Source organism: Alteribacter populi, from assembly GCF_002352765.1.
Taxonomy (GTDB): Bacteria; Bacillota; Bacilli; order Bacillales; family Salisediminibacteriaceae; genus Alteribacter; species Alteribacter populi.
In genome coordinates, this window is record NZ_KZ293963.1 from 2,052,997 (window position 1) to 2,168,339 (window position 115,343).

The 115,343-nt window shown below is 40.1% G+C and carries 104 protein-coding genes and 4 riboswitches (1 of these 108 running past the window's edge); of the genes, 15 read left to right on the plus strand and 89 right to left on the minus strand.

Translation table 11 applies throughout. The features are described 5' to 3' along the window. Window positions 1-915: 915 nt before the first annotated feature. Window positions 916-1,323 (minus strand): hypothetical protein, encoded by a 408-nt coding sequence (locus CDZ94_RS10070; protein ID WP_096436651.1) that lies wholly within the window; start codon window positions 1,321-1,323, stop codon window positions 916-918. Between the two features lie 230 nt (window positions 1,324-1,553). On the opposite strand from CDZ94_RS10070, the gene CDZ94_RS10075 reads away from it, so the two are divergent. Further along, window positions 1,554-2,162 (plus strand): biotin transporter BioY, encoded by a 609-nt coding sequence (locus tag CDZ94_RS10075; protein WP_096436653.1) that lies wholly within the window; start codon window positions 1,554-1,556, stop codon window positions 2,160-2,162. Between the two features lie 74 nt (window positions 2,163-2,236). On the opposite strand, the gene CDZ94_RS10080 is transcribed toward CDZ94_RS10075, so the two are convergent. From CDZ94_RS10080 to CDZ94_RS10105, 6 genes are all read right to left on the minus strand, one after another. Continuing rightward, window positions 2,237-2,878, minus strand: coding sequence for a hypothetical protein (locus CDZ94_RS10080; protein WP_096436655.1), 642 nt, complete (start codon window positions 2,876-2,878; stop codon window positions 2,237-2,239). Between the two features lie 777 nt (window positions 2,879-3,655). Continuing rightward, complete coding sequence (locus CDZ94_RS10085) at window positions 3,656-5,005, minus strand: Na+/H+ antiporter family protein (protein WP_096436657.1); 1,350 nt, start codon at window positions 5,003-5,005, stop codon at window positions 3,656-3,658. 498 nt (window positions 5,006-5,503) lie between these two features. Next, window positions 5,504-6,592 carry a TRAP transporter substrate-binding protein DctP gene (gene dctP / locus CDZ94_RS10090; RefSeq protein ID WP_096436659.1) on the minus strand — a complete coding sequence of 363 codons (1,089 nt, stop codon included), beginning with the start codon at window positions 6,590-6,592 and terminating at the stop codon, window positions 5,504-5,506. Window positions 6,593-6,713: 121 nt separating this feature from the next. After that, the gene (locus CDZ94_RS10095) at window positions 6,714-7,988 is read right to left on the minus strand and encodes a TRAP transporter large permease (RefSeq protein WP_096436661.1); all 1,275 of its coding nucleotides are present in this window, start codon (window positions 7,986-7,988) and stop codon (window positions 6,714-6,716) included. A 27-nt stretch (window positions 7,989-8,015) separates the two neighbouring features. Beyond that, the gene (locus CDZ94_RS10100) at window positions 8,016-8,537 is read right to left on the minus strand and encodes a TRAP transporter small permease (RefSeq protein WP_096436663.1); all 522 of its coding nucleotides are present in this window, start codon (window positions 8,535-8,537) and stop codon (window positions 8,016-8,018) included. Window positions 8,538-8,993: 456 nt separating this feature from the next. Then, window positions 8,994-10,460, minus strand: coding sequence for a leucyl aminopeptidase (locus CDZ94_RS10105; protein WP_096436665.1), 1,467 nt, complete (start codon window positions 10,458-10,460; stop codon window positions 8,994-8,996). Window positions 10,461-10,690: 230 nt separating this feature from the next. On the opposite strand from CDZ94_RS10105, the gene CDZ94_RS10110 reads away from it, so the two are divergent. Further along, window positions 10,691-11,170, plus strand: a complete 480-nt coding sequence (locus CDZ94_RS10110) for a divergent PAP2 family protein (protein ID WP_096436667.1) — start codon at window positions 10,691-10,693, stop codon at window positions 11,168-11,170. 140 nt (window positions 11,171-11,310) lie between these two features. On the opposite strand, the gene CDZ94_RS10115 is transcribed toward CDZ94_RS10110, so the two are convergent. From CDZ94_RS10115 to CDZ94_RS10130, 5 genes are all read right to left on the minus strand, one after another. Then, window positions 11,311-11,994, minus strand: a complete 684-nt coding sequence (locus CDZ94_RS10115) for a 3D domain-containing protein (protein WP_096436669.1) — start codon at window positions 11,992-11,994, stop codon at window positions 11,311-11,313. A gap of 141 nt (window positions 11,995-12,135) precedes the next feature. Further along, window positions 12,136-13,671, minus strand: a complete 1,536-nt coding sequence (locus CDZ94_RS10120) for an AbgT family transporter (RefSeq protein WP_096436671.1) — start codon at window positions 13,669-13,671, stop codon at window positions 12,136-12,138. 412 nt (window positions 13,672-14,083) lie between these two features. Further along, a complete protein-coding gene (locus tag CDZ94_RS10125; protein ID WP_096436673.1) occupies window positions 14,084-14,404 on the minus strand; it encodes a YuiB family protein in 321 nt (106 codons plus the stop codon). Between the two features lie 264 nt (window positions 14,405-14,668). Next, window positions 14,669-14,806 (minus strand): YuiA family protein, encoded by a 138-nt coding sequence (locus CDZ94_RS21350; RefSeq protein ID WP_157911743.1) that lies wholly within the window; start codon window positions 14,804-14,806, stop codon window positions 14,669-14,671. 205 nt (window positions 14,807-15,011) lie between these two features. Beyond that, window positions 15,012-16,220, minus strand: a complete 1,209-nt coding sequence (locus tag CDZ94_RS10130) for an NAD(P)/FAD-dependent oxidoreductase (protein ID WP_096436675.1) — start codon at window positions 16,218-16,220, stop codon at window positions 15,012-15,014. A gap of 528 nt (window positions 16,221-16,748) precedes the next feature. Between CDZ94_RS10130 and CDZ94_RS10135 the strand changes: the two genes are divergently transcribed. Continuing rightward, window positions 16,749-17,750 carry an NAD(P)/FAD-dependent oxidoreductase gene (locus CDZ94_RS10135; RefSeq protein ID WP_096436677.1) on the plus strand — a complete coding sequence of 334 codons (1,002 nt, stop codon included), beginning with the start codon at window positions 16,749-16,751 and terminating at the stop codon, window positions 17,748-17,750. 222 nt (window positions 17,751-17,972) lie between these two features. On the opposite strand, the gene CDZ94_RS10140 is transcribed toward CDZ94_RS10135, so the two are convergent. Continuing rightward, complete coding sequence (locus tag CDZ94_RS10140; RefSeq protein ID WP_096436679.1) at window positions 17,973-18,326, minus strand: HesB/IscA family protein; 354 nt, start codon at window positions 18,324-18,326, stop codon at window positions 17,973-17,975. Window positions 18,327-18,548: 222 nt separating this feature from the next. Then, entirely contained in the window at window positions 18,549-18,761 is a 213-nt protein-coding gene (locus tag CDZ94_RS10145) for an aspartyl-phosphate phosphatase Spo0E family protein (RefSeq protein ID WP_100832793.1), read from the minus strand. Window positions 18,762-19,055: 294 nt separating this feature from the next. Between CDZ94_RS10145 and mqnE the strand changes: the two genes are divergently transcribed. Continuing rightward, window positions 19,056-20,150 carry an aminofutalosine synthase MqnE gene (gene mqnE, locus CDZ94_RS10150; RefSeq protein ID WP_096436683.1) on the plus strand — a complete coding sequence of 365 codons (1,095 nt, stop codon included), beginning with the start codon at window positions 19,056-19,058 and terminating at the stop codon, window positions 20,148-20,150. Window positions 20,151-20,240: 90 nt separating this feature from the next. On the opposite strand, the gene dapF is transcribed toward mqnE, so the two are convergent. From dapF to CDZ94_RS10165, 3 genes are all read right to left on the minus strand, one after another. Continuing rightward, window positions 20,241-21,110: a diaminopimelate epimerase gene (dapF, locus tag CDZ94_RS10155; protein WP_096436685.1), complete on the minus strand. Its 870-nt coding sequence runs from the start codon at window positions 21,108-21,110 to the stop codon at window positions 20,241-20,243. A 29-nt stretch (window positions 21,111-21,139) separates the two neighbouring features. Then, window positions 21,140-21,385: a hypothetical protein gene (locus CDZ94_RS10160; RefSeq protein WP_096436687.1), complete on the minus strand. Its 246-nt coding sequence runs from the start codon at window positions 21,383-21,385 to the stop codon at window positions 21,140-21,142. 165 nt (window positions 21,386-21,550) lie between these two features. After that, entirely contained in the window at window positions 21,551-21,787 is a 237-nt protein-coding gene (locus tag CDZ94_RS10165) for a YuzB family protein (RefSeq protein WP_096436689.1), read from the minus strand. 241 nt (window positions 21,788-22,028) lie between these two features. On the opposite strand from CDZ94_RS10165, the gene CDZ94_RS10170 reads away from it, so the two are divergent. After that, window positions 22,029-23,099, plus strand: a complete 1,071-nt coding sequence (locus CDZ94_RS10170) for an NAD(P)/FAD-dependent oxidoreductase (RefSeq protein ID WP_096436691.1) — start codon at window positions 22,029-22,031, stop codon at window positions 23,097-23,099. A 385-nt stretch (window positions 23,100-23,484) separates the two neighbouring features. Here CDZ94_RS10170 and CDZ94_RS10175 read toward each other — a convergent pair whose 3' ends face one another. After that, window positions 23,485-23,823, minus strand: a complete 339-nt coding sequence (locus CDZ94_RS10175; RefSeq protein ID WP_096436693.1) for a YuzD family protein — start codon at window positions 23,821-23,823, stop codon at window positions 23,485-23,487. Between the two features lie 207 nt (window positions 23,824-24,030). Here CDZ94_RS10175 and CDZ94_RS10180 point away from each other — a divergent pair, with 207 nt between their 5' ends. Beyond that, window positions 24,031-24,270, plus strand: coding sequence for a NifU family protein (locus CDZ94_RS10180; protein WP_096436695.1), 240 nt, complete (start codon window positions 24,031-24,033; stop codon window positions 24,268-24,270). Between the two features lie 93 nt (window positions 24,271-24,363). On the opposite strand, the gene CDZ94_RS10185 is transcribed toward CDZ94_RS10180, so the two are convergent. Continuing rightward, window positions 24,364-25,356, minus strand: a complete 993-nt coding sequence (locus CDZ94_RS10185) for a 2-hydroxyacid dehydrogenase (RefSeq protein ID WP_096436697.1) — start codon at window positions 25,354-25,356, stop codon at window positions 24,364-24,366. A 284-nt stretch (window positions 25,357-25,640) separates the two neighbouring features. Next, entirely contained in the window at window positions 25,641-26,675 is a 1,035-nt protein-coding gene (gene yutH / locus CDZ94_RS10190) for a spore coat putative kinase YutH (RefSeq protein WP_096436700.1), read from the minus strand. A gap of 196 nt (window positions 26,676-26,871) precedes the next feature. Here yutH and CDZ94_RS10195 point away from each other — a divergent pair, with 196 nt between their 5' ends. Next, window positions 26,872-27,369: a phosphatidylglycerophosphatase A family protein gene (locus CDZ94_RS10195; RefSeq protein ID WP_232735701.1), complete on the plus strand. Its 498-nt coding sequence runs from the start codon at window positions 26,872-26,874 to the stop codon at window positions 27,367-27,369. Between the two features lie 155 nt (window positions 27,370-27,524). Here CDZ94_RS10195 and CDZ94_RS10200 read toward each other — a convergent pair whose 3' ends face one another. Both CDZ94_RS10200 and CDZ94_RS10205 read right to left on the minus strand, forming a co-directional pair. After that, a complete protein-coding gene (locus tag CDZ94_RS10200) occupies window positions 27,525-28,295 on the minus strand; it encodes a TIGR01457 family HAD-type hydrolase (protein ID WP_096436702.1) in 771 nt (256 codons plus the stop codon). Between the two features lie 41 nt (window positions 28,296-28,336). After that, on the minus strand, window positions 28,337-28,786 hold the full coding sequence (locus CDZ94_RS10205; protein WP_096436704.1) for a DUF86 domain-containing protein: 450 nt from the start codon (window positions 28,784-28,786) through the stop codon (window positions 28,337-28,339). Between the two features lie 209 nt (window positions 28,787-28,995). On the opposite strand from CDZ94_RS10205, the gene glpX reads away from it, so the two are divergent. Both glpX and CDZ94_RS10215 read left to right on the plus strand, forming a co-directional pair. Beyond that, window positions 28,996-29,967, plus strand: a complete 972-nt coding sequence (gene glpX, locus CDZ94_RS10210) for a class II fructose-bisphosphatase (protein ID WP_096436706.1) — start codon at window positions 28,996-28,998, stop codon at window positions 29,965-29,967. Between the two features lie 53 nt (window positions 29,968-30,020). Continuing rightward, window positions 30,021-30,287: a DUF3055 domain-containing protein gene (locus CDZ94_RS10215; RefSeq protein ID WP_096436708.1), complete on the plus strand. Its 267-nt coding sequence runs from the start codon at window positions 30,021-30,023 to the stop codon at window positions 30,285-30,287. A 234-nt stretch (window positions 30,288-30,521) separates the two neighbouring features. On the opposite strand, the gene CDZ94_RS10220 is transcribed toward CDZ94_RS10215, so the two are convergent. Beyond that, complete coding sequence (locus tag CDZ94_RS10220; protein WP_096436710.1) at window positions 30,522-30,812, minus strand: YutD family protein; 291 nt, start codon at window positions 30,810-30,812, stop codon at window positions 30,522-30,524. Between the two features lie 136 nt (window positions 30,813-30,948). Between CDZ94_RS10220 and CDZ94_RS10225 the strand changes: the two genes are divergently transcribed. Beyond that, window positions 30,949-31,581, plus strand: coding sequence for a YhcN/YlaJ family sporulation lipoprotein (locus CDZ94_RS10225; protein WP_096436712.1), 633 nt, complete (start codon window positions 30,949-30,951; stop codon window positions 31,579-31,581). Window positions 31,582-31,738: 157 nt separating this feature from the next. On the opposite strand, the gene lipA is transcribed toward CDZ94_RS10225, so the two are convergent. Further along, entirely contained in the window at window positions 31,739-32,617 is an 879-nt protein-coding gene (gene lipA, locus CDZ94_RS10230; protein ID WP_096436714.1) for a lipoyl synthase, read from the minus strand. A gap of 518 nt (window positions 32,618-33,135) precedes the next feature. Between lipA and CDZ94_RS10235 the strand changes: the two genes are divergently transcribed. Continuing rightward, window positions 33,136-34,140, plus strand: a complete 1,005-nt coding sequence (locus tag CDZ94_RS10235; RefSeq protein ID WP_096436716.1) for a M23 family metallopeptidase — start codon at window positions 33,136-33,138, stop codon at window positions 34,138-34,140. A 276-nt stretch (window positions 34,141-34,416) separates the two neighbouring features. Here CDZ94_RS10235 and CDZ94_RS10240 read toward each other — a convergent pair whose 3' ends face one another. From CDZ94_RS10240 to CDZ94_RS10355, 24 genes are all read right to left on the minus strand, one after another. Beyond that, a complete protein-coding gene (locus CDZ94_RS10240) occupies window positions 34,417-35,754 on the minus strand; it encodes a sodium-dependent transporter (RefSeq protein WP_096440733.1) in 1,338 nt (445 codons plus the stop codon). A gap of 703 nt (window positions 35,755-36,457) precedes the next feature. Beyond that, window positions 36,458-38,020 carry a Na+/H+ antiporter NhaC family protein gene (locus CDZ94_RS10245; RefSeq protein ID WP_096436718.1) on the minus strand — a complete coding sequence of 521 codons (1,563 nt, stop codon included), beginning with the start codon at window positions 38,018-38,020 and terminating at the stop codon, window positions 36,458-36,460. A gap of 219 nt (window positions 38,021-38,239) precedes the next feature. Next, window positions 38,240-38,416, minus strand: a riboswitch (Lysine riboswitch). Window positions 38,417-38,644: 228 nt separating this feature from the next. Next, window positions 38,645-39,502: a sporulation protein YunB gene (gene yunB, locus CDZ94_RS10250; RefSeq protein ID WP_096436720.1), complete on the minus strand. Its 858-nt coding sequence runs from the start codon at window positions 39,500-39,502 to the stop codon at window positions 38,645-38,647. Between the two features lie 428 nt (window positions 39,503-39,930). Beyond that, a complete protein-coding gene (locus tag CDZ94_RS10255; RefSeq protein ID WP_096436722.1) occupies window positions 39,931-41,082 on the minus strand; it encodes a mannitol-1-phosphate 5-dehydrogenase in 1,152 nt (383 codons plus the stop codon). Beyond that, a complete protein-coding gene (locus CDZ94_RS10260) occupies window positions 41,082-41,516 on the minus strand; it encodes a PTS mannitol transporter subunit IIA (RefSeq protein WP_096436726.1) in 435 nt (144 codons plus the stop codon). Before CDZ94_RS10260 ends, CDZ94_RS10255 begins: the two co-directional genes overlap by 1 nt. Before the next feature lie 12 nt (window positions 41,517-41,528). Beyond that, on the minus strand, window positions 41,529-43,592 hold the full coding sequence (locus tag CDZ94_RS10265; protein ID WP_198520806.1) for a BglG family transcription antiterminator: 2,064 nt from the start codon (window positions 43,590-43,592) through the stop codon (window positions 41,529-41,531). A gap of 33 nt (window positions 43,593-43,625) precedes the next feature. Next, window positions 43,626-45,029, minus strand: a complete 1,404-nt coding sequence (locus CDZ94_RS10270) for a PTS mannitol transporter subunit IIBC (protein WP_096436730.1) — start codon at window positions 45,027-45,029, stop codon at window positions 43,626-43,628. Window positions 45,030-45,638: 609 nt separating this feature from the next. Continuing rightward, window positions 45,639-46,124 carry a dihydrofolate reductase gene (locus CDZ94_RS10280; RefSeq protein WP_096436735.1) on the minus strand — a complete coding sequence of 162 codons (486 nt, stop codon included), beginning with the start codon at window positions 46,122-46,124 and terminating at the stop codon, window positions 45,639-45,641. Next, window positions 46,121-46,915 (minus strand): thymidylate synthase, encoded by a 795-nt coding sequence (locus tag CDZ94_RS10285; protein WP_096436737.1) that lies wholly within the window; start codon window positions 46,913-46,915, stop codon window positions 46,121-46,123. Before CDZ94_RS10285 ends, CDZ94_RS10280 begins: the two co-directional genes overlap by 4 nt. A 24-nt stretch (window positions 46,916-46,939) precedes the next feature. Next, window positions 46,940-48,040 carry an HD-GYP domain-containing protein gene (locus CDZ94_RS10290; protein ID WP_096436739.1) on the minus strand — a complete coding sequence of 367 codons (1,101 nt, stop codon included), beginning with the start codon at window positions 48,038-48,040 and terminating at the stop codon, window positions 46,940-46,942. 97 nt (window positions 48,041-48,137) lie between these two features. Continuing rightward, window positions 48,138-48,449, minus strand: coding sequence for a YunC family protein (locus tag CDZ94_RS10295; protein WP_096436741.1), 312 nt, complete (start codon window positions 48,447-48,449; stop codon window positions 48,138-48,140). Between the two features lie 220 nt (window positions 48,450-48,669). Then, window positions 48,670-50,067 carry a bifunctional metallophosphatase/5'-nucleotidase gene (locus CDZ94_RS10300; protein ID WP_096436743.1) on the minus strand — a complete coding sequence of 466 codons (1,398 nt, stop codon included), beginning with the start codon at window positions 50,065-50,067 and terminating at the stop codon, window positions 48,670-48,672. 19 nt (window positions 50,068-50,086) lie between these two features. Further along, a complete protein-coding gene (locus CDZ94_RS10305) occupies window positions 50,087-50,914 on the minus strand; it encodes a sulfite exporter TauE/SafE family protein (protein WP_096436745.1) in 828 nt (275 codons plus the stop codon). A gap of 62 nt (window positions 50,915-50,976) precedes the next feature. Beyond that, window positions 50,977-51,831 carry a DUF72 domain-containing protein gene (locus tag CDZ94_RS10310; RefSeq protein WP_096436747.1) on the minus strand — a complete coding sequence of 285 codons (855 nt, stop codon included), beginning with the start codon at window positions 51,829-51,831 and terminating at the stop codon, window positions 50,977-50,979. A 361-nt stretch (window positions 51,832-52,192) separates the two neighbouring features. Further along, window positions 52,193-53,590 (minus strand): Fe-S cluster assembly protein SufB, encoded by a 1,398-nt coding sequence (gene sufB, locus CDZ94_RS10315; RefSeq protein WP_096436749.1) that lies wholly within the window; start codon window positions 53,588-53,590, stop codon window positions 52,193-52,195. Window positions 53,591-53,758: 168 nt separating this feature from the next. Further along, window positions 53,759-54,205: a Fe-S cluster assembly sulfur transfer protein SufU gene (gene sufU, locus CDZ94_RS10320; RefSeq protein WP_096436751.1), complete on the minus strand. Its 447-nt coding sequence runs from the start codon at window positions 54,203-54,205 to the stop codon at window positions 53,759-53,761. Beyond that, on the minus strand, window positions 54,192-55,415 hold the full coding sequence (locus CDZ94_RS10325) for a cysteine desulfurase (RefSeq protein WP_096436753.1): 1,224 nt from the start codon (window positions 55,413-55,415) through the stop codon (window positions 54,192-54,194). The genes sufU and CDZ94_RS10325 overlap by 14 nt, the downstream gene beginning before the upstream one ends. Then, window positions 55,415-56,722 carry a Fe-S cluster assembly protein SufD gene (gene sufD, locus CDZ94_RS10330; RefSeq protein WP_096436755.1) on the minus strand — a complete coding sequence of 436 codons (1,308 nt, stop codon included), beginning with the start codon at window positions 56,720-56,722 and terminating at the stop codon, window positions 55,415-55,417. Before sufD ends, CDZ94_RS10325 begins: the two co-directional genes overlap by 1 nt. A gap of 27 nt (window positions 56,723-56,749) precedes the next feature. Next, entirely contained in the window at window positions 56,750-57,529 is a 780-nt protein-coding gene (gene sufC, locus CDZ94_RS10335) for a Fe-S cluster assembly ATPase SufC (RefSeq protein WP_096436757.1), read from the minus strand. A 553-nt stretch (window positions 57,530-58,082) separates the two neighbouring features. After that, window positions 58,083-58,253, minus strand: coding sequence for a YuzK family famiily protein (locus CDZ94_RS22035; RefSeq protein WP_483414906.1), 171 nt, complete (start codon window positions 58,251-58,253; stop codon window positions 58,083-58,085). A 292-nt stretch (window positions 58,254-58,545) separates the two neighbouring features. After that, the gene (locus tag CDZ94_RS10340) at window positions 58,546-58,914 is read right to left on the minus strand and encodes a carboxymuconolactone decarboxylase family protein (RefSeq protein WP_096436759.1); all 369 of its coding nucleotides are present in this window, start codon (window positions 58,912-58,914) and stop codon (window positions 58,546-58,548) included. A 183-nt stretch (window positions 58,915-59,097) separates the two neighbouring features. Beyond that, window positions 59,098-59,979: a MetQ/NlpA family ABC transporter substrate-binding protein gene (locus CDZ94_RS10345; RefSeq protein ID WP_096436761.1), complete on the minus strand. Its 882-nt coding sequence runs from the start codon at window positions 59,977-59,979 to the stop codon at window positions 59,098-59,100. A 17-nt stretch (window positions 59,980-59,996) separates the two neighbouring features. After that, the gene (locus CDZ94_RS10350; protein WP_198520805.1) at window positions 59,997-60,665 is read right to left on the minus strand and encodes a methionine ABC transporter permease; all 669 of its coding nucleotides are present in this window, start codon (window positions 60,663-60,665) and stop codon (window positions 59,997-59,999) included. After that, entirely contained in the window at window positions 60,658-61,683 is a 1,026-nt protein-coding gene (locus CDZ94_RS10355; protein WP_096436763.1) for a methionine ABC transporter ATP-binding protein, read from the minus strand. The genes CDZ94_RS10350 and CDZ94_RS10355 overlap by 8 nt, the downstream gene beginning before the upstream one ends. A 217-nt stretch (window positions 61,684-61,900) precedes the next feature. Continuing rightward, window positions 61,901-62,009, minus strand: a riboswitch (SAM riboswitch). A 1,281-nt stretch (window positions 62,010-63,290) separates the two neighbouring features. On the opposite strand from CDZ94_RS10355, the gene CDZ94_RS10365 reads away from it, so the two are divergent. Next, window positions 63,291-63,617 (plus strand): hypothetical protein, encoded by a 327-nt coding sequence (locus tag CDZ94_RS10365; RefSeq protein ID WP_096436767.1) that lies wholly within the window; start codon window positions 63,291-63,293, stop codon window positions 63,615-63,617. Between the two features lie 109 nt (window positions 63,618-63,726). Here CDZ94_RS10365 and CDZ94_RS10370 read toward each other — a convergent pair whose 3' ends face one another. The 7 genes from CDZ94_RS10370 to CDZ94_RS10395 form a co-directional block, all read right to left on the minus strand. Further along, entirely contained in the window at window positions 63,727-64,062 is a 336-nt protein-coding gene (locus tag CDZ94_RS10370) for a DUF2553 family protein (protein WP_096436769.1), read from the minus strand. Window positions 64,063-64,320: 258 nt separating this feature from the next. Then, on the minus strand, window positions 64,321-64,704 hold the full coding sequence (gene gcvH / locus CDZ94_RS10375) for a glycine cleavage system protein GcvH (RefSeq protein ID WP_096436771.1): 384 nt from the start codon (window positions 64,702-64,704) through the stop codon (window positions 64,321-64,323). A 130-nt stretch (window positions 64,705-64,834) separates the two neighbouring features. Then, window positions 64,835-65,191, minus strand: coding sequence for an arsenate reductase family protein (locus CDZ94_RS10380; RefSeq protein WP_096436773.1), 357 nt, complete (start codon window positions 65,189-65,191; stop codon window positions 64,835-64,837). A 232-nt stretch (window positions 65,192-65,423) separates the two neighbouring features. Beyond that, entirely contained in the window at window positions 65,424-65,591 is a 168-nt protein-coding gene (locus tag CDZ94_RS21355; protein WP_157812117.1) for a hypothetical protein, read from the minus strand. Window positions 65,592-65,827: 236 nt separating this feature from the next. Continuing rightward, window positions 65,828-67,609: an acyl-CoA dehydrogenase family protein gene (locus CDZ94_RS10385; RefSeq protein ID WP_096436775.1), complete on the minus strand. Its 1,782-nt coding sequence runs from the start codon at window positions 67,607-67,609 to the stop codon at window positions 65,828-65,830. Window positions 67,610-67,767: 158 nt separating this feature from the next. Then, on the minus strand, window positions 67,768-68,946 hold the full coding sequence (locus CDZ94_RS10390; protein ID WP_096436777.1) for an acetyl-CoA C-acetyltransferase: 1,179 nt from the start codon (window positions 68,944-68,946) through the stop codon (window positions 67,768-67,770). 27 nt (window positions 68,947-68,973) lie between these two features. Then, window positions 68,974-71,364 (minus strand): 3-hydroxyacyl-CoA dehydrogenase/enoyl-CoA hydratase family protein, encoded by a 2,391-nt coding sequence (locus tag CDZ94_RS10395; RefSeq protein ID WP_096436779.1) that lies wholly within the window; start codon window positions 71,362-71,364, stop codon window positions 68,974-68,976. A gap of 627 nt (window positions 71,365-71,991) precedes the next feature. Here CDZ94_RS10395 and CDZ94_RS10400 point away from each other — a divergent pair. Together CDZ94_RS10400 and CDZ94_RS10405 are read left to right on the plus strand one after the other, a co-directional pair. Then, window positions 71,992-72,255: a hypothetical protein gene (locus CDZ94_RS10400; RefSeq protein ID WP_096436781.1), complete on the plus strand. Its 264-nt coding sequence runs from the start codon at window positions 71,992-71,994 to the stop codon at window positions 72,253-72,255. 50 nt (window positions 72,256-72,305) lie between these two features. After that, window positions 72,306-72,650, plus strand: a complete 345-nt coding sequence (locus tag CDZ94_RS10405) for a spore coat protein (protein ID WP_096440737.1) — start codon at window positions 72,306-72,308, stop codon at window positions 72,648-72,650. Between the two features lie 257 nt (window positions 72,651-72,907). On the opposite strand, the gene CDZ94_RS10410 is transcribed toward CDZ94_RS10405, so the two are convergent. From CDZ94_RS10410 to CDZ94_RS10420, 3 genes are all read right to left on the minus strand, one after another. Beyond that, on the minus strand, window positions 72,908-74,566 hold the full coding sequence (locus CDZ94_RS10410; protein ID WP_096436783.1) for a sodium:solute symporter family protein: 1,659 nt from the start codon (window positions 74,564-74,566) through the stop codon (window positions 72,908-72,910). Between the two features lie 175 nt (window positions 74,567-74,741). Then, complete coding sequence (locus CDZ94_RS10415; protein WP_096436785.1) at window positions 74,742-75,047, minus strand: DUF4212 domain-containing protein; 306 nt, start codon at window positions 75,045-75,047, stop codon at window positions 74,742-74,744. 162 nt (window positions 75,048-75,209) lie between these two features. Continuing rightward, window positions 75,210-75,392 carry a hypothetical protein gene (locus CDZ94_RS10420; RefSeq protein WP_096436787.1) on the minus strand — a complete coding sequence of 61 codons (183 nt, stop codon included), beginning with the start codon at window positions 75,390-75,392 and terminating at the stop codon, window positions 75,210-75,212. 375 nt (window positions 75,393-75,767) lie between these two features. On the opposite strand from CDZ94_RS10420, the gene CDZ94_RS10425 reads away from it, so the two are divergent. After that, window positions 75,768-76,226, plus strand: coding sequence for a methyltransferase family protein (locus CDZ94_RS10425; RefSeq protein ID WP_157812116.1), 459 nt, complete (start codon window positions 75,768-75,770; stop codon window positions 76,224-76,226). Between the two features lie 480 nt (window positions 76,227-76,706). On the opposite strand, the gene CDZ94_RS10430 is transcribed toward CDZ94_RS10425, so the two are convergent. The 31 genes from CDZ94_RS10430 to CDZ94_RS10580 form a co-directional block, all read right to left on the minus strand. Beyond that, window positions 76,707-77,312, minus strand: a complete 606-nt coding sequence (locus CDZ94_RS10430; RefSeq protein WP_096436791.1) for a PH domain-containing protein — start codon at window positions 77,310-77,312, stop codon at window positions 76,707-76,709. A 160-nt stretch (window positions 77,313-77,472) separates the two neighbouring features. Further along, window positions 77,473-80,667, minus strand: a complete 3,195-nt coding sequence (locus CDZ94_RS10435) for a 5'-nucleotidase C-terminal domain-containing protein (protein ID WP_096436793.1) — start codon at window positions 80,665-80,667, stop codon at window positions 77,473-77,475. 347 nt (window positions 80,668-81,014) lie between these two features. After that, on the minus strand, window positions 81,015-82,316 hold the full coding sequence (gene secY, locus CDZ94_RS10440; protein WP_096436794.1) for a preprotein translocase subunit SecY: 1,302 nt from the start codon (window positions 82,314-82,316) through the stop codon (window positions 81,015-81,017). A gap of 299 nt (window positions 82,317-82,615) precedes the next feature. After that, window positions 82,616-83,398, minus strand: a complete 783-nt coding sequence (locus tag CDZ94_RS10445; RefSeq protein ID WP_096436796.1) for a class I SAM-dependent methyltransferase — start codon at window positions 83,396-83,398, stop codon at window positions 82,616-82,618. Between the two features lie 399 nt (window positions 83,399-83,797). Beyond that, window positions 83,798-84,376, minus strand: coding sequence for a DUF421 domain-containing protein (locus tag CDZ94_RS10450; RefSeq protein ID WP_232735700.1), 579 nt, complete (start codon window positions 84,374-84,376; stop codon window positions 83,798-83,800). Between the two features lie 162 nt (window positions 84,377-84,538). Further along, the gene (locus tag CDZ94_RS10455; protein WP_157812115.1) at window positions 84,539-85,429 is read right to left on the minus strand and encodes an ROK family protein; all 891 of its coding nucleotides are present in this window, start codon (window positions 85,427-85,429) and stop codon (window positions 84,539-84,541) included. 12 nt (window positions 85,430-85,441) lie between these two features. Continuing rightward, entirely contained in the window at window positions 85,442-86,464 is a 1,023-nt protein-coding gene (locus CDZ94_RS10460) for an SIS domain-containing protein (RefSeq protein WP_232735699.1), read from the minus strand. Between the two features lie 22 nt (window positions 86,465-86,486). Then, window positions 86,487-87,425 carry a 1-phosphofructokinase gene (pfkB, locus tag CDZ94_RS10465; RefSeq protein WP_096436800.1) on the minus strand — a complete coding sequence of 313 codons (939 nt, stop codon included), beginning with the start codon at window positions 87,423-87,425 and terminating at the stop codon, window positions 86,487-86,489. Window positions 87,426-87,429: 4 nt separating this feature from the next. Beyond that, window positions 87,430-88,284 carry a class II fructose-bisphosphate aldolase gene (locus CDZ94_RS10470; RefSeq protein ID WP_096436802.1) on the minus strand — a complete coding sequence of 285 codons (855 nt, stop codon included), beginning with the start codon at window positions 88,282-88,284 and terminating at the stop codon, window positions 87,430-87,432. Window positions 88,285-88,478: 194 nt separating this feature from the next. Further along, the gene (locus CDZ94_RS10475; protein ID WP_096436804.1) at window positions 88,479-89,210 is read right to left on the minus strand and encodes a GntR family transcriptional regulator; all 732 of its coding nucleotides are present in this window, start codon (window positions 89,208-89,210) and stop codon (window positions 88,479-88,481) included. Between the two features lie 500 nt (window positions 89,211-89,710). Next, complete coding sequence (locus CDZ94_RS10480) at window positions 89,711-90,469, minus strand: carbohydrate ABC transporter permease (protein ID WP_096440743.1); 759 nt, start codon at window positions 90,467-90,469, stop codon at window positions 89,711-89,713. Window positions 90,470-90,545: 76 nt separating this feature from the next. Next, window positions 90,546-91,472 (minus strand): carbohydrate ABC transporter permease, encoded by a 927-nt coding sequence (locus CDZ94_RS10485; protein WP_096436806.1) that lies wholly within the window; start codon window positions 91,470-91,472, stop codon window positions 90,546-90,548. Window positions 91,473-91,530: 58 nt separating this feature from the next. Continuing rightward, window positions 91,531-92,796, minus strand: a complete 1,266-nt coding sequence (locus CDZ94_RS10490; RefSeq protein ID WP_096436808.1) for an ABC transporter substrate-binding protein — start codon at window positions 92,794-92,796, stop codon at window positions 91,531-91,533. Window positions 92,797-93,005: 209 nt separating this feature from the next. After that, complete coding sequence (locus tag CDZ94_RS10495; protein ID WP_096436810.1) at window positions 93,006-94,157, minus strand: Gfo/Idh/MocA family protein; 1,152 nt, start codon at window positions 94,155-94,157, stop codon at window positions 93,006-93,008. 462 nt (window positions 94,158-94,619) lie between these two features. After that, window positions 94,620-95,678 (minus strand): LacI family DNA-binding transcriptional regulator, encoded by a 1,059-nt coding sequence (locus CDZ94_RS10500; RefSeq protein WP_096436812.1) that lies wholly within the window; start codon window positions 95,676-95,678, stop codon window positions 94,620-94,622. A gap of 373 nt (window positions 95,679-96,051) precedes the next feature. Next, window positions 96,052-96,483, minus strand: coding sequence for a bifunctional adenosylcobinamide kinase/adenosylcobinamide-phosphate guanylyltransferase (locus CDZ94_RS10505; RefSeq protein ID WP_096436814.1), 432 nt, complete (start codon window positions 96,481-96,483; stop codon window positions 96,052-96,054). After that, window positions 96,435-97,073 carry a histidine phosphatase family protein gene (locus CDZ94_RS10510; protein ID WP_096436816.1) on the minus strand — a complete coding sequence of 213 codons (639 nt, stop codon included), beginning with the start codon at window positions 97,071-97,073 and terminating at the stop codon, window positions 96,435-96,437. The genes CDZ94_RS10505 and CDZ94_RS10510 overlap by 49 nt, the downstream gene beginning before the upstream one ends. Then, window positions 97,025-97,786, minus strand: a complete 762-nt coding sequence (gene cobS / locus CDZ94_RS10515) for an adenosylcobinamide-GDP ribazoletransferase (protein WP_096436818.1) — start codon at window positions 97,784-97,786, stop codon at window positions 97,025-97,027. The genes CDZ94_RS10510 and cobS overlap by 49 nt, the downstream gene beginning before the upstream one ends. Beyond that, on the minus strand, window positions 97,786-98,316 hold the full coding sequence (locus tag CDZ94_RS10520) for a bifunctional adenosylcobinamide kinase/adenosylcobinamide-phosphate guanylyltransferase (protein WP_157812114.1): 531 nt from the start codon (window positions 98,314-98,316) through the stop codon (window positions 97,786-97,788). Before CDZ94_RS10520 ends, cobS begins: the two co-directional genes overlap by 1 nt. Beyond that, window positions 98,313-99,398, minus strand: a complete 1,086-nt coding sequence (cobD, locus tag CDZ94_RS10525; protein WP_096436822.1) for a threonine-phosphate decarboxylase CobD — start codon at window positions 99,396-99,398, stop codon at window positions 98,313-98,315. The genes CDZ94_RS10520 and cobD overlap by 4 nt, the downstream gene beginning before the upstream one ends. Before the next feature lie 89 nt (window positions 99,399-99,487). After that, window positions 99,488-100,465 carry an adenosylcobinamide-phosphate synthase CbiB gene (cbiB, locus tag CDZ94_RS10530; RefSeq protein ID WP_096436824.1) on the minus strand — a complete coding sequence of 326 codons (978 nt, stop codon included), beginning with the start codon at window positions 100,463-100,465 and terminating at the stop codon, window positions 99,488-99,490. Then, window positions 100,462-101,934, minus strand: a complete 1,473-nt coding sequence (locus CDZ94_RS10535; protein WP_096436826.1) for an adenosylcobinamide amidohydrolase — start codon at window positions 101,932-101,934, stop codon at window positions 100,462-100,464. Before CDZ94_RS10535 ends, cbiB begins: the two co-directional genes overlap by 4 nt. Then, window positions 101,931-103,001, minus strand: coding sequence for a FecCD family ABC transporter permease (locus tag CDZ94_RS10540; RefSeq protein WP_096436828.1), 1,071 nt, complete (start codon window positions 102,999-103,001; stop codon window positions 101,931-101,933). The genes CDZ94_RS10535 and CDZ94_RS10540 overlap by 4 nt, the downstream gene beginning before the upstream one ends. After that, window positions 102,967-103,956, minus strand: coding sequence for an ABC transporter substrate-binding protein (locus tag CDZ94_RS10545; RefSeq protein WP_198520909.1), 990 nt, complete (start codon window positions 103,954-103,956; stop codon window positions 102,967-102,969). Before CDZ94_RS10545 ends, CDZ94_RS10540 begins: the two co-directional genes overlap by 35 nt. Window positions 103,957-104,139: 183 nt before the next feature. After that, a riboswitch (cobalamin riboswitch) is annotated at window positions 104,140-104,327 on the minus strand. 87 nt (window positions 104,328-104,414) lie between these two features. Continuing rightward, the gene (metH, locus tag CDZ94_RS10550; RefSeq protein ID WP_096436830.1) at window positions 104,415-107,879 is read right to left on the minus strand and encodes a methionine synthase; all 3,465 of its coding nucleotides are present in this window, start codon (window positions 107,877-107,879) and stop codon (window positions 104,415-104,417) included. Window positions 107,880-107,895: 16 nt separating this feature from the next. Continuing rightward, window positions 107,896-109,743 (minus strand): bifunctional homocysteine S-methyltransferase/methylenetetrahydrofolate reductase, encoded by a 1,848-nt coding sequence (locus tag CDZ94_RS10555; RefSeq protein WP_096436832.1) that lies wholly within the window; start codon window positions 109,741-109,743, stop codon window positions 107,896-107,898. A gap of 77 nt (window positions 109,744-109,820) precedes the next feature. Next, window positions 109,821-111,017, minus strand: a complete 1,197-nt coding sequence (metC, locus tag CDZ94_RS10560; RefSeq protein WP_096436834.1) for a cystathionine beta-lyase — start codon at window positions 111,015-111,017, stop codon at window positions 109,821-109,823. Continuing rightward, the gene (locus CDZ94_RS10565; protein WP_425352534.1) at window positions 111,010-112,134 is read right to left on the minus strand and encodes a methionine biosynthesis PLP-dependent protein; all 1,125 of its coding nucleotides are present in this window, start codon (window positions 112,132-112,134) and stop codon (window positions 111,010-111,012) included. The genes metC and CDZ94_RS10565 overlap by 8 nt, the downstream gene beginning before the upstream one ends. Window positions 112,135-112,222: 88 nt before the next feature. After that, window positions 112,223-112,334: riboswitch (SAM riboswitch) on the minus strand. A gap of 296 nt (window positions 112,335-112,630) precedes the next feature. Then, a complete protein-coding gene (cobT, locus tag CDZ94_RS10570) occupies window positions 112,631-113,713 on the minus strand; it encodes a nicotinate-nucleotide--dimethylbenzimidazole phosphoribosyltransferase (protein WP_198520804.1) in 1,083 nt (360 codons plus the stop codon). Continuing rightward, window positions 113,694-115,199 (minus strand): cobyric acid synthase, encoded by a 1,506-nt coding sequence (locus CDZ94_RS10575; protein WP_096436836.1) that lies wholly within the window; start codon window positions 115,197-115,199, stop codon window positions 113,694-113,696. The genes cobT and CDZ94_RS10575 overlap by 20 nt, the downstream gene beginning before the upstream one ends. Beyond that, on the minus strand, window positions 115,192-115,343 hold the final stretch of the coding sequence (locus tag CDZ94_RS10580) for a cobyrinic acid a,c-diamide synthase CobB (protein WP_096436838.1). The gene runs 1,222 nt beyond the window's last position; the window shows 152 of its 1,374 coding nt (coding positions 1,223-1,374); the start codon falls outside the window, past its right edge; the stop codon is at window positions 115,192-115,194. Before CDZ94_RS10580 ends, CDZ94_RS10575 begins: the two co-directional genes overlap by 8 nt.

The window sequence follows — 115,343 nt, forward strand, 5'->3', positions numbered from 1 at the left end:
AGAACCCAAATCTCACTTTCTCTGAAGTTCTTATTCTTTCACTATTTAATGAATTAATTTTTATTAATTATAGGGATGTTCAAACATTCCGCTAAAAATTACTATCATAGAAATTACCCGATCTGTGGGAAGCTCAATTGCTTGCTCCTCCACCTCGAAATACTCGGTTCGATTTTTCTATGCTCTCTTGAACATAAACTTATCCATTATCCTTCTCTTCCTCTATTAATAGTAACCATAAACTAAGAAAAATCGTGTAGGCGTCTTTTATTAAGACTGTTTTCTAAAGGCTCTTTTCGCATAGATTGTTGTTTTTTATTGATAAATTGAAAGAGCGAATGGCAGTGACAACAGCGGGAGAAGCAACAATTTTTTAGAAATTAGCACTTATAAAAGATTGTTGCTATTTTGAGCGTGACAGCCTTTCAACTACTCAAATGACGGAAAAGGACGCAAAATTTTGCCTTCAACTCTTTTCTTTGAGTTGAAAATCACTCATAAACAAAAAGCAGAGTATTTATTTGATTAATATATCTGCGGGAGCAAGCGCTTTATCATCTGTTCAAGAATTATATCGGCGGAAACCATCATGATATCAGCGAAAATAGCTCAGATATCGGTGATTCGAAAAATAACGCGCATCAAACTTTACAAAAACAGCCTTTCTAAAAGATTGCTGCTTTTGATAAGATAAACGCTCGAATCCGCTACAGGCGGACGTTTTCACCCTTAGGCATAAGTGCGACATCCGTTCACAACCCACTAGGCCGCTTGTATCCTCCTCTGCAGGTTTCGCTTTGAAACACCATCTGCGTGAAGGTAGCTGTCCGCTCTATGCTTTCGGAGGGTAAAAAAAGAAGCTCCTATATAAATATAAGGCTTCTCCAGAAAAAATAGGTATTATTTCAAATCTGTCTAGTAATCGCTCTTTTCTTTAATAGAATTTGAAAAGACAAAAGTCATAGTGAAGAAAAGAATAAAACTGATCATTAATATTGTCCCGCCAACTATAAAATAAATTAAAGCGACTGTCGCTAACGGCCCTTCGGTGATCATTCTTTCCCAATACATCCCTGTCGGAAGTGAAATACTCCCGATAATCGCTGTCCAAACTTGAATATTTGCTAGCTTTGAATCTTTTGAAATTGAAAACAACCGATAAAAAGCTGCGAATGCAAACAATGACAACCACCCGACCACAAGAATGTGGGCATGTAACGGTTGTAATGAATAGCCTCCTGATCCTGCCATATGAGAACCAATAAAAACACCAATCAAGGCAAATAGAGCTGAAAACCTAAGGAGTACTCGTGTACGATCCATTGTATCCCTACCTTCAATCTATATTTAAATGTACTTCATCCAATACTCTAACATAAGGGACATTTCTATAACGTTACTAATTATTGAGAATCTATGAACTCTACAACTTTTCAGCTCAGAAAGGTTAACAGTTTTGAAAATTAAGTTGACAAAAGGACCGCTATCCAGCTATTCTATTGTTAACCACCTACATACAGTAGTGAACAATACAAAAGGAAGTGGGGTACATTATGTCTTCAGTTTCAAATTCTAACAAGCGTTTCTCTGCAAGTGACATTACAAAAGCAGCTATGTTTATTGGATTAATGGCGCTAGGTGCTAATGCGACCGCATTCATAACAGTAGGGACAGTACCTATGACGTTCCAAACCGTTATTGCAATTTTAGCTGGTGTCCTACTCGGTAGTCGTTTAGGAACCTTCTCTATGATTGGTTATACAATATTAGGTGGAATTGGAGCACCGATTTTTGCCCAATTCACTGGTGGTCCTCAAATTGTAGTATCGCCAACCTTTGGCTTCATCTTATCTTTTATTATTTTAGCATTTGTTACCGGTAAAATTGTAGAAAAATCCAACCAGAATTATTCTTCTTATTTAGTAGCATGTTTTGTTGGCCTTACGGTAAACTACTTATTTGGCGTAACCTATTTATACTTTCACACAATTTACGTGTTAGGTGTAACAGAAGCTTCCTACCTAGCAATTTTTTCAGGTATGATTCCGTTCTTAATTAAAGATGCAATCTTAACGGGAGTAGCCGCATCAATTTGTCCTCAAGTGGCAAAAGCGGTCAACCGTCCTCCAAGTCCTATTCACGCCAAAAGGCCAGCATCTTAACAATTGGTTCTCCCATAAAAATATAGAGAGAGAAAGAAAAAGAGCATCCAATTAGGGTGCTCTTTTTCAATAGGTTAGGTAGATGATTGACTTTGGACTTTGAAATGATCTAATAGGTAATCACCTTCTTCTTCAGTAAAAGTAAAGGTGATCGTTAATCTGTCCACAGGCGGGTAACCAAAGCGTTTAAACTGATGATCATATACAATATCATCCTGGTTAAAGAAATAAACGGGTGTCTCTTCTGTTTGAATTTCTATTTTGTCACCTTCACGAGAAAACGTCATGTCTTCTTTTTGGATTAACAGTAAACCAGGATTCAATAGCGTATCCTTTACAGTATTATAATAAGAATGTTCATCTTCTTTAGTTAAATGTACCTCTTGTAAGTAAATCTGATAGTCATCGTTATAGACAAGGTATGGTCCTTCTTTGCGAAAAAGAGAAGATACGAGTTGTTGAAGACCATCATCTGTCATCCTCTCACCAAGGTGTTGGTGAATGGCTTCTTTATTTCCAAAAGACTCATTGAAATAAGCTTCTTCAATTCTGTTATGGGTTTGAAAGAGTTCACTTGTATCTGACACAATTTGTATGTATTGATCGTAGAGATCCTGATCATTTAATTTGGAAGTGAAGGGGTTATACCATACGACTATTGCTGTTGAAATTAATAGAATCGCAACAACCAATCGATTCTTCGTCTCTTTTTTCACGTCTAACGCCATCCTTTATTATGTAAGTTTCTTACTTAATATAGACGAAGAACAGACCCCAAAAGTTTCAATTTTACTGTTCTTCTCATATTTTTATATTACCTTTTGCGTCCTACGACATAGGAAGAAAGACTTTTCACCCAAAATCCCTAAAAACTTTTCTCATTCATTCTAAGTTCCATTAAGTAGAGACTACTGAATAAGTAGCATACGTCTTCGTGGCAAGAGGATATGCTCTTTCTCAGGGAAAGAATCTGCAAGGAACTAGCTCTCCTTTTGCCAAAAACCTTGCACCTGACTTTGAGATACAAACGGGATAGCCAAGGGGTGCTGCTACAATGACGGGGACTTCAGCAGGTAAAAGCAACAATGGTCTTCTTGCGACGAGGAACCGCAGGAGCAGCAGAAGACCCCACAGTGAGCACGCCTTACGCGAATGAGGAAACTGAAGCGTTACCGACGGAAAGCAAAGCAACGGAAGGCGACACCCTTTGTATTTGAGTTCTAAAGTTATTCAGCAACCCCAAAGTAAAAAAAGAGGCTGTCTTAATGGATTAAAAGACAACCTCTTTTTTCATGTTTTATTATTTGAGTTGAAAAGCACCAAGAAAAGCGCAAGGCCCTTACCCGACGACATCCCTTTGGTCTGACCGATAAAAAGTGCTTTTTACTTTTAATCGGTCAGGTACTTGACACAAGACAATGGTACCTGGAGCTAAACACCTAAACGTAGATTTTTATGCTTTCTTAACTCATTTAAAAAAATAATAGTTTGATTTACAATATAATTGCCGCAAGCCAACCAATTGCAATAAGAGGAAGATTAAAGTGTAAAAATGTTGGCACACATGTATCCCAAATATGGTGGTGCTGACCATCAGCATTTAAGCCTGCCGTTGGTCCAAGTGTACTATCAGATGCAGGAGAGCCAGCATCTCCTAAAGCCCCCGCCGTACCAATTAAGGCGATTGTAGCCATCGGGCTGAATCCTACAGCCGCGGCTAATGGAACAAAAATAGCGGCTATAATTGGGATTGTCGCGAAAGAAGAGCCAATTCCCATAGTAATAAACAACCCCACAATGAGCATAAATAAAGCAGCAAGGCCTTGATTTCCTCCTACCCAACCATCCACTGTGTTGACGAGTTGTTCAACATGACCTGTTTCACGGATCACTTCCGCGAAACCTCCCGCCGTAATCATCACAAATCCTATAAAGGCAAGCATTTTCATCCCATCTGTCATGAGGTTCTCAGATTCGTGTAAAGTAAGTTTCTCGGTAAAGTGCAGGAACGCAAAATACACGTATAGTAACAATAAGCCAAGGAGCGCACTGAAAATCATCGACTCAGTTATCACTTGGGTGACCAGTGTAACAACAATAGCCGAGAGTCCAATACCAACGGACAATTTCGTGTAAGCTTGCTCATTTTCTTTCTGTTCTCCGACACTCTGTATAGACCGGTCATCATAGGTACGAGCCTTACGGTAAGTTATGAAGATTGCTGTTAGTAATCCCAGGCCCATCCCTAGGACGGGTAACAGCAGTGCTTTCGGGATCATCGACATTTCCACTGCCATTCCGCTATCCTGCATGTTTTCAAAAACGATCTCATGAAAAATCAGACCATAGCCGGCGGGGATTAAAATATAAGGTGCTTTTAATCCAAACGTTAATGCTGTAGCTGCAGCCCGGCGATCTAGCGCTAGCTCATTAAATATTTTTAGTAGTGGTGGAATTAATAACGGAATAAATGCAATGTGTACCATTACTACGTTTTGAGACATACTTGAAATAATTACGATAATAAATAATAACAACACTTTAGAGTAAGTTTTTCTTTTTGTTTCCCCATCTTTTCCAACGAGTCGAATTGCCCATTTAATTAACAAGTTTGGAAGCCCTGTGTAGTTTATTGCCACGGCGAATGCACCTAGCATGGCATAACTTAAAGCTACCGTCGCATTAGTTCCAAGTCCACTTGTAAAAATGTCGACCGTTTCCATAATCGAATATCCGGCTACAAGTCCGCCTACCATTGCACCACCAATTAGAGCAACAACGACATGGATCCTCATTAAACTCAGTAGAATCATCACCAGTACAGCTATCACAACAGCATTCATAACCCCATCATCCTTTATTACTTTATTCCGATAAATCACTAATGTATGAAAATATACCTTATCATCCTATTATTTAATTTGTCAATGTTTTTTCTTATACTTTATGAATATTCTAAAAGAAACTTTTGCTATGCTAAGACAGACATATAAGTGCCTGTTCAAAAAGGAGCATAAAAAGAGGCGAGTAGGTCGAGGCGGCGAAGTTTTCGAGCACCAGGTCGGTGAGCAAGACATCGGAGTGATCACTACTGTCTCGACGGATACTCTTCGTAGCTTAACTAGCAGAAAAAGAGACATTTGGTGCTAATACGTGAGGAGCGATAAACAAGCCAACGAGCTTTCCCAGGATGCGGTAACTCCTGCGTTCGCAACAGGACGTGGCGAACGCAGGAGTTCCTATTCTCCGACAGCTATTTTTAGCAGACTTTTTGAACCTCCTCTATAAGAAGAAAAGGCTTAGGGGTCAAAACCCTAAGCCTCGTTTTTTCACAATTTACATTACTGATTTCCTTCAGCCGCTTCAATTTCTTCTAACAATTTATCAAGAATAGCGGCTCCTTCTTCACCAACTTCATCACGATAGTAATCTTGCATAGGAATCGCTAGTTCTCTAAACGCATCTCTTTCATCTTCTGTAAGTGTATAAACTTCAGTTGGATTTTCATCATCTTCTTCAATGGCTGTAAGCAATTCTTCGTTCATTTCAATCTGCATGTCTTGAGCAACTGGGCGCATTTCTTCAACAGTCTCATCGACTGCGGCGCGAAGGTCATCTGGCAGTTCATTATAGAAGTCTGTGTTCACCGTTGTCATAGCAACATAAATGTTATGGTCAGAAACAGTCATGTGTTCTTGAACTTCATGAAAATTTGCATCCTCGATAAAGAAAATCGGGTTTTCCTGCCCATCAATGTTTCCTAATTGTAAACTTGAATACAGTTCAGCCCAGCTTAATGGTGTTGGGTCTGCCCCGTATTGTTCATAAGATCTAAGAATTAATGAAGATTCCTGCGTTCTCATTCTAAACCCTTCGAAGTCACTTGGTTGGCGGAGCTCAGTATGACCAGTCCACTGCATGCCACCCTCAGACCAGAACGCTAATGGTTTTACGTTGTATTCCTCATATTTTGCTGCTAAATCTTCATTTAGAGCTTCACTTTCATTTAATACCTCATAGTTTACATCTTCATCGTCAGAGAATAAAAATTGTAGTGCAAACAATTGCCCCTCATGAACTGTCGTACCTGTAAATCCGGGTGAAACGATTGCGAACTCGACTCCTCCGTTTTGAATCATTTCAAATTGATCGACTTCACTACCTAACCCACCAAACTCATAAACGGATGTAGTAATACGTCCGTCTGTTTTTTCTTCTAAAAGATCAGCAAATTCTTGGGCATATTCATACTGAAGCTGCCCTTCATACTCTTCAGTAGCAAAACGTAATTCGTATGTTTCTTCACCATCTCCACCAGAAGCCTCTCCATTATCCGCGCCGGCGTCTGTTTCTTCATCAGATCCGCACGCTGCCATAACTAACCCTAAAGAAAGAACGGTACTTGTAAGTAAGCCTTTTTTCTTAAACATGGTTTTAAAATACCCCCCATTATTTTTTTAAAACTAATAATCTTTGTTCAAAAAAGGGACAATGAAGTGATGACCCATTAACTTTTTGAACAACCCCTTTTATATGAAACCCACTCTTAAATTAGAGAAAATAAAGAAGAAAGAGTGAAATTTCCTCAAATAAAATGACGAGAATTCCTACAAACAACAATATAAAAATGTATGGTGGTGTCCCTTTGATAACATCTAGATAAGACTTGTTAAAGACCGCACTCGCTGTAAAAATATCAACACCAAATGGTGGGGTTGCAGAGCCTAAAGCGGCCTGGTAAGTGATAACAACTCCTAAGTGAACAGGGTCAATTCCCGCTTCCAAAGCCGGACGCCAGAAAATTGGTGTAAGGATCAGAATCACGACGATCGGGTCCACAAACATACATCCCACAAAGAAAAACAAAGCAACGATTAAAAGAACATAAAGTGCCGATGGATCTGTTCCAATCACAGCTTCTGTCAGCATCTGCGGAATTTGAGCATAGGAGATAACCCAAGAAAAGGCTTGACCTCCCGCCACTAAAATAAAAACCGCTGAAGTAACCAATCCAGTTGATAAGGCGATCCTTGGTATTTCAGTAAACTTAATTGAGCGATAAATAACTACCTCTAACACTATGGCATACAGCACAGATACCCCAGCAGCCTCGGTTGGCGTAAAGTATCCAGTATATATCCCACCAACAATAATAAATGGGAAGCCTAATGGTAATAACGCTCTAGCAGTTACTTTAAACCGGCTGTTCCATGGTACCAGATCTACCATAGGAATCTTGAATACCCGGGCATGTATGTAAGAATAAACAGCAAAACAGAAAAAGATTAGTACACCTGGACCTATCCCAGCAATAAATAAGTCTCCTGTTGAAGTCCCCGTGACAAATGCATAAATAATCATGCCAATACTTGGAGGAATTAACAAAGCAACATCACTGGCATTAATAATAAGGGCAATGGCACTCGAATCCTTATAGCCAACTTTTAGAAGCCGCTCACGCATCGGTTTACCAATTGCAACAACTGTCGCCTGCGTAGAACCCGAAATTGACCCAAACAGAGTACACGCTGCGGCAGTTGTAATTGCATATCCTCCGCGCAGATGGCCGACAAATGCTCCTACAAAATCTAGTAACCTTTTAGATGTTTTACCGGTTGACATAATATCTGCAGCAAATATAAAAAGTGGTACAGCAAGAAGAACATAACTTGATATTCCTTCTACCATTTGACTTGCCATCATCATTGGATCCAAATTGTCAAAGTAGATTAGTAAAACAACCAATGGTGCAACAATAAGAGGAATCATCATTGGAAAACCCATTAATAATAAAATCACCATGATGGCAACTAAAGTCCAAACCATGTTCGTTTCCTCTCCACATTCGTATTTTTATTGTTTATCATAATCCTTCTTTTCTTGAGCTAAATAAACTTCCTCATTCACGATGTTGACCCACGTATTCCGTAAAAATTGAATTCCTCCAAGGACAAGTCCTAAAGGTACGAACATGATCATAATCCAATATGGGAACTGTAATGAAGCTGTAGTTCTCCCTGTATTGTATATTGACATCATGTACTGATATCCCAAATAAGCGACAACAAATAAAACGAGCGCTGTAATAAGCGGATTTACTATAGATAACACTTTTTTTACTTTTTTAGGTACTGTGTCAAAGACGGCCGACATCGTAATATGTCTACCTTTTCGGGCCGCATAACTAATTCCCATAAATGTTGCCATGACCACAGCCATCTGACTAATCTCTTGAGAAAACGCCCAGCTGGACCCTGTTAATTCACGACTGATGACATTCCCAACGATCATGATCGAGATAATGATAATGGACCAGCTTAGAATCACTTTCTCAAACCAGATTAGAGCCCCGTCTATTTTTTTTATGACGTTCACATTTATACTCCTCCTTTTAAAAGCACTCTTATTTGGGTACTTGAGGTTTACTTAATGAATGAGAATATGTAACTTGAACTCCTTTTAGAAGTACAAATAATATTAATTAAAATTTCCGATGTTCCGCTAATATAAATCATATAGGAATAGGACTTTACACACAAAGACTGTGAATTTTCATATTGAGTGATTTTACAGAATATTTTACAACTTCATGACATGATATAGGTGCTGTGTAAAAATACTAGCTACAACTCTTGATTGGTCTAATTTCCTAAGGGACAGCAAATTCCTACCTTATAGTTGGATTCTTTTTATAAGTACAAAAAAGCACCTCCCCCAGAAGGAAAGTGCCTTTTTGTCTTTGTAAGGTTATAATTTCTCGTCTTTAAGTACTAGGTGTGAAGTGAAATCTATATTGTGCGTTGATGTAGATCACTTTGCTAAACAAGTACATTATTTTTTTGCCATTAAAGATACTGTTTCGGCGACTGTCCGCACCATAGCCCCGGTTCCCCCACGGGGCCCTAGTATATTCGAGCGCTCTTGCCATCCTGTTCCGGCGATATCTAGATGAACCCAGGGTGTATCTCCGGCAAACTCCCCGATAAAGAGACCTGCTGTAATCGCTCCTGCCTGTCTTCCGGGAGAGTTATTCAAGTCAGCCACATCTGATTGCCTTACTTTCTCTCGGTAAGCTTCATCATTTGGAAAAGTCCAAACCCTTTCTCCAGCCTGTTCAGCCGCTTCATTCACAGTGGCAATAAAGGATTCGTCATTTGTGACAGCTCCCGTTACAACATCGCCCAGTGCAACAACAGCTGCCCCAGTTAACGTTGCCACATCAATAAGTGCCCTTGCCCCCTCCCTTTTGGCGTAAGTAATGGCATCCGCGAGAATGAGGCGCCCTTCTGCATCTGTATTTAATACTTCAATCGTTTTCCCACTGAGGGATTGAATAACATCTCCTGGTTTTAATGCCTTTCCATTTACTAAATTTTCTGTAGAAGGAATGACCGCCATTACATTAATCCTTGGACGTTCATGAAGAACAATGCGCATGGCACCTAGAGTTGCAGCTGCTCCTCCCATATCCATTTTCATTGTTTTCATGCCTTCTCTTGTTTTTAATGAATAACCGCCCGAATCGTAGGTTAATCCTTTTCCGACTAGAGCTACGTCCCATCCGTCGGCACCCGGGTTTCCATAATATTTTATCGTAATAAAACGAGGTGGTTCTTCAGACCCCCTCGCTACAGCTAAAAGAGCTCCCATACCGAGCGAATTAATTTTTTCTTCACTAAAGACATCGACTCCAACATTTAGTTCTTCACCAAGCTTGATCGCCTCATCTGCCAAAATGGAAGGTGTCATTAAATTTGCAGGAGTATTGACTAACCTTCTCGCTTCATTCGTAGCTTTTCCTTTTTCATACCCCTTATCAAACGCCGCTTCTTTCTCAGCCTGTTTTTTTTCAGTAAACAATTGTAAAGAGAAGTTTTTAGACCGTGGTACCGCATCTGTCTTATACGTTTTCACATTATAGGAAGCTAAGGTCATTCCAGTTGCAAAAGAGGTTATGTACTTATTTTCCTCATGTTCATAAAAAATAGAATCCCAGTACAAAAATGCTTTTTCGACACCTTCTTTTACTAAAAATCGTTGAAGTTTCGCTCCAAGACGTTCCGTTTTTTTGATCGTCCATTTTTCTTTTTTTCCTAAACCTAAAATTACCAATTCTTGTGTATCATCAAAACTGAAAAAGTGTATTTTTCCTTCATAACCCCATAAAGGGTGCTTATTTACAATTTTATTTAACAGCTGATTTTCATTATTCTCCTCGCCATGAAAAATACCAACAATTCGTATTCCATCTACTCCCTCTTTCCAATTTTCAGTAGCCCATTGATAGTTAACGTTCACCTTTTCTCTCTCCTTTCTCCTACTTCAAAAATTAAGTGTAATCCAGCCTCTACTCCTTTCTCGATATATATTCAGATTCCTCTATAAAGTCAAGATCAAAAAAGTTCACTTCACGAAATCCCCTGGTTGTATGATATAATTATCGGTAAAATTATGAACACGGTATTTATGGGAACAGATAAAGGGTATAGATCACAATACAAATCTCTTTTTAGAAAGGAATCATTATAGTGACTGATTTACTCACAAATTTCCCCCTCTGGGCTGCATTAAGCGCTATATTTTTAGCACAATTTATCAAAGTTCCTTTACAATATATCGCTTCTCGGAAGTTCGACTGGACTCTCCTTACAAGTACAGGTGGCATGCCTAGCTCGCATTCAGGCGCCGTAACGGCTTTAGCTACTGCGATTGCTTTGGAAGAGGGATTAGGTTCTCCTTACTTTGCGATTACCGCCATTTTTGGCATTATCGTGATGTTTGATGCCACTGGCGTTCGCTGGCATGCAGGTGAACAAGCGACAGTCGTTAACCAACTCGTTACAGATTTTAATAAGCTCGTCGAAGAAATGAGAACCTGGCCTACTAAAGAAGAGCAGGAAAAACGAAAAGAACTAAAAGAACTTTTAGGTCACCAACCGATCGAAGTGTTTTTCGGCGGGTTATTAGGCATTATTTTGACATTTATTCTACACGCCCTCTTTTTTTAATAACCATTAACGTTTATGCAAAAAGGGTGAAAAAAAGAGCGGAGAAACACAATGCAAAGAAGCAGTTAGGATCCCATCACCTAACTGCTTTATATATATTTACTCGATCTTTTAAAGCGCTTAACATCTACGAATAACAGTTACCTTCTAAATACTTGGACAGCTTCATCTTCATTTAAGTCGATGAGTTCTTGGTCGGTTAGTTCTCCTTCACCCTTCTCTATTAAATAAACATCAATGGTTTGCTTACCCCACTGATTATAAACGTCATCTACTGTCTCATAATACAAATCAATCTTATTTCCCTTAATCGCAGAGCCAGTATCAGCAACCACCCCATATCCATATCCTGGAATGAATAAAATGGATCCAATCGGAAAAACAGATGGGTCTGCTGCAATCGTCGAATACAAATCCCGTTTTACTTTCACTCCGGAAAACGTTATTCCATATTGGGGATGATTTTCCTTCTTACCTGTTGATTCAACTCCCGCAGTATAACCTGTTGCCACTACACTATGTGCAGGATACTTGCTCCAATCATGAGATTCCTCCAGAGTAACTGGATTTGATCCAATACTTTCATGAGCGGTCCATGTTTTTTCGGATAAAGCAATGGGGAGGTTTCTACTTGTCAAGGTCGTTTGACGCTCTCCGGCTTCACTCATCATAATCGAGTGATTCCAAAAAAGGTCTTGCTTGGAAAACCAATGAACTATCTCCTCTTCCTGAACATCCGTTAAGTGAAAGAAGGTAGCGAACAACGCCCCTGTAAATAAACTGAATAACAATAGATTTTTCCCTGCTTTTTTAGCAGTGATCATCTTTTTCACTCTCCTCATTCTGACATCATGTCCAATACAGAGAGCAATTATTCAGATTTGATTGGTATCCTAAGGTAATGTTTCAGCCAGTTTGAATTGGCAAAAAAAGAACCGCCCTCAAATTGAGAGCGGAACCCTTGCTTACGGATACATAACAGGTGCGTTCGGTCCGAGTGGAAGACCTGTCATAATCCAAACGATAAACATAATCACCCACATAATCGTAAACGCAATGGAATATGGAAGCATTGTAGCCACCAACGTACCAATTCCAATCTTGCGGTCGTACTTTTGCGCAAATGCAATCACAATAGCAAAGTACGGCATCAGTGGTGAGATAACATTGGTTGTTGAATCTGCAATACGATAAGCTAGTTGCGTAGCTTCTGGTGAAATCCCCATCATCATCATCATTGGAACAAACACAGGAGCCATAAGAGCCCACTTTGCAGAAGCACTTCCAATAAAGAGGTTGATGATGCCCGCAACGATGATAAAGGCAATTAATAGAAGAATTCCTCCATCTTGTAAACCAAGCCCCTCAAGAAAAGCTGCACCTTGAACTGACATAACAAGACCTAAGTTTGTTTCAGCAAAGTAAGCTACGAACTGACCAGCTACGAATGCAAGAACGATATACATGCCCATTGCAGACATCGTATCAGACATCTGGTTTGCCACGTCTTTGTCAGATTTAATTTCCTTTGTTACACGCCCGTAAACATAACCTGGGACAAAGAACATAATTAAAATAATAGGTACAAGAGAATTAAAGAATGGCGACTGAATAATTTCACCTTCAGGACCACGCATCGGTCCCCACTCAGGAACAATGAGTAATGCAAGCGCAGCTAGAGTTACCACAAACGTAAACCCTGCTGCAAGTAAGCCTTTGCGTTCAATTGAAGTTAATTTTTCAGCTGTTTCACCTATACCGCCTTCATATTTCCCAAGTCGTGGTTCAATGATTTTTTCCGTTACTAACGTACCAATAATCGTAAGGAAGAAAACACTGGCAATCATGAAGTAATAGTTCATAGCAATGTTCATGCCTTCAGCGTAGTTCGCATCTAACAGCGCAGCAGCTGCAATTGTTAAATCGCCTAAAAGCGGATCTAGCGAAGTAGGAAGTAAGTTTGCACTGAAACCTGCTGATACACCGGCAAAAGCTGCGGCTAGTCCAGCTAAAGGGTGACGACCTAGGCCTGCAAAAAGAACAGCACCTAGAGGTGTGAGTACAACATACCCAGCATCTGCTGCCATACTTGACATAATTCCACCAAATACTAGAGATGCTGTAATCAATTGTTTAGGGACACTCATTACTAATGCTCTAAGCGCGGCTGTTATCAAGCCAGAGCGTTCAGCTATGCCGATACCAAGCATGGTTACAAGAACAGTACCTAATGGAGCAAAGCCTACAAAGTTCGAAACTGCGCTTTCGAACATATACTGAATTCCTTCAGCATTCATTAAACTTTGAACTTCAATAAGTCCTTCTTCTTCTGGATCAGGATGCGGAACAGCCGTACCTAACGCGGAAAAAATTCCAGATGCAATAATAACTAAAAGTGCAAATATAGCAAATAGTGTGACAGGGTGTGGTAATTTATTTCCTGTTCTTTCTATCCCATCCAAAGACCGCATAAGAAGTCCATTTTTATTATTATTTCCCATTGCAATCTCCCTTCCATCTATAGTTTCAATTCAAGGATAATCATTCTGTGATTATACGCATATTGACGTGGGCAATAAAGAGTTTTAGTAATATCCAAACTAAATGGAACATTTAAAATTTTCGCAACTATACGCTGGACTTCAAGTATCACAAGCAAAATGCACGAAGGGAACATGGATTTTTTACACATTTACAACAATGAACCCAACTAGTGGAGACTCACTAAAGTCACAAAATTAACCCCGCAAAAACAAAAAGGCTCTCAAAAGGTTGATATTCATCCTTTTGAGACACCCTCGAAGTTATTTGCACTATTTTATATATAAAACGTTTTTCTTCAGGACGGGCACGCGCAATACGAGTGTCATTGCCTGTTTATTTCAAGCCTATGATTCACATGTAAGTCGGCTCCTAAAACATTTGGTATCCTCGGTTTCGCAACATGCGGTTCGTAATCCCGGACAAAATGGCCCCAATCATACCTGAAGATAAAACAATGATATCGGCTGCCTTTAGATTGGCCAATTGTTGTCCCAATTCAGGAAATGCCACACCTGGTGCCGTAAAGTAAGTAAAAAAACCTACATTATCGATTATAAAAATAACGACAATTGGATATATGACAGCCATAACCCAAGTAGACCGAAGTAGCATATTTAATATAAAACCAATTCCAAAAAACAGAACTAAAAATAGAACGATGGAAATAATAAGCTGCGGAATGCTTAACACTGATAGTCTCCCCCTTACCAATAAACCTCTATATCAAGCTATAGTTTACTGCGTTTATCACCTCGCCGTCAAATACGAGACTACAATGAGAATATTAAGAAAATGAAAGTGCCTTGACGTCGAGCGACTAGCACTTTTTTCTAATTTAAATTAATTGTAATATCAAGTAAATACAGTAACAATATACATAAAGAAAGCTCTACCCAAAGGGCAGAGCACAATTTTCATATAAAACCAAAATGTTTATCTGTCTTCTCAGGAGGGTCATTCCTTCCGATTATGCCTTCCGGTACCGTGGCAGTGATCACAAGTTTCTGATCCACCGAGCAATAATTGAAAATACCCTTTCCCTGTACAATACACGCATTCACCTGGGTTCAATCTTCTTTTTGGAAATGCCATGGTAACTCCTCCTTTGATGTTTTACTCCAATATTTCTGAAGTTTCTGATAATATAACAAGTTTTCCTCTAATTAGTAAAGCATTAAATGAGCTGAAATCCCTTTATGTAAGCGTATACAACGCGCTTTTCCTTCCTCATTCTCTTCTTTTCAAAACTAAACAAAAAGTTCGGGGGACAGTCCCCCGAACTTTCTTTGTAAATATATTAAAATAGGTTTAGTTTTCCTTTTTTGAGAACAAGCGGCATTCCACCGAGCATAAATAGGTAGCGGTTGTCGATTAATTTTTTCATAGTGGATGCGGATGACCCATACACTTTTCTTGAACCAACAAGTCCGATAGCTTCTTTTCCGCCGAGTGAGGCAACTGTTCCTTTAATTTCTGGTTTGAATTCTTCCATTTCACCTTTTCCAGTGATGAGGTATTTTAAATTGTTAGCACAAGTATAGGCTTGCTGGATCGCAATTTGTGCTGTTGGTGGAAATGGACGATTAATCTCTTCGTTGATGATAAGCGCACAATCTCCGATGATGAAAGTATCCTCGTGGTTTGGTGCACGAAGGTCTTTCTCTACCTTCACACGGCCACGCATCGCTTCATATCCTGAGTTTTCAACAATCGCGTTTCCTCGAACTCCTGTCGTCCAAACAACGGTATGAGATTTAACCTCTTCACCATCATCTAGTAACACACCGTTTTCGGTCACTTCTTTAATCGGTGTGTTGATTTTGAATTCAACACCACGGCTTTCTAGAAGGTTCATGGCGTACTCGACTAACTCTTCATCGAAACCAGGAAGCGCTGTTGGTGCTGCTTCAACAGAAACAATACGTACTTTTTCGCGATCAATGTCGTATTCTTCACATAGTTCAGGTACACGCTCAGAAAGCTCACCGACAAATTCAATGCCTGTGAATCCTGCACCGGCAACAACGAATGTAAGATACTCTTCATGTTTTTCATCTTCATTGTTGTAGCTTGCGAATTTATATTCAATGTGTTCTCTGATTAGTCGAACAGAGTTTACACTGCGAATCGCAAACGCATGCTCTTCAACACCAGGAATTCCGAATGTTTCAGGTTCAGAACCTAATCCAATCACTAAGTAATCATAATCAAGCTCTCCATCTTCAAGGATCACTTTCTTTTCTTCACGTTTCACTTCTTTGACCGCATCTTTAACAAAGTTCACTTTGTTCGTATCAATGACGTTTTTAATGCGCATACGCGTTTTGTCGTGGTGTAATGTACCAGCTGCCGGTTCATGTAACCACGTCGTTTGATAATGATAATTATGTTTGTTGACTAATGTGATTTCCGCTTCCTGATGCATACCGGCTTTCGTTAAACGTGAAGCAGTCATGATCCCAGCGTAACCTGCACCTAAAATGACAATTCTTGGTTTCTTCTCCACAGTTCTCACTCCATTTTTCTTACTTACTCTCCATTTTTCCCGTCCTCTTCTAAAACAAGCGTGTGAAAATTACCCAATAGGAAGAGGATATTCAACCAAAACCATCGCCCAACAATCTTGACTTTAATTCTTTTGGTTTCTATTATTAAAAACAGAGGGTAAAAAGTTTGTGATGTTTTTCACGATATAAATTACAAAAAGACAAAGATTGATAAGTGCTGAAGTATAATTGTATTTTTTGATACCAATCTATAAACTCCACTTACAATCATATTCATTTACCTTTTAGATTTCAACCGTTTTATGACTTTTTTTTGAACATTTTCCTCTTATAATTATATTTACATTGAATATATTAATGGTGTTCCCACTATTGTCATATTTTTAACGTTATTACACAATAAAAGTCATTTCATTTATAATTTTCTGATTAGTTAGTAGAGTCACATGCTTTTTCTTTCCATCTATTCATTATATGTTTATACTAAAAGGTAGAAGCCATGTAAATTATCTTTGGAGGTGTAGGTTTTGTCAAAAGAAAGAGATATTTATGACATTACAATCATAGGGGGAGGACCTGTTGGTATTTTCACAGCTTTCTACGGTGGAATGAGACAGGCAAAGGTTAAAATAATCGAAGCTATGCCGCAATTAGGCGGACAGCTTTCGGCTTTGTATCCAGAAAAATTCATTTACGATATCGCAGGATTCCCGAAAGTACGGGCACAAGAGCTAGTAGACAGCCTTGTTGAACAGGCAAATCAATTTGAACAGACAGTCGTTCTCGAACAAGCAGTAGAGAACGTAGAAAAAGGCGAAGATGAAATTTTTACACTTACAACAGATAAAGAGGTACATTACTCTAAAACAGTTGTCATCACAGCCGGTGTAGGTGCTTTTAAGCCCCGCAAATTACAAATTGAAGGTGCAGAGCAATACGAAGGAAAAAACTTGCATTACTTCGTAAATGATTTGAATAAATTCGCAGGAGACCGCGTCCTCTTAGCAGGCGGAGGAGATTCTGCTGTTGACTGGACACTCATGCTTGAAGATATCGCTGAAGATATTACGATTGTTCACCGCCGTAATAAGTTCCGAGCACATGAACATAGTGTTAATCAATTAATGGATTCGGACAAAATTAACGTTCGCACACCATACACGGTTGAAAAGTTACACGGAGACGGTGAAAAAATTACCGCTGTTGATATTAAAGAGAAAGATAGTGATGATGTCGAAACGATTGAGGTTGATGCTGTGATCGTTAACTACGGATTCATTTCAGCTCTAGGACCTATTAAGGAATGGGGTCTCGAAATCGAAAAGAACTCCATCGTTGTTAATTCGAAGATGGAAACGAATATAAAAGGGATTTATGCTTCCGGAGATGTGGCCACCTATGATGGAAAAGTAAAATTAATTGCCTGTGGCTTTGGTGAGGCACCGATTGCAGTTAACAATGCGAAAGCTGCGATCGATCCGAAAGCAAAAGTATTTCCTGGGCATAGCTCAAGTATGTTCCCACAATAAATTGCATTCTGCGTACAGAAAGTTCAAGACTTCACAATAATATGTTATGCTCGCTTCCTTTATTCCGGAAGCGGGCTTTTATTTAGAAATTTTACGAGTTGTTTAGTTTTGAGGTTCTCATTCTGACCGTCCTAAACATATTTCGGTTTGCTAATTTTAGCGATAAATTCATAAAGCTCAAACAAAAAACCAACCCCGTCACTTGAGTTGGTCCTGTTCTCATTAACAATCTTCTGGCTTTCCTGCATTGGTTGCCGTTCGAAATGATGCTCCACACCCACACGATGCGATCGCATTCGGATTATCGAGGGTGAACCCTCCGCCCATCATGTTTTCTTTATAATCAATTTTTACACCATCCATAACTGGTCTGCTTTCTTTATCCATAACAATTTCAATTCCATGCAATTCAAATGTCTGGTCGTCATCATTAACTTCAGATTCAAAGCCCATTCCATAGGACAATCCGCTGCATCCGCCGCCTTTTACACCGACTCGAAGTAAGACATTTTCATCGTCCTCTTCTTTCATCATCTCTTTTATTCGGGTTGCTGCTGCTTCAGTAATATTCAGCATCGTTGCCCCTCCTTTCGTAGTCATATTATATCGTGTTCATCCTAAGCGTTCAAGAAATCAGAGCTTTTAAACCTTTATTTATAGTTAAAAAAATCACGTTTCGATGTCTAGCTCCAGGTCCAGCGGGAAAAACAACAACCTTTTATATCGGACAGAACATTTGCATGTTTCGGGTAAGGGTGCCTTGCACTTCTCTTGTGCTATCATTTTTAAGAAGCTCTTTTAAAGGGAGTCTTTTTTCTCTTTATATTGCATTAACAGGTTGTGACACCGATCAATTTCTTTACTGTATTCCAAAACCGAGGGATGGTCACGGCCATAGTCTTCCGCTGCTTTAAGCATACCTTCTCTTAGTATTTCAATTTCTTTTAGTAATACGTCAAGGTCAGGTAAAGTTTCTTCAGTTGTTCGATCCTTGCGTGTCTTTTTTATCATGTCCATCCCTCCTTACACTCAGTTATCTTTATTAGTGAATGTTACAACCAGAATAAAGCCGTCTTTTTCTAACATCCTTTATTATTATTTTACACTATTCATCTTGAAACTGAATAGGCAGAACCTTCATTCGTTCTACATTTCCACATTTCACTTCCCAAGTATTACTGTTTTACACGGTTAAGAAAATGATGATATGATAGACGAAGACTTTCGATTTACGAAATGCGTTCACTGAAGAGTAATTACAGGAACCGATAGATAAACATTTTACATAAGAATGGGGGAGAATCCATGTCAGTCTTGTTGATGGATCAGCAGTTAAAAGACATTCAAGACAAAGTTCAAAATGGAGAAAGGCTCACAATTGAAGACGGTTTGAAATTATATGAAACCGATGATTACCTTGCCGTTGCTCAGCTTGCAAACCAAGTAAATGAGCGTAAAAACGGTAAGAATGTTTACTTTATCGAAAATATGTATATCAACCCTACCAATGTATGTGAAGCGAGTTGTGCCTTTTGCGGGTTTAAGCGTAAACCCGGCGAAGAGGGTGCCTATACAATGAACGAGGAAGACCTTCTTAAATACGTGGAGGACCGTTGGAACGATAATATCCGCGAATTCCACATTGTTGGGGGACATAACAACGAAGTTCCATTTGACTATTACTTAGACACGATCCGTACATTGAAAAAGCATTATCCACAATGTACCGTAAAAGCTTACACTGGTGCAGAGATTGAATTTTTCTCTCGTATTTCCGGCCTTTCTATGAAAGAAGTTCTCCAAGAGCTTATCGATGCAGGTCTCGACACTCTCCCAGGGGGCGGTGCAGAAATTCTAACTGAACGTTATCGTGCAAAGATGAGTCCTGAAAAAGCGTCTACTGATGAATGGCTTGAAGCTCATGAACTCGCACACGAACTAGGTTTAAAAACACACGCGACAATGCTTTACGGCTCCATTGAAACAAAGGAAGAACGCTTGATTCATATGGACCGCCTACGTAAGCTTCAAGATAAAACAAATGGATTTATGGTTTTCATTCCACTAGCGATGCAACCGAAAAGTGTAAATGCGAGCTTAACAAGAAGAACTTCAGCTTATGATGATTTAAGAACAATCGCCATTAGCCGTTTAATGCTCGATAATTTTGATCATATTAAGGCTTATTGGATTAACATTGGACCTCAGCTTACGCAATTGGCCTTGTCCTTTGGTTCTTCTGATATTCACGGCACACTGATTGAAGAAAGAATTTCTCATTCTGCCGGCGCCCTCACGTCTCAAGGGCTTACTCGTAAAGAGTTGGTTCACTTAATCAAAGGTGCTAACAAAAACCCAGTTGAACGAGACACGTTCTACAATGTGATTAAAGAATATTAATTTGAAACCCGGCTTAGGTAAGCCGGGTTTCTTTTTTTGGTATTGGGTTTTTGGGTTCGTCAACATACAACAGCTTTTTTCTGATTTCACTTATACTCGCTTCTTTTTCGGATAATAAACGCCATCGCAGATCACTTCCGCAGGGCCCCGCATCCAGACTTCGTCGTTTTCATCCCAACGAATTGTTAAGTCTCCACCTGCTAAATGAACGACAATGTTTTCATTTTTTTTACTATGTCCATTTAAAATCGAAGCGACTGCGGCTGCACAGGCTCCTGTTCCACACGCTTGAGTTACTCCTGAACCTCGCTCCCATACGCGAAAATGGATTTCCCCAGGGGAAACGACTTCTACAAACTCTACGTTAACCCAGTCAGGAAAGCGGGCATCTTTTTCAATACGCGGCCCGAGCGTGATTAGAGGTGCTTCGTCAATGTTAGGAAGAAAAAACACCGCGTGAGGATTTCCCATCGATACCGCTGTAAGAGATAGCTCTTCTCCTTCAACATGAAAAGGCTCTGCCACCACTTGTGATGAAGGATTCCCTTTCATTGGGATACATTCCCGGTTTAATACAGGTCTCCCCATGTTTACCGTAACCTCTGGTGCACTTTCTTCTTGTACATGCACTTCTGCTGTCACAACTCCGCTTTTTGTTTCAATCGTCATGTTCTTTTTTTCATTAACAAGACCTCTTTCATAAGCATATCTCGCTACACAACGTAGACCGTTCCCACAATTTTTTGCTTCTGATCCATCGTTATTGAAGATTCTCATCCGTACATCAGCTTTCATTGAAGGGCCAATTAAAATTAAACCATCGGATCCGATACCCTCATACTGATCCGCTACTTCGATTGCAAGCGAAGAAAGCTCTTCTTCTACTAAGGGAACGTCAAATTCGTTTACATAAATGTAATTATTTCCAAGCCCATGTATTTTCGTAAATTTTATTGTCATTTGGACCCTCCTGTCCGTCAATTGATTTATTAACTCTGTTTTCTTAGCGGTTCTGTTGTCCAAAAGTAATCCTCATCAGCTTCTAAGATAACCATAGTCTTAAGACAGCACGGCATATTCAATCGTTGCTTAACTTGTTCTTTTGCTCGCTCTAAGTCGCGAAGCTTCATATTTGTAAGGACATTTTCTTCTCCGCAATACGGGCAAGTTGATACATAAATATCTCCCATTAGTTTTTCATATGGCCATGTATGATCAAAAGGAATGGGTTTCATCCGTTTTTCCTCCTCAAGTTTAAATGTTAGGCTGCTAACCAACATTGCTTCGTTTAACAAATAATAGCATCTTAATTAATGCTCTTAATTTCTTACTCATTATATAATAGAATAATACACGAAAAAACGCCTTACCACGAGTGTAAGGCGAAGGGGTAAAAGATGCTAAAACATCGGGTTTTCTTCAAGATATTTATAAATGTTATCATAAAGCTCGTCATTTGTATCTCCAGTTACGATGTCTCCGTTCACAAGAGCAAATCGTGATCTTGCACATTGCCCACAAAAACTTAAGCAACCATATTCGATAACATCGAGGTTCGGATCGCGTTCAAGTCGTTCTCTCACCTCTTGCGTTCCGCTTGCCAAGTTACTCACGCAAAATTCGATAATGGGTTTCAATTCGTATCACCTCTTCGATGGTCAACCATAATCCTATCGTCTCACTTTTTTAATGTCAACATGTATGCTTTTTAGTTGCCTAAAATATTCTTAAAAATGTTGTTATTTCGACAAAAAATTGATAAAATTTAATCGTACTAAAACGTTTACATATTTTTTCAACGTGTACTTAACTAATCACAGTGACCTATGTTACCACACGTGAAATAGAAGTCCACACATCAAAGAGGAGGCTGATCGTGTGCGGAATTTACTTATCTTAGGCGGTGGGTATGGCGGTCTTAGGGTCATACAGCGTCTACTAGCGTCTAAAGACATGAATGATACAAACATAACATTAATTGAAAAAGAAGCATACCACAGTTTGAAAACAGAATTTTATGCATTAGCTGCTGGTACTGTAGCTGACAAACACCTCCGTATTTCTTTTCCAAATGACGTTCGCCTTGAACTGAAGTATGAAGCCGTTTCCGAAGTTAATTTGGAAAAACAAGTCGTTGCTTTAGCCAATGGAGAGGAACTCCCTTTTGATGATTTAGTCATTGGACTCGGCTGTGAGGATAAATACCACGGTGTGCCTGGAGCAGACCAGTATACGTTAAGCATTCAAACGATGAGAAGATCCCGAAAGACATATCAAGTTCTGCAAGGAATCCACAATAACGGAACCGTAGCCATCGTTGGTGGTGGGTTAAGCGGCGTTGAACTGGCTAGTGAGCTTCGGGAAAGCCGACCAGATTTAAATATAAAATTATTTGACCGTGGGAAGAACATTTTATCCATGTTCCCGGCTAAGCTTTATAATTACGTTACAGAATGGCTAGTAGAAAATAATATTGAAATTATTAACGAGGCTAATATTACAAAAGTCGAAGAAAATATTCTTTATAACCACGACGAGCCTATCAACACTGATGCCATTATTTGGACAGCTGGAATTCAAGCGAACCAAATCGTACGTCAATTGGATGTAGACAAAGATACCCAAGGCCGAGTTAAAGTCACAAAGCACCATCATGCACCTGGTTATGAAAACGTCTTTGTTGTAGGAGACTGCGCACGCCTTGAGCAAGCACCTAGTGCTCAGCTTGCTGAGGCTCAAGCAGAACAAATTGCCATGCTGCTTCAGCAAAAATGGAATGGTGAAACTTGGCCCGATGAGTTGCCGCGCATAAAGCTAAAAGGCGTTTTAGGCTCCCTCGGGAAAAAACATGGCTTCGGGCTTATGGGTGAAAAGCCAATTACAGGTCGAGTTCCTCGTGTGCTGAAATCAGGGGTTCTTTGGATGTATAAACATCACTCAGGATCATGACAAATGAATGAGAAGCTGTCCTCTAAAAGGATCGCTTCTTTTTTTAACCCTTTTTATAAGAAAAGCGCAAGGCACCCTTACCCGACGACATGTAAATGTTCTGTCCGATAAAAAGTGCTTTTTACTTTTGTCGGGCAGGCTATTTGACACGAGTTGATGGCGCCTGGAGCTAGACACCGAAACGTAAGTTTTTATACTTAACTCTCAAGAAAAACCGCATAGCGGTCTTTTATTAAAAATAAAGAAAACTGCCTCTATCTTTAGAGACAGTTTTCTTTATCTTCAATAGTTTTTTATTTACCTCGTTTAGAAATTCATCCAGTACGCAGAGCAGCCCAATTCCAACTTCAGAAATCTTTCACTTCAAGCTGTGTTATTCAGATGCTTAGCTGGAAGCTTGTGAGAAATTATCTTCAGATTGAATATCCTCAATTTTTTTATAAATAACGGAAAGTTTTGGATTACCTTCAGCAACGACTTCACCGTTGAGAACAACGAGAGGATAGAAAAATTCATCGTCTAATATCCGTTCGGCATAATTCGACTGTTCTTCTCCTTGTGGTGCATCAATGTCACAATAGATAAAATTGAAGGCTTGGTCTGGAAATTTCCTCATAATCGCCGCTTCTAGCCACTCTTTCGTCTCAAAAGCTGATGGCAAATGAATGCAGCTGGCACATTTTATCTCAGCTCCATATATAGTAATAGTAATAGATGACAAAATATACAGCCTCCCCTCAGTAAACGTTTACATTTTCAGAAAACTTCTTATAACTTTATTTTAACATATATTTCAGTTATACTCACCGAGAATCTCCATTAAATAGGCTAGGGTGGATTTTCCAGTTGGAAATATAAAAATTCAAGCACGTTCATGGATTTTTTGACGTATGGATATTATAATGAAAGATAAAGAAAGGAGTGTTTTCGAATGGCAACAGAAATTAGCATGGAAGAACAAGTACAAGAAGTGTTAGATAAACTTCGTCCGTTCTTACTCCGTGATGGAGGAGACGTTGAACTCGTCGGTATCGATGAAGGTGTAGTAAAAGTACGGTTAATGGGTGCTTGTGGTTCTTGCCCAAGTTCAACAATCACTCTTAAAGCAGGTATTGAACGTGCTCTACTTGAAGAAGTACCTGGTGTAAAAGAACTAGAACAAGTATTCTAATAAACGTCGAGAAAAGCCTCTGCTATTCAAAAAGCAGAGGCTTTTTTGTACCTTAAGGAGGTTTAAAGCTTGGTGACAATCCATGACAGGAGATTATTCTTCTTCATACACTTCGTGATTGACTAGTGCTTTAGGCCGTTTTCCCTTTAAGGCTTCTGCAATGTTTTGACTCGCTAACTTAGCCATCGCTTCTCTCGTTTCAACACTGGCACTACCAATGTGAGGAAGTGCTACGACGTTAGGAAATGATAGCAGCGGATGATTGTTGTCAATCGGTTCACTTTCAAATACATCAAGACCAGCTCCGGCAATCTGTCCTTCTTCAAGCGCAGAGATGAGTGCTTGTTCGTCCACCAATCCACCTCGAGAAGCGTTAATGAACCGAGCTGTGGGCATCATTTTTTTGAACGAATCGTATGTAAAAAGATGTTTCGTATCAGATGTTAAGGGAGCTAAACAGACGATGAAATCCGCTTGTTGTAGTAGGTTATCAAAGGAAGCATACTTCGCTCCTACTTTTGTCTCGGCTTCACGATTACGAGAGCGGTTAAAATAAAGAATGTTCATATCAAATCCGGTTGCTCGTTTAGCCACTGCTGTTCCAATTCTCCCCATTCCTACGATGCCGATCGTTTTATGATGAACATCTGCTCCGGCTAACAGCATCGGTCCCCATTGATCCCAATGTCCTTCTTTCACGTAATCCACCGCTTCAGGTAAACGACGAGCAGTGGCCATTAATAACGCAAATGTTAGATCTGCTGTTGTTTCTGTCAACACGTCAGGCGTATTGCAAATAAGAATACCTCTGTTAGTCGCTTCGCTCACGTCAATGTTGTCATAGCCTACAGCCATATTTGAAATTACTTTTAAATTTTTAGCGCTTTTTAAAACTTCTTTGTCAATGCGGTCACTTACCATTGTAAGTAGCGCATCTGCTTTTTTTGCTTCTGCAATGAGGTGGTCGCTCGGAACAGGTTCATCTTCTTTTTCCCATACCACGACCTTTGCAAACTCTTTTAAAGGAGCAATTGTATTCTCCGGCAGCTTCCTTGTGATAAATATATAAGGTCTATTCTTGTCCATTAAATCTCCCTCCTTTCTCTTTAGTATACGTCTTATAGGTTTTTAAAAAAAGAAGGACTATCTATTTTGCTGAAGATAAAGCGATGGAGCTAAACATCGAAACGTAGATTTTGATACTTTCTTAACTTTTAGGAAAGACCGCATAGCGCAGCGGTCTTAAACAGCATTAGCTGCCGTTTTTTAAGTCCCAAGAATACCTTACCCTTGTGACGAGCGACGTGAAGGGAACTGTTTGCTGAAAGTTATCTTTGAATAATAGAACAGCGATAAATACTGTCCTTTTCTTATTCCAACCAGACCGGAAGCCTCATGCGAGAGCGATCATCCATCAAGTAGCGGATGACCTCGGATACTTTTCGTTCATAATTCCCGGAATGTTCAATAGCTTTTAAAAATTCCTTTTCAAGTGACACTTTCTTTTCTTCATCAACGGTCTGATAATAGGTTTCAATAATTTCAAAGTAATGTAAAGGGAACAACAACCGGGCGATCATGAGTTTTCGATCTACAGTCGTTAGCGGTCGCTCTTCTTCATAGGCAGATATAATCTCTGGAAACTGAGTAGCCATGTTCCGGTAATCACTAAAGTTATTTCGAAAATCTTCCCTAAGCCATTCTGCTAAGTCTCGGGTAAAGTGGTCAATAATGAATTGGCCGGGGACTTTAATGGAAGATGGGTGGCGTTCATCCACAGTTAACCAGGTCGTTTCGTTAAACCGCCGGTGGCAAATCGTATTTCCTTGCCCCATAGAACCGATACCGTCATCAATCGCAATATCATTCATTAATTGAATGGCATTTTCGCTTAAAGCCATATAGTACGGGTAAGTAAGCAAAAATGTTTGATCAAATGGTGTTTTGACCCTCTCACGTAATAATTGTGAATACCAGGACTCCATTTGGTCAAGGCGCCTTTCCCAACGTCCTTTCCATGATTGAGCTCCTAGTACCCCTTTCTTTCTTGATTGCATGCTATAATACTGGCCTCTCTGATGAAAAGCTGCCAGTTTTCTTCCGAGCGGTGCACTGGCTCTGATCACTTTTTTACTAGAGGGCAGTCGATACAAGCCCATTACAGTACCATCAAGGTCAACAGTGGGTTTGCCGTACTCCGTATTGACAAGTTCAGGAATACCCTCTTCCCCTTGCGATTGTAACCATTGCCCCATCTCTGATTGCTGCTGCAGTTGATCCTGATCATATTGAACTGGAGTTAATATATACTGTTCTCCATTTGCTTCAATAATCGTCTCGCTAAATGTATGCATAACCCCTTCTGCATATAATCTGTAATGGTCAAACAACGATCGTTCAAGCATCCTTTTCCCCCCTCCTCTTCAAACACTGTTCCAATAAACTATGATCATTCCATCCGTTTTGTGATAATGGCCTATCTTACAAACCACCGAGTAAAAAGTGTACATAAAGTCCAAACTATAGAATGAAAAATGAGGGACACATTTCTACCCCTGTCTTCATATACTTTTCCAAAAGATAATTGAAGGTGATGATACGATGGTTGAAAAGAGAGAAATGGATGTAGTAGAAAAAGTAGCTAGAAAATGGCTTCATGAACGTGGAGTGAAAATTGAAGATGTAGCAGAGCTTGTATATTTTTTGCAAGTTAAATATTACCCAGAATTAACCATGGATTTATGCCGAAGTAATGTGGACCGGGTCCTTGCAAAAAGAGAAGTACAAAATGCAATTTTAACCGGGATCCAGTTAGATAAATTGGCCGAAGAAGGAAAATTAGAAGCTCCTTTACAAGGCATTATTGAGCGTGATGAAGGACTATATGGTGTCGATGAAATCGTAGCCCTTTCTATTGTAAATGTGTATGGCTCCATCGGGTTTACGAACTATGGGTATATTGATAAAGAAAAGCCAGGAATATTAAAATATTTAAATGATAAGAAAAATGGCTGTCATACGTTTTTAGATGACATTGTCGGGGCAATTGCCGCAGCTGCTTCGAGCCGGCTTGCTCACAGTCAAGAGTCAACAGAATAAGAAAAGGGTATCTCTGGTATCTCAAAGGCCGGATAGCTCAAAAATCAAGTCCCCTCGCTCTATCACCTGATGCTCGCTGTAATGAGCTCACAGCGAGCTAAAATAACAAAATTTCACCTTTTGAAGTCCCTTTTTTTACTCCATTAGCCTTGAATTTAATCAAAAAATTTCCACTCATCTAATCCATTGATCGAATAAGTTGGTTGTTTTTTATAATTTGGAAGCTGCTCTTTTGAGGTAACTCCTGTATGAACAATAATCGTATCCATCTCTGCGTTAATACCAGCTAGAATATCAGTATCATAATTATCTCCTACCATAACGGTTTCATTTTTAAGTGTCCCGAGTGCTTCAAGGGCTTGGTTCATGATAATCGGTTCTGGTTTGCCAATAAAAATAGGTTCTGCACCAGTTGAAACAGTGATGACCGAAGTCAACGCTCCGTTCCCTGGTAATAACCCTCGCTCCGTCGGAATAGCCACGTCACCATTTGTAGAAATAAAAGCAGCACCATTTCGAACGGCTAGACAAGCAACTGAGAGTTTTTCATATGTAATGTTACGATCGATCCCAACGACGACAAAATCAACGTTTTCTTCCGCGAAACGAAACCCTTTCTCCTCAAGGGCTGTCTTTAACCCTTCTTCTCCAATCGTATAGACGGAAGCATTCGGTTTTTTTTCCACTAAATAATTCGCTGTAGCCATGCTTGTTGTAAAAACATGATCCGCTGTAGCCGGGATCCCCATTTGGACAAGCTTATCCGCTACTTTCTCCCTTGTTGTTGAAGAATTATTCGTGACAAACAAATAAGGAATGTTCCTTTTAGCTAACTCATTTACAAACAACGCAGCTTCTTCAATTTTTTCTGAACCTCTATACATCGTTCCATCTAAATCTATTAAGTACCCTCGATATTTTTTCATCGAACTGCAACCTCCTTAATATGAGTTTAAGCTTTTGGTGGTTAATCGGTTTTATGAGGTAAAAATGCAGAAACTGGGCCAAGCTCATTTTCCAAATACATCCTCACTTTTCCGGGGAAACGAAGGAGAACTGGCATCCCCTTTTCAAAATCAGACTGTAGCTTCTGATGGTCAATATCTGTATAATCCTGGAGCAATGTTTTTCTCCAAGGCAACAGGCGTTTTATTTCTTTTCCTTCTTCCTCTTGAATGACGCGTTCGTCGAGGAGTATTTCCACAATATCCTCAAAACTACCCGGATCTCTCATAATAAACCCATCAATCATTTGGTTTCCAACGTCCATCATCGTCTCAATAATCATGTGACCGGCTCTCTCTAAAATAAGGGCAGAACTGTTAAGATCTTGATGATGCTGATCTGCCATATGACTTAGCAGCTTTTCTAAATAAATTAATCGCTTTTCAATTAACTCTCTATCAACAAAATACATGGTCATCACCTATCCTTAATAATCTCGAATTAGTATAACACATTTAGCATTTACCAAATAAATCTTTCACAAAATAACCCGATTATGATTTATTTAGTACGTATTTTTTGTTATTATGATGAGGGATTGCTTCGTTTTTTACACTCGCTCAAGAGAACGATCGTAGAGCAACGCATTTATATGTTAATAATACAACTGGAGGAATTAACTTGGATCGAGAATTAGCATTAGAAATTGTGCGTGTTACTGAATCAGCCGCTTTAGCATCATCTCAATGGATGGGACGCGGTTTGAAAAATGAAGCAGACGATGCAGCAACAAGTGCCATGCGTTCAATGTTTGACTCTGTGAACATGCAAGGAACTGTCGTCATTGGCGAAGGGGAATTAGATGAAGCCCCTATGCTTTATATCGGTGAAGAGCTTGGGTCAGGCAATGGTCCTGAAGTCGACATCGCAGTAGACCCATTAGAAGGCACGAGTATCGTTGCAAAAGGCCATCCGAATGCCATGGCGGTAATTGCCATAGCTGATCGTGGTGCCTTACTTCATGCCCCTGATATGTATATGGAGAAAATTGTTGTAGGGCCTGAAGCAGCTGGACTCATCCGGTTAGATGATCCGATTGAAAAAACGATTGATATCGTTGCCAAAATGAACGATAAGCGAGTTCGTGATGTTACAGTGATTATTCAAGAACGTGAACGCCATGCCGAATTAGTCGAACGTATTCGTGCAAAAGGGGCGCGTGTAACCTTATTCGGCGACGGTGATGTAGGTGCTTGTATTGCTACTGCGATGCCTCGAACAGGAATCGATCTATTCGTTGGTACCGGTGGAGCTCCAGAAGGTGTCATCTCAGCTGCTGCCATCAAAACACTAGGAGGCGACATGCAAGCCCGCCTTGTTCCAATGAATGCTGACGAAGAAGCGCGCTGTAATAAAATGGGCTTAGAAGACACGTCACGTGTTCTTCAACTTCACGACTTAGTAAAAAGTGACGACGCCATTTTCGCGGCTACAGGTGTATCAACAGGAGAACTATTAGAAGGCGTACGGTTTTTAGGCAGTGACCTTGTAGAGACTGATTCAATTGTTATGCGTGCAAAAACAGGCACAGTAAGGTATATTAAAGCCACACACCGCCTGAATCAGAAGCCGCACCTCGTTATGCCGGAATAGTTGGTTCAAAGGCTAGGTCGGTTCTGTTAATGGCTCGGAAGGGGTGAGCGAAATTGTCAGAACGCTTTTATCTTTATAACGATCAAGAGGATACTAAAACGCGTTATGTAAGTTTTATGGGCGAAGAACAACGATTTGATTTAGCGATTACAACAACATCAAGATACTATGGCAAAAAGCTTGTCATGAACACGCTTTCCAATCGATTTGCGATTATCGGCACCGACGACCTTGACGAACCTGGCTATTTGGAACATGTTTTTCAGCTTAGTGCAGACGAAGCAAATGAGCTCAGGCAATTTTTATACGAAGTCATATAGTTTCAGTTGCAATTTAAAGGTAAATAAACAGCCACCACTTTTCAAAATGTGGTGGCTGTTTTTTATAAAAAGCTTTTTTATAAATGCTTGTTATATATTTTTCAGTTTTTCAGCGTGAGAGTTCAACTCAAATGATCGCGGAGGGCAAGCTCATTTGTCCGTAACATCATTTTGAGTTGAAAAAAACGCTCCAAAAACAACAAACCTTACGAAAACAGCCTTATAAGAAAACCTCTATGAAGATTTCCTTTTTTCTTTTACCTTCTTTATAACAAAATAAGAACAGCCAAAATTACAGTACTCATATAAATATTCGGGTAAAGAGCTGATTTTAGATTCAGATGGAGACTTGCGGTGCTGGTCGTCAAAGAATCCTTTTAAACGCAGCTGGTTATAACCCCAATCTCCGACAATGTAATCATATTTATTCAAAACATCACTATAACGTCCTTTAAAATCTTCTTCCACCCAGCCCTCTTTTACGTTTTCTACAAGTTCGTATTGGTTTCCCTGGACACGAATCATCTCTGACACCTCACTTTACTCTCTTTATCTTGCCTTACTTTAAAGAAAATTTCAATGTTTTTCCCAATTAGCCACCACAAATTACCGCTCTTAAGGTAGTAGGTTATGGTGAACCCTACTGATTAGGAGGTGGAAAATGATGAAACGTGTAATAACGTTAGCTCTTGTGTCAGCACTCGCCGCAACAGGTTGTGGTGGAGAAATGGATCAAACAAACGAAACTCGCGATGGACAATGGAATCCTATGATGATGAGAAGCCAAAACACAACTGAAGGCTATAATGTCATCAATCGTGAGTCTGCAGATCATGATCAATATTTAGAGTTCGGTTTTGTCCGTAACTCAAAAGCAAATGCTCAGGAAGAGAAATATCCGGGCTATGCTGTTTATGACCGTGAGCTACTGGCAAACAGTATTAGTGAAATGGCGGCAGTCATTCCGAGTGTTGAAGACTGTGGTGTGCTCGTAACTTCAGATCAAGTATTAATGGTGTACGAAGCTCAGGATACTAACAATCTCGACCGTAACGATGTAGCTGACCAAGTAAAGAAAACAGCGCTTTCTGTCGTACCTTCCTATTACGAAGTGTACGTCAGCGATGATATGACAATGATGGATGAAATTGAACGTTTCGGTGGTTTATCTCCAGAATCTGATGAATACGAAGATTCTTTAGAACAGACCATTGAACAATTCAAACAATATCCGCAAGGTGAATCGATCAGCGAGGATGAATTACACTATAACGATAATGATGACATGAGTTAATCAAAAAAACTTTCATTACCTTACATGATATTTTCGGCGATCTATTGATATAGGGATGATGACATCATCTTTGTAACAAAAAACTATACACTCTAAAAAAGCTGGCTTTAAAAGTATGTTTCAACTTTGTAAAGCCAGCTTTTTGCTATTTTACACATTAACTTTCAGCAGCGTTGACTTGTTCGTCTGCATGGTAAGAAGAACGAACAAGAGGACCTGACTCACAATGTTTAAAGCCTTTACTCATCGCAATTTCCTTAAGTTCCGCAAACTCTTCTGGAGTCCAGTACTTTTTGATTTTCAAGTGCTTTTTCGAAGGCTGCAAATATTGGCCAATTGTCATAATATCAACATTGGCTGCCCTTAGGTCGTCCATTGTTTCAATAATTTCTTCCTTCGTTTCACCTAACCCGATCATAATACTTGATTTAGTCGGGATTTTAGGCTGCATTTCTTTTGCTCGCTTTAAAAACTCTAAAGAGCGCTCATACGTGGCACGAGCTCGAACACGTGGAGTTAAACTGCGAACGGTTTCAATATTATGGTTTAAAATATCTGGTTTTGCATCCATCAGTGTTTCTAAGTTTTCAAACCTTCCCATCATATCGGAAGGTAGTACTTCGACGGTTGTATTTGGATTTCTACGACGAATGGCACGAACCGTCTCAGCAAATACTTGAGCACCGCCGTCTTTTAAATCGTCACGTGCAACGGCTGTAATAACGGCATGCTTTAATCCCATTTGTTCTACAGATTCTGCTACTCGTTCTGGTTCTTCGAGATCAAGCTCAGTTGGAAGGCCTGTTTTCACAGCACAAAAACGACACGCACGGGTACAAATATCTCCTAAAATCATAAAAGTGGCGGTTTTACGAACAGCCCAGCATTCATGAATGTTTGGACAGCGGGCTTCTTCACAAACAGTATGTAATTTCTTCTCACGCATCATCTTTTTAAGTCCAGTATAAGACTCATTCGTATTCAGTTTTATTTTAAGCCATTCGGGCTTACGAATATATTCTTCTTTTTTAGCCATGAAGTTCACTCTCCTGCTTTAATATCTTTGACTCCCATAAATCAAAAATGTTGAACAGCATATCATCAGTATTCCAATTTTCAATATTACCATTAGTAACTTTAACATGAAAACCTAGAAATCTCAAAGGGACGGCTTATTGGAAGGATTTGTCGGGATGGTTTTCCACTGTTTTTCCCAAAACTATATACATGATGAACATATTTCGGCAATAAGAAAAACCGCATACAACGTTAGCTTCCGCCGCATGTTTTAAAGTCTCAAGGATGCTTTTCCCTTGAGACGAGCGGCGTGAAGGTAGCTGCCCGCTCAATAAATTCTTATCTTTTAGGCTCTGTTAAAGTTCGGTGTTGTTAGAGAAATGCATTGAAAAGTTTGCCCGCGGAAAGCGTCCTCCGATAGCGATGTCACAATATCAACAACAAGCTTTAACAGAGCCATCTTTTAAAAATAACACGATTTAATTTTATCATTTCTTCGGTTGTTGAAAACGATCTTTTAGAAAGGAGATTTCACCAATGAAACGAGCTTCATTACTTTTTCTTCTCTCGGTTCTTTTTCTAATCATCTGTCCCACAAGCATCTTCGCTAACTTAGAGGACATGTCTTCAGAACAAATTTATGAAGAACGCATGGCGTTATATAAAAAAACTGAAGCGATTACCGGAGTTCCGTGGTATTACCTGGCAGGTGTAGATAGTTATGAAAGAGGGCTAAGGCGAGCAAGAAAGGATTTACCTGATGACGAGGGGCTAATTGGCATTCTTATTCCCTCAGACAAATGGAGTGGAATAGAAAACCCTAACCAAGAAGATACAAATCCAGTCTCGCTCTCAATTTTTGATGGGGTAGGGAAAGACGGGAATGGAGATGGAGAAGCAGACCAAAAAAATGACGAGGATATTCTTTTCACTTTTGCCGACTATTTAGCTAACTTTGGTACTGACAAAGACAGTGTGCGAATCGGCTTATGGGATTATTATCAAAGAGACAAAGCGATTGAGTTGATTACTGGTCATGCGAATGTGTATCGAACTTATAACACACTTGACCTTCGTAAACGGATGTTCCCACTACCTCTTAACTATAATTACAGCTACAGAAATACGTGGGGTGACACACGCGGGTGGGGCGGTCGTCGAATCCACGAAGGAACAGATCTCTTTGCTGGTCACGGTACTCCCGTGCGAGCAACTACCTATGGTATCGTTGAATTAAAAGGGTGGAACAAATTTGGTGGTTGGCGCATTGGTATTCGCGATACGAGTAACGTATATCATTACTTTGCACATTTAACCGGATTTGAAAAAGGTATGCAGCGGGGCACCATCGTTGAACCCGGAACCGTTCTCGGATATGTGGGCAGCTCTGGATACGGGAAACCAGGTACCCAAGGAAAATTCCCTCCTCACCTCCACTATGGTATGTACAAAGATAACGGCTATTTCGAATGGTCCTTTGATCCCTACCCATCGCTTAAATCATGGGAAAAAGCAGAACGACAAGCCAGTAGGAAAAAATAAAAGCTCAAGCGACTAAGGACAGACCCGGCACATATGAATTTTGCACATAGAAGTTGACAAGGCTAACACTTCACCGCTGGAGCTAGACATCGAAATGTGTTCTGACTATAAGAAAAACCGCATAGCAGTCTTTTATTAAAAACAGCGTCAGCTCGCATGTTTTGAATGGAATTTCCAACCTTTATAGGATACGACCTGTGCTCGGTCGCTCTATAAATTCTTACAAAATTAAAAAGGTCGCCCCCAATTTTAAGGAGACGACCTTTTTAATTTATATTACAAAAAGTTGATAATTAAGATTAACGCGATACCAAGTGGAGCAACAATTCGCAGGAACCAAATCCAGATGCTCCCAAGTACAGAATCTGTAAGACCTGTTTCTCTTAAAGCTTCACTCTTATTCCATCCCCAACCGACAAACAGAGCAATAACTAAGCCACCAAGTGGAAGGAAATAACGATCTGTTAATAAATCTACGGCATCGAGGAAGGCATGCCCGAAAATTGTAAAGTCAGTTAATGGACCACCTTGACTTAAAGCTGAAGGAATACCGACGAGCGTAACAATACCACCTACAACAACGGTAGCAAGCTTACGATTCCAATTGAACTTACGCATCGCATAAGAAACACTTACTTCGAGAAGTGAAATCGCTGATGACAAAGCCGCAATCGCCACTAAGAAGAAGAAGAGAATCCCAAACATCGTACCTCCGCCGCCCATTTGATTAAAAACCTCAGGCAAGGTAATAAAGATTAATGCCGGACCATCAGAAGGCTCCAAGTTAGCGAATGTAAATACCGCTGGAAAAATCACGAGACCCGCAATGATGGCAAATAACGTATCAAACACCACAACTGTTCCAGCTGCACTTGGAAGCCGTGTTTCCTTAGGCAAGTAACTACTGTAAGTTATCATAGCCCCCATCCCAAGTGATAACGTAAAGAACGCTTGTCCTATAGCTGCTAAATATACACTAGGATCTCCAAATGCTCCCCAGTCAGGTTGGAACAAAAACGCAAGTCCGTCTGCAGCACCGTCCAATGTTAAACTGTAACCTGCTAAGAAAATTAAAATAACGGCTAATAATGGCATGAAGATTTTATTAGAAAGTTCAATTCCTTTCTTAATACCAAAGAAAACAATCCCGACAACTACTGTCATGAATAGGACTTGCCAAAATACCGGACCTACAGAGCCTCCGATAAATTCTCCAAAAAAGTCTCCATATTCACCAGCACCAACAGCGCCAGCTGCTCCCGTTAAATAACTATATAAGAAAAAGATAACCCACCCGGCAATAACACCGTAAAAGGATAAAATTAAAAAGGATGAGGCAACTCCTAGAATACCACCTAACACCCATGGTTTTTGTGGTGCAATGGTATTAAAAGAACCAATGACATCCTGCTGACCTCTACGACCGATTGAAAATTCAGCCAATAAGACTGGTAAACCAACAAGGAAAATACATAAAATATAAATAAGTAAAAATGCGGCTCCTCCACTGTCACCAGCGACATATGAAAAACGCCAGATATTACCTAACCCGACAGCAGAACCTACCGCAGCTAGAATAAAACCCGCTTTTGTTCCCCATCTTTCACGACCCATACTCATTGTTGAAAACTCCTTTCTCTCTCTACCTTTTATAAACATTGAGTTTTTCGTATTTTCTGACTTTTTAGTACAAAAGAATGACTAAAATTGTCCCCTTTTCACAACCTCCCCATGCTCATAATTGGTTATGTGGTCTTATTATAAAATGCCTATCTGAGTTTGTAAAGATATTTTTGCAAAATTCTACAAAAGCTGAAATATAAAATAACTTGGCTAGGTCATATTATATTAAGACTCAAAAAATACTTGGTATTACATAGTATTTCCTCATTAATTTTACCATGACATTTTGTGTTCTAGCTCTACAAAAGAGTAAGAAAATATTGTATTAGAATATTAATTTAATTAGTCACCATTCTAAGAAAAAGCGCAAGGCGACCGGGTACCCGAAGAAATAAACGATCCGATGGCGCCTGAAGCTAGACATTGAAACGTAGATTTTTTTTACTTTCTGAACTCTAAAGAAAACTTGGCTTACCGCCAAGCCTTAGTTGCGCTTATACTTTATTCCTTTACAGAAGTTAAACTTTCCTAAAGTACAAAAAAACCGCATTTGGTCTTTTATTAAAACAGCGTTAGCTTCCGCCGTATGTTTTTAAGGCTCAAGAACGAGCAGCGTGAAGGTAGCTGTCGCGCTAAACTTTCTCTAGAAAAAACCTGACCCAAGAAAGGTCACCCCCTCTTAGGCCAGGCCATTTTAATCTGCCGTTAACGGTTTTATGATTAATTTCAAGACAAATACGATAGCCACAAAAACTGCGAGAGCCGCTGCAAGAGCAATCAGTAAGCTTCCAGTGAAGCCTAAGACTAAGAAGCCAACTACTGTAATCAGACCGACTAACAAGGCATACGGAAGCTGTGTAAGCACGTGGTCAATGTGATGACTTCCCGCCCCAGTTGAGGATAGTATCGTTGTATCTGAAATTGGTGAGCAGTGATCTCCAAAAATAGCTCCTGCCAATACTGCTGCTAATACCGGAAGCAATAAGGTTATATCTGTTTGTGCTGCAATTTCTCCAGCAATCGGTAGCATGATCCCAAAAGTCCCCCAGGAAGTTCCTGTGGTAAAGGCCATAAACCCAGCGAGTAAAAAGAGTACTGCAGGCAAGTAAGCGAGATTCATGTTCCCATTTACTACCTCAGCTAAATACTCCCCTGTACCTAAAGCACCAATAATTTCAATAATCGTCCATGCAAAAATTAAAATGTAGATAGCTGGAAGCATCGATTTTACACCAGCCCATAGTCCGACGCCGAAATCTTTTACAGGCACACTTCTCATAAAGGCAATTGCAATCGTCACAACAAGACTTATCAATCCGCCATATAAAAGTGAAGCAGCTACGTCAGTATTTTCAAATGTAGCTAACAAGCTAGCTGTTCCTTCAGTTGCCTGAATTCCTGTAATAACCATGAATAAAACAGTTGCGACAATCAATGTGATGATTGGCCACACTAGGTCACCTACTCTTCCATTGACAACCGGCTCTCCATTTTCACTCTCTCCAGGGATTGCACCTTTTTCATGGTCTACTAGGTCACCTGTCTCTATCGCGCGCTGTTCATGGACACGCATAGGTCCGAAGTCAAGACGGAAATAGGCAACGGCAAAAACAAGCAACACGGCGAAAATCGCATAAAAGTTCATAGGCGCTATGATTAAAAACGCCTGAAGTGCTTCATATTGTGTGACGCTATGAGTAACGAGAATCGATCCGATAATCGTAATAATATAAGCCCCCCAGCTTGATACCGGAGCAATCACGCACATAGGTGCAGCCGTTGAATCAACCAAATAGGCTAGTTTCGCACGTGAAATACGATGACGGTCGGTCAAAGGACGGCTCACATTCCCTACTGTTAAACTGTTAAAGTAGTCATCAATAAAAATTAAAATTCCAAGAAATGCTGAAACAAATTGAGCACCCATTCGCGTTTTCACTCGGCTTAACGCCCATTCACCAAACGCGCGACTGCCTCCTGTGATCGTAATCAATGAGGCAATGATACCAAGAATAATTAAAAATAATAGAATGTAAAATTCCCATGTGTTCACACCTTCCCCTGGAACGTAGAAAATGCCAGTAACAATAGCAATGATTTGAGCGAGTGCTTCATTGACAAACATTTCTTCTGTTTGATTGACCATGAGAGCCCCGACAATGATTCCAACTCCTAGTGAAAGCAGAACCCGCTTTGTAATCATCACCATAATTAATGCTAATATCGGTGGCAGTAAAGATAATGCACCGTGGTCCATAATTGTTCCTCCTCGATAAAATAATGTATAGGTTGTCCATTTAGGTTGCTAAAAGAGTGCTTCCCTATTCAGCATCTTAAGAAAGTAGCTCAACAATCATTTGATAGGTTATAAGGTCACTTCTGAGAACTTCAAACATTTTTCCATTAAAAAAAGGCAACGCCGGACGGATCTCCAACGTTACCTTAATAAACAAGGTTAGCGATCCCCAACAAGAAATGAGTCAGTAGTTCTCCACTACGGTTTCCCGAGTGACAGTGCTGCATTTTTTAAATACAACCCCAGCTAGGTAGTTTTGGACAAATTACCCGCTTCGGCAAAGATCCCTTTTTGTATCGTTCGTAGATGTCCATTCTCCTGATACATATTCATAACCTTCGCGCCTCTACCTCACCCACAACGTGATGAGGTATTACTATAATCGATTCAATTGTCAAACTGTTTATGATTTTATCAGAGGATCGTAAACAATGCAATAATTATTCTATTTCCAGATAATGCTCCCTTTCATTTGATTCATCTTCGACTAGCTTTTGAACCTTATCAACTTACAATTTCTCCAATACGACAGTAGTTTACTAGGTGAGGAGAGAACGCTACCTTTTTCTCTAATTTAAGAACCCTTTAATTATTTATCTCCACATCTATTTCTTCATTTACCTCACCGTCTACCTCCTCGTCATTTCCTTGAGTTGGCTGGTTTAATATCGCTGGAAAAACGCCATTATCGCCACCTGCACTATAAAACTCAGGTACATCTCCTTGTAAAAATACCACTGCTACCGGTAAGGAAGTAGATACGACTTCTGTCTTTGTTGAAAATGGGATAACGATCTTAACATCCACTTCCATATCTACGGTAATGGTAATTTGTGTATTATTTATGCCTAATTCTATAGCTTCATGACTAAATTCTGATTTTACATCGCCAATAGCAGAAAAACGAACAGGTACTCGAGGACCTAAATGTGCGAGTAAAGCGTTATTTGTAGCTTGCCCTATAGGGATCATATGAATAATACCATCCTCAGTTATCGATACACCATCTCTTTCTATGTCAACATCACTTGGTATATATATGTCTCTAACCCTACCATGCTCAATATCATTAAGGTAAGATTGTACGCTATCTGTCACTTGATGTAAGAATTCGTTGGCTAGAGATGCATTGAATTGTACAGCGGTAACTTTTCCATTTTCAGTTGTTACATACTCGATCATTTCCTCATTTAAATCAGCACCTTGCTGGATTTTTTTTGTTATGGCGTGATTAATAGCTAGTGTCCCAATTCTTTGCGTTTCGGTATTTGCAATATTCAAAAGGGTAGGCCTTATACCCTTTTCTACAATATATAGTCCTTGAGCAGTTAATAAAATAAAAATGATAAATGAAATTAAGAAGACATAACGAAAAGGCAGTGGTCCTCTTCGCTTATGTTTAAATCTAAATAAACGAAAGTTCTTCTTTTTCCTTATTCCCATGGCCCCCACCTCTCTTATGCTGCTATCTTTTACGTGGCCGTGTTCAATAAGATTTGATAAAGACTCACCAACGTGATGTTCTCGGTGTCACCCTTTCATATTCTCTTAATTTTTTTTTGAAATGGCGTCATTAATGGAGCTGAGGACTCTTTCGCCTCCTTAAGTTTGATCGGTCGAAACCCTCGCTTCATTTCAGCTACTCCCTCACCTTCTTAATACATATGCAAAGATGTACGGGGTCAGACCCCGTACAATTTTGTAAAATGTAGCATTGCTACTTTTTGAAAATCAAAAGCCCTACTCGACTCGCTTAGAGCCAAATAGGGCTTGATTCAAGAAAAACCGCATAGCTTTCTTATATTAAAATGATTGAAAAAAGTGCTTAAACCTCAATCCTTTTTACTACAAATGAAAGGGTTCTTTAGAACTTAATTAACCATTTTACGGTAACGATCACAGATCAGCATCAAGAGTCCGTTCGAAGAATTAATCTGTGCATGCTTTTTAATCACGTATTCTACTCCGTGTTCTACTATCTCTTCATGGAGCTGGACCGCTTCTGGGTCTGAAGCATTTCTATAATTTAATGCCGCTACGATAACATCCAACAGATAGTCAGGTTTACCGCTTCTCTCAATTAGTTGAATAGCAGGAGAAATCAATCTCTCTTGAAACCCGAGTTTACGAAGAGGAGTACGCCCTACTCGCCTGACATCATCCTTTAGTTCAGGGTTTGTAAAACGCGTGAGTACTTTTTCGATATACTCTTTTTGTTCGTTTTTAGTAAATAGCGGATACTTCTTTGTGAGCATCTCACCTGTTTCTTTAAGGGCACCTAAAACTGTTGAATAGACAGAGTCATCAGCCATTGCATCTGCAATTGTCTGATACCCATGAGAAAATCCTACATAGGCTGCGGCAGCATGACCCGTATTAACGGTAAACAATTTACGTTCAATAAATGGTGTCAACTCTTTTACATAGAGAGCCCCTGGAATACGAATATCATCACGCTTAACTTTAGACTCCTCAATTACCCATTCATAAAACGGTTCCACTCGAACCGCTAATCCGTCACCTGACGTTTGTTCAGGAACAATTCGATCAACAGCAGCATTCGGAAACCCTGCAATCGATTCAATAGTATGAATTTGATTTGGGTCTAGTTGTTCAAAGGTGTGCGCTTTTAACTTTTCACTCCCACCAACCATGTTTTCACACGCAATGACATCGACAGGCTGTTTCGTACGCTTACTTCGAAGTAGCAAACCTTTTTGAATTAATGGAGCTATCAATGATAAAATTGCTGGCCCCACAGCGGTCGTTATAATATCAGCAGATGCAACAGCCTCTACTGCTCTTTCTGGCTCGAGTTGACTATTGATCCCATGTACATTGGTGACAGTATGGTGTTCATTTTCTTTTGCTGCCAAAATAACTTCGTATTGTTTTCTTGTGTTTAAAGCTTGAATAACACTTTCATTAACATCAATAAACGTGATCTCTGCATTGTCTTGGTGCAATAATTGTCCGATAAATCCTCGCCCGATATTTCCTGCTCCAAAGTGAACAGCTTTCATTAACCAATCTCCTCAAATAGTTCTAATAGCTCTTCAGCAGTCGTAGCAGAGACCATCTTTTCAATATTGTCAGTTTCAGAACAGACTACTGCAATCTGTGAAAGAATCTCTAGATGTTCATCATTTTTGCCAGCAATACCTATGAGAACCTTAACTTCGTTTCCATCAAAGTCCACTCCTTCAGGTGCTTGCACGATTGAAATTCCAGAATGATGAACTTCTTTCTTGGAGTCTTCTGTTCCATGTGGGATCGCAACAAAATTGCCCATGTAAGTTGAAGTTAATTCTTCACGCTCTTTCATTTTATTAATATATTCTTTTGAAGCATATCCTTTTTCAACTAAAATATTCCCTGTTAATTCAATTGCCTCAACCTTATTACCTGGCTTTGCATTTAATAAAATATTATCCTTATTTAATATCGTATTACTCATTATGAACACTCCTTATAAAGATTTTAAATAGTCATCAAATATTTTTGATAAAAGCTGAAAAACCTCTTGCTTTTTCCCATGCTCAAATATATAAAAACTTTCTTCATCTTGAATAATGGCTGAGCTTATCGAACTCAAAACTTGCACCACTTCTTGAGAAGCATGAAGAGGAGCCAACATACATAACATTGTCCTCATATCATGTTCACTTTCATCCATCCCCTTCACTTTTATACTCTTTTCCAGACGAATGATTTGAAATACAGGCCTTAGAATATATTCGCTTCTTGCATGAAACAAAGCGATAGATGTACCGGGAATTCCAAGGCCCCCCAATGCTTCTCTCTCTGTTAATGCAGTTTTAACTTTTGAAGCAGATGCTATTTTTCTTTCCTTTTTAAGCTTTAGGCACAATTCTTCAAGAAGTTCTTCTAAGTTAACTTTATTCTCATCGAAAATATTCACCTGTTCTAGTACTTCAACAATGGTGCTTATCGTTTTTGAATAAGACTCAAAATGGGCCAATACATAATTTCTACTATCATGATCTTCTATCATTTGAGTTTCCGGCTTCAAATGTTGAACAAACGCTTTAATTTTTTCCGCTTCTTTTTCAGGTAAAAAAGGATTTACCACGAAATATTCTTGATCCACCTTTGGAAGCGAAATTGTCGAGACAACAAGATCATAATCGTCAATATCTATGCTTGAAAGCTCATTCAGTGAGGTTGTTTCAATTTTACTAATAAAAGGTATTTCCCTTTGTAATCGGGAAGCTAGCATTTTAGATGAACCAATACCACTCGAGCAAACGACCAAAGCCTTAAGCTCTTGTTTTCGTTGATATTTATTCATTGCAGATCCAAAATGCATAACCAAGTAGCCAATTTCCTCATCAGGTATGTTAAGGTCAGGAAATACTTCTTCCAGTGTACTTTTAATAACATCAAATAAATGTTTATAATCATTTTTAATTTGATGCACCATTGCATTATGGATTTTCATACCTTCCCGTAGCCTGTATAATGCCGGATGTAAATGAGACAGTAAACCTTGCAACAGAGAGTGATCATTTACGAGCTTAGGTGTACTTAGTTTTCTACTGACTAGACGGACAAGTTCCTTTGCTGATACCGCTAATTCAAGGTTTGTTTGTTCAAGAGGAACGTCTTGCTCTGCGCTAAGTTTTGCTCCTCGAAGATGCATCGTAATATATCCGATTTCTGATTGAGGAATGACTAAATTAACTTGTTGTCCTAACCTTTCAGCTAACTTTTTAGCTAGAGGAAATTCCGGCGTTTCAAGTAATTTTTCCAGGTAATTGTCTTCCATTTTAATTTCTTCACCTAGACGAATCCTTTCAATAGCTAATGTTAGATGAATAACAAGCCCTATATGGGCAGTATCTGCCATGGAATATGGTAATTCCGCACGAATAGTACTTACACCCCGCTCAACAACCCGCAGCTTTTCGCGGTCAACAAGGTGAAGAAGACGTTCGGAAACTGTATTCATGGTGCTCTCATAGGTCTCACCATGAACCATTTGAAAAAAATCATCTTGATTTACTTGTTCCATTAAAAGTCGGCTCATCGCTCTTCGTTTGCTCTGTTCAGACCCTCTCAATTCAATTCCGGATCCTCTTTTTCGGATAACATCTACCTGAAAGTTTTTGAGCCAGTCACTCACCTTTGATAAATCAGCGCTTATCGTAGCTACTGTTACATTCAGTTCGCTTGCTAACGAAAAAAGCTTTACCGGTTCTCTTAATTCTAGAAGTCGGCTAATTAATAGCACTTTTCTTTCATCTGGAGTATACTCATCACGTCCAAGCTGAAATAAATATCTCTTTAATTCAAGTAGTTGCTCTTCTTCGGTAATCAGGGATAGTCCGAGACCAGACTGTTTTACCAGCCTTATCCCGAACTCTCCAAGTACATCCTCGACTCCTTTTAAATCTCTGTGAATTGTTCGTTCACTCACATCAATAACCTGTGAGATCTCTTTTATCGTGATCCCATTTAGATGATCGAACAGCACTTCAATAATTTGTCGTTCACGAGCGGAGATATACATGACCATCCCCCTCCACTAATTTTTTGAAGAAACTTATTTTAATCTATCAACAAGTTCATCGTATTTTGGACTGCCAAGAAAATTATCTACAGAAAAATGCTCTGCATCTGGGAGTTTGTCAACAGCTCGTTCTGTTAAATCTTTGTGCGTAATGACAATGTCAGCATCACTTGGCAGGTTGCTAATTGAAGTATTGGTTACCTCAATATTAATCTCAGATTTTTTGAATTTATTTTTTAAAATGGAAGATCCCATTGCGCTTGAACCCATTCCTGCATCACAAGCAAACACAACTTTTTCAACTTTTGTTGAAGATGTCGATGTGGATAATGTTTCAGCAGCTGAACTTTTCTTCCCTTTCATATCTTGCATTTTTGCAGTTGCGCCTTGAATATCTCCATCGTCTTCCGGAGCACCGCGCTTCAATATCACCGATGCAATTAAGAAGGATACGACTGTTGCCGCAATAACACCACCGTAAACTCCGATAAAGTTTCCTTGAGGAGTTAACAACGTGTAAGCAATAATACTTCCTGGTGACGGAGATGATGATAGACCAGCATCAAATAATGTGAATACGAAGATCCCGCTCATTCCACCACCGATAGCAGCTAAAATTAGTAATGGCTTCATTAGAATATATGGAAAGTATATTTCATGAATCCCACCGAAAAAGTGTATGATCGCCGCTCCAGGTGCTGACTGTCTCGCCATACCTTTACTAAATACGATATATGCAAGTAGAATACCAAGTCCTGGACCCGGGTTTGACTCTAGTAAAAATAAAATTGATTTTCCTTGTTGAAGTGCTTGCTCTGCACCAAGTGGTGACAAAATGCCATGATTGATTGCGTTGTTTAAAAAGAGTACTTTACCTGGTTCGATAAAAATACTAACGAGAGGCAACAGACCGGCATTAACAATGGCTTGTACGCCTCCTGCAAGCATTGTTGTGAAGGCGACAATGATAGGACCGCCCCCAACGAGGCCAAGCATAGCCAATATCGCACCTAAAATACCTGCAGAAAAGTTATTGTAAAGCATCTCGAACCCTTGTTTGACTTTAGGTAAGAAAACGGTATCAATATTTTTAATTAAATAACCCGCAAGAGGCCCCATAATCATAGCGCCTAAAAACATCGGAATGTCAGCACCAATGATAACACCCATCGTTGCTATTGCCCCAACGACACCTCCACGAATATCATAAACAATTTTTCCACCTGTATAAGCAATTAATAATGGCAGTAAGTAAGTAATCATTGGATCTACTAACTGTTCGAATGTTGCATTAGGAAACCAACCTGTTGGAATAAATAAAGCCGTAATTAATCCCCAAGCTATAAATGCACCAATATTCGGCATAATCATACCGCTTAAAAAGCTGCCAAATCGCTGGACTCTTGATTTCAATGAACCCTTCTTTTGTTCAGCCATTTTATCTTCCCCCTTAAGTTATAAATCTTATAACTTAATCTTAAGAGCAAATGTATACGCATTCAATTGAATCTAAAGCTAATTTAGTCATAACCGTTCTTGACATTTTTATGTTAATGATACATTTAATCTATAAGTGCGTGTTCAAAAAGGAGCATAAAAGAACCGAGTAGAATCGAGGCGGCGAAGTTTTCAAACACCAGAGCGACGAGCAAGACATTGTAGAAATCACTACAAGCTGTCCCGACGGATACTCTTCGTAGCTTAACTGGCATAGAAAGAGGCATCTGATGGTAATTACGTGAGGAGCGTGAAACAAGCCAATGAGTTTCCATAGGACGTGGCGGTATTTAGCAGGAGATTCTATTCTACGACAACTATTTTTAGCGGACTTTTTGTACATCCTCTATAAGGGTCTTTTAGAGATTGTGGCTATTTCTTTTTTTGAGTGTTGGAGAATGCTTGCCAACGCTCAAGAAAGACCAAATACCAAATTTTACGAAAACAAACTTCCAAAAATTGTAATCCACCTCTAAAATAGATACAGTTTTTTAACGACCACTAAAAACCCCTGTTCAAGTCTACTCGAACAGGGGGGTTAACTTCGTATTATTTTTTTCGGTCATATACATAAAAGGTGTGGGGAAATTGGTTTCTGTCATCGACTTTGCCTTCGTAAGTTTCAGTGATTTCCCATTCTTGCTCTGAGAAAGATGGGAAATAGGTATCGCCATCAAATGAATGGTGGACTCGCGTGATGTATAAACGATCTGTGTCTTCCATTAGCTGTTCAAAGATTTTTTGTCCACCAAGAATCATAATTTCTTCGTTTTGCGACGCTAGATTCTTAACGTCCTCAAGATCGGTTACCACTTCAACACCTTCAGCTTGAAAGCGCGTATTCCTCGAAATGACAACGTTCCGTCTATTTGGCAGCGCCTTTCCAATCGACTCATACGTTTTTCGTCCCATCACAACCGTATGTCCCGTCGTTACCCGTTTAAAAAAAGCGAGGTCATTAGGTAAACTCCAAGGCAACTCATTATTTACTCCGATCAAATTATTTTCATCCATGGCCGCAATCATCGAAATCATACTGATACCTCTCCTTTAATATGGGGATGAGGGTCGTATTCCACTAATTCAAAATCATCAAACGTAAAGTCCTCAACCCGTTTCACATCGGGGTTAAGCTTCATTTTTGGCAAACTACGCGGCTCACGAGTTAATTGAAGCTTTACTTGCTCTAGGTGGTTCGAATAAATGTGAACATCGCCGAATGTATGAACAAAATCTCCATACTCCAACCCACACTCCTGTGCAATCATCATTGTCAGTAGTGAATAAGAGGCAATGTTAAAAGGAACCCCTAAAAACAAGTCTGCACTTCGTTGATAAAGTTGACAAGACAGCTTGCCATCAGCGACGTAAAATTGGAATAGGCAATGACAAGGGGATAACGCCATCTTATCCAAATCCGCCACATTCCAAGCACTCACCACGAGCCTGCGGGAATCTGGATTTGTTTTAATCTGCTCAATAATATTGCGTAGCTGATCGATCTTCTCTCCTTCAAGTGTCGGCCAAGAACGCCACTGCTCACCATACACCGGACCAAGATCTCCGTTTTCATCCGCCCATTCATTCCATATACGAACGTTGTTTTCTTTTAAATACTCAATATTAGTATCTCCTTTAATAAACCAAAGAAGTTCATGGGTAATGGCGCGCAGCGATAGTTTCTTTGTTGTCAAAAGTGGAAAACCCTCAGCCAAATCAAACCTCATCTGATGACCAAACGTACTTACAGTTCCTGTCCCCGTTCGGTCACTTTTTTCTGTACCATTTGCTAAAACGTGCTCACACAGCTCAAGATATTGTCTCATTACTGTCTCCTCCTCTTTCCTTTACTACGAAGCCGCTTTCGATAGTCTTGTCTCACATTTCATAATCATCAGATTTAGCTCTTTAGTTAAATCAACTTCATAAGGAGATATGGTTTCACCACTCTCTTTTAAGACTCGAATCACCGGCCTTGCATTCATTTCGGGATTTTGTTTCGAAACAATCCCTTCCCTGCCATCGCTTATTACCACTTCCAAACCAATAGGATAAATTGCTATTGTTTTTGCAAAAACTTCGACCATCTTCCTGTCAAAAAGCTCGTCCACCCCTGCATAAAGAAGCTCAAGCCCTTCATGTGGAAGCATTGCTTTTCGATACACTCGATTAGATGTTACAGCATCAAAGACGTCTGCAACCCCAAGAATCTTTCCAAAGAGGTGAATGTCTTTTTCCTCAATACCTCTGGGGTAACCTGACCCGTTCAATCTTTCGTGATGCTGAAAAGCACAATGGGCAGATAAAAGCGGGATCGAATGCGATTTACGTAACAAATTAAAACCGGTCGTGGCATGCTCTTTTATAAGAGAAAATTCTTTGTCTGTCAACGGTTCTTGCTTATTTAAAATATGCGACGGTATCATCATTTTTCCGATATCGTGCAAAAGCGCACCCAATCCTAATTCCTGCAGTTGCTTTTCATTCAAGCCGAGCTTCTCCCCTAAAGCGAGGGCATATACTGTTACATTTAATGAATGGTGGAAAACGTATGAATCATAAGAATAGATAGTCACTAATAAAGAAATCGCTTCTTTATGGCTTCGAACTTCCTCAAGAATCGTATTTACAACCTGTCGAAAGGAATGCCCAAGTTGATCGATTTGAAATGTTTTCTTTATTACGCTCGGGTCAGTGATCAATTGAAATGATTTTTTTATTGTTTTAATCGATTTCTGTCTCGTTTTTTCCGTAATTACTTCCTCAAACTCAATATGTTGCGATTCCTCATCGTCAATATAAACAAACGTAATACCTTTTGAGTTTAGACGCTCAATCATGTTTAGAGACAAAGGTACTCCAGCATTTACGAGAGCTTGTCCATTTTCATTGTATATTGCTTTAGCTAAGCAATCACCGATGCCTAGAGAGTGTACGGACCTTAAGCGCATGAAACGGTCCCTCCTTTGTCTAATTGTGTATAAGGATAGCTTTTGATTACTCACGCCCCCCTCTAAGTAGTGAGGCGTGATAAAAACAATTTTTATGCTAGGAGTTATCGACCATATGCAATAAGGCTTCTTTTCCGATCATTCCTTTATGAATCCCTAACTGAACCGCTTCGTGGGTGACGGATTCTAAAGGAGCTTCTAAGAGCGCATCAATCGTACGAACGCCTATTGCTCGACCGGCAACAATTTTCCTTGCAGCTAGTTTTTCATTGAGCAATGCTACATCAAGAGCCCCGCACATAATATAACCAATATCATTCGTTACCGCCATAAAGTTTGTTTTAGGCAGCTTTACTGTGACCGCGGTAAAGGGCTGACCATCAATAAACATCGGTTTCACGTCAATCATTTCTTCCACCTCTTCTTTCAGCAACCTCATAGGGTTTTCGATAGGAAAACTTGGCTTGCCGTCACACCTACATGCCGTAAACTTTAGTTGAGCTTACACTCACCCCATTAAAGAAACTAAATTCCCTTAAAGGTGTCTCAAGTATAAAGCCAACCTCTGGCTAGTAATAAAGTATGTTCGAAGCGGAAAAAAGTGATTGATTCATCGCGATACCAATCAGCTATTTGAACGATTCATTTTTTAAACTCCATGCCAATACATCTCGTAAAAATTCAGGCATAAAATACGTTTTATCTTTCAAAGTACTTATCGATGGATAGAGGTGTCCAAAAGTAAACATATCCACTGTAGCAACCTCATACGTCCTTTCACGGTCAAGAGACTCACCTCGAATTAGTACGTGCTCTGGCTGCAGAGGACCTGTACTTTCCAAGATGTCAATTCCGTCATAAACCATGGAACCAAGAATTTTTCCGCGAAAGCCAAACCCTTTTACCTTTTTATAAATCATTTCATCTTTTTCAGCTTGCCGAATAAACTCCAACAGTCTTTCCCCTGACAGTGCCACTTTTGCTGGATTAATAGGATGAGGACAAATTTTGTGAAGCTGCCCTTTTGTTACAGGACCTTTTGCCAATCCCTCGAGAATAACTCCTGAATTTAACATGCCGATTTCAGCTCCACACCAGCGTCGCAAGCCAGATACAAGAAGCTTCGTTAACGGGGTTGAATATTCCCAGTTTACCTTCCAGTCTTCAGGAAGAGTGGCAATAACTTCGTTTAAAACATCTTCTGAACGGACCTCCATCTGTTTTAACATCTCGACGGTTTCTTCGTCCTGAGAACCTGCGTCATTCGGCGTTTTAATCGTTTCTATATCCACACTTGTCATGTGGTGAGTCTCACTATCAAAAGATAGTGAGATATGGCCAATATACTTTCCTGACCGCCCACATTGATGAACCCATGTTTCGTTTATTTTTTTTCCGCCATCAAGGAGGTGGTGAGTATGAGACCCAAGGATAATATCGATTTCGGAAAATTCGTTTGCGATTCGTTCATCTTCGTGCAGTCCGAGGTGAGACAAACATACAAGAACATCAACCTCGTCTCGTAGCACTTCAATTTCTTGACGGATAATTTCAAATGGATCTTTTATTTTCCAACCAAGTGCTTTATAAAACAGATAGTACGGAACCGTAATCCCAAATACTCCGACTTTGATTTGATCTTCTGTCGTATAAATTTGATGTTTTTTTGCCCAAGTAGGAATTGAACCATCCTGCTCATATAAATTACCAACCAAAACAGAGAAGGAAGCCTCTTCATACAAACGGTCAAGCTGCGGTTTCGAAAACGTCATTCCTTCATTATTTCCAATCGTTACAGCGTCATAACCGAGGGCATTCAGCAACTCCACATTCCCTTTTCCAATGAGCCCTTCTGTGACCGGATGTACACGATCAGCATGGTCCCCGATATCAAAGAGAAATACTGGTTCTCCTTTATTCTCACCGTCTTCGCGCAATTTCTTTACTTTTGAAACGACCGACGGCCATTGGTCGAGTTGACTATGTAAGTCGTTGGTATGGATAATTTGTAGTTTCTTTATACTCAATCAGGTCACCACCTATCATTTACATCCCTGTTATTCCTTGATAAATAAGACGAATTCCAATGATAATTAGGAAAATACGTAATAAATTTACAACTGTATCACTTTTTAAACGTCGGTTAATTACGGCTCCGATTTGTCCACCTGCCCAAGCTCCTGGTATTAACGCCGCTGCATAAAGCCAATCAACATTTCCTAATGAGATATGAGAAATGGAACTAACAATCGCAGATAAAAATACAAGAAACATGGACGTAGCCACAGCCATGTGAGGTGGAAAAGCAAATAGTAATATCATCGCGGGAACCATTAAGGATCCCCCACCAATACCGAATAATCCAGAACACATACCGACTACAAAACCGATCCCAATCCCGACAACGGGCTGATATCCATATTCTATTGTTTCTCCCAGGTCATTTTCATACGTACGTCTTATGCCACCCTTTTTCGCAAGCTTGATCGGCTTGATATGCTTGCGAATCATCAGAATAAAAGAAACAATAATAATAAAAATTCCAAAAAAGATAAGAAAAGCATTGACTTCAATATCCTTGTTAAGCCAGACACCAAAGAGGGCGCCTGGACCACTGCCAGCAAAAAAGATCAGCCCACTTTTTATATCAACCTTTTTCTGCTTTATATAAGCTAACGTTGACGAAAGACCTGTAAAAATCATCACTAGAAGTGACGTCCCTACAGCTACTTGTGGCGTAATCCCGCTAAGGATTGCTGTATACCCACTTAGAACCATCAATGCTGGCACGATAATAATGCCACCGCCAAGACCCATAATACTACCTAAAATTGCCGCAAATAATCCTAATAATAAAAGAAGAATCCATTCCATGTTATGACTTCACTTTCTGTTATGAATTTTTTCAGACTTTACCGTCTGCCCAATCTCTATTATCAATCAAACAGATCCAATTGTCGAGGTGCGAGTCCTCGATAAGTAATCCCTAAAAGGTCAATCATCGTTTGTGCATTGCCTGCTGCGTGGCCACCTGAATTGTTGTTAAAAAGGACGTAAACCTCCTTCGTTTCTTTGGCAGTCTTTTGCACTTTTTCTGCCAAACTTTCCAATTGGTCGCGGCGATAATCGTATAGGTAACGCACATCTCGCCATTCTTCCCCGTTAACGGGCTTGTTCCAACCAGCAACGTTACGGCCGTGAAAACGAAACAACACAGATGATTGACCGTTCGTTTCGAGAACGAAAGGAATAGACCTGTTACCAGCTTGAGGCTCATCGCAAATACTGTGAATCCAATTTTCTTTTCTCATAAAAGAAAGCGTTTGAGATCTGTATTCTGCCGAAAACCAAGACTGGTGACGAAATTCCAGTGCACATGGCACAGATTTTAAGTATTCCTTACATATTCTTAAGTATTGAACATTCTCTTTTCTACATTCAAACCACGGCGGAAATTGACACAATACCATTGCTAGCTTTCCTTTTTCTATTAATGGCTTAAGAGAATCAAGAAAAGCGTTAAACATCTGCTCTCGGGATTCAAATAAGTTACCGTCATCACGTATGTGTCCTGTCATTCCTTGGTATGCTTTAACGACAAAACGAAAGTTATCTGGCGTTTCCCATGCCCATTTTTCCATGTTCCGAAGCGGTTGTATCGCGTAAAACGATGCGTCAATTTCAACTGTCGGAAAATAACCAGCGTACACTTTTAATTTCTCCGAGGAATTTTTCACACCTTCATACAGGGAATCATGATCTCCCCATCCGGTCAGTCCTACTCTGATCATACGCTTCTCCCTTCTGTTCTCTCTCGTTCTCATCAGAATATAGTAGTATTTTTCGTTTGTTTTTAAAATGATTCATATACAACTAAGTCCAGAGCTATGGTTCCCATACTTCTGTAACTATCTCTATTAGGCTATAACCTATACGCATTATATTTTAGTACATATGCTGTTGTGTGAATACCCTAGTTTGAACCCACATTTCTATTATAAATTGTGCGGGGACTGTCCCGCACAATTTTATTCGAAAAGTTATGGGGACAGTCCCCATAACTTTATCTAGTCCCCGAAACTTTATCTTGAAGTGCACGCAAAAAAGCGAGGCCTATGACGTAAGTCCAGACCTCGCTTAAATAATATTGACTTAACCGATGGAACCTTCCATTTCGAACTTGATAAGGCGGTTCATTTCAACGGCATATTCCATTGGTAGTTCTTTTGTAAATGGCTCGATGAAGCCCATAACGATCATTTCCGTCGCTTCTTGCTCAGAAACACCACGGCTCATGAGATAGAACAACTGCTCTTCAGACACTTTAGAGACGGTTGCTTCGTGCTCTAACGTGATGTCGTTGTTGAAGATTTCGTTGTACGGGATTGTGTCAGATGTGGATTCGTTATCCATGATTAACGTATCACACTCAATCTTAGACTTAGACCCTTCAGATTTACGGCCGAAGTGACAGATTCCACGGTACGTTACTTTACCACCTTGCTTGGAGATGGATTTAGAAACGATAGTAGAAGAGCAGTCAGGCGCTAAGTGGTGGACTTTCGCACCAGCATCCTGATGCTGTCCTTTTCCTGCAATTGCAATAGAAAGGATGTTACCACGGGCACCGCGGCCTTTCATAATAACAGCTGGATACTTCATCGTAAGTTTAGATCCAATGTTACCATCAACCCATTCCATGTTAGCACCTTCTTCAGCAACAGCACGCTTTGTTACCAAGTTGAACACGTTAGGAGCCCAGTTCTGAATTGTTGTATAACGGCAATATGCATTTTTCTTAACGATAATTTCAACTACCGCACTGTGCAAAGAGTTTGTTGTATAAACTGGAGCTGTACAACCTTCTACGTAGTGTACGGAGCTGTCTTCATCAGCAATAATTAACGTACGCTCAAACTGTCCCATATTCTCAGAGTTGATACGGAAGTACGCTTGAAGTGGTGTATCCGTTTTAATACCTTTAGGCACATAAATGAAAGATCCACCAGACCAGACCGCTGAGTTTAAGGCTGAGAATTTGTTGTCAGACGGAGGAATTACTTTACCAAAGTGTTCTCTAAAGATATCTTCATTCTCTTTAAGAGCTGTGTCAGTATCTTTAAAGACGATTCCTTGTTCTTCTAATTCTTCTTTCATATTATGGTAAACGACTTCAGATTCGTACTGAGCAGAAACCCCGGCTAAATACTTTTGTTCAGCTTCAGGAATCCCTAGCTTATCAAAGGTATTCTTGATCTCTTCGGGAACTTCATCCCAAGAGCGTTCTGACTTCTCCGATGGTTTTACGTAATACGTAATGTCATCAAAGTTCAACTCGCTCATGTCGCCACCCCATTGAGGCATTGGCATCTTATAAAACTGCTCTAATGATTTCAAGCGGAAATCGAGCATCCATTGGGGCTCATTTTTCATCCGTGAAATTTCTTCAACGATCTCTTTAGTTAATCCGCGCTTAGAACGGAAAATAGAAACGTCCTTATCGGAGAAACCATATTGATATTCGCCGATTTCTGGCATTTTCTTTGCCATTAGAAAACCCTCCCTTTGATTCTGGTAAAACCAAAACACGCTTCCTTCATCCGATACTATTTCCTTAGTCATAAAGGGAAGCTTTCTTATGACCAAGGTATTTTAATTCCATTTTACACGATATGAATGGGATTAACCACCTTAAGGTCTTAACCCCAATCTTATGAACTAATCCATATCGTCTTCTTTTAATCCTTTTTCCATCGCCTTCCATGCTAAAGTAGCGCATTTAATTCTTGCTGGGAATTTTGCAACCCCTTGCAATGCTTCAATATCTCCTAAATCAATGTCGCCAAAATCCACATCTTTTCCAAGCATTAAATCAGAAAAAATTTCGGACATCTTCATGGCATCCTCGACCGGCAGTCCTTTAACAGCCTGGGTCATCATTGATGCAGAAGAAAGACTGATGGAGCACCCTTCGCCTACGAATTTTGCATCAGAGATTTTACCGTCCTCCACTTGCATTTGCAGTTGAATCCGGTCCCCACACGTTGGATTGTTCATATTTACGGTGAGAGAATCCCCTTCAAGTTCGCCTCGGTTTCTCGGGTTTTTATAATGATCCATGATCACTTGTCGATACAATGTGTCTAGCTGATTACCCAAAGACATTTCCGAAGTACTCCTTTGTTTTAGTTAGTCCCTTAATAAACGTATCCACATCGTCTTTCGTGTTATACAAATAGAAGCTTGCTCTGGCTGTAGCCGTTACATCTAACCATTTCATCAATGGCTGTGCACAGTGGTGACCGGCACGAACAGCAATGCCATCTGCATCGAGTACTGTTGCGACATCATGAGGATGAACGTTATCACAATTGAACGTCACAATGCCCGCTCGCTTTTTCGGTCCGTAAACGGTAACGTCGTCCATTTCATTAAGTTGCTCTATGGCGTACTGAGCCAGATCGTGCTCATGTTTTTCGATATTTTCAAGTCCGATATCTTGTAAAAAGTCGATGGCTGCTCCTAGACCAATGGCACCGGCAATAATCGGAGTGCCTCCTTCAAACTTCCACGGAAGCTCTTTCCACGTAGATTCATGAAGGCCGACAAAGTCGATCATTTCCCCTCCAAACTCAACAGGTTCCATGTTTTCAAGAAGAGCTTTCTTCCCGTACAAAGCACCAATCCCTGTGGGACCACACATTTTGTGAGCGGAAAAAGCAAAGAAATCGCAATCTAGATCCTGTACGTCCACTTTCATATGCGGTGTACTTTGTGCACCATCTACAAGCATGACAGCACCATGTTTATGAGCGACACGAGAAATGTCTTTAATAGGATTGATTGCACCGAGGACGTTGGAGACTTGCATGACAGCGACAATCTTTGTTCGTTCTGTAATCGTCTCTTCAACACCCTTTATATCAATCGTACCATCCTTTTGTAATGGCAAATACTTAAGTGTCGCCCCAGTGAATTTAGCTAACTGTTGCCATGGAATAATGTTACTGTGATGTTCCATTGGCGTAATCACTATTTCATCATCGGGACCGACATTCGCACGCCCGTAACTCATTGCAACAAGGTTAATCGCTGTCGTTGTTCCGCGAGTGAAAACAATTTCTTCAGTTGAAGATGCCCCGATAAAGTGACGAACTTTATCACGAGCACCTTCGTATCCATCAGTTGCCAACGTTCCAAGTGTATGCACCCCGCGGTGAACATTGGAATTGTATCGTCGGTAATAATCGTCCAGTGCTTCAATCACCGGCGTCGGCTTTTGAGATGTCGCTGCACTGTCCAAATAAACAAGAGGTTGACCATTAACTTCTTGGTCCAAAATCGGGAACTGCTTACGAACATCTTGGACATTCATTAGTATACTTTCCTTTCGATTACCTCGATGAGCTGTTCTTTTACAGATTCAATCGGAATCTCATTTACAACAGGGCCAAGGAAACCGTGTATAATTAAGCGTTCTGCTTCTTGCTTAGAAATTCCGCGGCTCATCAAATAGAACATTTGAAGCGGATCAATTTTTCCAACAGAAGCTGCGTGACCAGCTGTAACATCATCTTCATCGATAAGAAGGATTGGGTTCGCATCTCCACGAGCTTTTTCACTAAGCATTAAGACGCGCTCAGTTTGCTCACCGTTAGACTTGGTCGCTCCTTTTTCGATCTTAGAGATTCCGTTGAAAATAGAGCTCGCTGCATCTTTCATAACAGCATGCTTTAAGATCTGGCCATCGGAATGTTTACCATAGTGCTTGATTAATGTTGTGAAGTTTTGAGACTGCTTTCCGCGACCGATGGATACGGTCTTAGTATCAGCATATGATCCTTCACCAACAAGGAACGTCGTATTATCAGAAACTGTGTTTCCATCATTCATTTGACCAAGAGACCAGTATACTTTAGCATCACGTCCGCTCACATAAGCACGACGATTTACATAAGTTGTTACTGGTGTAGCAAAATTATCAACTGCTCCAAAATTCACTGTAGCACCATCAGCAGCGTAAACTTCAGCCACGATGTTAGCCACTGTATTTTCAGAAGCGTCCTCTGATGCATAGTTTTCGATATACGTAACGGAGCTATTCGCTTCTGCGACAACTAGAACATGGTTAAATAGGCCAGAAGCTCCTTTTTGTACGTAAACAGCTTGCAGTGGAACCTTCACTTCAACATTTTTAGGCACATAAATGAACGTACCTCCATTTAACAGTGCTGCATGCAGCGCAGTCAAGCGGTTTTCGTCCGCCGTTACTGCGTCTTTCATGAAGTATTTTTCAACAAGATCGCTGTGGTCTTTTACCGCTGTTTCAATATCGGTGAACACAACACCTTGCTTTTGCAAATCATCTTGCTTACGAGCGTAAACTGTCGCACCGTTTTCCTGAACAAGAATCGTTTGCGTGCTTTCTTCTTTTCCAACTAAGCCTTTAATTTTATCAGAAAGGCTGTCATATGCTATCTCAGTAGTGGCTGTCTTCCCATGCGTAAAGTTTGTGAAGTTCCACTTTGTAATATTTGTTTTATCAGGTTTTGGCAAATCAATTGCTTCTGCACGCTCTAAAGACGATACACGCAAGTTCGTTAGCCACTCAGGCTCTTGGCGGTCTTTAGAGAAGTTCGTCACATATTCCTGATCAAATGGTAGCTTTGTATCCACTGACATTTCGTTTCCTCCTCCTTAAAAACCGCTTTATTGACCTACAGTCTCGTCTTCAATACCTAATTCTTCTTTAATCCAGTCATAACCTTCTGCTTCTAATCGCTCAGCAAGCTCAGGACCACCGGATTTTACAATACGTCCTTGCATCATTACGTGAACTTTATCAGGCTTAATATAGTTAAGCAGGCGCTGATAGTGAGTGATGATTAAGCAACCAAAGTCGTCGTTTCGCATATCGTTAATGCCGTTTGCTACTACTTTAAGTGCATCAATATCTAAACCAGAGTCAATTTCATCAAGAATAGCGATTTTCGGCTCAAGCATAAGTAATTGAAGAATTTCGTTACGTTTCTTCTCACCACCGGAGAACCCTTCATTTAGGTAACGGTGTTGGAAAGTTTCATCAATATCTAACGTACCCATTTTGTCATCCATTTTACGGATAAATTTCATTAAAGAAATTTCGTCGCCTTCTTCACGGTTCGCATTGATCGCTGAGCGGATAAAGTCTGCGTTTGTTACTCCGCTGATTTCAGAAGGATATTGCATGGCTAGAAACAACCCAGCACGAGCACGCTCATCTACTTCCATATCAAATAGGTCTTCCCCATTGAATGTCGCTTTCCCACTTGTTACTTCATATTTTGGATGTCCCATTAAAGCTGATGCTAGTGTGGATTTACCTGTTCCGTTCGGTCCCATAATGGCATGGATTTCGCCACCATTGACTTCGATTCCGAAACCTTTTAAAATTTCTTTTTCTTCAATGGAAACATGAAGATCTTCAACTTTTAAATTTGGTGCTGTCATTTGTTCTAACCCCCATTTATTTTTTTCATGATTTGGCATATAACCTATCATGGTAGGATTGGCCTTTTCAAGAATGTAGTTATACCCATTCTCAATTTATTCTCATTACAATATTATATCAAATGAAAATTGAGTTCAAGGGAAAACGACACCCTACGTACTATTCAAACATATTTAATGTACTTTCTTCAAATATCATTAAGAAAATAGAATCTCTTCTACATCATCTAAATATTTCTTTATCAAAACGGAAGGATTCTATTTTACATCGCCTAAAATTCATAATGATAATAAACTTTCTTTAGATACTACCCTTAAGCAAAGATGAGCATACTCGCAATTAGTATATCTTACAATTCTCATTCAATACTCCCTAATTGAGAATGAACATCATTCTTATGTATTTTATTTTAACGCAAATTGGCAATATATCAGCAGAATCGGCTTAGAAAACAGCGAATCGACAAATAACAACCCAAAAAAGAAAGGTAGGTATGCGGGGACATACCAACCTTTCCAGGTAAGTTCATGGTTATTTATGATCACTCTACAATTAGCTGTGAATCTGTCTTTGATGCTCTGATATGATCATCAAGCTTTGTTGATGATTTTTTTCTCTTCTCTTTTCAACTTCCATGCGGTTTTCCAGATTACTGCTGTACTCCGCGTAGCTCATTCCGTGCGTTTGGTGCATGCTTTTTTCCATCTCGCTTGTGTGATTCATATGAATCTGATGGATAATAAATCAATCCTTTCGAATTTTTTGGCCAAATTAAAGTTGTGTTCCCACATTCACATGAGAATTGACTTAATTTTTCGACCATTTTTAATTACATTTGTATTTTAGCACGAGAAAGGATTCTATCCAATTTGCCTCAGAGCGGATGGTGTAGCATACAGAATGGTAAATTATCGTGAAGTGCGCTCAAGCCACTCTCATATAAAATTTCCCCCAAATCCACCGAAAAACATCGATTTCCAAGCATGTACTACCATTTATTTTCCATTCAAAACTTTTAATGAGGCTGTTGGTCGAGCTCTGTGAGGCACTGTTCAACTAGGGTAACAGCTTGACTCATAGCTGCTCCGCCTCCAAATGCTCCCGTCACTGCTATCGCTTCAAAAATTTCCTCTTGGGAACAGCCTTGGTCTAAGCATCCTTTTGTATGATAAATAATGCAGTATTCATCTTGCGAGTATAAGCTAATTCCCAACGCAATGAGCTGTTTTTCCTTTGCTGTTAACGTTCCCTCTTCAAAACAAGCTTCAGTAAAAGCATTGTACTTTCTAGCAATATCCGGCATTTGTTCAGTAAAATGCCCCAAACCTGCTTTATAATCATGTAATGCTTGCTGAACAGAAGACATCGACTCTTGATGATCCATTTCCATCTCGCTCCTTTTGTTTAATTCATATATCACTCGTTAGTATGAGTTGATGGATGAGAAAGTATGTTTTCTTTCAATGTATGTATTTAAAGCAAATGTCTTGCACCCACCTCCTATCTGGAAATCAACAGGAGTCAAAAAACACGCCCCACACATTGGTGGGACGCTCTCATTCACTTCTTATTCACCTGCCGGAACAACGGCTCCGTCATATTGTTCAAGGATATAGTCACGGACTTCTTCAGAGCGTAACACTTCAACTAACGTTTGAATTTGCTCAGATCCTTCATCTTCGCTACGGACGGCGATGACGTTAACGTATGGGTTATCTAAATCAGCAGATTCCATTGCAATAGCATCTTCTAATGGATTAAGCCCTGCATCTAACGCATAGTTAGAATTGATTAAAACGGCATCTCCCTCACCGTTTTCATAAGACGCTGGGAGCATAGCTGCTTCTACATTATCCCTGAAGCTAAAGTTATTTGGGTTTTCTTCAATATCATCAAGTGTAGCACCAACATCAGCACCTTCTGCCAGTGTGATCAGCCCTTCATCTTCAAGCATCATCAGAATACGACCGTGATCTGCTACCGAACTGCTCATAATAATATCAGCACCATCAGGTAAATCATCTAAACTGCTGTAGTCCTGAGAATAAATACCGATCGGTTCGATATGAATTCCACCTGCATTTTCAAAATCATAGTGATCATTATCTTCAAGCTGTGACTCTAAATAAGGAACATGCTGAAAGTAGTTGGCATCAATTTCTCCATCTGCTAAAGCTTCGTTCGGTAAAATATAGTCTTGGAATGGGACAATGTCCAGCTCAATGCCTTCTTCTTCTAAAAGTGGTGCAGCAAATTCAAGAATTTCTGCATGCGGAATATTTGAAGCACCAATAGTTAAAACTGTCGACTCGCCTTCTGTAGCTTCTTCCGTTTCAGTGTCAGAGCCTGCGCCTGCTTCTTCTTCATCTGCTCCATCATCAGCAGTACCACAAGCTGCTAAACTAAGCGATAACGCAAAAATTGATAAGCCTTTAATATACTTCTTCATCTTTTTACCCCCTATTATTATCGTTTGTCTAATTTATGGGTTAACCGGTCGCCAAAAAATTGTACAGCAAATACAATAATCAAAATGACGATGGTAGCCATTAATGTTACATCTTCTTGCCTTCTTTGGAACCCTTCTCTAAATGCCATATCTCCTAAACCACCAGCTCCGATAAAGCCAGCCATTGCTGTATAACTGACTAATGCGATAGACGTCACCGTAATTCCCGAAATTAATGCTGGCATAGATTCAGGTAAGAGAACTTTAAATATTATTTCATTATTCGATGCTCCCATAGCTCTTGAGGCTTCAATGACGCCCTTATCAATTTCTCGTAAAGCAATCTCTACCATTCTTGCGTAAAACGGCGCTGCTCCTATGATTAACGCAGGCAATGCTGCAGATGGTCCTAGCATTGACCCAACCAATGCTCGAGTAAACGGGATAAGAAGCACAATTAAAATAATAAACGGAATAGACCGAAAGACATTGACGAACACTGCAGTAAATCCATGAATGAGCCGATTTTGCCAAAGGTTACCTTTGTCAGTTAAGAAGAGGAGTAAACCTAAAAAAACCCCTAACACAAACGTAAATAATACAGATAATCCCGTCATATATAACGTTTCTAGCGTCGCTTCCCACAGACGTTCCCAGTTAACATTAGGAAATAACAATTCAGTCACCGTGGATCACCTCCACTTCAACTTTTTCGTTACGGATATGTGAAATTGCTTTGTCTAGCTCATCTTTTTCACCATCGATACTTATGAACAACGAACCGTATGAGCCGTTTTGCGTTGAAGAAATTTTCCCCTGCAGGATGTTAATGGTCACATTGAAGTTACGAATGAGTTCCGTCATAAGCGGCTTCTTGGCATCGTTTCCTACAAAGGTTAATTGAAGAACTCGTCCAATTCCTTCTTCACCAAAAAGATGTTCAAGAGCTTCTTCAGTTTCTTCAGGTTCAGTCACTTGCTTTACAAACTCTTTCGTCATCAATTCTTTCGGCTGCTTAAAGACATCAAGGACATTGCCCTGTTCAACAACTCGTCCACCTTCCATCACCGCAACACGGTGACAGATTTTACGGATTACATGCATTTCATGAGTAATAAGAACGATCGTTAACCCTAACTTTTCATTAATATCAACGAGTAAATCAAGAATGGAGTCCGTCGTTTTCGGATCAAGAGCCGAAGTTGCTTCATCACACAGGAGTACTTTCGGGTTGTTTGCTAACGCTCTAGCAATGCCGACACGTTGCTTTTGACCTCCACTTAGCTGGGAAGGGTAAGACCCCCCGCGACCTTCTAAGCCTACGAGTTTAATAAGCTCCTCGACACGCGCTTTCCGCTTTTCTTTTGGAACACCGGCAATCTCGAGTGGAAATGCAATATTATCTCGCACTGTACGTGACCAAAGTAAATTGAAATGTTGAAAGATCATTCCGATTTCTTGTCGTGCAAGACGCAATTTATTTTTCGATAGCGTCCCCATATTTTTTTCCGCAACAGTAACTTGACCTGATGTTGGGCGCTCTAACATGTTTAGCATGCGAATAAGTGTACTTTTCCCCGCACCACTGTAGCCAATTACTCCGAAGATCTCACCTTTTTCAATCGTTAAATCGACGTGATCAACGGCTGTTACTTTCCCATCCCTAGTCTGGAACAATTTTTGAAGTTGCTGTAATTGAATCAAGATCTATACCTCCTAGTCAGAGGAACTCAGATTTTCGTTTCGAGTCAAAATGTGTGACTGTAACGAATTTGTGTGTAATTTAGTAGTAAAATGCACTACCAAGTCTTAATGGTGCTTATACTACTTTATTTCTTTGGAGAAGTTAAACTGTCTTAAAGTACAAAAAACCTCTCTGCCAAAATGAGCAGAAAGGTTTTCCAAATAGGAAATAACCTTTCTCTCATCTTCCAAAGCAATTGCTCTGCAGGAATTGGCACCTTCTAATCGTTTTGATTAGCGGTTGCCGGGTTTCATCGGGCCAGTCCCTCCACCACTCTTGATAAGAGAAAATTATTTTATTTATCAATTTACTATAGTACTAGAATAAATCATAGCATGCGTAAAAATATTGTGCAACCATTTTAACACCTTTCTTTGATATTACTTATTGTAAAAAGCGTATCTTTTTGCAGCTCCGTTGGCCTACATCTGCTCGCTTTCCGCGGACGAACCGCCAATCCTCCTCGGGAAATGCGCCCTGCGGGGTCTCGGCTAGTCCGTTTTTCCGCAGGAGTCTCGCAGATTCCGGCAGGGGGCTAAAAAGACTATCTTGTCGTACAGTAGGCATGAGGGGGGTCCTCCCATTTCATTTCGTTTGTTTGGTCACTTACTAAATTCATTCGATATTTGGGGAGGTGCTCCTTTTCTCATTTCTTAGAACCTTGAGCAGCCTAGGCTCAGAATTATGAAATATGAGTATGTCATTAGCTCAGAAATCATTCATATGAGAAGCATATTATACTTCCGCAGAAAGTGTCGTGGTGTCTTCGGGCCTTTATAAGTAAGGCTGTTTTCTAAAAGATTGTTGTTCTTTGTAGATTGATTTCCGCTCCGGACAGTCGCTTTCCGCGGGCAACACTTCAGCTTCCTCGGAAGCAAACCCCGCTTCCGGCGGGATCTTCAGTTGTTGCTTTTCCCGCAGGAGTCGACTGCCCTTCGCTCCAATCATCCATTATAAAAATGAATAGCCATTGTTTGACTTCATCAATGTGATGAATTTACAAAGCACTATACCAGCGAAGGAAATACACGTAGACTCCAGCGGGAAAGTGAAGACGTTGAGACCCCACAGTGAGCGCACTTTGCGAACGAGGAGGCTCAGCGCGAGCCCGCGGAAAGCGTAGTGTATTTCCGAAGCGGTAGGTGATGTCGCAGTTTATTTCAGCTGCGAAGATTAAAAGCAACAATACATACGAAAAGAGCCATAATTAAAAGTGAAATAGTAAACATGGCTGATGCCTACATAATCTGAGCAAAGGGGATAATCATTTTATGAAATTCATTCGATTAATAAAGCAACCAAATGACAAAGAAGTTTAAGAAAATAGAAAGGCATTACTTTTGAGTTTCTTAATGCTCAAAACAGATAGCAACACTTTTTATAAAAGAAACTCCGAAAAAAACAACAAAACGTTCTGAAGATAAAGGAAAAATGCAGCGGCCAAGCGAATCTTTCTATACTAACCTTAGCAGCTTAATTCAAAACAAAGTGCAAAACGCATGAAGCTAGACATCAATACGTAGATTTCTTCTAATTTCTTAACTCTCTAAAAAAAGGCGGTGCAGCTATGGAATCGATTCTTTTTTCATCTCTACAACGCATGCAAAGGATTGAACAACTGCAAAGCTTATTAAACCGAACAAATTTAGAAGTTTGTGTTATTTGTGATGAGAACAAGTGGTATTTTTCGATCAAAGGACAAAGAAATGATGTCAGACCATTCACCGGTGAAAAAAGTGACGTCGTCATTGAAGGAAGGCTAGAGGAGTTGAAGCAGTTCTTATACGGAGATGACTTTTTGTTGTCCATGAAAAAACGCGGTCAAATTGGAGTGGAAGGATGCCTAAATGATTTGCTGACTCTTGAGTCACTATGGTATTTAAGTAACGTTTAAATTGAGGGATCTAAAGCCTCCCACAAAAGTATTAACGGTTCACCTGAAGTAAACCCAAAGAAGGGTCAGACCCTTGAACATTCACTAAGATCCTGACCCGTTTCTTAGATTAACACCAGCCCATGTCACAGCCTTCCACATATGACTTTGGCTGATTTACCTGAGGCGTGTTTTTTTTGAACACTTTATTATGGTCAAACTCAAATTCTTCACCTATTTCGTAAAGAGTATCCTGTTGGTCCAATCGAAGCCTGCCGACTTTTTTATTATCAAGGTAAAGCGTGATAAATCCTTCTGCGTCTAGTTTTGCATTGATTCGATCAGTCACGTCTATACGTGAGGTTTCTTCTCTAAATGTGGAAGCATCTGAACCTGTACGCCCATTAAAGTTATTCACTCGTTGATGTTCTGGTTGTGGGTTGTTAAATGGTTTATTGTTATCCAACTAAGTTCCACCCCTTTCATGCATCCTTTCTTTTTAGTATGGCTTATTTAATGAAATATATAAGGGGGAGACTTTCCAGACCTTCATTGTGAATTCGCGATTATAAAATGAACGATGTTTATTCAAGGCGATTCTCGGAATGTTTGTTTCTTTTTGAGTTACTTTCATCCTTTGCCTGACTTGCGTAACGCTCAATAACAACAACTAAATCAATCTAAAAAACCATTTCCCATATATGGGAAATGGTTTTGATCTTTTCTATTCTTCGCTGATCATTTCTTCGTATTGCTCTGCTGTCATTAATTTTTCTTGCTCTGAAGCATCAGATGGTTCCACAACGATCATCCACGCTTTTTCGTATGGAGATTCGTTAACGAATTCTGGAGAGTCTTCCAGTTCCTCGTTTACTTCAACGACCTTTCCGCTTAAAGGCGCGTAAAGTTCAGAAACCGTTTTTACAGATTCTACACTTCCGAAAGGCTCGTCTGCTTCTACATCATCGCCTACTTCCGGTAGCTCAACAAATACGATGTCGCCAAGCTCAGATTGCGCAAAATCAGTAATGCCAATGCGCACTTTCTCTCCTTCGGTTTTAACCCATTCGTGCTCTTCTGAATACTTAAATTCCTTTGGTAAACTCATGTGTGCTTCCCTCCAAGTTTAAATTGGCTGCTAATTTTACGGCACAGCAATCATTATGTACGTATGTGCCAATTGTAAAACCATCCACTATCACTATAGTACATTCTTTATGCCATGAGCAAGATAAATCCTAGCCCCAATTGTATTCAAATGTATCTTCGTTAAATCCTACTGTAACTTGCTGGCCATCAGTAACAATCGGACGTTTTATTAACATGCCATCTGAGGCTAGAATATCAAACAGTTCATCCTCGGAAGCTGTTTTTACTTTATCTTTCAGCCCAAGTTCACGATATTTTTTCCCACTCGTGTTAAAAAATTTACGAAGCGCTAATCCGCTATTAGCATGGAGGTCCTTTAATTGCTCTTTTGAAGGTGGGTTTTCTACGAGATGGACGGCTTCAAAGTCTACGTTATGATTCTCCAGCCATGTCTTTGCTTTCCTGCACGTTCCGCATTTCGGATAGTGATACAATGTTACACTCAACGTTTCTCCCTCCTTCTCATGTTGTCAGTTCATTATAACTTTTATATTTAATTAATTAAAATTAATGCGCCACTTTTATTAAAAACAGCGGTAGCTCGGCCGCATGTTTTTAAGTCTCAGTGGTCTTTCCCCCTTGAGACGAGCGGCGCGAAGGTAACGTCTGCTTATAAATTTATAAAAAGGCAAAAGCTGTTCAAAGATTACTTTCGCTTTTGCCTTTCTTGATTCCTGCTTATTTTTTCTTTTTTTTCGACGGATGCTGACTTTTTTCCGCACCTTGTTCCCACACTTCTTGAATTAAACTAGAAGCGTCTTGTTCAGATGGAATTAGTTCGGTTGAAAACTCTTCAACACCCTGAAGCTCACGGTCAAAAATAAATTCATTTTTTGGTTTTCTCATTAATATCTCCTCCTCATCATCGGTATTCAAGAAGTTAGTATCCCCTTTATATATAGAGAAAAACAATGAAGAAACCTTTAAAAAGTGCAAAAAGCCCCTTAAATGGGACTTTTTGCACTTAAGAGAGGAGAATGCCCTTCCTTTAGATAGGAGGATTATTATTATATTGGGGCATGGGGAAATGCCCCAAAGTTGATAACAAATTTAACTAATAGATTTAGAATAGGCGAATGCCTTTAAATTACATACTTTTCTGCTTCAATAATCTCTGCTGCAATCTCACGTTTTTTAGCCACAACATTTACTGGCGTATGACGCGTTAACTTCTTCAATATTGCAAGCATTGTACGGAGACTGTCACCTTCTTCAAGTGCAACGAGAGACTCTTTGGCAACAGCTTCGATACGATTAACTGCTTCTTGTGTAAACACTTCTGTTAAGAGCAGCTTTTGTTTTGCTTTATCCGCTCCGGCTTTATTAATTGCTTTTTCTGTACGCAGTACACAAGACTCGATGGAGAAAATATCGGAAACGATATCAGCTACATTGGCTAAAAGTTCTTGCTCTTTTTCCAGGTTTTCACCGTATTTCTGAGCGGCAGTTCCTGCTACCATCATGAAAATTTTCTTCGTATTTTCAAGCAGGTACTTTTCTTGCTCAAGTGGTTCATCCCCTACTTCTTGTGGCATCATCATCATTAATTCTTCTTGCAGGTCACCTGCTTGCTCAAGAAGTGGCAACTCACCTTTCATCGCTTTTCGCATAATCGTAGCTGGCACGAGCATTCGATTGATTTCGTTCGTCCCTTCAAAAATACGGTTAATTCGCGAATTACGGTACATTGTTTCAACTTCGTATTCTGACATAAATCCATATCCGCCATGAATTTGAACTGCCTCGTCAACGACAAAGTCTAAAACTTCTGATCCGAATATTTTATTCAAAGAACATTCAATTGCGTATTCCGCAATTGCTTTCCCCACAGCTTTCCCATCTTTTTGCTCATCATCCGTTAACGCATTAAACCCATCATCAATCAGTCCGCCAGTACGGTAGATTGAACTTTCAGCGGCGTAGGTTTTGGCTGCCATTTCAGCAAGTTTCTTTTGAATAAGCGTGAACTTGGAAATTGGAATCTTAAATTGCTTTCGCTCATTTGCATATTTTGCAGAAACTTCAATTGCACGTTTTGCACCACCTACACATCCCACACCAAGCTTATAGCGTCCAACGTTTAAAATATTAAACGCGATAACGTGACCTTTACCTATTTCACCTAAAACATTTTCTTTTGGAACTAGCGTGTCCTCCAAGATTAATGTACGAGTAGATGAGCCTTTGATTCCCATTTTCTTTTCTTCCGGCCCAACAGAAACCCCTTCATAATCACGCTCTACGATAAAGGCAGTAAATTTATCGCCATCAATTTTAGCGTAAACGACAAATACGTCTGCAAAGCCAGCGTTGGTGATCCACTGCTTTTCACCGTTTAATACATAGTGAGTGCCAGCATCGTTTAGTTTGGCTGTTGTTTTTGCTCCTAATGCATCTGAACCTGAACTTGGCTCTGTTAAAGCATAAGCAGCAATTTGTTCACCAGTTGCAAGTCCCGGTAAATACTGTTTCTTTTGCTCATCTGTTCCGAAGAAAACGATTGGTAACGACCCAATTCCAACGTGAGCACCATGGGATAAAGAAAAAGAACCAGCTAATGCAAACTTCTCTGTAATTAAGGAAGAACTGATTTTATCTAAGCCAATTCCACCGTACTCTTCAGGTACGTCTGCTCCTAGAAGTCCAAGCTCTCCAGCTTCTTTTAATAATTTTACGCTAATCTCAAACTGATGCTCTTCAATTTTATCGACTTCAGGAACGACCTTATTTACAATGTAGTCTTCCGTTGTTTTTGCGATCATTGTGTGCTCTTCGGTAAAGTCTTCTGGTGTAAACACACGGTCAGCATCAATGCTTTCAAGTAGAAAACCGCCGCCTTTTAACGTTTTATCAGCTGTTGCCATTCGCTGTACCTCCTAATTTTTTTTGTACTAGAAGATGTTCAAAAAGTTCGCTAAACTAGCTGATTGATCGAGAATAAGAGCTCCTGCTAAATACAGCCTCGACCTACTCGGCTCTTTTTTTATGCTCCTTTTGAACACGCACTAATAGTGACCTAACATTAAACGAGTTCAAATACTCCAGCAGCACCCATTCCGCCACCGATACACATCGTGACGACGCCAAATTGCTCGCCACGTCGTTTCATTTCGTGAATAAGACTTAGCGTCAGTTTCGTACCTGAACAGCCGAGTGGATGACCCAGTGCAATAGCTCCACCATTTACGTTCACACGATCATGATCTAAGTTTAGGTGTCGAATAACTTGTAGTGCTTGTGATGCAAATGCTTCATTGAGTTCAAACAGACCAATATCAGACTGCTCTAACCCTGCTAGCTTAATCGCTTTTGGAATCGCTTCGACAGGACCAATACCCATAATTTCAGGAGCAACTCCCGCTACCGCAAACGAACGGAACTTCACGAGTGGTGTCAGTCCATCAGCCTCAGCAGCTTCACGATCCATCACAAGAACAGAGGCTGCACCGTCACTCATTTGTGACGCGTTTCCTGCCGTTACCGTTCCGGTTGTACTAAATGCCGGACGGAGTTTTGCCAAAGATTGAACGCTTGATCCTGCGCGAACTCCTTCGTCTTGCTTGAATAACAGCTCTTTTTCAACAAGTTTATGATTTTCATCTATGGAACGGAAGGTAACCGGTACGGGTACGATTTCGTCTTCAAAATGACCTTTTTCTAACGCTTGTGCTGCTCGTTTATGACTTTCAACCGCGAACGAATCCTGGTCTTCTCGGCTTACTTCAAAGCGGCGTGCTACTTCTTCAGCAGTATGACCCATACCCATGTAGTATTCAGGTGCATTTTCTACAAGCGTCGGATTAAGGGCGATGACGTGTCCGCCCATCGGAATTAAACTCATTGACTCTGCACCGCCTGCGAGTACTGACTCAGAATGCCCAAGCATAATCCGCTCCGCCCCGTAGGCAATACTTTGCAGACCGGATGAGCAATAACGGTTTATCGTAATCGACGGAACTGTGTCGGGTAATCCAGCTAAAGCTGAGATATTTCTCGCCATGTTCATGCCTTGTTCCGCCTCTGGCATCGCACAGCCAATAATGACATCATCAATTCGTGAAGGATCCAAACCCCCCGCGCGCTTTAACGTTTCTTTTACTGTTAAAGCACCTAAATCATCAGGTCTAACGTGGGCTAGTGTCCCCTTTTTCGCTTTTCCAACAGGTGTACGAGCACCTGCTACTATGACGGCTTCTCTCACAAAATTTCCCCTCCTTTTAACGTTCATTTAGTTACGTAACGGCTTTCCTTTTGTGAGCATATGTTGCATACGCTGTTGAGTTTTCGGTTCAGCTACGAGACTTAAGAAAGCTTCACGTTCTAAATCTAATAGATATTGCTCATCTACTTCTGTTCCTTTTGGCACACGTCCACCAGCTAAAACAAATGCGAGCTTTTCAGCAATTTTCAAGTCGTGATCACTAATGTGACTACCAAAATGCATTGTTTTCGCGCCAAGGAGCATCGTCGCGTACCCGGTTTCACCTACAACCGGAATCTTTTTACGTTGAGGTGGTTGATAGCCTGAGTCTGCAAGGTGAAGTGCTTTTTGCTTCGCATCGTACAGCAAATGATCACCGTTTACACTTATACCGTCTTGTGGACGGATATAGCCTAATTCAGCAGCTTCCTGGGCACTCGTTCCGACTTTTGCCATCGCAATCGTTTCAAACACTTGATTCGCGACACTTTGGAGATCAATATTTGCACCTTTCGGCAAGCGTTCTAACTGGCGTAAGTAAAGCTCCTTGTTTCCACCGCCGCCTGGGATAAGTCCTACTCCTACTTCGACGAGTCCCATGTAGGTTTCAAGTGACGCTTGAATACTAGCAGCAGGCATTGACACTTCCGAACCGCCACCTAGTGTCATGCCAAACGTACCGGCTACTACTGGCTTTCCTGAATAACGAATCTTTGCCATCGTTTTCTGGAATTGACGGACAACAAGATCGAGTTCTGGATAGTTCATGTCTTGAGCTTCCATCAAAATCATCATTAAATTGGCACCGACGCAGAAGTTTTTCCCTTGGTTGTTAATAACGAGACCTTTATAGTTTTTTTCTACTTCATCGATAGATTTTGAGATCATCTGCATGACATCCAGACCGATGGAGTTGTTTGGAGAAGTGAACTCAAGATTTGCGACACCATCTCCAATATCGATAAGAGAAGCACCAGCATTCTTCATAATGACCTTGATTTCTTCTTTTTTAAGCGTTTTTAGATTGATTATTTTCGGGTTAAATTCGGCTTTAACATAGACTCCGTTTTCGAAGTATTCATTATTTTCACCATAGAAGGAGGTTACGCCAGATTCGAGCATCTTTTTAACTGACTCAGGAATTGTTTCGCCTTCCTCTTCCATCCGTTTCACTGATTTTTCAATGCCGATCGCATCCCACGTTTCAAATGGGCCAAGTTCCCAACCGAAGCCCCATTTCATCGCTTCGTCAACCGCTTTTACGTTGTCTGCAATTTCGTGAAGTTTTTCGCCGGAGTATAGTAAAACAGGCTTTAAAATGTTCCATACGAGCTCACCGGCACGATCATCCGCGTATACAAGCGCTTTCAATTTATCGGCCTTTGACTTCGCCTGTTTACTTTGTTGTACAGAAGGAGCTTTTAATTTCTTGCGTGGTCCATACTCCATCGTTTCATAATCAAGCTCGAGGATTTCACTCCCGTTTTCGCCTTTTTGTTTCAAATAGAATCCTTGACCGGATTTACTTCCGATCCAGCCTTTTTTGGCCATTTCTTTCATAAAAGCAGGAGGATCAAAAACATCCTTCTCCTCACCCTCAACTTGATCGTAGACGTTTTTCGCTACATGCAGGAACGTATCGAGACCGACGACGTCAAGCGTGCGGAAAGTGGCACTCTTTGGGCGACCAATTGCCGGTCCTGTCACTGAATCCACTTCTCCTACTGAAAAGCCGCGTTTCGTCATTTCTCGAACCGTCACAAGTAGTCCGTACGTTCCGATACGGTTTGCAATAAAGTTGGGTGTATCTTTTGCTTCGACAACACCTTTTCCTAGTACATTTTCTCCAAATGTTTTCACATATTCAAAGACTTCTGGTTTCGTAGCCTTTGTTGGAATGACTTCTAATAGTTTTAAGTAACGAGGCGGATTAAAAAAGTGAGTGCCTAAGAAGTGTGCACGGAAATCTTCCGAACGACCTTCTGACATCGCTTCAATGGATATCCCTGACGTATTTGAACTAACAATACTTCCGGGTTTACGATACGCTTCTACTTTTTCAAACACCTTTCGCTTGATATCTAAGTTTTCAACAACAACTTCGATGATCCAGTCAACTTCACCAAGCTTCTCCATGTCATCATCGATATTCCCAGGTGTAATAAGTTCTGCATTTGCCTTTTTTGCGAGAGGCGCTGGTTTTTGCTTCTTTAACTTGCCAATCGCTTCCGCTGCTAAACGGTTACGAACTGTCTTATTTTCTAATGTCAGCCCTTTTTTCTTTTCTGCTTCCGTCAATTCCTTCGGGACAATGTCCAAAAGAAGTGATGGAATCCCGATGTTAGCTAAGTGTGCTGCTATTCCAGACCCCATCACTCCAGAGCCTAACACCGCTACCTTTCCGATTCTCCCAACCATGAAGGACCTCCTTCTTTCCTTTGAATGAATACTCATTCATTTTTTCTTCAAAAAAATATGCGTTTTCGATACACGCTACTTCTTTCATTTTGTTTACACTTTAACTATATAAAAATTTCGTCTATTACGCAACCATATTGACAGAAAATTTTCTTTATTTCTATTTATGAGTATGTCATTAGCTCAGAAATCATTCATATGAGAAGCATATGTAGTGTCTTCGGGCCTTTATAACTAAGGCTGTTTTCTAAAAGATTGTTGTTCTTGACACAAAATATATAAACTGCGACATAGAAGTAGATTGATTTCCGCTCCGGACAGTCGCTTTCCGCGGAAAGCGTAGTGTATTTCCGAAGCGGTAGGTGATGTCGCAGTTTATTTCAGCTGCGAAGATTAAAAGCAACAATACATACGAAAAGAACCATAATTAAAAGTGAAATATTAAACTTGGCTGATGCCTTCATAATTCTGAGCAAAGGGGATAATCATTTTTCTTTTTTATACACATCATCCATTTGAAATGAAGAGTTGCTTCTCGCTAAAAGTTCCGCATACTTCTCCTGTTTCAGCAAAAACTACTGACGATGATTTTGAACCGTTTCTAACAACCGCGAAGGAGGATTGAACATGCAACAGCAATATCAAACTCAACAAGGTCAACAGGTGATGCCTCAACCACCGAACGTTGTTACGAGTAAAGACCACCTGTATATTACCGACATGCTTTCCTGGAACTTACTTTGTATGAAAAAAGCTCACCAATTTTCACAGCAATGTCAAGACCAGCAAATTAAAGATGCGTTAGATCAAGCCGGTCGTATGCATTATATGCATTACCAAACGTTATTGACGCATTTACAAAATAACACCCAGCCCAATCAAATGCAGTAAGGAGAGTGAAAAAAATGAATCAAAATCAACCAGGCGGCGGTCAAGGTGGTATGAATCAGCAGCAGGCTAAAATTGAAAACCCGAAAACACAAACACCTGAATCCCCGCAAATGAATGACCGTGATTACATTAATGATATGTTATCAACGGAAAAGTATATGACAACTGCGTATAGTACTGCTTTAAACGAAGCCAGTCACGAAGGGTTATACAAGGATGTACAAAGCATCTTTAATGAGACTCAAAATTGCCAGCGCGACTTATTTAACCTTATGTTTGAAAAAGGCTGGTATAGTTTTGATGCCGCTACCCAACAAACATTGGATCAATCGCATCAGCAATTCTCAGGGTACAGTACACAGTTTCCGTACAATCAAAATAATCCTGTTTCATAAGTATAAACCTCAGCATCGTTCAACAAGCTCTATTTCCTGGGAGATTGAAGAACTTTTTGGCTTCTTCTGACAGACCAAAGTGATCTCGTAGCTTATTCACGGTGTAACGTTTGTCGCTAGACCTAGATATTTAAAACGTAGATTTTATGTTTCTTAACTCAAAACGCGTTTGGATATTTAATTATTCAGGCGCGTTTTCATTTTAGATTGAAGGAGGAACGAACTGTTCGCCCCTCCACCAATTGAAGTAAATTGTATTACTTATTATTCATCCACACATCACCATCTTTGTACGTCATTTGCTCCGGATAACGTAGGTCCACAACTTCCTCTTGTACTTTTTGTGTCGGTGCTTTTGTTCGCAATGAGACAACTACAATAGTAATGATGGCTGCAGCTGCTCCAAACACACCCGCACCTGTATCTTGAATCCCTGCAATCATAAAACTCCCGGATTGTGCAGCAAAAATATAGGAAAGAGTGACGAATAACCCTACCAACATACCCGAAATTACTCCAGGCCCGTTAGCTCGCTTCCACCAAACTCCCAGTAATAAAGCTGGGAAGAATGTACCAGAGGCAAGTGCGAATGCCCAAGCAACAATCTGCGTAATAACTCCAGGTGGATTCAATGCAATGAGTCCAGCTAAAACAGTAGCCGCTACAATGGTAATCCGACCTACAGCTAACCGGTTTTTGTCAGACGCATTTGGACGAAGCACACGGTAGTAAATATCATGTGCAAAAGAGGACGAAATCGAGATCATCAGTCCACCAGCTGTAGATAAAGCTGCTGCCATAGCCCCTGCTGCCATCAATCCAATAACAAAAATACCAAGGTTAGCTATCTCAGGTGTAGCCATCACGACAATGTCATTGGAAATCATCAGTTCATCCCACTGCAAAATGCCATCACCGTTATGATCAGCAATCTGCAATAAGTTTGTATTAATCCACGTCTCAGTCCAAGCCGGTAATTCGTCTATTGGCTGACCTACTACATTTCTCATTAGTATAAAACGAGAAAATGCTGCGTAGGCTGGAGCTGATAGATAGAGTAGCCCAATAAATAATAAGGCCCATGCTCCTGACCACCGAGCAGCTTTCATCGTGGACACTGTGTAAAAACGTACAATAACATGCGGTAAACCTGCTGTACCAGCCATTAAAGTAAACATAAGTGCCATAAATTGCCACTTCGATCCGTTTTCAAAAGGAGCAAAGTATTCAGACAACCCTAATTGTCGGTCGATTTCCCCTAACTCGGAGACAACCTGTCCGTACGAAACCCAGGGTAATGGATTATTGGTGATTTGAAGTGACATAAAAATAACCGGAATTAAATAGGCGATGATTAAAATGATGTATTGTGCTACCTGTGTCCAAGTGATTCCTTTCATCCCACCGAATGCTGCATAAAAAGCAATTAAAACAACACCAATAAGGGTTCCTACCTTAGCATCGACTTCTAGTAAACGTCCAATAACGACTCCAGAGCCAGACAGTTGTCCTATGGAATATGTAAAACTAATAATAATCGTACAAACAGCTGCTATCACTCTGGCAGTGTGGCTACGATAACGGTCACCGATAAACTCAGGAACAGTATACCTTCCATACTTTCTAAGTTGTGGTGCTAGTAGGAAAGTTAAGAGTAAGTAACCTCCTGTCCACCCCATAATATAGGCCAGTCCATCGTAACCGAGCAGCATCACTGTTCCAGCCATACCAATGAACGATGCTGCACTCATCCAGTCGGCCCCAATCGCCATTCCATTAAATGCCGGCGGGATACCGCGACCAGCTACATAAAAGTCAGAAGTCTGACGCGCCTTATTGTAAATGGCAATTCCAATATAAATAGCAAATGTAAGTAGTATTAACCCTAGTGAAACGAGAAACTGTACATTTTCCAACCGTCCATCCCCCTCTTAAGAAAATAACAATACCATTCGTCTAATCATATTTTTGAAGTACGTTTTAGGTTCGACCGTCGCTGTACTGTAGTTGTATTTTTGTAGTGAAGGTAATTCGGGTGGGTAGGAGCAATGGTTTCTTTGCTCTTCATGGTGGAGTTAGATGAGTAAAGCTTTAATGGTCTGCCGTCTTTCCATAACTCAACTGCTCGTTCGCCTCTTCGTCAATGCCATACTTCTGGTCAATGCGATCGCTTACTTTTGCATTAATAAATAAAAGGATAATAAAGGTTAGGATGGAGCCTTGTGCCCCCATAAAATAGTGGAACGGGAAACCAAGCACTGGCACTTGGAATTGAAGTGACTCTGCAAACAACACAACGCCAAACGAGACAACCAACCATATGCTGAGAAAAATAACAATATACTTATTCTTCTCTCGGGAATATGCATCTGCCATGGCCTTATCAATTTTCTTCATTAACTACCTCCCTCTCTCTTGAACAGTTATATGAAATTTAATTTTAGCTGCTTTCGTAAAGCTTGTTACTTTTTGAGCATTTATTCTGGCACGCTATGCGTGACAGGGTAAGCATCCGCTTTCATAACGCTCAAAAAAAAACAAACAGCTATAAGCGTATTTCTATTGCAGACTGAAAATGAATCTTACGGTTTCAAAAAATGGCGCGGGTACGAGAGCGATTTCTAAAGTTACATAGCCAATGATCGCGAATACTGGCAGCGACAAAAAAATAGGGCGTTGTTTTTTTATCGTTAAAATTACACTCGCAACAATAATAAATAAGAAAATTAATATCGTAATCACTAAAGCGAACCACCTCTCCTTTATGTAAAAATTTTATGCTTTTTCTCCGTTAGACTCACTTTGTTATAATACAGAATTTTTAGATAATTCTGTATATAAAAGTATGAGGTATCGAGTTTTATACGTCAACATGTATTTCTTTACTATTTTTTATTGAGACATTTTACCTACTATATAACAGTTTAAAACAGTAGTGCCTTCCTTATTTAATTTTAGCTAGATAACAACGTTTCAATATGAGTAATTTAAGTGTCTTTGGCAAATAGTATAATTATGACAACACCATCGATCATTTTTATTACATTACTAACCCTTTGGATAGCTGAGTGGTTTATTTTTAAAGAAAGTCCCCGGTTACGAAAGGAGGTTCTTCGTGTGAGATTTCTAGTAAAAGGGATGATCCTTTTTACTGTTATCCTCTCACTTGGTTCAGCATATCTGCTTGGGAAGTCGATTAACGAATCTATGCAGATGGCAAAAACGAGCGGACTGTTCTTTATGCTACTAGGCCTAATTCTACGCTATTGGACTTACGTGGTCACAAAAACATATTTTACACGGGGCATCCATCACGACGAAGAGCGGCCCTTATACAGTCACGGGCCTTTCCGGTTGCACCGCCACCCTTATCAAACAGGCTTTTTCTTTATCGTTTTAGGGGTAACTCTCTTTATGAGTGGACACTGGCTAGTTCTTATCGTTACTTTCACCTTACTTGGAAGCGCTCTTCATTACCGAATGAGCCTCGAAGAACGTATACTTCAGAACCGATATGGCGAAATTTATGAATACTGGTGTCGCCACAGATTCCGAATATTCCCATTTTTATATTAAAGAAAAGCGCAAGCGCCTTGGAGTCGTGCGACATAGGAAACTTGACTTATCGCCAAAAAAGGCGAAAGTCTTAGTTGATCTTGTACTTTCATCAAAAAATGGACTTATACAGAAAGTGCAAGCACTTTCGACTGGCAGATTGAAGCCGCTTTTTGGCTTCTTCTGACAGGCTAAAGTGACCTCGTAGCTTTCTCTTTCTCTGTTAGTCAAGCTCCGATGTGTATCCTCACGAGACAATCCTCAGCTTATTCACGATGTAATGCTAGTCGCTTGCGCTAGACATCGAAACGTAGATTTTTATACTTTCTTGACTTTTTAAGACAAACTGCATAGCGGCCTTTTAAAAAAGGAACCTCAAAAGGTCGGTTTTCGACCTCTTGGGGTTTTCTTGAAGCAATGAGCGATGTTTTCATAGTTGCGGGCACCATATGGAGCCATTGCAGTTATATTTATAGCACTTTTCAAAATGAATCTCTGAACTTATGCAGTATGTTCGGCTTTTTTGTCTTGAAGTTTTTTAGTGAATGTCTCTACATCTTCTGGTGTGATAAGAATCCAATCAAATGGCCTTTTGATAATAAGCCCTTCATCTAAAGCTGTACCAAACACCATGAGCATTGGGTATTCGTTACTCGTCCCTGACATAAAAGAATACCAGTATTTACGGCCATACAATTGAACCCCTCCGAGTTTAGTAAGCGGTTGATCGAGATTTTCTACCCACCTGATTTCCTCGTAAGGAATTCTCTGCAAGATATTTTTATTAAAATAAATGATAAGCTCTTTTTCTTCGAATCCATACTTCATCCTACCGTCGAGCCTCTGATTCCAGCCTAAATGCATACTCCAGTTCGTCGAGGCTGATAACGCTATAAACAAAGGTAACCATAGTACAACCATCGGATAATCAAGTAAAGAGAATCCGGGGTGAAACAATAGAAAAAGAAAACCTCCAGCTAAACCCGGTATCATGATTCTCTCTATCCATACCGTAAAAAGATCCGCTTTCCGGTACTTTCCGGTCAGTTTTTTTGTTTTAGCTGCCACAAATACAGAATCACTATGTTTATGACCAACGCCTGCCATATAATAACCACTCCCCCACAAAAACTCTCACACTTTACCCTACCACTTTTTCCAAATTATTCAATCCCTTCACTCAGTGCTGTTGTTGCCCACTCGGTGCCTGACCCCTGAACAATTGTGTAATAAAAGCCGCAGCCATTGATTGGCTGCGGCTTTTATGCTAAGCTGCGTCTTCGATCTTTTTCCAAAAGCGATCTTTCGCATTTTGGATTTGGCGCTCGCGTACTTCTTCGTTACGGATGTTTTCAAAGTTCTCGATTTGCTTGCTTTTCACATTATAGAAATGCTTTTGCTTATCATTAAATCCGTCTACAAAGTCGATTTCTCCACGTGGCTTCAGTTGAATAGTACCATCAAATTCACTGGACACACCTGTAACTGAAAGCACGTCTCCTTCAGTAAATACGATGTCATCATACTCTAAACCTGTCCGGTTATCCACACGTACTCGTACAGAGGACTCGTCACGTAAAGAAACCGCATCGAATTCAAAAGTACCAAAATCGTTAACCGACTCGAGATTCGCCACTTTTACGTACTCGACGTTTACAAGCTTAGCTTCATTTCCTTCCCCAACTTCACCTGGCATAAGAGTAATAGGTGTTGGAACCTCAGCCTCTCCTAAAACTTCCACAGCTTGCACGTCTGTAATTTGGCGTTCTCCACCAAAACTGCCTACAAGACCTGTAACTTTAATTTCATGACCTTTTTCTATATCCTCATCGCTCTGGAAGACATAGATTCCTGCTTCATCATCTTGTACGTAAAACCCTTTTTGTCCCCAAGCACCTGCGTCTGTTGTGGATACCCCGATCACAGTCACGAGCTCTCCTTCATCTAATCCGCGAGCTTCGGAAATGGAGACTTCTTGAGGAGTTGGTTCTTCCACCTCTTCCTCAATAAACTGCATATCTACTGGGTTTCTAAGTCCCGGTTTTGTGTGGTACGCTTCGAGGCTCCCCTCTACTAAAACGCGCTCTCCTACGTTTTGTGGATTCGACTCTAATCCGAACTCACTTCGGTAATCTGTAGTAATTTGAACAAATAGCATTTTATCTAAGTTCGTTTCATCTGGGCTATCTGCCAATGCGTAGTTAAAATCATTTGAGAATGGTGCTTCAAAATTAACACTTGTTCCTGAAACAACATGACCTACAATGTAACCTGCTACTTTCGCATCTTCACCTTGGTTTTCAATCGCTTCAGCTACAGTTAAGGCGTCTCCGGGTGCTGGTCCTGGTTCTTCGCCGCCTTCCCCGTACTCGATGGAAATGCGCTCCCCTTCAACATAGTCAATCGGTCCGTCGTGATTCGTAACATACTCAACGGTTGACTCCCACACTTTTCCGAACTCTTCGTCTACAACATTATCACCTAAGTTGTAGAATCCTTGCCCGTGCATGAAGTCGTTATAACCGACTGTAAATGTATCTGCATCTTCTACTTTTGTACCGTCAGTGTAGAACACGGTAATCTCATCAAAACGATTTGATGTCTCGTCTCCTTCCACTAATTCATAAGTCAATCCAGAAATTTGAACATCAACACCACTATGATAGTTTGCTTGTTCAAGAAGCACTTCTTTCAAGCGTTCACCATTTGTTTCTACGACAACAATCTCATTTCCGAAAGCATCTAAGCCTTCGATCATTTTATCTGTGATCACACCTGGTGCAATATTCCCTGAAATCGAGGAAGCGTTTAACACAGCTACATCCGCTTCTGTTTTCGAACGAACGGAATCAGTGTAAAGATTTCCTAAACCGCTGTCCCCTTTAGCATTATTTTCAGAGCTTAATCCATTCTCAGTCTCACCGATGACTTCACCTTCAATTGGCGCATCGTCTGCTACAGAGACGCTAATACGCCCCTCATCAGTAGAATAATCAATGTCTTGACCATCCTCAGTCAGTTTTTCGGAATAACTAATCATAGCCTCCGTCATTAAGCCAACCTCATCAACTATTTCTCCAACAAAGTCGTAACCGCCACCGCCAGTACCGATATAATCAGCAACAGCAACGGTATAGGTAGCTTCAGGATCTAATGTTTCACCATTAACCGTTAAATTTGCCTCGTAATAGTTTCCCGAATCATAGGTTAAAATCTCGTAATGCAGACCAGAAGTTTGCAAGTCTACTGAATTTCGACGGCTAAAAGAAAATTCAATTACATCTTGAACTGCTTCCCCCGTCATTTCAATTAACATAATTTCGTTAGCGAATGGTTCAACTGTAAAAATATCGCGCTTCGTTAATTCTCCGGGCGCAATACTGTCACGGATTCCCCCATTGTTTGTAAGGGCAATATCTGCATCCCCTGCATCTCTCATCGCATCTGTCCAAAAGTTTCCGAGTGGCGCATCGCGAACTGTACGACCATCACGACTCAACCCCGTGTTGGAATACCCGATCACTTCATCCAGAACTTCATCCATTTTGTCGTTCCAATAATCAATAATATCCTGAGTTGGCTGATGAACCTCTGTCAAATCACTGGTAGGCTGTAAAAAACCTTCCACATTTGTCACATCTCGAGATCCTTCGTTAACTGTAATCGATAAGTTCCCTACATGGCTGCCGTTTGCTCCAGCTTGCGTAATCGGAGTACCATTGACAACTTGAGGAGAATTTAAAATTGTGTGAGAATGTCCTCCTATAATCACGTCAAAAAAGTCAACATTTTCCGCAAGTTTGCGATCCTCTGTATAGCCGTGGTGAGTTAAGGCTATAAAAACGTCGACTTCGTCCGCCTTATCTGCATATTCTAGTGCCGTTTCAATTGGATCATGAAACTCTAATCCTACAATTCCTGCTGGAGCCGTAGAAGGAGGCGTTTCAGTTAAACCGAGAACCCCTACTGAAAGCCCTTCCAAGTCAAACTCTACATATGGCTCAGGCTGTTGGATTTTAATTGACTCATCTACTACTTCGGTGTTTGCACTGATCCATGGAAAATCAGACTCTGCTACCCGGTTTTGGAACTCTTCTTGACCATAGTCAAATTCGTGATTTCCAATCGTCAGAGCATCGAGCTGCATTTCATTCAAAACTTCAATAATCGGTTTGCCAAACTCTAAGTCTACTACCGGGTTACCACTGAAAATATCCCCGGCGTCTAAAAATAGACTGTGATCTACTGATTCACGCTCAGATTCAATATAAGCTGCCGCTTTACCAAGCGGATCAATCCCTGAATGAATATCATTTGTATGTAAAATCTTCAACTCAATCTCGTCACTATCCGCGGCTTTAGCTGTTGGTGTTAACCCCAGTGCTCCTACAGCCGTTTGAAAAATAAGAAAAAACGCCATAATGAAGGTAAATACTTGCTTGTAACCTCGTTGTTTCTTCATTGTTTCCCTCCTTAAAAATTGTCCTACAATTTCATATTATTGCGTGTTCAAAAAGAAGGATAAAAAAAGCTTCGACAGCTATATTCCCTGAATTTTTTGAACACCCTCTATTATAAGACACATATTTACACAGTTTTACTAGCTTCTAAGAAAATAGTTACATTTTCATAAACAAATAGGTCAATTTGTTTATAAAACTTTATGCCCTAATTTATAAAACAATGTAAAAAGTCATAAATTGTACGGGGTCTGTCCCCCGAACTTTTTGTGCGGGGACAGTCCCCGCACAATTTTTACACCGCCATCAAAAAAACACTGGCCGCAGCCAGTGCTTTTTCTATTTACTTTTATGAGGTTTTCTTTAAGAATCCTGTGTATTTGCGGTCGATTAGTTGGCTCTCAATTCGTTTCATCGTATCAAGTGCAACACCCACAACGATGAGTAAGCCGGTTCCGCCAATTTGAATCGATGCCGGAAGACCCATGGCGACCGTAAAGAAGACAGGTATGATCGATACAGTTGCTAAGAACAGGGCTCCCACAAACGTAAGACGGTATAATACGCGAGTAATGTAAACCTCCGTCGTTTTGCCTGGACGAATACCTGGTACGTATCCGCTTTGCTTTCGCAGATTATCCGCCATTTGCTCTGGGTTCACTTGTACGAATGTATAAAAGTACGTAAACCCAATGATTAATGCGACAAATACAACCATTCCGATGGGTTGCGTCTGATCAAAGTTTTGTACAACCCAATTAGCAACCGGATTTGATTGATCAAAGAAGTTTGCGATTGTCGGTGGGAAAATGAACAGAGACATCGCAAAGATAACCGGGATAACCCCTGCTCCATTTACTTTAAGCGGTAAATGTGTGGATTGTCCGCCAGTAGGACGCCCGCCCGCTGCCATTTTCTTTGCATATTGTACTGGGATTTTACGCAGCGCCTGCTGAACGTAAATAACCCCGACGACAATTGCTAATACCGCTAATGCTAAAAGAAGAATAATGACAACGTTCATGAAAATCTGTTCGCCCGCCCCTTGAATATATGTAGCATAAAGCTGGTTTACACCACCTGGAATTGCTGCTGCAATACCGGCAAAAATTAATAATGAAATCCCGTTCCCAACACCATTTGCAGTAATTTGCTCACCTAGCCACATGAGGAAAGCTGTTCCTGCAGTTAGCACGATTGCAATCAACAAATACGTTACAAATGACGGATTAGGTACGAGACCTGGCATTAAATTATTAAATCCGATGGACATTCCTAATGCTTGAACGAAAGCAATTCCCACGGTGCCGTAACGCGTAAATTGTGCAAGCTTTTTACGTCCAGATTCGCCTTCCTTTGCCCATTCAGCGAATTTTGGAACAACGTCCATACGAAGTAATTGTACGATAATAGATGCAGTAATATAAGGCATAATTCCGGTTGCAAAAATCGAAAAGTTCTCCAGTGCACCGCCACCAAATGTGTTTAAAAATCCGAATGCTGCCATTCCTTCAAAGTCAATGACACTTGCATTTACCCCAGGTGCTGGAATATGAGCACCGATGCGAAAAACAATAAGCATTAATAAAGTAAAAATAATTTTGTTTCGTAGATCCCCTACTCGAAAAATATTACGAAATGAATGAAACATACTTGCACCTCAACCCCTTCTGATGTCCTCTCCCATAAAGAAGTGAAATTCTTAAGTAATGAAGCCTGTCCATCACTTTGGACTACGCCCCCTCGCGTCTCCCACAATCCCCATATCATTTCAAATGAACTGAACTTCTCCAAAATAATTAAGAGGATAAACGTAATGTTCTACTAGTTTAGCACAAAATCCTCCAAAAGTTTTGAGAATTTTCTATATTCGACAAAACAGGTGTTATTTTGCGCGTTTTTTGCAAGACAAAAAAAGAGAATTACCGCGCGTGTAAGCGCCGACGTTTTTCAGCATTCAGCAAACCAAATCGTCCATCGATCTCGATCTACAATAGACTTAACATCGATATTTTTATCCCATTCAGCTTTAAGTTTGGAAATGAGCTGTTCAATTTCTTCATCTGTAAGTTCAAATAAAATCGAACGCCCTTGACGAGTTCGAAGCGAATGAGCAAGTTCACCAAAGCTTTCATAAACCTCTCTCGCTTCCCATATTTGTTGCTCTCGAACCGTCTTAAACCCCGCTTCCGTTAATGCCTCCCTCACATCGTAAGAAGAATGACGCCGTTTCTTTTCTATTTCTTTTAACCTTGGAAACAAAGAAAAAAAGTATCCTCTCAGATGAGTAGCACTACCTGGTAAAAAACAATCTTCTTCCGTCCGGTCTTGAATGATCACCGAACCTCCACCGCGAACGATTCTTTTCATCTCTTTAAAAAGGGGATTCAATTGCGAAATATGGTGGATGACTGCCCGGGTTAATAAAAAATCAAAGGATTGATTCGGAAACCCTGTCTGATCTGCTTTTCCTAGCTTGAAATTAACCTTTTCATTGCTACCTAAAGAGTCTTTTGCTGCATCAAGCATCACTGGGGATTGGTCAAATGCCGTTATTCTTCTTGCACCTAATTGAAGCAGCTTTTCCGTATAAATTCCGCCACCACAGCCAATATCTACACCTACTTTATCCTTGACCTGAACTTCCTTGCCAATGAGCGCCATCCAAGCATCGTCAACTTTCCGATTCGCATACACTTGTTCATTTTTCCGATCAAAAAAATTAATAGACACTGGAAAACCACCTTCCAATTGATCTAACTACCATTATATAGCAAGAACCTTCCGCAGACACGAAACGAAAGTACTAAGAAAAATTCCGTAAAACCGCACAGCGGTCTTCTATTAATAACAGCGTCAGCTCGCATGTTTTTAAGTCTCAAGGATGCTTTTCCCTTGAGACGCACGGCCTGAAGGTAGCTGTCCGCTCTATACTTTCTCATCTCTCAAGAAAAGTGTAAGGAGCCCGCTAATCGGTTACATGCAAATGTTCTGTTCGATAAAAAGTGCTCTTTACTTTTAATTCGGCAGGTTATTTGACAGGAGTCGATGGCGCCTGGAGCTAGACACTTAAACGAGATTTTTATGCTTTCTTAACTCTTCAAAAAAACACCGTCATTTAACGGTGTTTTCCTATTTCACATCATCTGGATTCGGATTCTCATGTTTTTCTTTTAACACCTCTTCAAAAACAGAAGGTGGTTTCTCTTCATGGGTGATGAGTGCCTTACCAAGAATATTTTCAAGATCACCAACAGTTACCGGTTTTGCTTTAGGCATAAATTCATAGCCCAGCTGTCCATTGGCTTCCAATGTACCAATTTTGACATCGGCAAAACTTGAAATGCCATTTTGTCTAAGCCTTAATTCCAGTTGATCAACAGTAAATCTTAATTTTTTCAACTTATCATATTGAATCTGGCCATTTAAGATAACAACTTGTGATTTTCCTGTAATAAGCTTCTCTAATGTATTACTTTTCACCTGAATCCATTCGAACAAAATTAGTATCAAAATAAAAATCATAGCTGCCCCAACTGTTCTCCATATACTATCTTCAATAATAGGTTGAATGATAATCGCACCAATGGAGATCATGACAACAGTTTGAGCTACTGTCATTTGGCTAATTGATTTTCTTCCAGAAAGCCTTAAGAGAAGTAAACCCGCTGGCACTAATATTAACGATTCCCATATAAAACTAAAATCCACAGCTATCACCTATGTATAAAAAGAGTATAGATTATAGCTTTACCGGTTTTTGTAAAGTTATGTCTTACTTTTTATTTAAATTCGCTTTATTGTGAGGAAAAGGGCAGTGTTCGAATACAATGTGAGAAACCTAGGAAGCTCTCTGGATCACATTAAATTTTGCTAGCATAATACACGATAAAGCGCTCCATATAACCCCGATTCTCCCTTAATTTGACTGGTGTAAAGCCGTTCACTAACTTCACTTTGAACCGGATTATGAAGGAGAGGCTTCAACTTTTCCTTAATCAAGGTTAGAAACTCCGGATGATTGTTCATAACTCCTCCGCCTATTACTACAACATGAGGATCTAGGATTGAAAATAAATGCTGCAAACTAAAAGCAAGATATTGTGCTGTTTTACGCATAACAACAGCTGCAGTTGGGTCACCTTCATAATATTTATTAAACACTTGCTCTGTAGTCATTCCAGAGTTGTTGTACAATGTTTTTCCGGCAGCTTCTATTGCAGGTCCTGAAGCGAGCTCTTCTAAGGTTTTAACATTCTCACTTTCCCTATAAGTAGAAAAGCCTATCTCTCCAGCCATCCCTGAACCTCGGATAAAACGACCTTCGCTTATAATATAAGCAGAAATTCCGGTACTAACGGTTACATAGACAAAGGTCTCTTTCTTTAAATCAAACGTCTTCCATTCACCATATGCAGCCATAGCTACATCATTATCCATCACAATTTCAGCATGACAAAACCTTTCCTTAAGCTGCTTGGCCAAAGGGAAATCTCGCCACGGTAGATTATTTTGGTAGACTGCTATGCCATTATTTGAATCAACTTGTCCTGGCACCCCTAGTCCAATTAATTTGATATCGTCTCTCTTTACTCTCGCTAATTCTAGCACTCTATCAAAAGCGAAACATAAAGAGTGGAAAGCAGACTCAGAACTTTGTACATCGTTCTTTACTTTAACCCGATGTGTCATTTCCCCATTTTCGTCAGCTAATGCTGCAGAAATTTTCGTCCCTCCAATGTCTGCGATTAATATCTTCTTCACATAAATGCCCCCTTAAGAAAGCTTCAACTTGACCACTTGTGTTAAGTTGCGAGGCTCATCAGGGTTGTACCCTAATTTAATCGCCCGGTGAAAAGCTAGAAGCTGAAGATGCGGAACATTAAGAACGAGATTATTACGATCAGATAGCGTTCCTCCATGATTGATAACATAATCTGCAGAAAAGTCAGTCGTGAACTGGCCTAATACCAGCACTGAACCTTTGAATTTCTGAATGTCACGAACGAGCTCTTGATCAAGAGTTTCCGTACTAGATTGTGAAGTCATGACGACGACGGTTGATTCATCGACAATCGAGATCGGTCCATGTCGAAGCTCAAGCGTAGAGTAGCTCTCACACTCTGTTTGGGTCATTTCTTTCAGCTTTAATGTCGCTTCCTTCGCTATACCATTATTCAACCCAGTACCTAGGAAAATAAAACGCTTATTCGAAAGATTATCAGCAATAGGTTTGGTTACCTCCCATTTTTCTAATAGCTTACTTGTTAACGAAGGTACTTGCTTTAACTCAGACAAGTCGACCCCTGAAGAAGCTGTTTTCGCTCCAAAAATTTGCAATGCAAACAACATATTAGAAAAAGATTGTGTCATGACAACACTTTTCTCTTTAATGTGTTCAAGTGAAATAACTTGATCAGATAGCTTTGCCATTGGACTATCTCCATGACAAGTAACAGAAAGAGTCTTCACATTTGAACGCTTTTGTAACATTTCCAGTGCTGCTACCACCTCGGAAGTCGTTCCAGAGCGCGAAATAGCAACTACATTGTAGCTCTTACCTTTAAGAAGGCTGTTATCAGGATGCATGAAAACCTCTGAAGCAGGAAGGGCTGTTCCTATTTTCCCTGTCACCTCCTGAAAATAGCGTGCAGCAGACAGGGCAAGGTAAAATGAAGTGCCACAACCGATAAAGAGGTGCACATCCGCATCATTTTCACTAAATACCTGGTTGTTTACTACCTCATAAGTCCTCTCTAATTGATTCGCTTGGTTTATGATTTCTTCATATGTGTACATAAATAAATGACCTCCTTCTTAATTAAAAAGTGGTGACTTCCTCCACTTTTATTTGTGATTTCAACCGTGTAAAATCAGAAACCTCTATTTCTCCGGCAAAAGATTTCAATGTATTTGCTGCTCCACAAGCCGAAGCAAAAGTAATAACCTCCTCATCAGAAAGATGTTTATAAAAGCCTGCAGCCAACCCAGCTAACATTGAATCTCCACTTCCAACGCTATTGAGAACGTTTAGTTCCGGGACTCTAGCTCGATACACCTTTTGGCTTGTTATAAAAAGTGCCCCTTCTCCTCCTAAGGAAATACAGACGTATTGAATCCCCTTATTAATCAGATCCTTTCCTATATCAATAAATTCTGAAAGTGAAAGCGTTGATTTACCGACATATTGCTTAATCTCATACTCATTAGGCTTTACAGCATATGGGGCTTTTTCAATTCCTTTCACAAGTGAAATTCCACTGGAATCTAAAATTGCTTTTGATCCCCTTTCTTGAATCATTTGAATAAGCTTAGCATAGCCATCTTCTGGAACACCTTTTGGAAGACTTCCTGACAACGTGACGATCTTACTACTTTCAGCCACTCTTTTGACCCAACGACAAAGGTGTACCCATTCTTCTTCAGTAATGTATGGTCCAGCTTCTAACAGTTCCGTTTCCTCTTTTTTACCTTCATCAATAATCGACATGCAGACACGTGATTCACCCTGGACAGGGATAAAATCATGAGCTATTCCTCTTTCTGTCAAGAGCTCTTTAATTTTCTGTCCATTATTCCCGCCAACAAATCCACCAGCTTTGACCAAAACATCTAATCTATGAAGAACCTTTGCGACATTGTTCCCTTTGCCTCCCGGTTCACTATGCATCGCTCTCGACCTATTTGTTTTCCCCGTTGAAAAAGAAGGTAAGTAATAGGTTTTATCTAATGCTGCATTTAACGTAATCGTTGTGATCATTGTGTTAAACCTTAACAGACGATTGCAGCATGGTTATTTTTTCTTTAACAAGATCTTTTACAGCATTAGCAGCTGGAACAAAATATTTGCGAGGATCGTTTTGAGATGGGTTTTTACTAAAATACCTACGAATTTCTTCTGCAAAAGTGTCCTTCAGTTCTGTTGAAAAGTTTATTTTAGCAACGCCGAAGTTTAAAGCTTTTCCAACACTTTCAGCAGATACTCCCGAAGCTCCATGCATAACCAATGGGCATTCGGTACGCTCAAAAATCTCTCTTAATAAGTCGAACTGCAATTGAGGTTCTTGTTTATACATCCCATGTGCCGTTCCAAAAGCTGGTGCAAAAGAGTTTACCTTCGTTACTGTTACGAACTCCTCCGCTACTTGTGGATCGGTAAATAGAGCTGAACCTTCCTCTACTTCAAGATCATCTTCAACTCCCCCGATCCTACCTAACTCTGCTTCAACTGGTACATCTACAGAGTGGGCAGCCTCGACTACTTTTTTTACAAGGTCAATATTCTCACTTAAAGGTAAATGAGAACCGTCGATCATGACCGAGGTATAGCCCGCACGCAAGCATTTGACTACAATGTCATATGAATCCCCATGATCTAGGTGTAAAGAAACCGGAATACTTGCTTGTTCAGCTGCAGATTCAGCCATCGCTTTCATATAATTAATGCCAACGTATCGAATCGTTCCTGGTGTTGTTTGCAAAATAACAGGAGTGTCTAATTCTTCTGCACCAGCAACAACCGATTTGATCATTTCCAGGTTGTGAGCACCAAAAGCCCCAATTGCGTAATGATTTCGATAAGCATCCTTTAATATGTCCTGTGTTGGTACTAATCCCATAATATCCCTCCACTATAGATGGGTTGTTGGTACAAGTTGTCATTTAGAACAACTCATAGCTTCTAAATACTTGCTATGAGTTGATATCTTATTAAATGAATTTAAAAGAAGACAGCTTCCTTCACACCGCTCGCCTCTAGGGGACCACACCCTTGAGCCTTTATAACATATGGTGGAAGCGGTTTTCCTATTGGCTATGTTAATTCGGTATAAAAACGGCAACGATCTCCACGTACAATCGACTTACAAAATTCCACTGGATTATCCTTCCCATCATAAGCAATTCTTTCTAGAAGTAATGCAGGAAGCCCAGATTCGGTCTCGAGATAGGTACTTTCTTCGGGCCTGATTAATACAGGCTCGAAAGCTTCCTTTGCACGCGTAACTGTAACACCAAACTGCTGATCCAGTAGGTCGTAAAGAGAGACCTGCCCTACTTTATTAAGCTCGTCAATATCCGTAACAACCCTTTTCGGTAAAAATGACGATTCTAGAATATACGGCTCTTCATTCGCACATCGTAACCTTTGTATTTCAATCACGGATTCACTTTTTTTTAACTGAAGTGCTTCAATTACTTTATGACTTGGAACAACTTCTTCTATTTTTAGAATAATGTCCTTAGGGTTTAGTCCTTTTTCCTTCAACACCTTGCTGAAACTATAAAACCCCATAAGTGATTGTTGCATTTTCGGTTTGGCTACGAATGTTCCTTTCCCCTGCGTACGATAAAGAGTTCCCTCCTGAACGAGCTCTTCAATAGCTTTTTTTGCAGTGTTGCGGCTTACATTAAATTGGTCCATTAGTTGGTTTTCCGAGAAAATCTTCTCTCCAGGTGCCCAGTGACCATTATCGACTAATTCTTGTAACCTCTCCTTTAACTGGTGATAAAGTGGGATTATACTATTGACTTCTAGAGGTTTCATTGTGTCCTCTTTCCTCCAAGCTTAAATACTATAGTGATTTATTTGAAAATTTAATTAAAGTATAACCACCTCCCATTGTAGTGTCAATCCAACAACCAGAATAACTAAAAATAATTAGTTAAACCAAAATAGTATTATTGTTTTTAATGATGATTATCCCCTTTGCTCAGAATTATGAAGGCATCAGCCATGTTTACTATTTCACTTTTAATTATGGCTATTTTCGTATGTATTGTTGCTTTTAATCTTCGCAGCTGAATTAAACTGCGACATCACCTACCGCTTCGTAAATACACTACGCTTTCCGCGGAAAGCGACTGTCCGGAGCGGAAATCAATCTACTTCTATGTCGCAGTTTATATATTTTGTGTCAAGAACAACAATCTTTTAGAAAACAGCCTTACTTATAAAGGCCCGAAGACACCACGACACTTCTGCGGAAGTATAATATTCTTCTAATATGAATGATTTTTGAGCTAATGACATACTCATATTGTTTTTTATTTTGAACTCCCCATTGTTATCCCTTCTATAAAGTACCTTTGAAGGAATATAAATATAACAATCATTGGCCAGATCGCTAACAATGATCCTGCCATTAATATCGGGAAATTTGTTGCATATTGACCTTGTAATGAGGCTAATCCTGCTGATAAAGGCAGCTTGCTCGGAGAACTATTTACTATTAAAGGCCACAAAAGGTCATTCCAAGACCATAAGATCGTAAAAATCGATAGTGAAATAAGAGCTGGTTTAGTCAATGGGAGTAAAATGTAAAAAAATATTTGAAAATGATTACATCCATCAATTTTAGCCGCTTCATCCAATTCTTTAGGTAGCGACATAAAAAATTGTCGAAGTAGAAACACTCCAAATGCACTGAATAAACCTGGTACAATTAATGCTTTTAACGTATTTAGCCAATCTAACTCCACCATGATTAGAAATTGAGGAATAGCATATGCTTGTAGAGGTACCATGAGAACTGAGAGTGTAATTAAAAAAAGGATATTCCTACCTGGAAATGCAATTCTAGCAAAAGCATAGGCTGCTAAGGAGCATAAAATAAGTTGTCCTATCGTTCGTCCAGCAGTCATAAGAATTGTATTCCAGTAAAAGTGAAGAAAGGGCATATAATCAAAAACTTGAACGTAAGAATTCCAATTCCAAATTGCAGGGATAATTGTAGGAGGTAACTGAGTTGCTTCCCCCATAGTTTTTAAAGATGTTAAAATCATCCAAAGAAAAGGAATGATCATGAAGACAGCTCCAACTGATAATATTAGGTGAAGAATTAGTTTTGTACTCCGTTTTATTTTCAATTAATTCATCCCCCTAACCATAATGCACCCATTTTTTTTGGTACTTTAATTGAAAAATAGTAACTAAAAGAATAATTAAGAAAAGCATTATTGAAATTGCCGCACCATAACTTAAATCATGATTAATAAATGCTTCACGATAAAATAAAAAGACAAGCGTTTGACTGGAAGTTGTAACAGGACTATTAATCCCCACCATCATATAAATAAGCTCAAATGTCTGTAATGTACTAATAATCGATATTACAGTAACAAAAAAGAGAGTAGGTGTTATTAACGGAATTGTTATATTAAAAAACTTTGCCAAAGGTCCTGCTCCGTCGATTTCTGCTGCTTCATAATAAGTAGGAGAAATATTTTGTAAACCAGCTAGTATAATTATCATGTTATATCCAATCGCGGCCCAAATCGCTACTATGATAACCGAATAAAGCGCTATATTGCTATCTACTAACCAATACGGCCCATCTATCCCAATTAATCCAAGAGAATAATTAATTAATCCATAATCCCCGTTATATAACCATCTCCACACCATTCCAATTGCTACAGGCATTGTAATAACTGGTAAAAAGTAAAGTGTTCTATAAATGGTAACCCCTCGAATTTTTTGATTAAGTAATACCGCTACAATTGTTGATAAAAATATACTTACTGGCACAGCAATCCCTGTGAATATAATTGTATTTTTTAGTGCTATTAACACATTTGGATCTTGAAACAACCTCAAAAAATTATCTAGCCCTGTCCAAGTCTTTTGTCCAAAAGATCCGTACTCCGTAAAAGCAAGGTATATTGTATAAAAAATAGGTCCGATATTGAAAATAAATAGCCCAAGAAAGCAAGGGGCTATAAAGCAATAAGCCCAGAGATAATCCTGCTTTTTCATAGGTGATACCTTTTTAAACTTCTTCCTATTCGATCTTTGCTTATTAAACATAAAATCTCCCCTGTGTAGATAATAGAAGGTCAGCAAAATTGAACTGACCTCCACATTATTATTCGTTTGCAAGGATCTCCTCAATTTCATTAACCATTTCGTCTACTAACTCTTCGACCTCAACTTCACCAGTCCATGCTTTATTTAAGTAATCTAGTTCTATTTGTTGCCAAGTTCTAGTCTGTAATGAGTTCGGAAGTGGTTCAGCATAATCTAATTGGTCAATAAATGCTTGAGCATTAAAATTAGGTAATGATTCTACCCATTTTGTTTCAATACCTTCATAAGCAGGGATAACAGTGCCAGATTCTGCTTGGATTTCTGCTGCTCTTTCAGACCCAAGAAACTTCAAAAATTCCCAAGCTTCATCAGGGTGTTCAGTGTGACTAGAAATGACGTTTCCTAGCCCATGAATGATCGTGGACTTTTCTTTTCCAGAAGGCAGTTGAGCAACATCTACTCGGTCTTTAGTGTATTCATTGGTAGCAAAAACTGGAGCAAACCAAGAACCACTTACAAACATTGCAACATTTCCAGATTCGAACATACTCGTTGGTGGATTATCTGTCATTTGTTGTATAGATGGTGAAACCTCATATTTATGAATTAAATCCACCCAAAATTTTATGCCTTCTATCCCCTCATTGGTGTTGTGTCCAGCAGTATTATTCTCAGTGTCAATTACATATCCACCCGCCTGATAAATTGTGTTATAAAAACCAGATTGTGAGTTTAAATGGGCTGCAATTCCATAAACACCCTCATCTACATTGGTTAGCTTTTGTGCTGCTGCAATTAATGAATCCCAATCCCAAGATTCGTCAGGATAATCAATAGATGTCTCATCAAAAAGTTCCTTGTTATACCATAATCCAATCGTGTCATAATCTTTTGGTATTGCGTATTGATTCTCGTTGACATTGTATAATTCCAGTAGAGCCTCTGGATATGGTGATAAATCGTATGAATCCTCTTCCACTCTCTCAGATATTGGGAGAAGCATATCATTTTCTGCAAATAACTTAACATTTGGACCATTCATCCAAAAAACATCAGGTAGCGATTGACCTGTACCAGCAATCTCTAATGAGTCCCAGTACTGAGAAAAAGGTGTGTTCTCTAATTCAATGGAAATATGGGGAAATTCTGTGTTAAATTCTTCAATAATTTGCTCTAATGCAGGCATTTGATCCAAATCCCAGACCATGTAAGATAAAGTAACATCTTCATTTGTTGACTCACTTCCACTAGTTTCCTCACTTTCTTGAGAGCAACCTGCTACTAAAAGTAATACTCCAGCAAATAAGAAACATAGCTTTTTCATTTAATCATCTCCTTACGTTATATATTTAACGTTAAGTTTGTATGGCAAGAACTCACTTACGCCGCATTTTGGAATAAATTCTCAATAAATAGATACAAAATTGAAAAAAGACATCTTCGTGTAGTGATTGGTGTTCAGTGAATAACTACTTATCACCCTCTCTCACAGCAGTACTCAAAGGCTCGCCTCCTTTCTATCCACCTCACAAATTAGTTCACTCTCAGTGTTGATTCTTGACTGACATCGACTACTTTTCCTCCAGAGCGAATGGATTCTGTTGCTGCACACCCAACGGCTACACTCATCCGTCCCGCAAAAGGCGTAGTTAAAGGTTTTTTACTATACAAAACCAAGTCAATAAAATCCTTACAGATTTTGGGGTCAGCACCACCGTGTGAACCTTTTTCTTTTTTAATGTCATAAGTTATATCGCTGTATTCATGCCAGGAATGTGACTTTCTTGTCTTGACATATACTTTACCTTCTAACTCCGAATTTTCTATTCTTCCTTTTGTACCAATAAACGTATAATTCCGTTGATAGTCTGGTGTGAAATGACACTGTAAGTAAGAAGCTTTAATTCCATTTTCCATTTCCATAATCAACATATTATTGTCTTCAACATCTATTTCTTCTCTAAACGCACATTCCACTAAAGTGTGAGCACTATATTCTGTACAAACATCTTTCTCACTACATGTCGGACATGACAGATCATTTGGCTTGTCCCCTCCAAAGAAATCTAGCGATCCAAATGCGGAAACTTTTTTCGTATACGCACCTGTGATCCAATGAATGACATCGAGATCATGAGATCCTTTTTGTAACAAAAGTGAGGTTGTGTTTTTGGAATTTCCATGCCAGTCGTGATAATAAAAATAGCCACCATGTCCTACAAAGTGCCTTACCCAAACCGCTTTTATATCTCCAATCGTTCCAGAATCGACAATTCCCTTCATCGTTTGATACATACTCATATACCGCATGTTAAAGCCGATCATTAAGTGTTTTCCTGATTTTTTTTGCTCTTCTAATATTCTGTCACAACCTTCTACTGTAATAGCTAACGGCTTTTCACTATATACGTGCTTTCCTGCTTGAAGTGCAGCAATGACATGTTCCTCATGTAGAAAGTCTGGTGATAAAACCGCAACCGCATCAATGTCGTCTCTTGCTAGTAGCTTCCTATAATCAGTAGTGATAAACGCATCTTCATTTATGTTTTTTTGAAATGCTTTTAACTTTTCAGCTGCAACATCTGCCACTGCAACAACTTGTGAATCCCCATCTGGATGATGCCAGTATTTTGCAATTCCACTTCTTAATCCAGCACCAATAATCCCCATTTTGACTGTTTGCATGCTTTTCATCCCTCCGCAATGTTAGAAGTTACGATAAATTTTTTCCGAATTTAATCCAAACGTTTTCCTAAATGAGATAGTGATTGAATATGTCTTCCTATACGCGGAAAACCGTTATCAATAAGGCAATCTATACCTTGCTATAGACCGATACACTGACCAAATACTCACCACTTCTTATCGACTTTCTATCATACTAGGTCAATGGGTTGTAGGTACAAGTTATACCAAAGGTATGATTGTCCGAAATTTCTAACTATTCAAATTGTATAGTGACCCTGTGTTAATTGTCAACATAAAATTAAAATATAGTTAGAATACTTTTCTCAATTCCCAGAATTCACTATCGGTTTTTACAATTTACTCTTGACTTCTTGACCGCTCTTCAAATATCAACATTAAAGTAGTTGTCATACTATGTGTCTTTTCCATACTAAGTAAAGCCTCCGATTTCACTTGAGTTTATACACCATCACATACTCGCGAAACCTTTGAAGACTCTCTTATTATTAAATTAAAAGGTAATAAAATTTTAACAGGTGTCGCCATATTTCCAGAAATTATATCAACGATCGCCTTTGCAGCCATAGACCCTAAACCAAATTTAGGAATGTCTATTGTCGTTAATGGTGGAGTTGAATACTTGGCTAGTTCAATATTATCAATTCCAACAAAAGTGATATCTTCTGGGATACGCAGGTTATGCTCTATAACTGCCCTCATCGCTGCAATAGCCATAAGATCACTTGCACAAACCATTGCAGAAGGTAATGAATGATCGTGATTATTAATCAGCGCTTTCATCCCCTCATAGCTCTTTTCCATAATCCATCCTGTGTTCATTACCCACTCGGGGTTATAAGGCAAGCCGAAATCTTTCAACGTCGCTTGAAACCCTTTAAAGCGTTGTTCGTTATTCATATCTTCGAAATTGTCCCCGACACCTCCTCCAATAAAACCAATATGACGATGACCTTGCTCAACTAAATGCTGTACTAATACTTTTACTGCACCCGAACGATCATAGTCAATAAGTGAAATATTCTTATTAGAATAAAAGAAATCTAGTCCAATAACAGGAAGATACTTACGAATGTAATGTATGGTCTCGTCCCCAATATCATCAATCAAAATCAGCCCTTCAATACCAGATTCGTGGATTGTCTTCATCATTATTGTCTCGTTTTCCAGCTGCTCTTTACTAATATTGATTGGTGTATACCCGAGCTCCGTAAGCGTTTCACTAACTCCAGATGCCAATGTTGAAAAATAAGGGCTTAACTCTACAAGTTGAGGATTCACAACCCATCCGACTCTCATCGTTCTCCTTGCACCTTTATTATTATTAGTGACTAAATTTCTTGCATTTTCGTTTGGTGTATAGCCTAGCTCTTTAACTGCCTCCCAAACTTTTCTTTTCGTCTGCTCATTCACCTTTCGGGTAGGGTCGTTTTTTATAACTCTTGAAACAGTTGAAATTGATACTCCCACGTGTTCTGCAATGTCTTTTAACCTAATCACTTGTAAAACTCCCCCATAATACAAGATGTCGATTCCCATTTAATCTGCGCTATAAGTATATCAAATTCGACTTTTCACTAGACGTTTTTCTAAAAGATTGTTGTTAGTTGTTTTTTGAGCGTTAGGCAAGCGCATGCTTGCCTAACGCTCAAAAAGCAACAAATTTTACGAAAACAGCCTTTCACTAATATAATCTCGAATTCGTTATCAGTGAAATAAGCCATTCTAGCGTAGACTTTTATTATGTCTTGTCCCATATCAAAATCAATGAGTCGATTCATTTACCAAAATGGGGAAGAGAACCCTCGGGGTCTTTCTCATCTTAAAGTTTAATTTATATGGCTTCTCGCTTTAAAATCTCACCCTCTACATGTCACTTCAACCGCCTCATAAGCCCATGCCACACATAAAAAACTTCATCTGCCACATCAGCAGCATCTTGCAAAACCCAGCCGGCAATGTCTCTCAGCCTTCTTTCATCGATCGTTATCGGAACAATTCCTCTTCCAACCTCCAGCATAATAAGGACAACCTCTCTAATACTGTTCTGTTCTGCTTGAGACATTTCCTTCATACAAGCTCGGAAATGCTGCCTAATTTCATCATCACTACGGCTACTTTCTTTCATTTCATGAGCGATCCACTTCTCCCAGCCTTCAATAACGAGAGTTGAGCTCCCCTCCCATTTCGCCTCCCAATCTGCTAGTTTATCACCTTCATAAGCAGTGACCCAACTACCATTCTTATGCTTTTCTTTTACTCTTTTTCTCTTGCCTGCGAAGGCACCTCCAACAATGAGTTGCATACCCATTCCCCTTCCTGCCAGCTTAACGACAATCGAACAGCGTGACTATGTTTAATCGATACGTCCCAAAAATGATGGTCTCTACTGAGCCTTGAAATCAAATAGCGGATAACACCTCCATGAGTCATGATAAGGATTTTTTCGGACATTAGACGATGATTCGCTTTTAGACCGAGGAATAAATCCTGAGTGAAGGAATCAATTCTCGTTTTGAATGCCTTGCCAGACTCTCCGTTTGGCGTGGAATGGTTCTGCCAATTGTCTATCCAATCCCGATAATCTCGGTTTTCTTTTAAATCATCATATGTTTTTCCTTCCCAGTCTCCGAAATTCATTTCTCGTAACCTGCGATCTACTGTTACAGATGAAGAAAGGTCTAAATAAGCTAACGTTTCCTGACAACGGACGAGATCACTTGTGTAGATATGGTCAAAGGTTTCGTTTACAAATTCTTTTTTTAAAACCGCTAAATGAACTATTTCACTTTCCAATATTGATAAATCCGTATGCCCTAAATATCTTTTCTCTTGATTCCATGCGGTTACCCCATGACGAACGAGAAGTAAATCCATGTGATCGCAAGCCCCCATAATTCGCCTCCTTCTATTGCTGTTCCTAGTAAATCTCCATTAATCCCCTTAAACGCACGCTTTATCCATAGTGCATACAAGAAAAGGGCAAGGAAATACGCAGGAATTAAAAAAAGATATTCAGGAAAGACGAACAATAAAGCAACGGTTGGTAGACTTGCATAAACGACATCCATTCCATTTAAATTCTTCTTCCATTCCCAAGCTAATCCTTGTTTTTTTGCATCAGGGAGGAAGAACATTAAAAATACAGCTCCGAGACGAGACATAGCCAAAATAACAAAGAATGCATAAATCAGCTGATCATTTATATCGAAGAGCATATATATGAACATCGTCTTCCAGGCTAATAAAAATAAAAGAGCAAGAATTCCAAAACTCCCAACACGCGGATCTTTCATAATCTCCCACTTTTTTTCTAACGGGGCGTTCGAACCTACTGCATCAGCTACATCGATCCAGCCATCGAGATGCAATCCTCCAGTGATCCAAACCCATAACGTCATGATAATTAAAGCCAGCATGACCGACGGTACGAAAGGCTGTAAAAGCCAAATAACAAAAATCATAACGATACCGATAATCACTCCAACTATAGGATAACATCGTATCGCCCATTTAGACGTTTCTTTATTCCACGGACACTGAACCGGAACTGGTAAACGTGTTAAAAATTGAATCGCTAACAAAAAACCATAAAAGCACTGCTTCATTATTTTTCCCCTTTCCAATAAACAGGACAGCCAGCTACCACCTGGATCGCTTGATCAGCTTCACGAACGATAAACTGATGAAGGCTCTCAAGTAATAATACATACTGATAAACAAGCGGATCAGCATGTGGGAGACCTTCATTTACATCATTAGAAACAATGATTAGCTGCAGCTGTTTTTCTTTAGCTACCTTCATCCATTCACTAACCTTATTTACCAAACGATCAATCGGTTCTTGTAAATCAAAAATCATATTGCTAAGCCAGACCGTTAAGCAATCTAGCAAAACGACATCCCCACTTCTCGCTTTTAATAGAGTCGATAAAATAAAATAGGGCTCTTCGAATGTTTTCCAATGCTCATTACGACCTTGCTGATGGATTTGGATCCGCTTTTTCATCTCATCGTCCGTTATTTTTGCCGTCGCTATGTAAAATGGTTCCTTATCGACCAATAATTTAGAAACCGCTAGCTCTTCAGCAAGTCGACTCTTCCCTGAGCGTGCACCACCTGAAATAAATGTAATCATGAATCCCTTCTCCATTTCTTTAACACTTGAAGGATTTGTTCATTTTCTTCTGCAGATCGAATAGCAACACGTAAAAAATCACCGTCTAACCCTTTGAAATTGTGAGTATGCCTCGTTAACATTCCATGGTGAAATAAATACTGGAAGAGCTTGGCTGTTTGTTTCGGGTGTTGATTATCCTGTAAAAGGTAAAAATTCACTTCAGACGGAGATATATAGAAACCCATAGCAGTTAACGTGCTTTTTACAAACTGAGATTGGCCGTCGAGCCACCTTCTTGTATTTTCAACAAACTGATGATCGTCGAGCAATCTAGGTACAATCGCGTCTGCCAATGAATTAATACTCCAAGGCATTTGTTCACCTTTTAAAGCTTTTATAACGCTTTTACTCCCGATAATATAGCCCAATCTTAGCCCCGGGATCGTATACATTTTCGTTAATGACCGCAGTAAAATTAAGTTTGGATAAGAGTCCAGCCAGGGTGTAAGAGTAGAATGTGACGGTTGAAGAAAATCTGCAAAAGCTTCATCTACAACAATGAAGGTTCCCGCCTTTAACGCTTCTGTTAATAGCACCTGCATATTTTTTTCATCAACAACCGTTCCAGTCGGATTGTTTGGACGGCAAAGAAACAGTACGTCAGTTTTTAAAAGCTTTTCTTCTATGATTTGTAATGGTAGTTGAAACTGCTGTTTATCTTCAAAAAAAATGTCTTCAGTCTCAATATGATAGTGAGTGCACGCCCGTTCATACTCTGAAAAGGTAGGGTGTACAATTAAAGCTTTTCCACCTTCAAAATATTTAGCAACTAAAAAAATCGCTTCCGCCCCGCCATTTGTTAAAAGTAGCTCACTTTCATCTACCTTCTCATGATCGGCAATGTAAGCGTTACTTCGAGAATACGTGGGGTCAGGGTATTGTGTAATCGTATCATAGTGCGCAGTTAATTCTTCTTTTAACCAGGATGGTGGACCTAAAGGGTTTAAGTTCGCACTAAAATCCAGGATAGGTACCTCTTTATCCATATTAAAAAGCTGTCTCATCGTTTCCTTCTGTCCACCGTGATTTGGCCATTTCATCATTTCACCTCATTTAATGTAAGCGAGTGTCATATCTCACCGTCGGTACTTGCATCTCGTATGGAGCGCGACAGCTATATATCTAAAAGTTATATAATGAATAGCAGGATTACGACCCCTGTCAATAGAAAGAAAAGCCAGCCCCCGTGCATATAAAGAATCGCCTTCTTTATATCTTGCGAGACAAGCTTTCTTAACGGGTCTCCCATGGTCGCTCGCTCAGATTTTACACCGTGATAGAAGTTCACTCCTCCTAGCTGCACTCCGATTAACCCAGCGACCATTGCTTCTGGCCAGCCGCTATTTGGACTAGGGTGCTTTCTAGCGTCTCTCCAGGTTACTTTCCATGCAGAAGAATGCCCGCCTCGAAAAAAGAAGGAAGACACCCAAATTGACACTGCAGTTACTCTAGCAGGCAGCCAATTAACGACATCGTCTAATCTAGCAGAAGCCCACCCAAACTGACTAAACCTTTCATTTTTATAACCGACCATTGAATCCAATGTATTGATCGCACGATATACCATAGCGAGCGGAGCACCACCTATAATCGCCCAAAATAAAGGAGCAGTTATGCCATCGACAGTATTTTCAGCGACTGTTTCCACTGTTCCTCTAACAACTTCACTTTCGGCTAACGCCTTTGTATCTCGACCGACAATCATACTTAGATTCACCCTTGCCTGTTGTAAATCTCCATCGACCAATGGGATGTAGACGTGTAAGGCAGCAGAACGAAGCCCTTTAATGGCAATCGTTGTCGAGATAAAATATACCTCAATCCAAATCCCAACTATTGGATGGAGCTGATAAGCAAGAAAAACAACCGTATACGTCATAAAAAATACACTAACGATCACTATTGCAGTAAGAGCAACCCCTTTTGCTTTTCGATTTCCCCTGTTGTTCAACCTTTTTTCAATAAATGAAATGAAGCGTCCGATCTGGACAACAGGATGCGGGAGCCACCTTGGATCACCGATAATTAAATCAACGACAATAGCAGCTACGATGATGATAACAGCTAAAGATCCGGCCCCACTCCATGTGTAAACATATTCGATCATGGCTTTTTCACTCTCTTAAAATACGTTCTGACGGCTTCAGTCGTAGCATCATAGACCATTTTTCCAATCGCTTTGCCAACAGCCGTTCCTGAACCTGCATAAGGTGTTCTTTCACCTTGCTGTGTAGCAGCAAGAAGCAAGCTATCTGTTGATGTACCTGTAGCTACCGTATTCGTGTTTGGGTCTGTAACGTTAAGGTCCTGTAACGCTTTCGTTTTTGCTTCAGTTGCAGACATCAGTCCATTTACGAGCGCACCGTCTGTAAAGTGAGCGTCGATAAACACCATCGTATTAATCGTTCCGATCTTCCTAACTTCTTCTGGTAGTTGATCGTTCGAAATATCGACAGCATTGCCTACTCCTGCTGTTACGATCACCATCATTTGAATTCCATTCATTTGTTTGGTTAAACAAACCATATCCTCTAATGTGACAGCTGTCATCATTCCGACTGCCTGTTCAGGGGGAATATGTTGGTTTTTCATCCACTTTTGCAGATCTTTTTTCGGCTCCGAGCAGTCGTAATTTTTTTCAACGTGAAAATTACAAAAGTGCTTTAACCAATGAATACCCTCTCCGATAACACCATTGGAAATCGTACGTAACGGAGCATCGAATTGAACGTGAATGTACTCGTTGTTTTGTTCGATGTTATAAGCAGATCGAAATTCTACAGGTTCACTAGCTGCCTTGTAGTTAGGTGTCATAAGCAGCTGCGGCTTTGGAACAGTGGGGTGAGACTGCATTTTCACCTCGACTTCATAAACCTTCTCTAGTTGATCCTCTTTTCTTAACGTGTTAATATCCCCCACTTCAATAAATGATCCGTCATGAAGCAAAGCAACTCGATCAGCATATAATGACGCTACATTTAAATCATGCAAGATCGCAAAAATCGTTAAATCTTTCGTTTGCTGCCATTCTTTTAACAAATCGAGCATTTGAAACGTATGCTTGATATCCAAGTGATTCGTAGGTTCATCTAATAGTAAAACTTCAGGCTCTTGAACTAAAGCTTTCGCCAATAAAACTCGTTGTTTTTCACCGCCGCTAATCATTCGGAATTGAGTGTTTCGAAACTGTGTTACTTTGGTAATTTCCATCACATTTTCAATGATGTTCCGGTCTTCCTTTGAAAGTCGCTTCAATATCCCTTTTTGATGGGGATAGCGGCCTAGTCTAATAATTTCTTCGACCGTATAGTCAAACGAAACTTGGACTTCTTGGGAAAGGACAGCTATTTTTTTTGCTTTTTCAAGCTTCGATAACGTAGACATCACTTTTCCTGCAACCTTAATTTCTCCTCCTTGCACAGGAATCCGCCCGGTAACCAGTTTAAATAGGGTCGTTTTTCCGCTACCATTAGGGCCAAGTAAAGCAAAGAATTCACCTTTTTTTATATCTAAATCCAGCCCTTTAATGACAGGAGTTGTCGTATATCCACCTACTAAATTTTCAACTTTAATCATGCTCTCTCCCCCCTGCCTAATCGCTCTCTTATTAGTAAAACAGCAAAAACCGGTGCTCCTATTAAAGCTGTAATGACACCAATTGGCAGTTCTTTTGGAGCAATAATCGTTCTCGATACTAAATCGGCTAAAATTAAAAATGCTCCCCCTGTAAGCATCGATAATGGCAGAACATGACGGTGATCCGGTCCTGTAACAAGGCGGACAAGGTGAGGAATGACAAGACCGACAAACCCGATGGACCCAGAGACAGCAACGGCTGCCCCAGTTAACAAGGAGGCACCGATTAAAATGAAGATTTTCCCCCTTTTTACATCAACACCGATATGATCCGCCGCGTCTTCCCCAAGAGCGAGTGCATTTAATTCGCGGTAATGAATAAGAAGAATGAAGGATCCCGCTAGCATAAAAGGGATGATAAGCTGAACATGGCTCCACCCTCTCATCCCGACACTTCCATACAACCAATAGATAATTTGTGTCATCGAATCACGATCACCTAAAGCAATAATTAACGAAATAATCGATCCGATAAAAGCACTGACGATAATGCCGGCCAAAATGATCGTTTCTATGGCTAGACTTCTGCTACTTAACCTCACTAGACCAAACACAATAAGGAGAGAGGCAAATCCACTTAAGATTGCAACGATAGGAAGCGTATAGCTTCCAAGTCCGATAATCGTAATTTGAAAAAACAAAACGATAACAGCACCTAAAGCAGCCCCGGACGAAACGCCTATCGTATATGGATCTGCAAGCGGGTTACGTAAAAGCCCTTGAAACGCAGCCCCCGCTAAAGCTAAAGATGCCCCTACACAAAGGGCAAGTAAAACTCTCGGTAGGCGAATGTTCCAAATAATCATTTCTTCATTTTGGGGAATGCTTTCTAGCCAACCAATGTTAAAGCCATTATCCATGATGATATGTAAAATCGTCGGAACAGGGATGATCACACTGCTAATTAACAAACCAAGGAGGGCTGTACAAAGTACAAACCCTCCGCTAATGATATATAACCAAAGGACTTTATTACTCAAAAATGTCCGGATAGATAAGTTTGGCAAGCGTTTCAACCCCTTCAATTAAACGAGGACCAGGTCGGACAACGGTATCATTATCGACATCAAAAATTTGTTCATTCTTAACAGCAGGAACCTCAGCCCAGCCATCACGTGACGAAATTTCTTCTTGCAGATCGTCTGAATGATAAGTCGTAATGATCACTTCAGGATTTAATTGGACAATTTCTTCTTCAGTTAACGCTACCCAGCCTTCTTGATCACCCGCGGCATTCGTTGCTTGAATTGACTCAAGCATCTCATGCATAAAAGTATTTTGTCCTGTCGTGAAAATATCTGGAGCAGGGGAGACTTCGACCCAGACTTTCTTTTTGTCAGTTACTGCATCTGCTTTTTCGATAATCTCCTCATGACGATTCTGCATGTCAGTAATCAACTCAGAAGCTTCCGCAGTGGCGCCAGTAACCTCACCAATCAAGTCTATTTTCTCATACGTATCCGCAAAGGAGGTTGCACTTCCAATGACAATCACGTCAATCCCCGCCTCTTCAAATTGAGCGAGAATTTCAGGGTGATTCTGATGATGATAATCGGTCACTAACGCAACATCTGGTAAAAGAGATAAAATAAGCTCAGCGTTCATATCTTGACCACCGACAGTTTCAACTTCCATCGCCTCTTCAGGATAGTTACAGAAATCTGATACACCGATCATTTTATCCCCTAAACCGAGAGCATAGGATATTTCTGTGTAACTCGCTTGTATAGACACAACCGTTTCCGGCTCTTCATCAATCGTAATTTCATTTCCTGCATCATCCGTCACTGTTACCGGAAATTGTGACTCCTCCGTTATTTCTTCTCCGTTTGATTCCTCTTCTTGAGATGCACCGTCTTGGTCGCCTGTTGCTTCCTCCTCGGTACTACATCCTACAATGAAAGCTAGCATGAATACAGCTAGTAAACTTGTAAGCCCCCACTTTTTCAAAATTCGATTCATCATATCTCGTTCCCCCTGTTTTTAATTGAACAAAAAAACGCCATTCCAAAAAGGAAAAGCGTTGAATGTAAAATGCATGACACTGCTGTCGACGTTCAAATGACTGCATGCGGGACTTATCTATTATGTTTAATAGATAACTCTGCACTTTAAACATCCTTTTCCTCGAAGGAGCTTAAAAACAAAATAGGCAGGTCTCCTGACTTACGCCTTGTCGGTTAGCTTCTCCTTCCCATGCATGACCTGCACAGTGGAATTGTTTCAGCCTTCCTAAGCGATTACAGTGGCGGGACCGTGTTGGATTTACACCAACTTCCCATTTCATCTTAAATGTCCATCTAACCAACGATGAACCTTTAAGAAACCTATTTGTTTCATTATTTTGTTTTTTTGTTCTGATATTATTATAGAAGAGTTTCTGTAGCTTGTAAATTAGATATATTTTTTGTCGAATCGTTCTATACAAAGGATTCGATTGGCTGTTGAACATTAAAGTATCTAGCTTCAGGATGAGCAAAAACGAGAGCTGTTACCGAGGCCTCTGGCTCCATCATAAACCCTTCTGTTAACGATAACCCAATCTCTTCTGGTCGAAGCAGATTAAACAGTTTTTCCTGATCCTCAAGATTCGGACAAGCAGGATAACCGAAAGAAACACGGGTGCCTTGGTACTTTGCTGAAAACCTTTGTTTCATTGTAAAGTCAACTTCATCTGGAAACCCCCAACGATCACGCATCAATTGGTGAAGGCGTTCAGCAAATCCTTCAGCCAGCTCAAGTGCAAAAGCTTGAATCATATGAGATTTCAAGTAATCTCCCTGGTCTTTCCATTTGGTTGAAATGTCTCTGACCCCTTTTCCTGCCGTAACGGCAAAGAGTCCGACATAATCCATTTCACCAGAGTTTATATCCCGTACATAATCGGATAAGCAAAGAAAAGGTTTTTTATCCTGGCGAGGAAAAGTAAATCTTTCGATAATGGTTTTATGATCATGAAAGTCGTAGATGAGCAACGAATCTCCATCACTTTGCGCCGGGAAAAATTGATAAATACCGTCCGCTGTGAGTAACTTTTCGCTCGTCACCTTTTTAAATAACTGCTTATATTCACTTTCCAAAGCAAGTGCTTTAGGCTGCCCCTCACTCAATAGCCGCTCCACCTTCCCTTGTAACCCTAAATGCTTTCCTAATAGTGTTTGCTTATTAATATAAGGCTCAAGATGATTTAAAGAATAACCTTTAAGAACATGACGCTTTAAGTCTGGTGGTGTAAAGACTGGGACAGTTTTTGAAACAGTTGATTGCTTTGAACTCGTTTGTTCTGCTACCGGTTTAGGTGAAGGGGGGGCTACAGATTGCTGCCTGTCTCTTTTTTTCGACTGTTGTTCTTGAAACATCTTTTCTTCTTCCCCATCTCGATTTAACCGGTTTGCAATGTCTAAGCCATTCATTGCATCTTTAGCGTAAACAACGAGACCTTCATATTCATCAGCAATTTTTGTTTCTGTGAATTTTCGAGTTAATGCTGCTCCACCGACGAGAATTGGAATCGAGATATTTTGCTGGCGTAAATCTTGAGCCGTTAATACCATTTGTTGTGCGGATTTTACAAGCAATCCCGACAGTCCGATCACATCAGGCTTCTCTCTTTTATAAGCTTCGATTAACTCGTTGGAAGTAACTTTAATTCCAAGATTAACAATGTTAAACCCGTTGTTCCCTAAAATAATTTCCACTAAATTTTTTCCAATATCATGAACGTCTCCTTTGACGGTAGCCAAAAGGATCTTTCCCTTACTGTGACTGCCACTTGCCTCCATAAACTGCTCTAAATAAGCAACTGAGGCTTTCATGACCTCAGCACTTTGTAATACTTCAGCGACAATGAGCTCATTGTTGTTAAACAAGCGACCGACCTCTTCCATTCCGGTCATTAGCGGGCCGTTAATGATATCAAGCGGAGCCTCATACTTTTGCAAAGCTTGCCCTAAGTCAGGGATCAAACCCTCTTTCGTCCCTTCGACTACATAGCTTGCAATTCTTTCCTCTAATGAAAGTGAAGAAACCTTAGGCTTATCGGCTGTTTTTTTGCTACGGTAAAATGCTGTAAACTTTGCTAACGTCTCATCATCAGTTTTAAACAGCAATTGCTCAGCTAATTTCTTTTCATTGTCTGCAATTGATGCATACCTTTCAAGCTTTTCAGTATTTACAATCGCATAATCTAGACCTGCTTTTGTACAATGATATAAATACACCGCATTGAGAATCTCTCTACCTACTGGCGGGAGTCCAAACGACACATTTGATACACCAAGCACCGTTAAGCAGTCCGGAAGCGCTTCTTTAATCAGCCTTATACCATCGACTGTTTCTTTAGCTGCTCCTATATATTGTTCATCTCCCGTTCCTACAGGAAACACGAGCGGATCAAAGATGATATCCGTCGGAGGAATATGATATTTCTCAGTCAAAAGCTGGTACGACCGCTTAGCAATCTCAAGTTTTCGTGCTGCCGTTGTTGCCATCCCTTTTTCATCAATCGTCCCAACAACAACTGCTGCGCCATATCGATGGATGAGTGGAGCAATATCTGAAAAACGTTCTTCACCATCCTCTAAATTAATGGAGTTAATAATGGCTTTTCCTTGAGAGTATGTCAATGCATGTTCAATGACATGCGCATCTGTCGAATCAATCATTAAGGGGACTTTTACTTTATTAATGACCTGTTTGATAAAGTGATCCATGTCATCAACTTCTTCACGGTCTGGGTCTGCAAGACAAATATCAATGACATGTGCTCCGCGTTTTACTTGTGCTCGTGCGATTTCGGACGCTTCTTCAAATTTTCCTTCAGCAATGAGTTGTTTAAATTTTCTCGAACCAATCACATTCGTCCGCTCTCCGATAAACAACGGCCTCATATCCTCTTCATAGATTAATGGTTCAATTCCTGAAACGGCATGAGGATGAGACCCGTTTATTTTTCTAGGCCGATATGGTTGAACAGCTTCAACAATCGCTCGTATATGCTCAGGTGTAGTACCACAACAACCTCCAACGATATTGAGCCAACCCTTCTCTGCAAATGCTGCTAGCTTTTTAGATAACGACTGAGGTGATTCGTGATACTGCCCTTCTTCATCAGGTAATCCAGCATTAGGGTAACAGCTTACTGCGGAAGTTGAAAGCTCGGATAACGATCGTAAATGATCTCTCATAAATTCAGGGCCTGTCGCACAATTCAATCCTACGACTAACGGCTTCATATGCTCTAATGATAAATAAAATGATTCAATACTTTGCCCTGCTAATGTCGTGCCCATCGGTTCAATTGTCCCAGATACCATCAAAGGTAATTTCGCTTCCAGTTGATCAAAGGCTTTTTCGATGCCAATAAAGGCAGCTTTGACGTTCCTCATATCCTGGCTCGTTTCCAGGAGAATAAGATCAACATCACCTTCAATTAATCCGCAAGCTTGTTCTTGATAATTTTCAATCAGTGCTTCGAAGGTCGTTCCTCCTGTGACTGATAATGACTTTGTCGTTGGTCCCATCGCTCCAGCGACATACCTCGGCTTTTCCGAAGTCGAAAAGCGATTAGCTGCGTTTCGAGCAAGCCTTGCCGCTGCATGATTGATTTCATACGTATGTTCTTCTAAATGATAATCTGCTAAAACGATATTTGTTCCGCCAAATGAATTCGTTTCAATAATGTCAGCTCCTGCTTCTAAATAGGCATCATGTATGCTTTCAATTACATTGGGTGCAGTAATATTTAAGTATTCATTGCAGCCTTCGTAAGCTTCTCCACCAAAGTCATCAGCAGTAAGATTTGCTTCTTGGAGCATTGTACCCATTGCACCATCTAATACGAGAATTCTTTTCGTTAATTGCTCAGCTAATGACAGCTTTGTCATTTGAAGACCCTCCTTCCTAAATATTGATACTTCCTACAGGCTGAGTGAATCGTCGCCCTGTTTTCATGTTGATATATTCGGTTAATTGTACAGTCATTTCATACCTTAAAAATGGTGTAATTAAATAAATACCATCGAAATATTGAACAGCAGTATCAATTAATGATTTTGAGATGGCAATTCCTTCACGTTCACCTTGCAAACGGTCCTCCTCGCATGCATGCATTCTCGTACGTATTTCGTCTGTCAGCTTAATCCCCGGTACTTCATGGTGTAGAAACTCCGCATTTCTACCACTCGTCAACGGCATCACTCCAAGGTAAATCGGAACTGGAAGGTGCTTTGTTGCTTCATAAACCTCAATAATTTTCTCTTCACTGTATACTGGCTGGGTGATGAAGTAATCGGCACCTGAGTTGATTTTACGTTCTAAGCGTTGTACTGCTTTATCTAATGACTTCACGTTTGGGTTAAACGCGGCTGCCACAGAGAACGTACATTGCTGACCGATCGATTTTCCAGAGAAGGAAATCCCTTCATTAAGCTGCTTAATTAAATGAATCAATTCAAAGGATGACAAATCATACACAGAGGTAGCACCAGGAAAATCACCTACCTTCGTCGGATCACCTGTTACCGCCAGAACTTGACTCATACCGAGCGCATGCAATCCCATCAAGTGCGACTGAAGACCGATGAGGTTCCGATCACGGCAAGTTATATGAATCAGTGGACGCACGCCTCTTGATTGAACCATACCCCCAAGCGCCATATTACATACTCTTGGTGAAGCTAATGAATTGTCCGCAAGAGTAATTGCATCTACACCTGACTTTTTTAATGCCTCTGTCCCTTTTAAATAACGATCAAATTCGAGCTTTCTTGGGGGATCAAGCTCAACGATGACCGACTTTTTTTCCTCAACAAGTTCATGTAAATGCTGCTCTCGTTCTTTAGCGACGACCACATTTGTTACACCCTTTGTTTTAATTGTTTTTTCAGTCACAGGTGTCGTATGCTTTACGGCTTTAGCAATCGCTTCTATATGTTCCGGAGTCGTTCCGCAGCAGCCACCAATCAAGCGAACACCTTGTTTTCGAAGAGCTTCCGCGCTTTTTTGAAAATAATCTGCATTTGAATCATAAACGAGCCTGCCATCCTTGTAATCGGGAAGGCTTGCATTTGGATAGCCAGAAAGAAAGCGTGATTCATGCAAGGGAACTTCTTCAAATGATTGAATCATATGGTGCGGCCCTAAGCGGCAATTTAATCCAGCGATATCTGCCCCAGCATCGTATATCGTGTCTAATGCTTTTGCAACTGTATGCCCCCCTTGAACGACTCCTGCTTCATGAAGAGAAAGCTGTGCAATGACAGGAAGTGCTGTCTCATTTTTGACAATGTTAAGTACCGCTAACAATTCTTCTAAATCATAATACGTTTCTAAGAGAATCCCATCTACCCCTTCATGAAGCAAGCTATGCAGCTGTTCACGAAACCCTCTTGTAATTTCTTTTACTGATAGATCGGTCTTTTTAATACTTCGAATTCCACCAATGGTCCCAAGAATATACGCTTGATCTTCAGCAGCTTTCTTTGCTATTTTTACAGCGGCTCGGTTAATCGCTTGAACAGAATCCTCCAAGCCGTATCTTGATAGCTTCTCATAATTTGCTCCATACGTATTTGTCTGTATTAAATCCGCACCTGCCCGAATGTAAGCTCGGTGGATTTGGCTAATTTGCTCATCATGCGTTAAATTAAGTTCTTCAAAGCAACGATCCACGCCATGAGCATACAACAATGTACCCATTGCTCCGTCTCCGATTAAAATCTTTTTCTCTAACTCTTGCAAAAAACCCATCCTCACACCTCATTTCTATCATCATGTTTTGCTAAAACATAGCCACCGGATTTTTTTCATTCTGTCTAGAATCACGATTATTTTATATTTGCTAAAGGTATTTCCTTACCTTTTACTTTCCCTGCCCAATGTAAAGCTGTCGAAAAATCATTTACTATATCTTCATACCGTTCAAGGCCGACCGACAATCGTAATAAGCCGTCTGTAATACCACGTGATTCTCGTTCTGACTTGTTCATCGCAGCATGAGACATTGTTGCAGGGTAAGATAAAATGGACTCAACCGCACCAAGGCTTACGGCAAAAACCGGAATCTCCACCTTCTCTACAAATACTTTCACTGCTTCTTTATCTTCAAGCTCAAAAGATAAAACGGCACCATACCCTGAAGCTTGAATGGTTTGAATTGGCTTACCTGGGTGGTAGGTAAGCCCTGGATAAAACACCTGTGTTACCTCATTTCGGCTTTCGAGCCACTGAGCTAGTTTAAAAGCTGTAGCTGAAGATTGCTCTAAGCGTACTTGCAACGTTTTTAGCCCTCTTAAGACAAGCCAGCAATCTTGAGCTCCTAATACAGAGCCGAGAGAGTTTTGCAAAAAGCCGATCTGTTCTGCTATTTCCTCTGATTTAACGACGACAAGACCTGCGATGACATCGCTATGTCCTGCAATAAATTTTGTTGCACTATGAATGACAATATCTGCTCCAAGCTCGAGGGGACGTTGTAACACAGGTGTTAAAAACGTATTATCTACCACTGTTAAACAACCGTTCGCTTTCGCGAGCTTTGCGACGCCTTGAAGGTCGGTTACTTTTAATAAAGGATTCGATGGCGTTTCGATATAAATCAGGCGCGTATTCGGCTTGATATTTACTGCGACTTGCTGCATATCGGTCATGTCAACGAAGGTGTAGTCAATTCCAAATTTATAAAGAACCTCCGTTAATAACCGATACGTACCTCCGTAGACATCATTTGTAATTAAAATATGATCACCTTTGTTTAACATCGTCAGAACTGTAGAGATCGCTGCCATGCCTGACGCAAAAGCAAACCCTTTATAGCCACTTTCAAGTTCAGCTATCGTATCTTCTAACACTTCCCTTGTCGGATTCCCAGAGCGTCCATAATCGTATTTACCGAATGTATCAAACTGAAATTGATGAAAGGTTGAAGCATGCTGAACCGGAACACTAACCGCCCCCGTTTGTCTATCAGCCTTATACTTGTTGTGAAGGAGACGCGTTTGAATTGAATAGGCTTTATCACTCATGAAAAACACCCGCCTTTCTTAAACTTGCAAAAGATTGCTGCAAATCACTGGTTAAATCACCGATATGCTCTATGCCAATAGAAAAACGTAACAGTCTGTTACAGACACCATTTGCGGTTCTGACTTCTTCAGGGATTTCTGCGTGTGTTTGAGTTGCTGGGTAAGTTATAAAACTTTCTACACCCCCCAGACTTTCTGCAAAGGTAATTAACTGTAAGCTTTGCAAAAACGGATCAATCCAAGCTTCATCCTGTAGCCTAAACGACACCATCCCTCCTCTCCCCGGATAAAGAACATCCGTCACTTCTGGCTGGTCGTTAAGAAATGGAACAAGTGCTGTGGCATTTCTCTCGTGCTGAGCCATTCTGAGCGCGAGGGTTTTCATCCCTCTCATTAACAGCCACGCATCAAATGGAGCTAATGTCCCACCGATACTGTTGTGAAGCATCGCTAGGTTCTCACAAAGCTCTTTACCATGGGCAACAATAAGTCCAGCTAACACATCATTATGTCCGCCAAGATATTTCGTCGCACTATGAATCACAATATCTGCCCCTTCTTGAAGAGGTTTCTGAATTAGAGGTGTATAAAAAGTGTTATCAACGATCAACAATAGCTGGTGACGTCTTGCAATGTCTGCAAGACTCGATATTGAAACTTCATTCATAAGCGGATTTGTCGGGGTTTCTATAAATAGTGCCTTTGTCTTCTCAGTGATCAGCTCCTCCCAGTCTGCAGGATTACTGCTTTCAACATAATTAAAATTTACGCCCCAGCGCTTCCAGCCTTGTTCAAACAATCGGTATGTTCCTCCGTATAAATCTTGTGAAACGATCATTTCATCATCCTTAGAAAATAAGTACAGCACCGTTTGAATAGCTGCCATTCCTGAACTGCAAGCAAACCCTCTTTCTCCTTCTTCTAACTCAGCTATGGCACACTCAACTAATTCCCTGGTGGGGTTACCCGTCCGAGTATAGTCAAAACCAGTCGACTGTCCGATTCCTTTGTGACGATAGGCAGTTGAAAAGTAAACTGGAGGACTGACTGTACCCGTTGTCATCTCACTTCGATTTCCCACTTGTGCTAACTTAGTTTCAGCATGTCGCACATCCATTTAAAACCCCCATCCTTTCTTTTTAAAAATTAAAACAACAAAAAACCTTCTTCAAAAATAAGAAGAAGGTTTGTATTCGAATCGCTTCCCCTTATCTTCCAAGCTCTTAAGAACTTGATGGAATTAGCACCTGACCTCTGTTGTGAGGCAGGTTGCTGAGACTTCGTCGGGCCATATCCCTCCGTCTCTCTAGATAAGAATGAAAAAAATATGAAGTTGTTTTTCCGCTTTTCAATTACGTTACCTTAAAATTTTCTGGATTGCAAGACTGTTTCCAATATTTTTTACTAATAAGGATCATTTTCCTACTCAAAAGCGTAAAACGTCTGAAGCCCGACATTGAAACATCTAAAATTTGTTAATAAGTGAAAGTTCGTCCATCGATATTTCTAAAGCTTTCTATCGGTAATTTGAGAATAAAAACTTTATATTTTCGCGAAAAGGACATTGCCACCTTTAATTCCCCGAAACAATGTCAAAAGAACTGTTACATTGACTATTCACTGGGCTGCTTTGCACCAGCAACACCCGCCGACGAAAAGGTTGCCATTTCTTTTAAGATTTTCGTTGATGATTCTAGTATAGGAAATGCAAGAGCGGCTCCTGTTCCTTCTCCTAATCTTAAGTTTAAGTTTAAGATCGGCTTCATTTGTAGCATATCTAAAGCAAGCTTATGTCCTCTTTCCTCAGATTGGTGGCCGATAATCATGTAATCCTTCACGTGAGGAGATAATTTATAGGCTAATAGTGCTGCAACTGTACTAATAAAGCCATCGATTAACACAGGCTTCCTATGAATAGCTGCCCCTAGTATCGCACCAACTTTCCCTGCAATCTCCAATCCACCTACCTTCACGAGAACGTCCAATGGATCTTCTGGATTTGGATTACGATTGAATATCGCTTGTTTAATAATCCTTTGTTTATGTATCATTTGTTCAGCAGAAATACCCGCTCCTGCATCAACAACCTCGTGTATATCTACCTGACTAAGAGCAGCTAAAATAGCACTACTGCTCGTTGTATTCCCGATCCCCATTTCACCTAAGATAAGGTATTTTACACCGTCATCAATAAACTGTTCAGATATCTCAATTCCCGCTCCAATAGCCGTCAATGCTTCCTCTTTACTCATCGCATCTTTTTTCAAGAAATTCTCAGTTCCATTGCGTACTTTTCTTGAAATAACCCCTTCTGTTTCAATCGTACTGGCAACACCAATATCAACAATTTCGAGCTTGGCACCAATTTGCTTTGCAAGCACATTAATCGCCGCACCGCCATGTAAAAAGTTATCCACCATTTGCGATGTCACTTCTTGTGGATAGGCTGATACTCCTTCCGATACGATTCCATGATCGGCAGCAAATACGATAATCCCTGGTGGTGATACCTCGGGGAAACGGCTCCCGGTGATTTCTCCTAGCTGAATTACAAGCTCTTCCAGCCTCCCTAAACTCCCTTGAGGTTTTGTTAATGTATTTAAATACGATCGAATGTCGTTGCCAGCATCTTTATCTACCGGTGGAATTTCATCAATGATTTTTAACAAGATACCGTTACCTACTTTCTTTTGCATCTATTAATATGTCGTTCAGTTGTTCTAGTTTTATGTTTTCTCGTACGACATTCGCGAGTCGATCAAACGCTTCTTCTCGTTTTTTCGTGAACGAATACCTCCCCGTTATCGGTGCTAACCCTTTCTGGGCCCTTATTTGATTAAGGAGGACCTCTCGAAATTCGTCATTATGGAAAATTCCATGAAAATACGTTCCAATGATTTGCTGATCCTCACTTATTGTTCCGTCGCTTCTTTCAGCCATTTGAATAAAAGGTTTTCCTTCATTTATAACCTGGGATTCGCCCATATGGATTTCATAGCCTGACACGGCAATCTCAACATTTCTAAACGCGACAGTACCTTCAGACAAAACGGTTGTTTTTTCATTTGTTATTGTAGTTTGTAGCGGAATAAGGTCTAAACCATCAGCTCGATGAACTTGAGACTCTACTGCATGCGGGTCCTCAATAACGCTCCCCATCATTTGATAGCCGCCACAAATACCAAAAAGAACGGTGTCTTTTTGTGACAATTCAAGAATGCGGTTTGCTAATCCGCTATTATGTAAAAACGTTACGTCTTTGATCGTATTTTTACTCCCCGGCAAAATGAGAAGATCAGGTTCCCCAAGCTCTTCTGCATTCTTTACAATCCGAACATGACAGTCTGACTCTTCAAAAAAAGGATCCACATCGGTAAAGTTTGAGATCAGCGGATACCTAAGGACCGCAATGTCGATTTCTTTAGAAGCATCGGTTGACGATGTGTATCGGCCTAAAACAACGGAATCTTCTGCTTCGATCATTAAATTGTCTATATAAGGCACGACACCTATTACTTGAACACCCGTGTACTCTTCAAACCATGTAAGGCCAGGTTGTAATAACGAAACATCTCCTCTGAACTTATTAATGATGACGCCAACAACTCTTCTTCGATCTTCAGGCTCAAGCAGCTGTAACGTACCTACTAAACTGGCAAAAACGCCACCCTTTTCAATATCACCGACTAAAATAACTGGCGCATTCGTAATGCGAGCGACACTCATGTTTACAAGCTCTCGGTCATTTAAGTTAATTTCAGCTGGACTCCCAGCGCCTTCAATGACGATCCGGTCAAACTGGTGGGATAACCTTTCATACGACTCTTCGATGAGCTGCTTTCCTTGATCGTAAAAGCTTTTTCGATAAACTCCTGCTTTCATATTTTTATAGGGTTTGCCGTGAACAACAATTTGCGATTCATATTCACCTGTTGGCTTGATTAAAATCGGATTCATGTCAGTAGTCGCAACAATACTAGCAGCTTCCGCTTGAACACCTTGTGCACGACCGATTTCTTTCCCATCCACAGTAATATAAGAATTCAAAGCCATGTTTTGAGATTTATAAGGGGCCGTTTTATAACCATCCTGGCTAAAAATTCGACATAACGCTGTTACAATAGCACTTTTACCAGCGTCTGAATGTGTGCCTTGTATCATTAATGGAACCGCTTTAGTCATGAGATTTCCACTCCATACATTTTTCAATCCAATTCTCAACAATGGCAGGGCACGAAGCAAAATGTAAATGTGTATAGCCCGCGACTAAATTCCCGCTCAGATACCCTTCCTTTTGCACGCCTCGCATACCTTTTGTTTCATAAG

What these genes read in the sequence shown, in the direction of transcription:
- CDZ94_RS10070 (WP_096436651.1), bottom strand. Translation starts at nt 1,323, where the DNA reads ATGGATCGTACACGAGTACTCCTTAGGTTTTCAGCTCTATTTGCCTTG.
- CDZ94_RS10075 (WP_096436653.1), top strand. Translation starts at nt 1,554, where the DNA reads ATGTCTTCAGTTTCAAATTCTAACAAGCGTTTCTCTGCAAGTGACATT.
- CDZ94_RS10085 (WP_096436657.1), bottom strand. Translation starts at nt 5,005, where the DNA reads ATGAATGCTGTTGTGATAGCTGTACTGGTGATGATTCTACTGAGTTTA.
- dctP (WP_096436659.1), bottom strand. Translation starts at nt 6,592, where the DNA reads ATGTTTAAGAAAAAAGGCTTACTTACAAGTACCGTTCTTTCTTTAGGG.
- CDZ94_RS10095 (WP_096436661.1), bottom strand. Translation starts at nt 7,988, where the DNA reads ATGGTTTGGACTTTAGTTGCCATCATGGTGATTTTATTATTAATGGGT.
- CDZ94_RS10115 (WP_096436669.1), bottom strand. Translation starts at nt 11,994, where the DNA reads ATGATCACTGCTAAAAAAGCAGGGAAAAATCTATTGTTATTCAGTTTA.
- CDZ94_RS10120 (WP_096436671.1), bottom strand. Translation starts at nt 13,671, where the DNA reads ATGGGAAATAATAATAAAAATGGACTTCTTATGCGGTCTTTGGATGGG.
- CDZ94_RS21350 (WP_157911743.1), bottom strand. Translation starts at nt 14,806, where the DNA reads ATGGCATTTCCAAAAAGAAGATTGAACCCAGGTGAATGCGTGTATTGT.
- CDZ94_RS10140 (WP_096436679.1), bottom strand. Translation starts at nt 18,326, where the DNA reads ATGCTGAATATTACTGAAGCAGCAGCAACCCGAATAAAAGAGATGATG.
- CDZ94_RS10145 (WP_100832793.1), bottom strand. Translation starts at nt 18,761, where the DNA reads ATGATAAAAAAGACACGCAAGGATCGAACAACTGAAGAAACTTTACCT.
- mqnE (WP_096436683.1), top strand. Translation starts at nt 19,056, where the DNA reads ATGTCAGTCTTGTTGATGGATCAGCAGTTAAAAGACATTCAAGACAAA.
- dapF (WP_096436685.1), bottom strand. Translation starts at nt 21,110, where the DNA reads ATGACAATAAAATTTACGAAAATACATGGGCTTGGAAATAATTACATT.
- CDZ94_RS10160 (WP_096436687.1), bottom strand. Translation starts at nt 21,385, where the DNA reads ATGAAACCCATTCCTTTTGATCATACATGGCCATATGAAAAACTAATG.
- CDZ94_RS10180 (WP_096436695.1), top strand. Translation starts at nt 24,031, where the DNA reads ATGGCAACAGAAATTAGCATGGAAGAACAAGTACAAGAAGTGTTAGAT.
- CDZ94_RS10185 (WP_096436697.1), bottom strand. Translation starts at nt 25,356, where the DNA reads ATGGACAAGAATAGACCTTATATATTTATCACAAGGAAGCTGCCGGAG.
- yutH (WP_096436700.1), bottom strand. Translation starts at nt 26,675, where the DNA reads ATGCTTGAACGATCGTTGTTTGACCATTACAGATTATATGCAGAAGGG.
- CDZ94_RS10195 (WP_232735701.1), top strand. Translation starts at nt 26,872, where the DNA reads ATGGTTGAAAAGAGAGAAATGGATGTAGTAGAAAAAGTAGCTAGAAAA.
- CDZ94_RS10200 (WP_096436702.1), bottom strand. Translation starts at nt 28,295, where the DNA reads ATGAAAAAATATCGAGGGTACTTAATAGATTTAGATGGAACGATGTAT.
- CDZ94_RS10205 (WP_096436704.1), bottom strand. Translation starts at nt 28,786, where the DNA reads ATGTATTTTGTTGATAGAGAGTTAATTGAAAAGCGATTAATTTATTTA.
- CDZ94_RS10220 (WP_096436710.1), bottom strand. Translation starts at nt 30,812, where the DNA reads ATGATTCGTGTCCAGGGAAACCAATACGAACTTGTAGAAAACGTAAAA.
- CDZ94_RS10225 (WP_096436712.1), top strand. Translation starts at nt 30,949, where the DNA reads ATGATGAAACGTGTAATAACGTTAGCTCTTGTGTCAGCACTCGCCGCA.
- lipA (WP_096436714.1), bottom strand. Translation starts at nt 32,617, where the DNA reads ATGGCTAAAAAAGAAGAATATATTCGTAAGCCCGAATGGCTTAAAATA.
- CDZ94_RS10235 (WP_096436716.1), top strand. Translation starts at nt 33,136, where the DNA reads ATGAAACGAGCTTCATTACTTTTTCTTCTCTCGGTTCTTTTTCTAATC.
- CDZ94_RS10240 (WP_096440733.1), bottom strand. Translation starts at nt 35,754, where the DNA reads ATGGGTCGTGAAAGATGGGGAACAAAAGCGGGTTTTATTCTAGCTGCG.
- CDZ94_RS10245 (WP_096436718.1), bottom strand. Translation starts at nt 38,020, where the DNA reads ATGGACCACGGTGCATTATCTTTACTGCCACCGATATTAGCATTAATT.
- yunB (WP_096436720.1), bottom strand. Translation starts at nt 39,502, where the DNA reads ATGGGAATAAGGAAAAAGAAGAACTTTCGTTTATTTAGATTTAAACAT.
- CDZ94_RS10255 (WP_096436722.1), bottom strand. Translation starts at nt 41,082, where the DNA reads ATGAAAGCTGTTCACTTTGGAGCAGGAAATATCGGGCGAGGATTTATC.
- CDZ94_RS10260 (WP_096436726.1), bottom strand. Translation starts at nt 41,516, where the DNA reads ATGAGTAATACGATATTAAATAAGGATAATATTTTATTAAATGCAAAG.
- CDZ94_RS10265 (WP_198520806.1), bottom strand. Translation starts at nt 43,592, where the DNA reads ATGTATATCTCCGCTCGTGAACGACAAATTATTGAAGTGCTGTTCGAT.
- CDZ94_RS10270 (WP_096436730.1), bottom strand. Translation starts at nt 45,029, where the DNA reads ATGGCTGAACAAAAGAAGGGTTCATTGAAATCAAGAGTCCAGCGATTT.
- CDZ94_RS10280 (WP_096436735.1), bottom strand. Translation starts at nt 46,124, where the DNA reads ATGATTTCGATGATTGCGGCCATGGATGAAAATAATTTGATCGGAGTA.
- CDZ94_RS10285 (WP_096436737.1), bottom strand. Translation starts at nt 46,915, where the DNA reads ATGAGACAATATCTTGAGCTGTGTGAGCACGTTTTAGCAAATGGTACA.
- CDZ94_RS10290 (WP_096436739.1), bottom strand. Translation starts at nt 48,040, where the DNA reads ATGCGCTTAAGGTCCGTACACTCTCTAGGCATCGGTGATTGCTTAGCT.
- CDZ94_RS10295 (WP_096436741.1), bottom strand. Translation starts at nt 48,449, where the DNA reads ATGATTGACGTGAAACCGATGTTTATTGATGGTCAGCCCTTTACCGCG.
- CDZ94_RS10305 (WP_096436745.1), bottom strand. Translation starts at nt 50,914, where the DNA reads ATGGAATGGATTCTTCTTTTATTATTAGGATTATTTGCGGCAATTTTA.
- CDZ94_RS10310 (WP_096436747.1), bottom strand. Translation starts at nt 51,831, where the DNA reads ATGATCAGAGTAGGACTGACCGGATGGGGAGATCATGATTCCCTGTAT.
- sufB (WP_096436749.1), bottom strand. Translation starts at nt 53,590, where the DNA reads ATGGCAAAGAAAATGCCAGAAATCGGCGAATATCAATATGGTTTCTCC.
- sufU (WP_096436751.1), bottom strand. Translation starts at nt 54,205, where the DNA reads ATGTCTTTGGGTAATCAGCTAGACACATTGTATCGACAAGTGATCATG.
- CDZ94_RS10325 (WP_096436753.1), bottom strand. Translation starts at nt 55,415, where the DNA reads ATGAATGTCCAAGATGTTCGTAAGCAGTTCCCGATTTTGGACCAAGAA.
- sufD (WP_096436755.1), bottom strand. Translation starts at nt 56,722, where the DNA reads ATGTCAGTGGATACAAAGCTACCATTTGATCAGGAATATGTGACGAAC.
- sufC (WP_096436757.1), bottom strand. Translation starts at nt 57,529, where the DNA reads ATGACAGCACCAAATTTAAAAGTTGAAGATCTTCATGTTTCCATTGAA.
- CDZ94_RS22035 (WP_483414906.1), bottom strand. Translation starts at nt 58,253, where the DNA reads ATGAATCACACAAGCGAGATGGAAAAAAGCATGCACCAAACGCACGGA.
- CDZ94_RS10340 (WP_096436759.1), bottom strand. Translation starts at nt 58,914, where the DNA reads ATGGATCATCAAGAGTCGATGTCTTCTGTTCAGCAAGCATTACATGAT.
- CDZ94_RS10345 (WP_096436761.1), bottom strand. Translation starts at nt 59,979, where the DNA reads ATGAAGAAGTATATTAAAGGCTTATCAATTTTTGCGTTATCGCTTAGT.
- CDZ94_RS10365 (WP_096436767.1), top strand. Translation starts at nt 63,291, where the DNA reads ATGGAATCGATTCTTTTTTCATCTCTACAACGCATGCAAAGGATTGAA.
- gcvH (WP_096436771.1), bottom strand. Translation starts at nt 64,704, where the DNA reads ATGAGTTTACCAAAGGAATTTAAGTATTCAGAAGAGCACGAATGGGTT.
- CDZ94_RS21355 (WP_157812117.1), bottom strand. Translation starts at nt 65,591, where the DNA reads ATGAGAAAACCAAAAAATGAATTTATTTTTGACCGTGAGCTTCAGGGT.
- CDZ94_RS10385 (WP_096436775.1), bottom strand. Translation starts at nt 67,609, where the DNA reads ATGGCAACAGCTGATAAAACGTTAAAAGGCGGCGGTTTTCTACTTGAA.
- CDZ94_RS10395 (WP_096436779.1), bottom strand. Translation starts at nt 71,364, where the DNA reads ATGGTTGGGAGAATCGGAAAGGTAGCGGTGTTAGGCTCTGGAGTGATG.
- CDZ94_RS10400 (WP_096436781.1), top strand. Translation starts at nt 71,992, where the DNA reads ATGCAACAGCAATATCAAACTCAACAAGGTCAACAGGTGATGCCTCAA.
- CDZ94_RS10405 (WP_096440737.1), top strand. Translation starts at nt 72,306, where the DNA reads ATGAATCAGCAGCAGGCTAAAATTGAAAACCCGAAAACACAAACACCT.
- CDZ94_RS10415 (WP_096436785.1), bottom strand. Translation starts at nt 75,047, where the DNA reads ATGAAGAAAATTGATAAGGCCATGGCAGATGCATATTCCCGAGAGAAG.
- CDZ94_RS10430 (WP_096436791.1), bottom strand. Translation starts at nt 77,312, where the DNA reads ATGGCAGGCGTTGGTCATAAACATAGTGATTCTGTATTTGTGGCAGCT.
- CDZ94_RS10435 (WP_096436793.1), bottom strand. Translation starts at nt 80,667, where the DNA reads ATGAAGAAACAACGAGGTTACAAGCAAGTATTTACCTTCATTATGGCG.
- secY (WP_096436794.1), bottom strand. Translation starts at nt 82,316, where the DNA reads ATGTTTCATTCATTTCGTAATATTTTTCGAGTAGGGGATCTACGAAAC.
- CDZ94_RS10460 (WP_232735699.1), bottom strand. Translation starts at nt 86,464, where the DNA reads ATGTACACATATGAAGAAATCATAAACCAAGCGAATCAATTAGAGAGG.
- pfkB (WP_096436800.1), bottom strand. Translation starts at nt 87,425, where the DNA reads ATGATCACAACGATTACGTTAAATGCAGCATTAGATAAAACCTATTAC.
- CDZ94_RS10470 (WP_096436802.1), bottom strand. Translation starts at nt 88,284, where the DNA reads ATGGGATTAGTACCAACACAGGACATATTAAAGGATGCTTATCGAAAT.
- CDZ94_RS10475 (WP_096436804.1), bottom strand. Translation starts at nt 89,210, where the DNA reads ATGAAACCTCTAGAAGTCAATAGTATAATCCCACTTTATCACCAGTTA.
- CDZ94_RS10480 (WP_096440743.1), bottom strand. Translation starts at nt 90,469, where the DNA reads ATGATCATTCCTTTTCTTTGGATGATTTTAACATCTTTAAAAACTATG.
- CDZ94_RS10485 (WP_096436806.1), bottom strand. Translation starts at nt 91,472, where the DNA reads ATGTTTAATAAGCAAAGATCGAATAGGAAGAAGTTTAAAAAGGTATCA.
- CDZ94_RS10490 (WP_096436808.1), bottom strand. Translation starts at nt 92,796, where the DNA reads ATGAAAAAGCTATGTTTCTTATTTGCTGGAGTATTACTTTTAGTAGCA.
- CDZ94_RS10495 (WP_096436810.1), bottom strand. Translation starts at nt 94,157, where the DNA reads ATGCAAACAGTCAAAATGGGGATTATTGGTGCTGGATTAAGAAGTGGA.
- CDZ94_RS10505 (WP_096436814.1), bottom strand. Translation starts at nt 96,483, where the DNA reads ATGCAACTCATTGTTGGAGGTGCCTTCGCAGGCAAGAGAAAAAGAGTA.
- CDZ94_RS10510 (WP_096436816.1), bottom strand. Translation starts at nt 97,073, where the DNA reads ATGGGGGCTTGCGATCACATGGATTTACTTCTCGTTCGTCATGGGGTA.
- cobS (WP_096436818.1), bottom strand. Translation starts at nt 97,786, where the DNA reads ATGAAGCAGTGCTTTTATGGTTTTTTGTTAGCGATTCAATTTTTAACA.
- CDZ94_RS10520 (WP_157812114.1), bottom strand. Translation starts at nt 98,316, where the DNA reads ATGATTACATTTATTTCAGGTGGTGCACGCTCAGGGAAGAGTCGACTT.
- cobD (WP_096436822.1), bottom strand. Translation starts at nt 99,398, where the DNA reads ATGAAATGGCCAAATCACGGTGGACAGAAGGAAACGATGAGACAGCTT.
- cbiB (WP_096436824.1), bottom strand. Translation starts at nt 100,465, where the DNA reads ATGATCGAATATGTTTACACATGGAGTGGGGCCGGATCTTTAGCTGTT.
- CDZ94_RS10535 (WP_096436826.1), bottom strand. Translation starts at nt 101,934, where the DNA reads ATGATTAAAGTTGAAAATTTAGTAGGTGGATATACGACAACTCCTGTC.
- CDZ94_RS10545 (WP_198520909.1), bottom strand. Translation starts at nt 103,956, where the DNA reads ATGAATCGAATTTTGAAAAAGTGGGGGCTTACAAGTTTACTAGCTGTA.
- metH (WP_096436830.1), bottom strand. Translation starts at nt 107,879, where the DNA reads ATGACAAAGCTGTCATTAGCTGAGCAATTAACGAAAAGAATTCTCGTA.
- CDZ94_RS10555 (WP_096436832.1), bottom strand. Translation starts at nt 109,743, where the DNA reads ATGGGTTTTTTGCAAGAGTTAGAGAAAAAGATTTTAATCGGAGACGGA.
- metC (WP_096436834.1), bottom strand. Translation starts at nt 111,017, where the DNA reads ATGAGTGATAAAGCCTATTCAATTCAAACGCGTCTCCTTCACAACAAG.
- CDZ94_RS10565 (WP_425352534.1), bottom strand. Translation starts at nt 112,134, where the DNA reads ATGGATGTGCGACATGCTGAAACTAAGTTAGCACAAGTGGGAAATCGA.
- cobT (WP_198520804.1), bottom strand. Translation starts at nt 113,713, where the DNA reads ATGCAAAAGAAAGTAGGTAACGGTATCTTGTTAAAAATCATTGATGAA.
- CDZ94_RS10575 (WP_096436836.1), bottom strand. Translation starts at nt 115,199, where the DNA reads ATGACTAAAGCGGTTCCATTAATGATACAAGGCACACATTCAGACGCT.